At 60.9% G+C, this 112,628-nt stretch carries 113 protein-coding genes and 1 tRNA gene (2 of these 114 running past the window's edge); 59 read left to right on the top strand and 55 right to left on the bottom strand.

Annotated features, from left to right (window positions below):
• Both mfd and ACS3QZ_RS03855 read right to left on the bottom strand, forming a co-directional pair.
• Nucleotides 1–2,413, bottom strand: partial view of a transcription-repair coupling factor gene (gene mfd, locus ACS3QZ_RS03860; RefSeq protein WP_456036651.1) — the 5' portion only. Its footprint begins 1,067 nt before the window's first position; only the first 2,413 of its 3,480 coding nucleotides appear in the window; the start codon lies at nt 2,411–2,413; its stop codon lies beyond the left edge, outside the window.
• A gap of 16 nt (nt 2,414–2,429) precedes the next feature.
• Nucleotides 2,430–2,954, bottom strand: a complete 525-nt coding sequence (locus ACS3QZ_RS03855; protein WP_093094101.1) for a component of SufBCD complex — start codon at nt 2,952–2,954, stop codon at nt 2,430–2,432.
• A 114-nt stretch (nt 2,955–3,068) separates the two neighbouring features.
• Between ACS3QZ_RS03855 and hemB the strand changes: the two genes are divergently transcribed.
• From hemB to ACS3QZ_RS03840, 3 genes are all read left to right on the top strand, one after another.
• On the top strand, nt 3,069–4,070 hold the full coding sequence (hemB, locus tag ACS3QZ_RS03850) for a porphobilinogen synthase (RefSeq protein ID WP_456036650.1): 1,002 nt from the start codon (nt 3,069–3,071) through the stop codon (nt 4,068–4,070).
• 120 nt (nt 4,071–4,190) lie between these two features.
• Nucleotides 4,191–4,751 (top strand): lipid-binding SYLF domain-containing protein, encoded by a 561-nt coding sequence (locus tag ACS3QZ_RS03845; protein ID WP_456036649.1) that lies wholly within the window; start codon nt 4,191–4,193, stop codon nt 4,749–4,751.
• Nucleotides 4,752–4,759: 8 nt separating this feature from the next.
• On the top strand, nt 4,760–5,563 hold the full coding sequence (locus ACS3QZ_RS03840; protein WP_456036648.1) for an alpha/beta hydrolase: 804 nt from the start codon (nt 4,760–4,762) through the stop codon (nt 5,561–5,563).
• Here the strand turns inward: ACS3QZ_RS03840 and ACS3QZ_RS03835 are convergent.
• Complete coding sequence (locus ACS3QZ_RS03835; RefSeq protein ID WP_456036647.1) at nt 5,538–6,431, bottom strand: NAD(P)-dependent oxidoreductase; 894 nt, start codon at nt 6,429–6,431, stop codon at nt 5,538–5,540. The two genes, ACS3QZ_RS03840 and ACS3QZ_RS03835, sit on opposite strands and share 26 nt — an antisense overlap.
• 61 nt (nt 6,432–6,492) lie before the next feature.
• Here ACS3QZ_RS03835 and ACS3QZ_RS03830 point away from each other — a divergent pair, with 61 nt between their 5' ends.
• Nucleotides 6,493–8,967: a penicillin acylase family protein gene (locus tag ACS3QZ_RS03830; protein ID WP_456036646.1), complete on the top strand. Its 2,475-nt coding sequence runs from the start codon at nt 6,493–6,495 to the stop codon at nt 8,965–8,967.
• Here ACS3QZ_RS03830 and hflX read toward each other — a convergent pair.
• The 4 genes from hflX to trkA form a co-directional block, all read right to left on the bottom strand.
• Nucleotides 8,964–10,235, bottom strand: a complete 1,272-nt coding sequence (gene hflX / locus ACS3QZ_RS03825; protein WP_456036645.1) for a GTPase HflX — start codon at nt 10,233–10,235, stop codon at nt 8,964–8,966. The two genes, ACS3QZ_RS03830 and hflX, sit on opposite strands and share 4 nt — an antisense overlap.
• Nucleotides 10,235–10,474: an RNA chaperone Hfq gene (hfq, locus tag ACS3QZ_RS03820; RefSeq protein ID WP_008204623.1), complete on the bottom strand. Its 240-nt coding sequence runs from the start codon at nt 10,472–10,474 to the stop codon at nt 10,235–10,237. The genes hflX and hfq overlap by 1 nt, the downstream gene beginning before the upstream one ends.
• Before the next feature lie 130 nt (nt 10,475–10,604).
• The gene (locus tag ACS3QZ_RS03815) at nt 10,605–12,122 is read right to left on the bottom strand and encodes a potassium transporter TrkG (protein ID WP_456039301.1); all 1,518 of its coding nucleotides are present in this window, start codon (nt 12,120–12,122) and stop codon (nt 10,605–10,607) included.
• Between the two features lie 4 nt (nt 12,123–12,126).
• A complete protein-coding gene (gene trkA / locus ACS3QZ_RS03810; RefSeq protein WP_093094094.1) occupies nt 12,127–13,503 on the bottom strand; it encodes a Trk system potassium transporter TrkA in 1,377 nt (458 codons plus the stop codon).
• Between the two features lie 128 nt (nt 13,504–13,631).
• Here trkA and ACS3QZ_RS03805 point away from each other — a divergent pair, with 128 nt between their 5' ends.
• A complete protein-coding gene (locus ACS3QZ_RS03805; protein ID WP_456036644.1) occupies nt 13,632–14,099 on the top strand; it encodes a hypothetical protein in 468 nt (155 codons plus the stop codon).
• Between the two features lie 42 nt (nt 14,100–14,141).
• Nucleotides 14,142–14,579 (top strand): hypothetical protein, encoded by a 438-nt coding sequence (locus tag ACS3QZ_RS03800; protein ID WP_456036643.1) that lies wholly within the window; start codon nt 14,142–14,144, stop codon nt 14,577–14,579.
• Here ACS3QZ_RS03800 and ntrX read toward each other — a convergent pair.
• The 5 genes from ntrX to dusB all read right to left on the bottom strand — a co-directional run bounded on the left by ntrX (nt 14,576) and on the right by dusB (nt 21,805).
• On the bottom strand, nt 14,576–15,994 hold the full coding sequence (gene ntrX, locus ACS3QZ_RS03795) for a nitrogen assimilation response regulator NtrX (RefSeq protein WP_456036642.1): 1,419 nt from the start codon (nt 15,992–15,994) through the stop codon (nt 14,576–14,578). The two genes, ACS3QZ_RS03800 and ntrX, sit on opposite strands and share 4 nt — an antisense overlap.
• A gap of 6 nt (nt 15,995–16,000) precedes the next feature.
• Nucleotides 16,001–18,256: a sensor histidine kinase NtrY-like gene (locus ACS3QZ_RS03790; protein WP_456036641.1), complete on the bottom strand. Its 2,256-nt coding sequence runs from the start codon at nt 18,254–18,256 to the stop codon at nt 16,001–16,003.
• Nucleotides 18,257–18,357: 101 nt separating this feature from the next.
• On the bottom strand, nt 18,358–19,722 hold the full coding sequence (locus ACS3QZ_RS03785) for a response regulator (protein WP_456036640.1): 1,365 nt from the start codon (nt 19,720–19,722) through the stop codon (nt 18,358–18,360).
• Nucleotides 19,722–20,807 (bottom strand): two-component system sensor histidine kinase NtrB, encoded by a 1,086-nt coding sequence (locus ACS3QZ_RS03780; protein ID WP_456036639.1) that lies wholly within the window; start codon nt 20,805–20,807, stop codon nt 19,722–19,724. Before ACS3QZ_RS03780 ends, ACS3QZ_RS03785 begins: the two co-directional genes overlap by 1 nt.
• Entirely contained in the window at nt 20,804–21,805 is a 1,002-nt protein-coding gene (gene dusB, locus ACS3QZ_RS03775) for a tRNA dihydrouridine synthase DusB (protein WP_456036638.1), read from the bottom strand. Before dusB ends, ACS3QZ_RS03780 begins: the two co-directional genes overlap by 4 nt.
• Nucleotides 21,806–21,964: 159 nt before the next feature.
• Between dusB and ACS3QZ_RS03770 the strand changes: the two genes are divergently transcribed.
• The 4 genes from ACS3QZ_RS03770 to ACS3QZ_RS03755 all read left to right on the top strand — a co-directional run bounded on the left by ACS3QZ_RS03770 (nt 21,965) and on the right by ACS3QZ_RS03755 (nt 25,403).
• Nucleotides 21,965–23,110 (top strand): bifunctional 2-C-methyl-D-erythritol 4-phosphate cytidylyltransferase/2-C-methyl-D-erythritol 2,4-cyclodiphosphate synthase, encoded by a 1,146-nt coding sequence (locus tag ACS3QZ_RS03770; protein ID WP_456036637.1) that lies wholly within the window; start codon nt 21,965–21,967, stop codon nt 23,108–23,110.
• The gene (locus ACS3QZ_RS03765; protein WP_456036636.1) at nt 23,107–23,589 is read left to right on the top strand and encodes a phosphatidylglycerophosphatase A family protein; all 483 of its coding nucleotides are present in this window, start codon (nt 23,107–23,109) and stop codon (nt 23,587–23,589) included. The genes ACS3QZ_RS03770 and ACS3QZ_RS03765 overlap by 4 nt, the downstream gene beginning before the upstream one ends.
• On the top strand, nt 23,589–24,062 hold the full coding sequence (locus ACS3QZ_RS03760) for a CinA family protein (RefSeq protein ID WP_456036635.1): 474 nt from the start codon (nt 23,589–23,591) through the stop codon (nt 24,060–24,062). Before ACS3QZ_RS03765 ends, ACS3QZ_RS03760 begins: the two co-directional genes overlap by 1 nt.
• A gap of 159 nt (nt 24,063–24,221) precedes the next feature.
• Nucleotides 24,222–25,403 (top strand): ammonium transporter, encoded by a 1,182-nt coding sequence (locus tag ACS3QZ_RS03755; RefSeq protein WP_456036634.1) that lies wholly within the window; start codon nt 24,222–24,224, stop codon nt 25,401–25,403.
• A gap of 78 nt (nt 25,404–25,481) precedes the next feature.
• Here ACS3QZ_RS03755 and ACS3QZ_RS03750 read toward each other — a convergent pair whose 3' ends face one another.
• Both ACS3QZ_RS03750 and ACS3QZ_RS03745 read right to left on the bottom strand, forming a co-directional pair.
• Entirely contained in the window at nt 25,482–26,774 is a 1,293-nt protein-coding gene (locus ACS3QZ_RS03750; protein ID WP_456036633.1) for an MmgE/PrpD family protein, read from the bottom strand.
• Between the two features lie 19 nt (nt 26,775–26,793).
• Nucleotides 26,794–27,237, bottom strand: a complete 444-nt coding sequence (locus ACS3QZ_RS03745) for a type II toxin-antitoxin system RatA family toxin (RefSeq protein ID WP_456036632.1) — start codon at nt 27,235–27,237, stop codon at nt 26,794–26,796.
• Between the two features lie 80 nt (nt 27,238–27,317).
• On the opposite strand from ACS3QZ_RS03745, the gene hpt reads away from it, so the two are divergent.
• The 4 genes from hpt to ACS3QZ_RS03725 all read left to right on the top strand — a co-directional run bounded on the left by hpt (nt 27,318) and on the right by ACS3QZ_RS03725 (nt 29,835).
• Nucleotides 27,318–27,857 carry a hypoxanthine phosphoribosyltransferase gene (hpt, locus tag ACS3QZ_RS03740; RefSeq protein WP_093094080.1) on the top strand — a complete coding sequence of 180 codons (540 nt, stop codon included), beginning with the start codon at nt 27,318–27,320 and terminating at the stop codon, nt 27,855–27,857.
• The gene (locus tag ACS3QZ_RS03735; protein ID WP_456036631.1) at nt 27,854–28,036 is read left to right on the top strand and encodes a hypothetical protein; all 183 of its coding nucleotides are present in this window, start codon (nt 27,854–27,856) and stop codon (nt 28,034–28,036) included. Before hpt ends, ACS3QZ_RS03735 begins: the two co-directional genes overlap by 4 nt.
• 374 nt (nt 28,037–28,410) lie before the next feature.
• A complete protein-coding gene (locus ACS3QZ_RS03730) occupies nt 28,411–28,878 on the top strand; it encodes a c-type cytochrome (protein ID WP_456036630.1) in 468 nt (155 codons plus the stop codon).
• Between the two features lie 69 nt (nt 28,879–28,947).
• On the top strand, nt 28,948–29,835 hold the full coding sequence (locus ACS3QZ_RS03725; RefSeq protein WP_456036629.1) for a c-type cytochrome: 888 nt from the start codon (nt 28,948–28,950) through the stop codon (nt 29,833–29,835).
• A 16-nt stretch (nt 29,836–29,851) separates the two neighbouring features.
• Here the strand turns inward: ACS3QZ_RS03725 and lipA are convergent, their stop codons facing one another.
• Entirely contained in the window at nt 29,852–30,802 is a 951-nt protein-coding gene (lipA, locus tag ACS3QZ_RS03720) for a lipoyl synthase (protein ID WP_456036628.1), read from the bottom strand.
• Nucleotides 30,803–31,013: 211 nt separating this feature from the next.
• Here lipA and ACS3QZ_RS03715 point away from each other — a divergent pair, with 211 nt between their 5' ends.
• Nucleotides 31,014–31,562: a peroxiredoxin gene (locus ACS3QZ_RS03715; RefSeq protein WP_456036627.1), complete on the top strand. Its 549-nt coding sequence runs from the start codon at nt 31,014–31,016 to the stop codon at nt 31,560–31,562.
• Nucleotides 31,563–31,618: 56 nt separating this feature from the next.
• Here the strand turns inward: ACS3QZ_RS03715 and ACS3QZ_RS03710 are convergent, their stop codons facing one another.
• Complete coding sequence (locus ACS3QZ_RS03710; RefSeq protein WP_456036626.1) at nt 31,619–32,701, bottom strand: DUF6456 domain-containing protein; 1,083 nt, start codon at nt 32,699–32,701, stop codon at nt 31,619–31,621.
• A 244-nt stretch (nt 32,702–32,945) separates the two neighbouring features.
• Here ACS3QZ_RS03710 and ACS3QZ_RS03705 point away from each other — a divergent pair, with 244 nt between their 5' ends.
• Nucleotides 32,946–33,239, top strand: a complete 294-nt coding sequence (locus tag ACS3QZ_RS03705; RefSeq protein WP_456036625.1) for a DUF6477 family protein — start codon at nt 32,946–32,948, stop codon at nt 33,237–33,239.
• A 10-nt stretch (nt 33,240–33,249) separates the two neighbouring features.
• Here the strand turns inward: ACS3QZ_RS03705 and ACS3QZ_RS03700 are convergent, their stop codons facing one another.
• Entirely contained in the window at nt 33,250–34,794 is a 1,545-nt protein-coding gene (locus tag ACS3QZ_RS03700) for a trimethylamine methyltransferase family protein (protein WP_456036624.1), read from the bottom strand.
• 257 nt (nt 34,795–35,051) lie between these two features.
• On the opposite strand from ACS3QZ_RS03700, the gene guaA reads away from it, so the two are divergent.
• The 4 genes from guaA to ACS3QZ_RS03680 all read left to right on the top strand — a co-directional run bounded on the left by guaA (nt 35,052) and on the right by ACS3QZ_RS03680 (nt 38,960).
• Nucleotides 35,052–36,611: a glutamine-hydrolyzing GMP synthase gene (gene guaA, locus ACS3QZ_RS03695; RefSeq protein WP_456036623.1), complete on the top strand. Its 1,560-nt coding sequence runs from the start codon at nt 35,052–35,054 to the stop codon at nt 36,609–36,611.
• A gap of 153 nt (nt 36,612–36,764) precedes the next feature.
• The gene (locus ACS3QZ_RS03690) at nt 36,765–37,118 is read left to right on the top strand and encodes a hypothetical protein (protein ID WP_456036622.1); all 354 of its coding nucleotides are present in this window, start codon (nt 36,765–36,767) and stop codon (nt 37,116–37,118) included.
• Between the two features lie 9 nt (nt 37,119–37,127).
• The gene (locus ACS3QZ_RS03685) at nt 37,128–37,985 is read left to right on the top strand and encodes a DMT family transporter (protein ID WP_456036621.1); all 858 of its coding nucleotides are present in this window, start codon (nt 37,128–37,130) and stop codon (nt 37,983–37,985) included.
• A 54-nt stretch (nt 37,986–38,039) separates the two neighbouring features.
• On the top strand, nt 38,040–38,960 hold the full coding sequence (locus tag ACS3QZ_RS03680; RefSeq protein WP_456036620.1) for a DMT family transporter: 921 nt from the start codon (nt 38,040–38,042) through the stop codon (nt 38,958–38,960).
• On the opposite strand, the gene ACS3QZ_RS03675 is transcribed toward ACS3QZ_RS03680, so the two are convergent.
• The gene (locus ACS3QZ_RS03675; RefSeq protein WP_456036619.1) at nt 38,957–39,838 is read right to left on the bottom strand and encodes a sulfurtransferase; all 882 of its coding nucleotides are present in this window, start codon (nt 39,836–39,838) and stop codon (nt 38,957–38,959) included. The genes ACS3QZ_RS03680 and ACS3QZ_RS03675 overlap by 4 nt on opposite strands.
• Before the next feature lie 190 nt (nt 39,839–40,028).
• Between ACS3QZ_RS03675 and ACS3QZ_RS03670 the strand changes: the two genes are divergently transcribed.
• The 6 genes from ACS3QZ_RS03670 to ACS3QZ_RS03645 are packed head-to-tail and all read left to right on the top strand — an operon-like array spanning nt 40,029 to nt 45,581.
• On the top strand, nt 40,029–40,898 hold the full coding sequence (locus ACS3QZ_RS03670) for an ATPase (protein ID WP_456036618.1): 870 nt from the start codon (nt 40,029–40,031) through the stop codon (nt 40,896–40,898).
• A gap of 38 nt (nt 40,899–40,936) precedes the next feature.
• Nucleotides 40,937–41,860 carry a homoserine O-acetyltransferase MetA gene (metA, locus tag ACS3QZ_RS03665; RefSeq protein ID WP_456036617.1) on the top strand — a complete coding sequence of 308 codons (924 nt, stop codon included), beginning with the start codon at nt 40,937–40,939 and terminating at the stop codon, nt 41,858–41,860.
• Complete coding sequence (locus ACS3QZ_RS03660) at nt 41,844–42,803, top strand: alpha/beta fold hydrolase (RefSeq protein WP_456036616.1); 960 nt, start codon at nt 41,844–41,846, stop codon at nt 42,801–42,803. The genes metA and ACS3QZ_RS03660 overlap by 17 nt, the downstream gene beginning before the upstream one ends.
• 42 nt (nt 42,804–42,845) lie before the next feature.
• On the top strand, nt 42,846–43,715 hold the full coding sequence (ppk2, locus tag ACS3QZ_RS03655; RefSeq protein ID WP_456036615.1) for a polyphosphate kinase 2: 870 nt from the start codon (nt 42,846–42,848) through the stop codon (nt 43,713–43,715).
• On the top strand, nt 43,708–44,328 hold the full coding sequence (locus ACS3QZ_RS03650) for a TetR/AcrR family transcriptional regulator (RefSeq protein ID WP_456036614.1): 621 nt from the start codon (nt 43,708–43,710) through the stop codon (nt 44,326–44,328). The genes ppk2 and ACS3QZ_RS03650 overlap by 8 nt, the downstream gene beginning before the upstream one ends.
• 2 nt (nt 44,329–44,330) lie before the next feature.
• Nucleotides 44,331–45,581 (top strand): alpha/beta hydrolase, encoded by a 1,251-nt coding sequence (locus tag ACS3QZ_RS03645; protein ID WP_456036613.1) that lies wholly within the window; start codon nt 44,331–44,333, stop codon nt 45,579–45,581.
• 65 nt (nt 45,582–45,646) lie between these two features.
• On the opposite strand, the gene rpsI is transcribed toward ACS3QZ_RS03645, so the two are convergent.
• From rpsI to ACS3QZ_RS03625, 4 genes are all read right to left on the bottom strand, one after another.
• Complete coding sequence (gene rpsI, locus ACS3QZ_RS03640) at nt 45,647–46,132, bottom strand: 30S ribosomal protein S9 (RefSeq protein ID WP_093094061.1); 486 nt, start codon at nt 46,130–46,132, stop codon at nt 45,647–45,649.
• Between the two features lie 3 nt (nt 46,133–46,135).
• Nucleotides 46,136–46,594 carry a 50S ribosomal protein L13 gene (gene rplM / locus ACS3QZ_RS03635; RefSeq protein WP_456036612.1) on the bottom strand — a complete coding sequence of 153 codons (459 nt, stop codon included), beginning with the start codon at nt 46,592–46,594 and terminating at the stop codon, nt 46,136–46,138.
• Nucleotides 46,595–46,774: 180 nt separating this feature from the next.
• On the bottom strand, nt 46,775–47,755 hold the full coding sequence (locus ACS3QZ_RS03630) for an SLAC1 anion channel family protein (RefSeq protein ID WP_456036611.1): 981 nt from the start codon (nt 47,753–47,755) through the stop codon (nt 46,775–46,777).
• A 90-nt stretch (nt 47,756–47,845) separates the two neighbouring features.
• A complete protein-coding gene (locus ACS3QZ_RS03625) occupies nt 47,846–48,271 on the bottom strand; it encodes a PaaI family thioesterase (protein ID WP_456036610.1) in 426 nt (141 codons plus the stop codon).
• A 56-nt stretch (nt 48,272–48,327) separates the two neighbouring features.
• Between ACS3QZ_RS03625 and ACS3QZ_RS03620 the strand changes: the two genes are divergently transcribed.
• The 4 genes from ACS3QZ_RS03620 (at nt 48,328) to gluQRS (ending at nt 52,475) form a co-directional block, all read left to right on the top strand.
• Entirely contained in the window at nt 48,328–49,113 is a 786-nt protein-coding gene (locus ACS3QZ_RS03620) for an enoyl-CoA hydratase (protein WP_456036609.1), read from the top strand.
• Nucleotides 49,114–49,643: 530 nt separating this feature from the next.
• A complete protein-coding gene (trmFO, locus tag ACS3QZ_RS03615; RefSeq protein ID WP_456036608.1) occupies nt 49,644–50,987 on the top strand; it encodes a methylenetetrahydrofolate--tRNA-(uracil(54)-C(5))-methyltransferase (FADH(2)-oxidizing) TrmFO in 1,344 nt (447 codons plus the stop codon).
• Nucleotides 50,988–51,024: 37 nt separating this feature from the next.
• Nucleotides 51,025–51,636, top strand: a complete 612-nt coding sequence (locus tag ACS3QZ_RS03610) for a class I SAM-dependent DNA methyltransferase (RefSeq protein WP_456036607.1) — start codon at nt 51,025–51,027, stop codon at nt 51,634–51,636.
• Nucleotides 51,633–52,475, top strand: a complete 843-nt coding sequence (gene gluQRS, locus ACS3QZ_RS03605; RefSeq protein ID WP_456036606.1) for a tRNA glutamyl-Q(34) synthetase GluQRS — start codon at nt 51,633–51,635, stop codon at nt 52,473–52,475. Before ACS3QZ_RS03610 ends, gluQRS begins: the two co-directional genes overlap by 4 nt.
• Before the next feature lie 55 nt (nt 52,476–52,530).
• On the opposite strand, the gene hisI is transcribed toward gluQRS, so the two are convergent.
• The gene (gene hisI / locus ACS3QZ_RS03600; RefSeq protein WP_456036605.1) at nt 52,531–52,890 is read right to left on the bottom strand and encodes a phosphoribosyl-AMP cyclohydrolase; all 360 of its coding nucleotides are present in this window, start codon (nt 52,888–52,890) and stop codon (nt 52,531–52,533) included.
• Between the two features lie 68 nt (nt 52,891–52,958).
• Between hisI and ACS3QZ_RS03595 the strand changes: the two genes are divergently transcribed.
• A complete protein-coding gene (locus ACS3QZ_RS03595; RefSeq protein WP_456036604.1) occupies nt 52,959–53,411 on the top strand; it encodes an iron-sulfur cluster assembly scaffold protein in 453 nt (150 codons plus the stop codon).
• 218 nt (nt 53,412–53,629) lie between these two features.
• Here ACS3QZ_RS03595 and ACS3QZ_RS03590 read toward each other — a convergent pair whose 3' ends face one another.
• The 5 genes from ACS3QZ_RS03590 to sciP all read right to left on the bottom strand — a co-directional run bounded on the left by ACS3QZ_RS03590 (nt 53,630) and on the right by sciP (nt 59,410).
• On the bottom strand, nt 53,630–53,752 hold the full coding sequence (locus ACS3QZ_RS03590) for a hypothetical protein (protein WP_456036603.1): 123 nt from the start codon (nt 53,750–53,752) through the stop codon (nt 53,630–53,632).
• 105 nt (nt 53,753–53,857) lie between these two features.
• Nucleotides 53,858–55,948, bottom strand: a complete 2,091-nt coding sequence (gene recG / locus ACS3QZ_RS03585; RefSeq protein WP_456036602.1) for an ATP-dependent DNA helicase RecG — start codon at nt 55,946–55,948, stop codon at nt 53,858–53,860.
• A complete protein-coding gene (ligA, locus tag ACS3QZ_RS03580; RefSeq protein ID WP_456036601.1) occupies nt 55,945–58,224 on the bottom strand; it encodes an NAD-dependent DNA ligase LigA in 2,280 nt (759 codons plus the stop codon). Before ligA ends, recG begins: the two co-directional genes overlap by 4 nt.
• 92 nt (nt 58,225–58,316) lie before the next feature.
• Nucleotides 58,317–59,036 carry a response regulator transcription factor CtrA gene (ctrA, locus tag ACS3QZ_RS03575; protein ID WP_093094050.1) on the bottom strand — a complete coding sequence of 240 codons (720 nt, stop codon included), beginning with the start codon at nt 59,034–59,036 and terminating at the stop codon, nt 58,317–58,319.
• Between the two features lie 95 nt (nt 59,037–59,131).
• Entirely contained in the window at nt 59,132–59,410 is a 279-nt protein-coding gene (gene sciP / locus ACS3QZ_RS03570) for a CtrA inhibitor SciP (RefSeq protein WP_456036600.1), read from the bottom strand.
• 121 nt (nt 59,411–59,531) lie between these two features.
• Here sciP and mnmA point away from each other — a divergent pair, with 121 nt between their 5' ends.
• Nucleotides 59,532–60,677 (top strand): tRNA 2-thiouridine(34) synthase MnmA, encoded by a 1,146-nt coding sequence (mnmA, locus tag ACS3QZ_RS03565; protein ID WP_456036599.1) that lies wholly within the window; start codon nt 59,532–59,534, stop codon nt 60,675–60,677.
• 9 nt (nt 60,678–60,686) lie between these two features.
• Here mnmA and ACS3QZ_RS03560 read toward each other — a convergent pair whose 3' ends face one another.
• The 14 genes from ACS3QZ_RS03560 to pyrH all read right to left on the bottom strand — a co-directional run bounded on the left by ACS3QZ_RS03560 (nt 60,687) and on the right by pyrH (nt 73,279).
• Entirely contained in the window at nt 60,687–61,265 is a 579-nt protein-coding gene (locus ACS3QZ_RS03560; RefSeq protein ID WP_456036598.1) for a hypothetical protein, read from the bottom strand.
• A 3-nt stretch (nt 61,266–61,268) separates the two neighbouring features.
• Nucleotides 61,269–62,423, bottom strand: coding sequence for a lipid-A-disaccharide synthase (gene lpxB / locus ACS3QZ_RS03555; RefSeq protein WP_456036597.1), 1,155 nt, complete (start codon nt 62,421–62,423; stop codon nt 61,269–61,271).
• Nucleotides 62,423–63,223 carry an LpxI family protein gene (locus ACS3QZ_RS03550; protein ID WP_456036596.1) on the bottom strand — a complete coding sequence of 267 codons (801 nt, stop codon included), beginning with the start codon at nt 63,221–63,223 and terminating at the stop codon, nt 62,423–62,425. The genes lpxB and ACS3QZ_RS03550 overlap by 1 nt, the downstream gene beginning before the upstream one ends.
• 3 nt (nt 63,224–63,226) lie before the next feature.
• On the bottom strand, nt 63,227–64,024 hold the full coding sequence (lpxA, locus tag ACS3QZ_RS03545) for an acyl-ACP--UDP-N-acetylglucosamine O-acyltransferase (RefSeq protein WP_093094044.1): 798 nt from the start codon (nt 64,022–64,024) through the stop codon (nt 63,227–63,229).
• A 5-nt stretch (nt 64,025–64,029) separates the two neighbouring features.
• Nucleotides 64,030–64,494, bottom strand: coding sequence for a 3-hydroxyacyl-ACP dehydratase FabZ (gene fabZ / locus ACS3QZ_RS03540; RefSeq protein ID WP_456036595.1), 465 nt, complete (start codon nt 64,492–64,494; stop codon nt 64,030–64,032).
• A 92-nt stretch (nt 64,495–64,586) separates the two neighbouring features.
• Nucleotides 64,587–65,141 carry an OmpH/Skp family outer membrane protein gene (locus ACS3QZ_RS03535; protein WP_456036594.1) on the bottom strand — a complete coding sequence of 185 codons (555 nt, stop codon included), beginning with the start codon at nt 65,139–65,141 and terminating at the stop codon, nt 64,587–64,589.
• A 6-nt stretch (nt 65,142–65,147) separates the two neighbouring features.
• Nucleotides 65,148–67,499 (bottom strand): outer membrane protein assembly factor BamA, encoded by a 2,352-nt coding sequence (gene bamA / locus ACS3QZ_RS03530; RefSeq protein ID WP_456036593.1) that lies wholly within the window; start codon nt 67,497–67,499, stop codon nt 65,148–65,150.
• A gap of 177 nt (nt 67,500–67,676) precedes the next feature.
• A complete protein-coding gene (locus ACS3QZ_RS03525; RefSeq protein ID WP_165610067.1) occupies nt 67,677–67,814 on the bottom strand; it encodes a hypothetical protein in 138 nt (45 codons plus the stop codon).
• A 79-nt stretch (nt 67,815–67,893) separates the two neighbouring features.
• Nucleotides 67,894–69,240, bottom strand: coding sequence for an RIP metalloprotease RseP (gene rseP, locus ACS3QZ_RS03520; RefSeq protein ID WP_456036592.1), 1,347 nt, complete (start codon nt 69,238–69,240; stop codon nt 67,894–67,896).
• Between the two features lie 9 nt (nt 69,241–69,249).
• Nucleotides 69,250–70,422 carry a 1-deoxy-D-xylulose-5-phosphate reductoisomerase gene (gene dxr / locus ACS3QZ_RS03515; RefSeq protein WP_456036591.1) on the bottom strand — a complete coding sequence of 391 codons (1,173 nt, stop codon included), beginning with the start codon at nt 70,420–70,422 and terminating at the stop codon, nt 69,250–69,252.
• Entirely contained in the window at nt 70,419–71,192 is a 774-nt protein-coding gene (locus ACS3QZ_RS03510) for a phosphatidate cytidylyltransferase (protein ID WP_093094039.1), read from the bottom strand. The genes dxr and ACS3QZ_RS03510 overlap by 4 nt, the downstream gene beginning before the upstream one ends.
• The gene (uppS, locus tag ACS3QZ_RS03505; protein WP_093094038.1) at nt 71,189–71,911 is read right to left on the bottom strand and encodes a polyprenyl diphosphate synthase; all 723 of its coding nucleotides are present in this window, start codon (nt 71,909–71,911) and stop codon (nt 71,189–71,191) included. The genes ACS3QZ_RS03510 and uppS overlap by 4 nt, the downstream gene beginning before the upstream one ends.
• 5 nt (nt 71,912–71,916) lie before the next feature.
• Nucleotides 71,917–72,483: a ribosome recycling factor gene (frr, locus tag ACS3QZ_RS03500; protein ID WP_456036590.1), complete on the bottom strand. Its 567-nt coding sequence runs from the start codon at nt 72,481–72,483 to the stop codon at nt 71,917–71,919.
• A 61-nt stretch (nt 72,484–72,544) separates the two neighbouring features.
• A complete protein-coding gene (gene pyrH / locus ACS3QZ_RS03495) occupies nt 72,545–73,279 on the bottom strand; it encodes a UMP kinase (protein ID WP_093094036.1) in 735 nt (244 codons plus the stop codon).
• Nucleotides 73,280–73,398: 119 nt separating this feature from the next.
• On the opposite strand from pyrH, the gene miaA reads away from it, so the two are divergent.
• From miaA to ACS3QZ_RS03470, 5 genes are all read left to right on the top strand, one after another.
• A complete protein-coding gene (gene miaA, locus ACS3QZ_RS03490; RefSeq protein ID WP_456036589.1) occupies nt 73,399–74,280 on the top strand; it encodes a tRNA (adenosine(37)-N6)-dimethylallyltransferase MiaA in 882 nt (293 codons plus the stop codon).
• A 55-nt stretch (nt 74,281–74,335) separates the two neighbouring features.
• Nucleotides 74,336–75,244 (top strand): helix-turn-helix domain-containing protein, encoded by a 909-nt coding sequence (locus ACS3QZ_RS03485; protein ID WP_456036588.1) that lies wholly within the window; start codon nt 74,336–74,338, stop codon nt 75,242–75,244.
• 411 nt (nt 75,245–75,655) lie between these two features.
• Nucleotides 75,656–76,741, top strand: coding sequence for an ABC transporter permease (locus ACS3QZ_RS03480; RefSeq protein ID WP_093094033.1), 1,086 nt, complete (start codon nt 75,656–75,658; stop codon nt 76,739–76,741).
• Between the two features lie 15 nt (nt 76,742–76,756).
• Entirely contained in the window at nt 76,757–78,208 is a 1,452-nt protein-coding gene (locus ACS3QZ_RS03475) for an ABC transporter permease (RefSeq protein ID WP_456036587.1), read from the top strand.
• 106 nt (nt 78,209–78,314) lie between these two features.
• Nucleotides 78,315–80,402, top strand: coding sequence for a dipeptide ABC transporter ATP-binding protein (locus tag ACS3QZ_RS03470; RefSeq protein ID WP_456036586.1), 2,088 nt, complete (start codon nt 78,315–78,317; stop codon nt 80,400–80,402).
• A 15-nt stretch (nt 80,403–80,417) separates the two neighbouring features.
• Here the strand turns inward: ACS3QZ_RS03470 and ACS3QZ_RS03465 are convergent, their stop codons facing one another.
• Nucleotides 80,418–81,350, bottom strand: a complete 933-nt coding sequence (locus tag ACS3QZ_RS03465) for a LysR family transcriptional regulator (RefSeq protein ID WP_456036585.1) — start codon at nt 81,348–81,350, stop codon at nt 80,418–80,420.
• Nucleotides 81,351–81,501: 151 nt separating this feature from the next.
• Between ACS3QZ_RS03465 and ACS3QZ_RS03460 the strand changes: the two genes are divergently transcribed.
• Together ACS3QZ_RS03460 and ACS3QZ_RS03455 are read left to right on the top strand one after the other, a co-directional pair.
• Entirely contained in the window at nt 81,502–83,082 is a 1,581-nt protein-coding gene (locus tag ACS3QZ_RS03460; protein WP_456036584.1) for an arylsulfatase, read from the top strand.
• An 89-nt stretch (nt 83,083–83,171) separates the two neighbouring features.
• Nucleotides 83,172–83,507 carry an antibiotic biosynthesis monooxygenase family protein gene (locus ACS3QZ_RS03455; RefSeq protein ID WP_456036583.1) on the top strand — a complete coding sequence of 112 codons (336 nt, stop codon included), beginning with the start codon at nt 83,172–83,174 and terminating at the stop codon, nt 83,505–83,507.
• 12 nt (nt 83,508–83,519) lie between these two features.
• Here the strand turns inward: ACS3QZ_RS03455 and ACS3QZ_RS03450 are convergent, their stop codons facing one another.
• Both ACS3QZ_RS03450 and ACS3QZ_RS03445 read right to left on the bottom strand, forming a co-directional pair.
• Complete coding sequence (locus ACS3QZ_RS03450; RefSeq protein ID WP_456036582.1) at nt 83,520–84,656, bottom strand: cytochrome-c peroxidase; 1,137 nt, start codon at nt 84,654–84,656, stop codon at nt 83,520–83,522.
• A gap of 74 nt (nt 84,657–84,730) precedes the next feature.
• Nucleotides 84,731–85,318, bottom strand: a complete 588-nt coding sequence (locus ACS3QZ_RS03445) for a lytic transglycosylase domain-containing protein (protein WP_456036581.1) — start codon at nt 85,316–85,318, stop codon at nt 84,731–84,733.
• 217 nt (nt 85,319–85,535) lie between these two features.
• On the opposite strand from ACS3QZ_RS03445, the gene ssb reads away from it, so the two are divergent.
• Nucleotides 85,536–86,051 (top strand): single-stranded DNA-binding protein, encoded by a 516-nt coding sequence (ssb, locus tag ACS3QZ_RS03440; protein ID WP_456036580.1) that lies wholly within the window; start codon nt 85,536–85,538, stop codon nt 86,049–86,051.
• A 13-nt stretch (nt 86,052–86,064) separates the two neighbouring features.
• Complete coding sequence (gene pepT, locus ACS3QZ_RS03435) at nt 86,065–87,315, top strand: peptidase T (protein ID WP_456036579.1); 1,251 nt, start codon at nt 86,065–86,067, stop codon at nt 87,313–87,315.
• Nucleotides 87,316–87,438: 123 nt separating this feature from the next.
• Here the strand turns inward: pepT and trpB are convergent, their stop codons facing one another.
• The 3 genes from trpB to ACS3QZ_RS03420 form a co-directional block, all read right to left on the bottom strand.
• A complete protein-coding gene (gene trpB, locus ACS3QZ_RS03430; protein WP_456036578.1) occupies nt 87,439–88,647 on the bottom strand; it encodes a tryptophan synthase subunit beta in 1,209 nt (402 codons plus the stop codon).
• Nucleotides 88,648–88,737: 90 nt separating this feature from the next.
• On the bottom strand, nt 88,738–89,850 hold the full coding sequence (gene aroB, locus ACS3QZ_RS03425; protein WP_456036577.1) for a 3-dehydroquinate synthase: 1,113 nt from the start codon (nt 89,848–89,850) through the stop codon (nt 88,738–88,740).
• Nucleotides 89,847–90,398: a shikimate kinase gene (locus tag ACS3QZ_RS03420; RefSeq protein ID WP_456036576.1), complete on the bottom strand. Its 552-nt coding sequence runs from the start codon at nt 90,396–90,398 to the stop codon at nt 89,847–89,849. The genes aroB and ACS3QZ_RS03420 overlap by 4 nt, the downstream gene beginning before the upstream one ends.
• A gap of 132 nt (nt 90,399–90,530) precedes the next feature.
• On the opposite strand from ACS3QZ_RS03420, the gene ACS3QZ_RS03415 reads away from it, so the two are divergent.
• The 5 genes from ACS3QZ_RS03415 (at nt 90,531) to ACS3QZ_RS03395 (ending at nt 95,677) form a co-directional block, all read left to right on the top strand.
• Nucleotides 90,531–90,680, top strand: a complete 150-nt coding sequence (locus ACS3QZ_RS03415) for a hypothetical protein (protein ID WP_456036575.1) — start codon at nt 90,531–90,533, stop codon at nt 90,678–90,680.
• The gene (locus tag ACS3QZ_RS03410; protein ID WP_456036574.1) at nt 90,670–92,190 is read left to right on the top strand and encodes a hypothetical protein; all 1,521 of its coding nucleotides are present in this window, start codon (nt 90,670–90,672) and stop codon (nt 92,188–92,190) included. Before ACS3QZ_RS03415 ends, ACS3QZ_RS03410 begins: the two co-directional genes overlap by 11 nt.
• Before the next feature lie 3 nt (nt 92,191–92,193).
• Entirely contained in the window at nt 92,194–93,132 is a 939-nt protein-coding gene (locus tag ACS3QZ_RS03405; RefSeq protein WP_456036573.1) for a site-specific tyrosine recombinase XerD, read from the top strand.
• A 67-nt stretch (nt 93,133–93,199) separates the two neighbouring features.
• A complete protein-coding gene (locus ACS3QZ_RS03400; protein ID WP_456036572.1) occupies nt 93,200–94,507 on the top strand; it encodes an HlyC/CorC family transporter in 1,308 nt (435 codons plus the stop codon).
• 225 nt (nt 94,508–94,732) lie between these two features.
• Nucleotides 94,733–95,677 carry a DMT family transporter gene (locus tag ACS3QZ_RS03395; RefSeq protein ID WP_456036571.1) on the top strand — a complete coding sequence of 315 codons (945 nt, stop codon included), beginning with the start codon at nt 94,733–94,735 and terminating at the stop codon, nt 95,675–95,677.
• On the opposite strand, the gene ACS3QZ_RS03390 is transcribed toward ACS3QZ_RS03395, so the two are convergent.
• Entirely contained in the window at nt 95,614–97,158 is a 1,545-nt protein-coding gene (locus tag ACS3QZ_RS03390; RefSeq protein ID WP_456036570.1) for a PAS domain-containing sensor histidine kinase, read from the bottom strand. The genes ACS3QZ_RS03395 and ACS3QZ_RS03390 overlap by 64 nt on opposite strands.
• A gap of 305 nt (nt 97,159–97,463) precedes the next feature.
• Between ACS3QZ_RS03390 and eno the strand changes: the two genes are divergently transcribed.
• Nucleotides 97,464–98,738, top strand: a complete 1,275-nt coding sequence (gene eno / locus ACS3QZ_RS03385; RefSeq protein ID WP_456036569.1) for a phosphopyruvate hydratase — start codon at nt 97,464–97,466, stop codon at nt 98,736–98,738.
• A gap of 107 nt (nt 98,739–98,845) precedes the next feature.
• On the opposite strand, the gene ACS3QZ_RS03380 is transcribed toward eno, so the two are convergent.
• Nucleotides 98,846–99,094 (bottom strand): DUF1330 domain-containing protein, encoded by a 249-nt coding sequence (locus tag ACS3QZ_RS03380; RefSeq protein WP_456036568.1) that lies wholly within the window; start codon nt 99,092–99,094, stop codon nt 98,846–98,848.
• 121 nt (nt 99,095–99,215) lie between these two features.
• Here ACS3QZ_RS03380 and ACS3QZ_RS03375 point away from each other — a divergent pair, with 121 nt between their 5' ends.
• Nucleotides 99,216–99,659 (top strand): cupin domain-containing protein, encoded by a 444-nt coding sequence (locus ACS3QZ_RS03375; protein ID WP_456036567.1) that lies wholly within the window; start codon nt 99,216–99,218, stop codon nt 99,657–99,659.
• Here ACS3QZ_RS03375 and ACS3QZ_RS03370 read toward each other — a convergent pair.
• A complete protein-coding gene (locus ACS3QZ_RS03370) occupies nt 99,656–100,768 on the bottom strand; it encodes an anhydro-N-acetylmuramic acid kinase (protein ID WP_456036566.1) in 1,113 nt (370 codons plus the stop codon). The two genes, ACS3QZ_RS03375 and ACS3QZ_RS03370, sit on opposite strands and share 4 nt — an antisense overlap.
• 63 nt (nt 100,769–100,831) lie before the next feature.
• Here ACS3QZ_RS03370 and tyrS point away from each other — a divergent pair, with 63 nt between their 5' ends.
• Together tyrS and ACS3QZ_RS03360 are read left to right on the top strand one after the other, a co-directional pair.
• The gene (tyrS, locus tag ACS3QZ_RS03365) at nt 100,832–102,076 is read left to right on the top strand and encodes a tyrosine--tRNA ligase (RefSeq protein WP_456036565.1); all 1,245 of its coding nucleotides are present in this window, start codon (nt 100,832–100,834) and stop codon (nt 102,074–102,076) included.
• A 205-nt stretch (nt 102,077–102,281) separates the two neighbouring features.
• Nucleotides 102,282–103,037 carry an SDR family NAD(P)-dependent oxidoreductase gene (locus tag ACS3QZ_RS03360; RefSeq protein WP_456036564.1) on the top strand — a complete coding sequence of 252 codons (756 nt, stop codon included), beginning with the start codon at nt 102,282–102,284 and terminating at the stop codon, nt 103,035–103,037.
• 70 nt (nt 103,038–103,107) lie between these two features.
• On the opposite strand, the gene ACS3QZ_RS03355 is transcribed toward ACS3QZ_RS03360, so the two are convergent.
• Nucleotides 103,108–103,578, bottom strand: coding sequence for a hypothetical protein (locus tag ACS3QZ_RS03355; RefSeq protein WP_456036563.1), 471 nt, complete (start codon nt 103,576–103,578; stop codon nt 103,108–103,110).
• 213 nt (nt 103,579–103,791) lie between these two features.
• Between ACS3QZ_RS03355 and ACS3QZ_RS03350 the strand changes: the two genes are divergently transcribed.
• Nucleotides 103,792–104,385: a hypothetical protein gene (locus ACS3QZ_RS03350; protein ID WP_456036562.1), complete on the top strand. Its 594-nt coding sequence runs from the start codon at nt 103,792–103,794 to the stop codon at nt 104,383–104,385.
• A 161-nt stretch (nt 104,386–104,546) separates the two neighbouring features.
• On the opposite strand, the gene ACS3QZ_RS03345 is transcribed toward ACS3QZ_RS03350, so the two are convergent.
• The 3 genes from ACS3QZ_RS03345 to ACS3QZ_RS03335 all read right to left on the bottom strand — a co-directional run bounded on the left by ACS3QZ_RS03345 (nt 104,547) and on the right by ACS3QZ_RS03335 (nt 107,677).
• Nucleotides 104,547–106,355, bottom strand: a complete 1,809-nt coding sequence (locus ACS3QZ_RS03345; protein WP_456036561.1) for an ABC-F family ATP-binding cassette domain-containing protein — start codon at nt 106,353–106,355, stop codon at nt 104,547–104,549.
• Between the two features lie 59 nt (nt 106,356–106,414).
• Entirely contained in the window at nt 106,415–107,152 is a 738-nt protein-coding gene (locus ACS3QZ_RS03340; RefSeq protein WP_456036560.1) for a GNAT family N-acetyltransferase, read from the bottom strand.
• A gap of 69 nt (nt 107,153–107,221) precedes the next feature.
• Complete coding sequence (locus tag ACS3QZ_RS03335) at nt 107,222–107,677, bottom strand: outer membrane protein assembly factor BamE (protein ID WP_456036559.1); 456 nt, start codon at nt 107,675–107,677, stop codon at nt 107,222–107,224.
• Nucleotides 107,678–107,762: 85 nt separating this feature from the next.
• On the opposite strand from ACS3QZ_RS03335, the gene ACS3QZ_RS03330 reads away from it, so the two are divergent.
• The 8 genes from ACS3QZ_RS03330 to ACS3QZ_RS03295 form a co-directional block, all read left to right on the top strand.
• Entirely contained in the window at nt 107,763–108,320 is a 558-nt protein-coding gene (locus ACS3QZ_RS03330; RefSeq protein ID WP_456036558.1) for a YceD family protein, read from the top strand.
• Between the two features lie 152 nt (nt 108,321–108,472).
• Nucleotides 108,473–108,679 carry a 50S ribosomal protein L32 gene (gene rpmF / locus ACS3QZ_RS03325; protein WP_093094006.1) on the top strand — a complete coding sequence of 69 codons (207 nt, stop codon included), beginning with the start codon at nt 108,473–108,475 and terminating at the stop codon, nt 108,677–108,679.
• Between the two features lie 21 nt (nt 108,680–108,700).
• Nucleotides 108,701–109,798, top strand: coding sequence for a phosphate acyltransferase PlsX (gene plsX / locus ACS3QZ_RS03320; protein WP_456036557.1), 1,098 nt, complete (start codon nt 108,701–108,703; stop codon nt 109,796–109,798).
• 12 nt (nt 109,799–109,810) lie between these two features.
• Nucleotides 109,811–110,785 carry a beta-ketoacyl-ACP synthase III gene (locus ACS3QZ_RS03315; RefSeq protein WP_456036556.1) on the top strand — a complete coding sequence of 325 codons (975 nt, stop codon included), beginning with the start codon at nt 109,811–109,813 and terminating at the stop codon, nt 110,783–110,785.
• A gap of 126 nt (nt 110,786–110,911) precedes the next feature.
• On the top strand, nt 110,912–111,214 hold the full coding sequence (gene ihfA / locus ACS3QZ_RS03310; protein ID WP_093094003.1) for an integration host factor subunit alpha: 303 nt from the start codon (nt 110,912–110,914) through the stop codon (nt 111,212–111,214).
• A gap of 15 nt (nt 111,215–111,229) precedes the next feature.
• A complete protein-coding gene (locus ACS3QZ_RS03305) occupies nt 111,230–112,243 on the top strand; it encodes a MerR family transcriptional regulator (protein ID WP_456036555.1) in 1,014 nt (337 codons plus the stop codon).
• Nucleotides 112,244–112,301: 58 nt separating this feature from the next.
• Nucleotides 112,302–112,378: transfer RNA gene (locus tag ACS3QZ_RS03300), tRNA-Pro, on the top strand.
• Between the two features lie 58 nt (nt 112,379–112,436).
• Nucleotides 112,437–112,628, top strand: partial view of a 2'-deoxycytidine 5'-triphosphate deaminase gene (locus ACS3QZ_RS03295; RefSeq protein ID WP_456036554.1) — the 5' end (the start) only. The gene runs 894 nt beyond the window's last position; only the first 192 of its 1,086 coding nucleotides appear in the window; its start codon is at nt 112,437–112,439; the stop codon falls past the right edge of the window.

Here is a 112,628-nt window from a genome sequence, read left to right as displayed (position 1 = left end):
CCCGGTAATGCTCCCTTAACAACGCCTCGCGTATGGTGACGCCGTCAAATTCGCTGACATAGGTGCGGATCGCCAAACGGTCCACGGGCGGCGTGCCAATGATCGAAAGGTCGCGCACCCCCGACAGGCTAAGTTGCAGGGTGCGCGGGATGGGTGTCGCGGTCAGGGTCAGCACATGCACGTCCGAGCGCATCTGTTTGAGACGTTCTTTGTGGGACACGCCGAAATGCTGTTCCTCGTCAATGATCAACAGGCCGAGGTTCTTGAACCGCACTGATTTGGCCAGCAACGCGTGGGTGCCAATGACAATATCCACCGTACCCCGCGCAAGCCCGTCCCGCGTCTTGTCCGCTTCGCCAGCAGAAACAAAGCGCGACAAGCCTCTGACTTCCAAAGGAAACCCCCGGAACCGTTCGGCAAAACTCTTGTAGTGCTGGCGCGCCAAGAGCGTGGTTGGCGCGATCACCGCCACCTGCATGCCCGACATCGCCGCCACAAATGCCGCGCGCATCGCCACCTCGGTTTTGCCGAAACCCACATCGCCACAAACCAGACGGTCCATCGGTTGCCCCGACCCCAGATCGCCCATTACGTCTTCGATGGCGCGCAACTGGTCATCGGTCTCCTCATAGGGGAACCGCGCGCTGAATTCCTCCCACGCGTGATGCTGTGCTTCCATTACGGGTGCCGTGCGCAAGGCCCGCTCGGCCGCCACCCGGATCAGGCGGTCCGCCATCTCGCGAATGCGTTCCTTGAGCTTGGCTTTCTTGGCCTGCCATGCACCACCACCTAGGCGGTCGAGCAACCCTTCGTCATGGCCAAATTTCGACAGCAGCTCGATATTTTCGACCGGCAAGTAAAGCTTTGCATTTTCAGCATATTCAAGGCTGATACACTCATGCGCCGCGCCCGCCGCGGTGATCACCTCAAGCCCGTGATAGCGCCCGATCCCGTGATCCACATGCACCACCAGATCCCCGGGGCTGAGCGACTGCGCCTCGGTCAGAAAATTCTCTGCCCGCCGCTTCTTGCGCGGCGCTCGGATCAAACGGTCCCCCAGAACATCCTGCTCCGAAATCACCGTCATGTCCGGCGTTTCAAACCCATGCTCAAGCGCCCAAACTGCGAGATACAGGCCGGTTTTCCCGATCCGAGCCGCGTCCGTGACATGCACGGTTTCGGCCAGACCTTCATCTTCGATCAACCCGCTCAGACGTTCCCGCGCCCCTTCGGAATAGCTGGCCACAACCACCGGCCCTTCGGGCAGTTTCTTGCGAATGTGATCCGCCAAGGCCCCGAAAAGGCTCAGGTTTTCCTGCTGGCGTTCGGGCGCGAAATTCCGGCCAATTCGCCCGCCGGCATCGATCGCGCCGGGTCCGCTGGCCTGGGGCAACGGCTTAAATTGCAACACGCGTCGGCTGGCAATCGCCTCAACCCAATCCGGATCGTTCAGATACAGCAATCCCGGCGGCACAGGTTTGTAAACCGTGTCGATCCGAGCCTTCTGCTGCATGGCAAGCTTGCGGGTCTGGTACTGATCCTCGACCATATCCCAACGTGATTGACGGGCGGCATCTACCTGATCATCAAGCGAAACCACCGCGTCCGGCAGATAATCGAACAGGGTCTCTAGGCGATCATGAAAAAACGGCAACCAGTGCTCGACGCCCTGATGCTTGCGCCCCGCGCTGATCGCTTCATAGAGCGGATCATCCGTTCCGGCAGCACCAAATTCGATCCGGTAATTCTGTCGGAACCGCGTGATTGCGGCTTCGTCCAGAATGACCTCGCTCACAGGCGCCAGCTCGATCCGGTCGAGTTTCTCTGTGGTCCGCTGTGTCGCCGGATCAAACCGGCGCGCCCCGTCCAACACATCCCCAAAGAGATCAAGCCGCACCGGACCACTGTCGCCCGGTGGATAAATGTCGATGATCCCGCCCCGAATGGCGTAATCCCCCGGTTCCATCACCGTGGGTGCCTGAGTGAACCCCATCCGCACCAGAAACGCGCGCAGCGACCCTTCATCGACGCGATAACCCACTTCGGCCTTGAACGCCGCTTCCCGCAGCACTTCGCGCGCCGGAACCCGTTGTGTCGCCGCGTTGAGCGTCGTCAGCAGCACGTATTGTTCCGGCATCCCATGCACGAGACCCGCCAGTGTCGCCATGCGCGTGGCCGAGATATCCGCATTCGGTGACACCCGGTCATAGGGAAGGCAATCCCAACCCGGAAAGGTGATGACCGGCATATCGGGTTGGAAAAACGCCAATGCTGCCCGCATGGCGGCCAGCCGCTTGTCATCGCGGGCAACATGCAGAACCGGGCCATCGCTGCGGGCCACTTCACGCAGGATCAACCGTGCGTCATAGCCCTCGGGCGCCCCGCCCACCAAAATGTGTTGCGCATCCTGCATGACTTATTCGTCCCGATCAGCCCAAGGGCGAAATTTGAAAATTCTGGTACATACCCCAAAGCGAGGTGACAAAAATGGAAATCATGCCAACGAATTGTACCCAGAAACGATGTCGTCCCAACCGCTTGCGCAATAACTCTCCTGTGGCCTCTTCGACCTGGATACGATTGGCTGTTGAAATGCTCATCGCACCCACGAAGGACATCGGGAACATGAGCAGGAACACCGCCTGGGCAAATTCAACCGCATAGAACCAGCCCAGGACCGCGAGGCCAGTCAGCACGAAACAGGCCAGTGCCAAAAGCCAAAGTCCTGACACTCGCGCGATGTAAAGAATACGGTTCGTGTTGATCCGCACCATATCCTGCAGGTCGATTTCTGCCTGCGCGCCGACACGTTTCGCCCGAAGCACCATATCCCAAGGCACGCCAAGCACCCAATGGCTTGCCGAGGACCAGAAAACAGCCAGCGCAATCCAGAACCAGAGGTTCGAGAAGCTGCGCATATCGATGAGTTCGAATACGGTCTGGTGCCAGTTCAAAATCTGCTGCCCTTTTGGATTTCTCCTTCACATAACGCGGCTCTGCGGCAATTCCTAGCCTTGAGATAGGGGAAAATCCGTGGCACCAGTCAGTGAGCAATTCCCGAGGATGCCATGACCGTCACACCCCCCGCCTTTCCCACCGCGCGCCCGCGCCGCACTCGCCAATCCTCTGCCATCCGCGGCCTCGTGCGTGAAAACACGCTGAGCACGGATGATCTGATCTGGCCGGTTTTCGTGCGAGACGGCGAGGGTGTGGAGGAGCCTGTTCCTTCGATGCCCGGCGTCGTGCGCCGTTCGGTCGACAAAATTGTCGAAGCCGCGCGTGAAGCGGCGGATTTGGGCATTCCGGCGATCTGCCTCTTCCCCTATACGGACCCGGCACTGAAGACCGAGGATTGCGCCGAGGCTTGGAACCCGGACAACCTCTCGAACCGTGCCACCCGCGCTATCAAGGCCGCCGTGCCCGAAATTGCGATAATGACGGACGTTGCGCTTGATCCGTACAACATCAATGGACATGACGGCTTTGTCGTGGACGGTCAGATCGTGAATGACGAAACTGTCGAGGCCCTTGTGAAACAGGCACTCAGCCAAGCCGAGGCCGGGGCAGACATTATCGGTCCATCCGACATGATGGACGGGCGTATCGGCGCCATTCGCGACGCGCTCGAAACCAATGGGCACAGCAACGTAATGTTGCTCAGCTACGCTGCTAAATATGCCAGCGCCTTTTATGGCCCCTTCCGTGATGCGGTGGGCGCGTCCGGCGCGCTCAAGGGCGATAAGACAACTTACCAGATGGACCCGGCAAACAGCGACGAGGCCCTGCGTCTTGTCGCGCGGGACATTGCCGAAGGGGCCGACATGGTCATGGTCAAACCGGGCATGCCCTATCTCGACATTTGCCGCCGGGTCAAAGACAGGTTCGAGGTGCCAACCTACGCCTATCAAGTGTCCGGTGAATACGCGATGATCATGGGGGCCGCGCAAAATGGCTGGATCGACGGCGACAAGGCCATGGTAGAAAGCCTGATGGCCTTCAAACGCGCAGGCTGCGATGGCATCCTGACCTATTTCGCGCCCGCTGTGGCACGCAAGCTCAACACGCGCTAACCTGCTCAGAGCCTGACTGCGCTAGTGACAGCAGGCCCTGCGCCCCATATACTGCGTCGCAGAACCCGGATCAAAACCGGCGGTATAAGCAGACAACAATCAAAATACGGGCAAACCACTATGGACAGGATGACAAGACGCGGCTTTGCGCTGACCGGCCTCGCGGCGGCAGGCATGACAGCCGCCTGTGGCAACGGTGTCGGCAGCAATGGCGCCAACGAGATCGACGCACGGGTCGATGCCACGTTGAACTATCTTTACAGCAACTATCCCAATACTACCGACCTGCGTGACAAGGCGTCGGGCATGCTGGTCATGCCGGTCGTGACCGAGGCCGGGTTTGGTGTCGGCGGCGGCTATGGCCGCGGCGCCTTGCGGGTGAATGACGTCACGGTCGACTACTACTCGGCAACCAAGGGCAGTGTCGGATTCCAGATCGGAGCCAACCAGTATGCGCATGTGCTGTTCTTCATGACAGAAGGCGCTCTGACCGAGTTTCGTCACTCCAGCGGCTGGGCCGCCGGTGCAGGTGTGGAATACGTGGTGGCCAACGAAGGCGGTGATCTGAGTGCGGAAACCACCAACCTCCTTGCCCCGGTGATCGCGGTGATCTTCGGACAGGCGGGCCTCAAGCTGGGCGCGACACTCGAAGGCATCAAATACACCCGTATCATCCCCTGATCGCGCGGGTGCGCCAGACACGGAATATCATCTATGCCGAGCGCCCGGGCCAGCCCCTGGCGCTCGATTTGTATCAGCCGGACGGTCCGGCATCAGGCCTGGTGATACAGGCCCATGGCGGCGGTTTCTTCAAAGGCGACCGGCACGGGCCACGGGTCAAAACCCTTGCCGAGCGCCTTTGCGATATGGGGGTGGCGCTCGCGTCTATCGACTATCGACTCGGGACAAGTCTCGACGCTTTTTCCGCGCCGGATCGGCGCGCCATTCAACACAACCGCAGGCGCGCGCTAAAAGGCGGTGTCAAGATCGCCAAACGCATGCTCGGCCCCGCACTCGAAGCCGCAAGACAGGATCTCGGCGCGGCCATCGACTTTCTGCGCGCCAATCGCAACCCGTTCGACATCGACAGTGACAAGATCGCCGTTCTCGGTGTTTCCGCTGGCGGGATCGCCGGGCTGGCTCTGGCTTATCCGCCCGACAACCTGCCCGCAGCGGCCAAACCGGATGCCGTCATTGCTTTGGGGGCCGCGCTGGCCCATCCTTGGGCACTTTCTCCAACTGGACCGCCCGTATTGATGCTCCATAGCCAGCAGGACCGCATCATCGCGCCTGAAAACGCGGAACTGGCCCGCGCCGCCGCCGAGAACCATGGCACGTCCTTCACCCTGCTCACCTGTACCCGACGCGGCCACAACGCGCCTATGCAGGCGCTGCTGCAGGACGGTGCCCCGGACGGGACGCCGTACTGGGATCACATGATGTCGCTGTTTTCCAAGGCCGGGCTGATCAGCCCATCGCCCTCAGGCGCTTGATAAGACTCGATGTGTCCCACCGCCCACCACCCAGCTTCTGCACATCTTTGTAGAACTGATCCACCAGCGCTGTCACCGGCAGGCTCGCGCCATTCTCATTGGCCGTGGCAAGGCAAATCCCAAGATCCTTGCGCATCCAGTCCACCGCGAACCCGTGGTCGAACTCATCGTCAATCATGGTTTCATAGCGGTTCGCCATCTGCCAGCTGCCCGCAGCGCCGCCCGATATCACTTCAACCACCGCGCGCCCGTCAAGCCCGGCTTTCTCTGCAAAATGCAGCCCCTCGCTCAAACCCTGCACCAGCCCGGCAATGCAGATCTGGTTCACCATCTTGGTAAGCTGCCCGGCCCCGCTTTCGCCCAGCCGTTTGATCGTGCGCCCATAGGCATCCATGATCGGTTCGGCCGCCTCATAGGCCGCGGCATCGCCGCCACACATGATCGACAATACCCCGTTCTCGGCCCCCGCCTGACCGCCCGAAATCGGCGCGTCGACAAAGCTGATGCCCTTGTCCCTGCCCGCGGCATACATCTCGCGCGTGACCTTGGCCGACACGGTAGTGTGGTCGACAAAAGTTGTACCTTCGCTCATGCCGGCAAAGGCCCCGCCTTCCCCTACACAAACCGAGCGCAGGTCATCGTCATTGCCAACACAGGCCATCACGAACGCGGCACCTTGCACGGCCTCCTCGGGCGTGGCCCCAAAATTACCGCCATGCGCCTTGGCCCAGGCCTCGGCCTTGGCCGTCGTGCGGTTGTATACAGTGACTTCATGACCGGCCTTCACCAGATGCCCCGCCATCGGATAGCCCATCACTCCCAAGCCCAGAAATGCCACTTTTGCCATTTGCTTTTCCCTCGCAATCATTCGTCGTAATACTTGTCCCGCCTGTACGGGCAGAACGCAAGACACAATGCGGAGCGGCACTTTGGCCTCAATAATTCAATGGCTTCTGCGGATTGCCAGCGGTTTGGTGATTCTGGCCGTCGTTACGGTCTTGTTTGTTTACTATCTCGCCTCGCGCTCTCTGCCCAATTATGACAAGGCTCTGATCACGCCGGCCGTGACCGCCCAAGTCAATATCGTTCGCGACAATGCAAACGTCCCGCATATCTTCGGCGAAAGCGATCAGGACGTGTTCTTTGCCCTTGGCTACGCCCACGCACAGGACAGGCTTTGGCAGATGATCACCCTGCGCCGCACGGTTCAGGGGCGCCTGTCCGAAGTCTTTGGCCGCAGCACGCTCGAAGTCGACAAACTCCTGCGCCGCCTTGATCTATACACGCTGGCCCAGCAATCGGTCAGCGCTCAGGATGCCGACACCACCCGCGCCCTGCGGGCCTATGCCAACGGCGTGAACACCCGCATTGACGAGATCAACGTCAGCTCACTCGGGCGCGGCGCCCCCGAATTGTTCCTCTTCTCGCAAGCCATCGCCCCCTGGCAGCCCGCCGACTCTCTCGCCGTGCAAAAGCTCATGGCGCTCCAGCTCTCCGGTCATCTGGAAGAAGAGGTGCTGCGCGCACGCACTTCGCTCGCGCTCAAGGATCAGACACGCCTGTCCGACATCCTGCCCGACGCCCCCGGCGCCGGTGTGGCCGCGCTGCCGGAATATGCCGCCCTTGTTCACGACGCCCCGCGTTACGCGGCCTCGATCCCGATGCCCGACACCCCGCTCTCGCCCTTTCCCCAACGCGGCCTTGCCGGCGCTTCGAATGCCTGGGCCGCCGCCGCCACCCGCAGCGCTTCAGGGGGCACGTTGCTCGCCAATGATCCCCATCTTGGCCTGTCTGCCCCGGCCATCTGGTACCTGGCACGCATGGAGCTTTCCTCGGGCGGGGTGATCGGCGGCACAATACCCGGCATTCCGGCCATCTTGACCGGGCGCTCCAACGCATTGGGCTGGGGGCTGACTTCGTCCTATCTCGACGATCAGGACGTGTTCATCGAAAAGCTGAACCCCAACAACCCCGAGGAGTACCAAACTCCTAGCGGCTACAAGCGTTTCGAGACACGCAAATCCATTATCCATATCAAGGATGAAAGCCCGATCACCATCACCCTTCGCTGGACAGACAATGGCCCGGTCCTGCCCGGCACCCATTACAATCTGGCCAGCATAACGCCCAAGGGACATGTCGCCTCGCTGAGCTGGACCGCCCTCAGCGGACAGGATACCTCGACGAGCGCCGCTGTCGCCTTGATGCGGGCGCAGAACGTGCAACAGGCCCTTGCCGCTGCCGAAGCCTATGTTTCACCCTCCCAGAACCTGACGCTGGCCGATCAGGAAACGATTGCTCTCAAACTGGTCGGTGCCATGCCCCGTCGCGACGCGCGACACCAGAGCCAGGGTCGCCTGCCCGCGCCCGGCTGGCGGACTGAAAATCGCTGGCAGGGCACCTTTCCCTATGTGTCCAACCCCGGTTTCGTGTCCCCCGTTGGCGGCATCGTCGGGAACACCAACAACAAGGTGGTCGAACGCCCCTTCCCGCTGCATGTCTCCTTTGAATGGGGTGACAGCCAGCGGATCCAGCGCTGGCAACGGCTCATGCAGGAGCGCCAGGTTCACACCCGCGACAGCTTTGTCGAAACCCAGCTTGATACAGTGAGCTTCTCGGCCCGCGCGCTGCTGCCCCTGATCGGCGCCGATCTCTGGTTCACTGGCGAGGCTGCCCCAGACGGCACTCGCGAACGCCAGCGCCAGCGTGCATTGACTCTGCTGGCAGAATGGAATGGTGAGATGAACGAGCACATGCCGGAACCGCTGATCTATGCGGCTTGGGTGCGCGCCTTGCAGGATCGCCTGATCCGCGACGATCTCGGTCCGCTTGCCGATGAGTTTACCCGCGTGGAGCCGCTCTTCATAGAACGTGTATTCCGCAACCTGGACGGCGCAAGCCACTGGTGCGACGTGGCCCAGAGTGCGCCCAAGGAAAGCTGCACAGACATGGCCCGGCTCGCACTGGATGATGCGCTGATCTGGATCGAAGAGCGCTATGGCACCCAGCTTGAGTCCCTGCGTTGGGGCGATGCCCACCAAGCCACCCATGACCATCAGGTCCTTGGAGAGGTGCCGCTCCTCAAGTATTTCGTGAACATTCGCCAGTCCACTTCCGGCGGCGACAACACGCTTCAGCGCGGCCGCACGAGCGGGTCCGCACCCGACCCATTTCACAACGTCCACGCCGCCGGATACCGCGGGGTCTATGACTTTGCCGATCCGGACAGCTCGGTTTTTGTGATTTCAACCGGACAATCGGGCCACTTCCTGTCACGCTACTATGACGACATGGCCCAGCTATGGCGGCGCGGCGAGTACATCCCGATGTCGCTGGACACGGAACTGGCCCGTGCCGCAGCGGTCGGTGTCACCCGGATCAAGCCACCCCAAGCGCGCGATTAAAGGCTTTCGAACTTGCGGGCTTGACGCGCGGTCCAGACCACTTCGATCTCGAAGCCGTCCTCGCCCTGTGTCTCAGACTCCACCACGCCCTCCTTAAAGAGCCACGCTCGTTCCTTGCCTTTGGCAAATGCCAGATGCAGCGTTTCACGCGTCTTTTCCGAAGCGAGAACCTTGGCAATCGCGTCAAACAGATCGCCCAACCCTTCGCCCGTCACAGCAGACACCGCGAAAATGTCGTCCTCACGCCCGGCTTTGGCCTGCATCGCAGCGCGCTGTTCCGGGTCAAGCAGGTCGATCTTGTTCCAGACCTCGATCTGGCGCGTCTCGTCGCCAATCCCAAGCGATTCCAGAATGCTGCGCACATCCTCGGCCTGATGTTCGCTTTCCGGATGGGCCACGTCGCGCACATGCAACACCAGATCAGCCGCCAACACCTCTTCCAGCGTGGCGCGGAACGCCGCGACAAGTTCAGTCGGAAGGTCACTGATAAAGCCCACCGTGTCCGACAGGATCACTTCCGGGCCGTCGGGCAATTGCACCGCGCGCATTGTCGGGTCCAGCGTGGCAAAGAGCATGTCCTTGGCCATCACGTCCGCCCCGGTTACGTGGTTGAACAGCGTCGACTTCCCGGCGTTGGTATAGCCGACCAGCGCCACGATCGGGAAAGGCACCTTGGCGCGCGCCTTGCGATGCAGTTCGCGGGTTTTTACAACCTTGGCCAATTGCCGACGCAACCGCACCAGTTGTTCGTCAATCGCCCGGCGGTCGGCCTCGATCTGGGTTTCCCCCGGTCCGCCCACGAACCCCAGCCCGCCCCGCTGACGTTCCAGGTGGGTCCAGGCCCGCACCAGCCGCGTGCGCTGATAGCTCAGCGCCGCCATCTCGACCTGTAACACGCCTTCGCGCGTACGCGCCCGATCGCTGAAAATCTCGAGGATCAGCCCGGTCCGATCAAGAAGTTTGACCTTCCACGCTTTTTCAAGGTTGCGTTGCTGCACCGGTGTGACCGGCCCGTCGATCAAAACCAACTCAATCTCGTTGGCCTTGAACATCGCGCCAAGCTCTTCGATTTTTCCCGATCCGAACAACATGCCCGGATGCGCGCGGGGCAGTTTCACGTTGGTCGCACCGACCACTTCAAGCTCTGGCAAAGCAGCCGCAAGAGAAACGGCCTCTTCCAAAGCGAAAGAGGCCTCGCGCCGCTTGTCGGCGCCGTAAATGTCGGGATGCAGGACCCAGGCACGGGTAACCTGCGTATCATGCTCCATCAAGAGGCGTCTTCACCTTCATAAAGGCTGATGGGCTGGGCCGGCATGATGGTCGAGATTGCGTGCTTGTAAACAAGCTGGCTCTGACCGTCGCGGCGCAGCAGCACACAAAAATTGTCGAACCATGTGATCACGCCCTGAAGCTTCACACCATTGATCAGAAAAATTGTGACCGGAACCTTGGTTTTCCGGACGTGGTTTAAAAATGCGTCTTGGAGATTCTGTCTGTCCGAAGCCATCGCGCGCTTGCCTTTGTTCTTGTTGGGTGCATCGGGTGCGTTCATTCTTATCGGGGCGAGTATGGAGTGCGGTTTCCAGAGTTTCCACCCCAAAATTCGAATGCAACGACGCGTGCCAGCGGCAAACGCATCATTTGTGCCACAACTCGGGCGATATCAACGCGATGATCGCCAGCGTTTCCATCCGCCCAAGCACCATAGCGCCACACAGAACCGCCTTCTCCCACGATCCCAGCACAAGGAGGTCAATCGGCGCCTCGGCGGCGATCTGGGTAAGCGGACCGGTTGTGGTCAAAGCCGAAATGGCCAATACCAGCGCCTGTTCAAAGTCGCTTCCCAGAGCCGCAAGAATGATGGTGATCCCCGCCAGCGAGATCGCAAAAAGCATGAAGAACACCCAGGCAATCACCGCGCCACGGCGCCGGATACGGCGCGCACCACCGCCTCGGCTGCCAACCACCACCGACGGGTGCACCAGCTTTTCCATTTCGCCCAGTCCCTGAAGATAAAGCGCATAGACCCGCAAAAGCTTGACCCCGCCCGCCGTTGTCGCCACCCCACCGCCGACAAGCGCCAGCCCCAGAAGAATGAGCCCCGGAGAACTCAACCCCGACCAATCCCGCGCCACATGCCACTCCGCACTCTCAAAGCCCGTCGTCGTCAGAAAGCTCAAAACCGTGAATACCCCGCCCCACGCGGCCTTGAGCGCCGCAAGCGTATCCGGCGTTTCACTGACCTCGATCGCACCAAACCAATGGCGCAGGAACAGGATCAGCGGCACCAGTACCACCAGAAGAAGACCAAGCCGGAACTCCGGGTCCTCGACGAGGCTTTCTCGGCGCACTGCCCCGGTATCTGCCGAAAACGTCATTCGGGACAGGGCGAACAGCATGAACAGAAAGATCACCGCTTCCCCGGCGATCCCCGCACCGGCGTTCTGCACCCCCCCAACCGATGAAATCCCGCTGGTTGCCATGGTCGACATGGCATGCATCAGCCCGGTCAGCGGCTTGTCCCCGAGAACCATGAGCATCACCCAGATCGCCAGTGTCAGCCCGGCATAGACCGGCACCAGGGCCTGCGTCGCGCGTTTCCAGCGTTTCATGGGCGCGGCCTGCCGCATCTGGCCGCCCAGCTCCGCCTGCCCCGGTTCGCCCCGCGCGGTCACTTCGAACCCCCCCAGCGACAGCGGCGCAAACACCGCCGACGCTGCGATCCACATCATCAAACCGCCCATCCAGCCGACCAGCCCCCGCCACAGATGCAGAGAAGGAGCCAATCGGTCGGCATCGGCAAATACCGTGGCCCCCGTGGTTGTCATACAGGACACCATCTCGAAATAGGCGTTGATGAAACTCGTCGTATCAAGCGCTTCATAGAATGGAAGGGCCAGCACGGCGGGCAACACCGTAAAGGCAAGCAGCAGAGCCAGCAAAAGATCCACCGTGCGCGCCGCCGCCCGCGTTCCCGAAATGGCCATCGCGATCAACGTGCTGACAAACAGAACCAGTGTCCCGCTGTAAAAGAACATGCGCGCGATGAAGTCATCGTTCTGCGCCGAAGCCATCGCCGCCGGAACGAACATCAACAGCCCCGAAAGCGCCACCAAGTGCAGGAAGAGGGGCAGTTTTGAAAGATGGGACAGCATCGGATCAGAAGAAGTCAATCGACACTTGCAACAGGCGCTCGACCTCGGGCACATCCGCCGCCATGCTGAAAAGCGCGATCACGTCCCCCTCTTCAACCCGCGTTCCACCCTTGGGTTTGATCACGTCCTTTCCCTTCATGATGGCTCCGATCAGAACCCCTTCTGGGAAATCAATGTCGCGTACCTGCTGTCCGGCGATTGGCGAGGTCGACAGCACCTCGGCCTCGATGATCTCGGCCTCTGCGTCCCCCACGGAATAGACCCCGCGCACACGGCCATGGCGAATGTGGCGCAGGATCGAGCTTACCGTCGTGGCGCGTGGATTGATAAAGGCGTCAATCCCCAGGGGCGCCATCAGCGGCGCCAGCGTCGGATCATTGATCAGGGCAATCGCAAGGGGGCACCCGTTCGCCTTGGCCCGAACGGACGCCAGCATGTTGGTCTTGTCATCGTCCGTTACCGCAAGAATGGCGTCTGCGCGCGCGACCCCGGCCTCTGCCAAAAGGGCGGAATCCAACCCGTCTCCGTGCAGGACAATGGTGCGTTCGAGCGACTCGGCGGCCTTTTCCGCGGTCGCCCTGCTGCGTTCGATCACCTTTGTCCGCACCCGCTCCGCGCCGCTTTCGAGGCGTTGCGCAACCATCAGACCGACATTGCCGCCGCCCACGATAATGGCGCGTTCCTGTTTCTTCTGCGTCTTGCCGAAAACCTCCATGGTCCGACCTACATCCTCCGAGAATGTGAAGACGTAGATCTCATCTCCGGTAAAAAGCTGGTCTCCGGGTTCGGGCGCAAACAACGATCCGCGCCGCCTGACCCCGACCACCACGGCACGCAGGGTTGAGAACAGATCGGTCAGCTGGCGCAAGGGCGTGTTCAACACCGGGCAATCCTCGTCCAGCGACAGGCCCAACATCTGAACCTTTCCATCAAGGAACAACTCGGTGTCAAAGGCCGCAGGCGCCGTCAGTCGCTTGAGCGCGGCTTCGGCCACCTCGAGCTCGGGCGAAATCACCACGTCAATCGGCATGTGATCGCGTCTGTACAAGTCCGAATAGACCACGTCGAGATAGGCCTGGCTGCGCAGACGCGCGATTTTGCGCGGCACCGCGAACACGGAATGCGCCACCTGGCACGTGACCATGTTCACCTCGTCCGAATAGGTCGCGGCAATTATCATGTCCGCGTCCCGCGCCCCCGCACGGTCCAGCACATCGGGATAGCTCGCAAACCCGGCGATGCCCTGCACATCCAGCGAGTCAGTGGCACGGCGCACCAGCTCGGGATTGTTATCCACCACGGTGACGTCGTTTTTTTCGCCGGAAAGATGTCGCGCGATCTGCCACCCGACCTGACCGGCCCCACAGATAATGACCTTCATGACTTGCTTCTCGGCCTCCCCGGGATTTGCTCCAAGCCATGACAGAATGCCTCGCAGAGGTCAAATGCAACCATTGACCTTGCCCCATGACATGCGCTTTCATCGGCCTGAGAGCCGGGGATTTGATCATGTACAAAAACACAAAGCTTTTCAGTGCCCTTGCCCTGGTCGCTATGGTGTTGGCCGGGTGCTCGTCCAACAGTTACTCGGCCTATATCAAACCCGGAACCGGCGTCGACCGCGTTAACCGCGACCGAGCCGAATGCGACATCGAAGCCAACCGCCTGTTCCCCGCGGCCAATTTCCCGCAGACCATTCCCTATGGCGGTGTGGGGTATTATGGCGGCGGCTGGGGCTGGGGCGGCGGCATTGTCACCTCGACCGACGTGAACGCCAATATGCGCAATCAGCACCAAACCCAATGCATGCGACTCAAGGGATATGAACCCTATACCTTCCCGGTCTGCACAAGCGATCAGCTTGCCGGGCGGTCCTATGCGCCCCTGACCCGCTCACCAACCCCGTCTGCAAATATCTGCGCCGTAACCACCGAAGGCGGTGGGCGCGCGCTGATCGACCTGTCGCGCCCACTGTGAACCGGTCGCCGCGATCCGGTCCATGACCCAAAGGAGGGCAAAATGAAACGCCTGCATCTTTCCCTCGTCGCCCTTGCGAGCCTGTCCGCCTGTCTGGATTATACCCCCATGTACAAGGTCGGCGCGACCACGCAGGAGGCCAACGTTACGCGGGCCCAGTGCAACACCTATGCCGCCAACACCGTGCCGCCGATGATCATCAACGACCTGATCCCGGTCTTTGGTGCGGATGGTCGGATCATCGGTTATCGCAACGAAATCTATGACGCCAACGAAGGGCGCCGGAACTCGACGGTGCAACGCTGCATGGAACAACAAGGCTACTCGCGGGTCAGCATTCCCTACTGCCCGAAAGAAGCGCTCGAGGGGCGCAACTACCGCCCGCTCACAACCTCGCCGCCCATTGGCCCCTCGATCTGTGCCGTGCGGCAACCGGGCGGGGGCCGGGTTCTGGTCGACCTGAGCAAGCCGGTGAATTAACCGGCTTCGCGCGCTTCCTCATCATCCGAGATATGCGCCACCCGTGCGCCCGCCTTGTTCGATGTCACCACGCCCAGCGACTTCAGCTTGCGGTGCAGCGCGCTGCGCTCCATGCCCACGAAATTCGCAGTCCGGCTGATGTTGCCGCCAAACCGGTTGATCTGGGTCAGCAGGTATTCCCGCTCAAAGGCTTCGCGCGCTTCACGCAACGGCAATGTTGCCAGCGCCCCGGAAAGAACCACACGGTCCTCTTCCTGCGACCCACCGGAATCGCTGGGCAACTCGCGGGCTTCGATCTCTCCCGTGCCATCCCCAAGGATCAGAACCCGTTCGATCAGGTTCTTAAGTTGCCGCACATTGCCCGGCCAGACCATCGTCTGCATCAGCGCAACCGCCTCTTCGCTCAATTCACGCATCGGCAACCCTTGCGTTTCATTGAAGCTCTCGATGAAGTGCCGCGCCAGCATCGGGATATCTTCCCGCCGCTCCTCCAGGGACGGCACCGGGATCGGCACCACGTTCAGACGGTGATACAGTTCTTCGCGCAGGCGCCCGGCTTCGATTTCCGCCTTCAGGTCGCGGTTGGTCGACGAGATCACCCGCAGGTCCACCCGCACCTTGTCCGACCCGCCCACACGCTGGAACTGCTGGTCCACCAGCACCCGCAAAATCTTGGACTGCGTGGCAAGCGGCATGTCCGCCACCTCGTCGAAATAGACCACCCCGCCGTGCGCTTGTTCCAAAAGGCCCTGTTCGACGCCGCGTTCGGCCCCTTCCCGGCCGAACAGCAATTCCTCAACCCGGTCGGGCTCCATCCCCGCACAGTTGACCGTGACGAAGGGCCCCGAAGCCCGGTTCGAATTGGCATGCACATAGCGCGCCGCCACATCCTTTCCCACGCCCGCAGGCCCAGTCAGCATCACCCGTCCGTTGGATTTCGTGACCTTGTCGAGCTGCCCCAAAAGCGTGCGGAAAGCAGCGCTTTCCCCGACCATGTCCGCGGGTTTGACGTCCTGCCGCTTCAACTCGGTGTTCTCGCGCCGCAGGCGCGAAGTTTCCATGGCCCGGCGGATCACGACGAGCAACTGGTCAATATTGAAGGGCTTTTCGATGAAATCATATGCGCCCTGCTTGATCGCCGCGACGGCGATTTCAATATTGCCATGGCCCGAAATGATCACCACCGGCACTTCGGGGTAATCCCGCTTGGCCGCCTTGAGGATGTCGATCCCGTCCATGTTGCTGTCCTTGAGCCAGATATCAAGGATCAGCAAGGCGGGCTGCTCGGCAGCGATCTCGGCCATTGCGTCGTCCGAGTTCCCGGCAAGCCGCGTGGTATACCCTTCATCCTGCAGAATATCCGAGATCAACTCGCGGATATCGCGTTCATCATCAACGATCAGAATGTCACTCATGAGACCTCACTTGTCATTTTTCTGCCCGCCGGCCTGCCCGCTCCCACCTGCCAGTGGCAGCTGAATTTCGGCCATCGCGCCAGCGTGGTCGTTGTTCTCAAATATCGGGGCGTCCAACAGATCGAGCGTCCCCCCGTGCTCTTCGATAATCTTTTTCACGATCGGCAGACCCAGTCCGGTCCCCTTGTCGCGGGTCGTCACATAAGGCTCAAACAGCCGCGCCCGGTCTTCGGGAAGGCCGATCCCATTGTCGGCAATCCGGATTACAGCCTTGCTGCCTTCCACTTCACAGTGAATGTGGATTTCGGGTACAAACCCGTCGGGTGCCCCCTTTTCCACAAGCGTTTCAATCGCTTCGCCCGCATTCTTGATAAGGTTCGTCAATGCCTGTGAAATCATCGTGCTATCGAGGTCCGCGCTAAGGGGACCATTGCAAATATCCGTTTCGAACCGTACGCCCGGCTGTCCGGTTTCCTGCAACAACACGGCGCGGTTCAGCAACTCGACAAGGTCGATGGTCTTGCGTTCCGGTTCTGGCATCCGCGCGAATTTCGAAAACTCGTCCACGATCCGGCGCAGATCATTGGTCTGGCGCACGATCACGTCTGTCATCTGTTCAAGCGTTTCACTGTCCTCGCCCACCTTGCTGGCGAATTTGCGCCGGATACGCTCCGCCGAAAGCTGGATCGGTGTTAGCGGGTTCTTGATCTCATGCGCGATCCGCCGCGCCACATCACCCCACGCCGCCATGCGCTGCGCGGTGACGAGGTTGGTCACATCGTCGAATGCCACCACATATCCCTCGAGCGATCCGTCCTCACGCCGCCGCGTCGACATGCGCACCAACAGGTTTTCCAGCCGTCCCGACCGTGTGACCTTGATTTCTTCCTGCGCGATCTCGTTGTTCGAGTTCTTCAAAGCATCGAACATCGCTCCGAATTCCGGCACCGCAACCGAAAGCGCCATGGTCTGATGGTCATCCGACCAATCCAGCAGCCGCTCTGCAGAGCGGTTCACGAAAGACACGCGCCCCGAGTCGTCCAGCCCCACGACCCCCGAGGTGACCGAACTGAGAACGGAATCGAACATCCGTCGCCGCCGCTCAATCTGGCGGTTGTTGTCCAGAAGCGTGTCGCGCTGTGCCTTCAATTGCCGGGTCATCTGGTTGAAGTACCGCCCCAGCATGGCAATCTCGTCATCGCCCTCTTCCTCAAGGACCTGAACGTCCAGGTCCCCTGCGCCCACGCGCTGCGCCGCCCCGGTCAGGCGCCCGACCGGTCGCGACAATCGTTCGGCAAACCACATCCCCATCCAGATCGCAGCCAGAATCAGGATCACCGCAAACCCGATATAGATCAGGCCGAATTCAAAAAGCACCCGCCCCCGTTCGCTTTCCAACTGCTGATACAACTGCGCCGTTTCGCGGGTTTCATCCAACAGCGTGAAAATCTCGGCATCTACGTCCCGGCTGACATAGAGATAGCGGTCAACAAATGCTTCAAGTGGGACCAATGCCCGGATTTCACTGTTTTCCAGATCGCGGATGATGGCAATGCCCTCATCGGTCGCCGTGTCGAAATCCGCTTGCGTGGGCGCAACGAAATAGAACAGGTAGGACCGCTCCCCGCGAGCGCGGATTTTGGCAGTACCATCAATGACATAGGCTTGCTTCAACCCGCGCTGGATCTGGTTCTGACCGCTGGCCAGCACCACCCGGATATCGCCTTCATCCATGAAAAACGTTGCTCGGCGGCTGGCATTGAGAAACTCCGCCAACGCCTTGGCATCAAGTTCAAGCCCCTCGACATGCTCCGCCTCATAGGCTTGTGCCGCCGCCAGAGAATTTCCCACCACCTGGCGCACCCGATCGCTGAACCAGCCCTCCAGACCGATATTCACCGTCAGCCCGGCGAAAACAGCAACGGTCACTGTCGGCACCAGCGCCAGCGCCGCAAACGCCCCGGTCAGGCGCAAATGCAAACGCGACCCCGCTGACTGGGCCCGGCGCGACGCGATCATTCGCGCGACGCGCTGCAGCACAAGCGCCGCGACCGCCAGCACATAGACGAGGTCTGTCAGAAGGATCGTGCGCAGCGCGCCCGAGCTGGCGCCCTGCCCAAGTGGACCGAGAATCAGATAGGTGCAGACCGCCAGAACAGGCCCCAGAACCACCAATCCCCAAGTTGCGACATTCTGGACACGTCTCTGACGACGCAAACGCCTGAATTTCGCCCAATGGCTCGTATCTGTCCGGCTTGCCACCCGACGCCCTCAATTGATTTTGCACCGCTTGCGCGGTCAACCGCCATATCTTGTGGTCTGCCCAAGGCCTGCGACCTTTGCGCCACGCTTATGTGGCAGTTTTACATCAACTTGCGGCGTCGTGTCACGTGAATATCCAGATCAGTGATTTTTTTACGCAGCGTATTCCGGTTAATGCCCAGAAGATCTGCGCATTTCGCCTGATTGCCGCCCGTCGCATCCAGGGCAATCTCGATCAGCGGCAATTCGATCTCACGCAGGATTCGCGCATAAAGCCCCGCCGGCGGCAGCATGTTGCCATGCAGATCAAAATACCGCCGCAAATGCCGCGCCACCGCCGCCGAAAGCTTTTCCGTGTCCTCGCCACCCAAGAGCGGCCCGACCTGCGGCTGGGTGCCCATAACGGCCTCGGCTTCGGTCTGCGTGATCTCTTCTGCCCGCGCGGTCAGCACAAGCCGACGCACAGCGTTTTCCAACTGGCGCACATTGCCCGGCCAGCTATAGGCGCGAAACATCTCCATCGCTTCCTTGGAAAAGCTACGCATCGGCGCGCCATCGCGTTCGGCACGCGCCAGGAAATGCTCAACCAGTAACGGGATGTCATCGACTCTCTCGCGCAGACTGGGCACATGGATCGTCGCTCCGTTCAGTCGGTAGTATAGATCCTGGCGCACAGTGCCCTTTTCCATCGCCTCGCCAAGGTTGCTCTGGCTTGTCGCCATGAAACGCGGGTTTTGTTCGCCCGGATTGTCGATCATGCGCACGATCCGCGCCTGAATCTCGTCGTCAATATCGCCGATCTCGTCAAACAGGATGGTGCCGCCCTTGGCCTTGGCCAACACCCGCACCGGCCCTTCAAGATCGGTCAGATCTGCCGCATTCACCACCACAAATGGCAATGTGCGACGATCCGAAAAGTCGTGAATTTCGCGTGCAATCAACGATTTACCTGTACCACTTTCCCCGGAGATCAGCACCGGAAGATCGGTGTTCATCACCCGCGCGACCAGCCGGTAGAGCGCCTGCATCGCCGCAGTCCGCCCTACCAGTGGCAGCTCGTCCGGGCGCTCGGTGTCGGTGCTCTGGGGGCTTGGTACCCGCCGCTTCTGCTCAAGCGCCTTGCCGGTGCGCTTCATAAGGTCCGGCAGGTCAAACGGCTTGGGCAGGTAATCATAGGCCTCGGCCTCGGCGGCCTGAATGGCCGTCATGATCGTGTTCTGCGCCGAAATCACGATCACCGGAAGACCCGGGCGGTCCTCGGCAATCTTGGGCAGCATCTCGAGCCCATTGCCGTCCGGCATCATCACGTCCGTGATCACCACGTCGCCCTTGCCCTCGCCCACCCAGCGCATCAGCGTCGTCAGCGAAGAGGTGGCATGCACCTTGCACCCGGCTCGGGTCAGCGCCTGGGTCAGCACGGTCCGGATTGTGCGGTCATCATCGGCGACAAGAACGGTACCATCCATCAGAGGCTCTCCTCGTATTTCTTCAGTGTTTCATTTCCCGCTCGTGGCAGAGACAGGCGGAACACGGTCCGCCCAGGCACACTGTCCACGGCAATCATCCCGCCATGGTCCGAGATGATCTTGCTGACCAGCGCGAGCCCCAGCCCGGTGCCGTTTTCCCGGCCAGAGACAAACGGATCGAACACGTCGCCCTGTATGTCGGCAGGAAGCCCCGGTCCGTCATCAATCACCTCGACCTGCAGGGGCAAGGGCTGGCCTGTGCCATCGGCCCGACGTAGCCGGAACGAGTGTTCGTAATAGGTATGAAGCCGAATTGTGCCATTTCCTTCAGAGGCTTCCGAGGCATTCTTCAGCAGGTTCAGAAGCACCTGCAAAAGCTGATCTGCATCCCCTTCGGCATATGGCAACGACGGGTCGTAATCCTCGATGATCTTCATATGCGCCCCAAATCCCAGCTGCGCCGACCGGCGCGCACGATCAAGGACATCGTGAAGGTTCACGGGTTTTCTCTGTGGCAGTGACAGATTACCGAACTGCTCGACCTGTTCCAACAGCTTCACGATCCGCCGGCTCTCCTCGACTATCAGGTCAGTGAGCTCAAGGTCTTCCGGAGACAGGTTCATCGACAAGAGCTGTGCCGCCCCGGTGATCCCGGCAAGCGGGTTCTTGATCTCATGCGCCAGCATTTCCGCCATCCCGATCGCCGATTGCGCCGAGGATTTGACGCCGTGACTGCGCGTCATGCGCCCGGCAAGTTCGCGTGAGGAAATCAGGAACAGCATATGCCCCGGAACATCCGCCAGCGGGGCGATCTGCAGATTGCACTGCACCGGGGGACCGTCCCCGGTGCCGACATCGGCATCGTTCACGAAAAGCGGGGTGCCATGCTCTCGCGCGCGGCGGAATGCTTCTTCGAGCGGCGCGTCGATCATCACCTTGTCCCAGATCGGCTGCCCCCGCATCGCCTTGGCCGATGCATTGAGAAATGTCTCGGCAGCCGGGTTGATCTCGGTGATGGTGTCGTAGGCATCCACCATCAGCGCCGGAACCGGCAAAGAGTTCCAGATCGGGTTTTCAGCGCTCATGCCGCCTCTTCTTCTTGTTGTTCGGGATCAAAGGCGCGTGGCAACAGCCGCAACACCTCGGCCGGGGCCCGTTCGGTCAGGATTTTCCGGCGCAATCTGGCATTGGTGCACGCATCATCCATGTACCAACCCAGATGCTTGCGCGCGACGCGCCCACCAAGCTCATCTCCATAAAACGCAAGCATCTCGCAATAGTGATCGCTCACCATCTCCACCAGCGCGTCCCCCTGCGGTATCTCGGGCGTCTGAGCGCCGAATAGGTCAGCCGCGATCCGGGCCAGCAGCCATGGCCGCCCCTGCGCGCCCCGCCCCACCATGACCCCGTCGGCCCCTGATTGAGTCATCGCCTGACGCGCGGCGGAGGTCGACACGATGTCGCCATTGGCAATGACCGGCACCGACACGACATCCTTGACCGCCGCAATCGCTTCCCAATCCGCCTGCCCCTTATAGAACTGACACCGTGTGCGCCCGTGGATCGTGATCATCTGCACACCCGCGTTTTCCGCCCGCCGCGCCAGCTCCGGCGCGTTCAACATCGCATCATCCCATCCCAGCCGCGTCTTTAGCGTCACCGGTATGTCGACCGCGTCCACCACGGCCTCGATCAGGGTCAGCGCGTGATCCAGATCCTTCATCAGGGCCGATCCGCTTGCCCCGGCCCCGCTGGCGCTGGTCACTTTCTTGGCCGGGCAGCCCATGTTGATGTCAATGAGCGCGGCCCCGTTGGCTTCGACCTGTCGTGCAGCCTCGGCCATCCAATGCGCCTCGCGCCCCGCCAGTTGCACCGCGGTATTGGCCCGGCCATAACCCAGCTCCGCCCGCTCGCGCACACCGGGCTTGGCCTGCACCATCTCCTGGCTGGCCACCATCTCACTGACCACCAGCCCGGCACCAAACCGGGACACCAGATCCCTGAACGGCCGATCCGTGATCCCGGCGAGGGGCGCCAGGAAAACCGGGGGCGAAAATGACAGATGTGCGACTTGAACGGTCAAATGCCTAATCCTTGTGCATTGATTTCGTGCTACCCGACTCACTTAACAAGAACAATGTTTCCGCTGAGTGATTTGTAGGGGATTTACGCATTTGCCTATTTTTTGGGCAAGCGCAAGGGGTCGATTGCCACTCTGACTTGCAGGTTCTAGACATGGCCCATGACAAACAGTGATTTCAAAACCGCCGCCGTGATCGTCGCCGCGGGGCGCGGCACCCGCGCCGGGGGCGGCTTGCCAAAGCAATGGCGCCCATTGGCCGGACGCCGCGTGGCGGACTGGACCCTGACGCGCTTTAAGGCCCATCCCGGCATCGACCATATCGTGCTGGTCATTCATCCTGACGACCACGCTTTTGCCGACGGACTGGAGATCGAGGTTGTGCATGGCGGCGCCACGCGCGACGCTTCGGTTCAGGCTGGGCTCGAAGCCCTCCAGGGGCATGGCTTCAACCATGTGCTGATCCACGATGTCGCCCGCGCGGGGATCTCCGATCAAACCATCACCGCCGTACTGGACGCGCTCCGGAAAGGCGCGGTCGGCGCCGCTCCGGCCCTGCCGGTCACCGACGCGCTCTGGCGTGGTTCCGATGGCAAAGTGTCCGGCACCCAAAGCCGCGAAAACCTGTACCGCGCCCAAACCCCTCAGGGGTTTGCCTATGATGCAATTCTTGCTGCGCACCGGGCTCATCCGGGCGGCGCGGCAGATGATGTCGAGGTCGCACGCGCCGCTGGTCTTGACGTTGCCATCGTGGCGGGCGACGAGGGCAATCTGAAAATCACCACGCCGGAGGATTTCGCCCGGCTTGACGCGCATCTGAGAGGCAGAATGGATATTCGATTGGGCAACGGCTTTGACGTGCACGCCTTTGAAGACGGAGATCACGTCACGCTTTGCGGCGTGGACATCCCGCATGACAAGGCGCTCAAGGGGCACAGCGACGCGGATGTCGGCATGCATGCGGTGACCGACGCCATCTACGGCGCGCTGGCGCAGGGTGATATCGGTCGCCACTTCCCCCCCTCCGAAGCCGAATGGAAGGGCGCAGACAGCGCCATTTTCCTGCGCCACGCGGTCAATCTGGCCAAAGAGATGGGCTTTGCCATCTCCAATATCGACTGCACCCTGATCTGCGAACGCCCCAAGGTCGGCCCTCACGCCGCTGCCATGACCGCCCGCATGTCCGAGATCATGGGCCTTGATGCTGACCGCATTTCCATCAAGGCGACCACATCTGAAAAATTGGGCTTCACGGGCCGCGAAGAAGGGATTGCGGCGCTGGCCACCGCAACATTGGTGAAATCATGAGCAGACAGGTTGCAACCTTTTTCGGCGTCGGCCTTCTCCCCTGGGCACCGGGCACTTGGGGCTCGCTGGCGGCCCTGATCCTTGGCTGGGGCATCGAGCGCTACCTCGGCTTCTGGCCATTGGTCGTGGCCACGATCATGTCGCTTGTCGCAGGGTTCTGGGCCTGTCGCACCGAGCTGCGGGACAAACCGGGGGATGATCCCTCGGAAATCGTGATCGACGAAGTCGCAGGCATGTGGATCGCCATGCTGTTCCCCGCCGCAGGTTTTTACATGCGCGACATGTCCATGGTCTGGCCCGGTCCGATCGCAGCCTTCCTGCTTTTCCGCCTGTTCGACATAAAGAAACCCTGGCTTGTGGGCCGCGCGGATCAGCGCCACGACGCTGACGGCGTCATGCTGGACGATATCTGGGCCGGGGTATTTGCGGGCGTTGCGACCTTGGTCGCGGCGGCGCTCTACCATATCTTCCTGATCTGATGACACAAGCCGACAACATCCTCGATGCGGCCCGCAAAAAGGGTCTGCGCATCGCCACCGCAGAAAGCTGCACCGGGGGCATGGTCGCGGTTGCCCTGACCGATGTGCCCGGCTCTTCGGACGTGTTCGAACGCGGGTTCGTGACCTACACCAACACCGCCAAGACAGAGATGCTGGGCGTGCGCGAGTCCACCCTTGCCGCTGTCGGCGCGGTCTCCGAAGACGTGGCACGTGAAATGGCGCTTGGCGCGCTGGTCAACAGCAACGCGGATGTCGCCGTATCCATCACGGGTATCGCCGGACCCGGAGGTTCCGAATTCAAACCCGAGGGCCGCGTCTGCTTTGGGCTGGCGACGCGCGAGGGTTGCACGACCGAAACCATCGAATTCGGCGCACCGGGGCGCAACAAGGTGCGAGAAGCGGCACGGAATCACGCTCTCTCTCTTCTTCTCGATGCAATTTGCGCAAAGTGATGCCATTTCGGGCGCGCCCCCGCATATAGCGCCCAATTTTTAGACAGCTTACAAAATGCCCATGATTAAGGCGCCCTCCCGGCGCCTTGCCTCTTTGTTTTGCGCTGCTGATCCGCTTTTTGGCCCCAAAACTCCCGATACTCACGGAAAGGAAGGGAAATGAACGGAGCGGATACCGCATGGATCATCGTGGCGACAGCCCTGGTCCTGTTCATGACATTGCCGGGCCTGGCGCTGTTTTACGGCGGGCTTGTGCGGGCACGCAACGTGCTCAGCGTTTTCATGCAAACTTATGCCATCGCCTGCCTGATGAGCGTGCTCTGGCTCGCCTTTGGCTACACGATCGCTTTTGGTGACGGCGGCTCGGGTCTCTGGGGCGGCCTTGGCAAGATGTTCCTCGGCGGCGTCACTGCCGACAGCCTCTCGGGCACCCTGCCCGAAGTCCTGTTCTTTGCCTTCCAGATGACCTTTGCCATCATCACCCCGGCGCTAATCGTTGGTGCCTATGTCGAACGCATCGGCTTTGGCTTCGTGCTGCTGTTCTCCGGCCTCTGGATGCTGCTCTGCTATGCCCCCGTGGTCCACTGGATCTGGGGCGGTGGCATGCTGGCCGATGGCGGCATCTTTGGCGAAACCGGCGTGCGTGATTTTGCCGGCGGTATCGTCGTGCATGAGACCGCAGGTCTCGCAGCCCTGATCATCGCCGTCTTCCTTGGCCCACGCAAGAACCGCACAACCCCGCCGCATGCGCCTTGGATGGTCATGATCGGCGCGGCGATGCTCTGGGTTGGCTGGTTCGGCTTCAACGGCGGCTCGCAGCTTGCCGCCGACGGTGGCGCCGCCATGGCCCTGACCGTGACCCATATCTCGGCGGCAACCGCCTCGCTGACATGGGCGCTCTGGGAACGCATCAAGTATGGTAAAGCCTCGATGGTGGGCCTTGTGACCGGCACCATTGCGGGTCTGGCCTCAATCACCCCTGCCTCGGGCTTTGTCGGCCCGGTCGAAGCACTGATCATCGGTGCCGTCGCAGGCATCCTCTGTCAGGAGGCCGTGAACTTCGTGCGCAACAAGCTCAAGATCGACGACACGCTGGACGTTTTCGCCGTGCACGGTGTCGGTGGTATCTTCGGCACGATCATGATCGCGGTTTTCGGTCAGGGCACGTGGTTGGCCCAGCTTGGCGGCCTTGCTGTGGTGGGTGTGTTCACCGCTGTTGTGACCGTTGTCCTGATTAAAGTCTGCTCTGCTATCACTCCGCTGCGCGTCGATGCCGAAACCGAAGTCAACGGGCTCGACCTCTCGGCCCACGGCGAACGCGCTTACGACATCGTGTCGTAAGCGCCTCTAGACCTTCAACCAAAAAGCGGCCCCTATGGGGCCGCTTTTTTTCATTTCCAGATCAATATCTTGCGCCGATCACTTCAGCGCTGCGCCGATCGCTCCCGGAGCCGCCGCCTCTTCGATCAATGCCAACAGATTTCCGGCCCTCTCGGCGCCAATCAACGCCGCTGCCTTGGCCTGTAACCGCTCTGCACGCGCAGCCAGCGCCACAGGCGCATCCAGATCATGAAACCCGTCATGGGTGGTGCCATCCTTCTGCGTGATCCGGACCCGCGCCTGCATCTCGCTCAGGGTCTCATCCGCCGTGACCGACACTTTCTCACGCAGCGCCACAACCTCCCGCTCTGCACAAAGCGCATCCGAATAGCTGTCCAATGCGGCCGTATCATGCCCAAGCAAGGCCATGGCCGTCACCATGCGATAGGAAAACTTGGCGCCCAGCCCGGTTTCGGGATCTGGCTGGTTGCACACCGTCATCCAACGCGGATGCGTCGTTATCTCTACCGCCGCCACATCCGAAGCCGCCGGGCGGTTCATCGCCGCCAGCGCCTCAAGCGTGGCGTGCAGACCGTGACAGCAGGCATGGAACTTGTGACTGATCCGATCAAACACCCAGTCCTGCCCCAGCCCATCAAGCGCCCGCGCATTGGCCTCGCCAGCATGGGTCGCCCCAAAGCCCTGCGCCACCTCAAGTCCGCCGGAATTGGGCACAAAGCCCCGCGCCACCAACTGCGCCGCTTCAACGCCATTCGCCGCCGCGATCCCGGCATTGTACGGCTTACCCATGGTCCCGAACTGAAATTTCAGCCCTGACGCGCGTGTTGCAACCAGTCCCAAGGCCGCTGCAATCCCGTCCTCACCCAGCCCCAAAAGCCGCGCACTCGCCGCCGCCGCGCCAAAGGCGCCCGCCGTGCCCGTCTGGTGAAACCCGCTCTGGTAATGATCCCGCCCCAGCCAGACTCCCACGCGAATGCTCACCTCAATACCGATCAGCGCGGCCAACTGCACGTCGTCTCCTGACGCCCCAACGGCCTCTCCCACGGCCAAAGCTGCCGGAATCACCGCAACGCTGGGATGGCCGATATGCGCAAAATGCGTATCGTCGTAGTCCAATGCATGGCTGGTGGCCCCATTGACCAGGGCCGCCGCCCGCGCTGGCACCCGGCCCCCGCCAAAAAGATGCGCCTGAGCCGCACCGGCTTCGTCCATCGCCATGGCCCGCGTTATCCGCGAGACCGGCTCTGACACCCCGGAAATCCCCACCGCCGCCCAGTCGAGCATCGACAGCCGCAGCATCTGCAACGTATCACCCGGCACGGCATCCGCGCTCGTTCCCGCCACGAACGCGGCCAGTTTCTCGGTAATCATGTCGTCCTCCCGGACAGTTTCAGCCGTGCAGCGCCTTCGCGCGTGCCTCGAACGCCGCCACGATGCGATGCATCGCTTCATTGAACACCAACCCGATTGCCTTTTGCAAAATCAGGTTACGGAACTCGAAATCCACAAAGAACGCCACCTCGCAGCCGCCATCCACATCTTTGAAATCCCATGTGGATTTCATGTATTTGAACGGCCCGTCGAGGTATTCCGTGTCGATATGCTTGATCTCGGGATACAGCACCACGCGGCTCCCGAACCGTTCGCGGAACACCTTGAACGAGATCACGAGGTCCGCCAGCATCACTTCGCTGGCCCCTTCCGGCGTGCGCGAGCGGATGCGCGCCGCCGCACACCATGGCAGGAATTTCGGATAAGACGCCACATCCGCGACGAGATCATACATCTGCTGCGCCGTGTAGGGCAGCGTGCGGGTTTCTGAGTGGGTCGGCATGTCGCCCCCTGACGTTCGGGTTTTCGCGTGACACTGGGCGCCCATTTCGTATTCTGCGGCGGGAAAATCAAGGGGGTCTCATGCCAGAGCGTCCATATGTCATCGATCAAATGATCTCGGCCAAGTCCATCGCCGCCCGGATCGAAGAGCTTTGCGACGAGATTTCGCGCGAATACGAAGGCACCGACAAGCTTGTCGTGGTCGGGCTTTTGCGCGGGTCCTTCGTGTTCATCGCCGACCTCGTGCGCGAACTGGACCTGCCGGTCGAGGTCGATTTCCTTGAAGCGTCCTCGTATGGAAACTCCATGGAGAGTTCGAGAGAAGTCCGTATTCTCAAGGATTTGCGCGGCGAAATTGAAGGCCGTGACGTGCTGGTTGTCGAAGACATCGTGGACACGGGCCACACGCTGACCCATGTCATGCACCTCTTGGAATCGCGCAATCCGCGAAAACTCAAGACCATTGCGTTGCTCGACAAACCCTCGCGTCGCGAGGCCGATATCGCCGCCGATTGGATCGGGTTCTCGATCCCGGACGAATTTGTCGTCGGCTACGGTATCGACTTTGCCCAACGCAACCGCAACCTGCCCTTTATCGGCAAGGTGCGGTTCACCGAGTGAACATCCGCCATTTCTTGCGCATGGCCCGCTGGGCCCGCAACCCGCCCTCCGAGCGGCGGGTCAAACTGGTGTTCGCGATCATTGCCATCTGCCTTGTGGTTTTTGCTTTCGAAAGGGTCTTTGGCTGGCCCGACTGGATGACTCTCGGCAACACGCCAAAGGGGCGCATGACCCGATGAAGCCCCTTCTCACGCGATTGTGAAAGCGCGCAGAATCCCGGCGCACGGCATGGGCTTCCTGCGTCATCCCCGTCAATTCGCAATGCGCCCGGCATCGCTGGAGAACAGCAAGGATCACATCAGCGCCACCATTTAAGCACTTATTTTTAAACAATTAATACAACAAGCAACATTGCGGGGAACTCGCACCTACCGGCCACCAACGCGTGCCGCACACCCGAACCTCCCTTGCATGCATCCATCCCCCCAAAGTGGCAATATATGACCTTTTACCTCTGTGCGTTTTTTGAGGCTCAATCTACAAAAGTGATAGATAGGTTTTTGCATCAACCCGGATAGACTTTTTTTCAATCAATTTGCCACAGGAGGTTCCCATGAAACGCAGACTGAAAACTCTTGCCACCGCGACCACTCTAGCCCTGCTCGCAGGCGCCGCTTTTGCAGACGGCCATGTCAACGCCGCGATCAAGGCCCGCCAGTCCCAGATGCAGCTCTATGCCTTCAATATCGGCCAGCTTGGCGCCATGGCCAAAGGCGAAATGGACTATGACGCTGCCGTTGCATCGGCTGCGGCCAACAATCTCGTCACGCTGACCAAGATGGATCAGTCCGCCATGTGGCCCGGGGGGTCCGACAGCATGTCCGTCGACGGCACCCGTGCCAAACCCGACATGTGGGACAACTTCCCGGACGTGATGGCCAAGGGCAAGGCCATGGGCGACGCCGCCATGGCCATGCAAGCGGCCGCTGGTGGTGGGCTCGATAGCCTGCGCGGCGCCATGGGCGCGCTTGGCGGGTCCTGCAGCGGGTGCCACAAACCCTATCGTGAACCGGAAAGCTGATCCGCACACACATGAATGACCGCACCGATGGCCTCGGCCATCGGTGCTTTTTGCCTTTAGGAGCCCCCCATGCGCCGCCTTATCGTTCGCCTGTTTCTGCTTGGCCTTCTCGGTTTCGCGGCATTCTGGTTCCTGACCCGCCCTGAAACCCTTCCCTCTGGCGCGCTTGACGGACTGACCGCAAATGCAACGCGCGGTGAAACCGTGTTCCACGCCGCAGGCTGCGCGTCCTGTCACACGGCCCCCAATGCCGAAACCGAAGGAGCGCCAGTGCTCTCTGGTGGTCAGAGCTTCCCTTCGCCCTTTGGCACATTCATCGCGCCCAATATTTCGCCCGACGCAACCCACGGCATCGGCAACTGGAGCGCGCTGGACCTCGCCAACGCGATGAAACACGGCACCTCCCCCAAAGGCGCGCATTATTACCCGGCCTTCCCCTACAGCTCTTACAGCCGCGCGACTTTGCAGGACATCACCGATCTGCACGCCTTCATAATGACCCTGCCCGCCGATGCGACGCCAAGCCAACCGCATGACATCGGCTTTCCGTTCAACATCCGCCTCTCACTTGGGGGCTGGAAGTTCCTGTTCCTGAACGATGACTGGATCGCGCAAGCCGCCACGCCAGAACTCGAACGCGGGCGCTACCTTGTCGAAGCGCTCGGTCATTGCGGTGAATGCCACACGCCCCGCGGCCCGTTGGGCAATGTCGATCTCGACCAATGGCTGGCAGGCGCACCCGACCCTTCGGGCAAGGGCAAGATCCCAGGAATCACCCCGGCACAGCTCGACTGGCCCGCACAGGATCTGGTCTACTACTTTGAAACAGGCTTTACCCCCGACTACGACAGTGCGGGGGGACATATGGCCCATGTCATTGAAAACCTGTCGAAACTCGACGCCAGCGACCGCGAAGCGATTGCCGCCTATCTCAAAGCGCTGCCCGCGGGCCAATAGACCTCGGCAGAAGTTCTCAGCCCTTGGCCAACTGCGCCTCACGCGCGGCGCGCAAACGCGCGAAATCATCCCCCGCGTGATAGGATGACCGGGTAAGCGGCGTTGCCGACACCATCAGGAATCCCTTGCCATAGGCGGCCTTTTCATAGCCTTCGAACTCTTCCGGGGTCACAAACCGATCCACCCCGTGGTGTTTCGGAGTCGGCTGCAGATACTGCCCAATGGTTAGGAAGTCGATATCGGCGGCGCGCATGTCATCCATGACCTGATGCACGGCCTGCTTGTCTTCGCCCAGTCCCACCATGATACCAGACTTGGTAAAGATCGACGGGTCCATCTCCTTGACCCGCTGCAACAGGCGCAGCGAATGGAAATAGCGGGCACCGGGGCGAACCTGTGGGTACAGCCCCGGCACGGTTTCAAGGTTGTGGTTGAACACATCCGGCTTGGCCGCAACAACAACCTCAAGAACCTCGGGCGCACATTTCAGGAAATCCGGCGTCAGGATCTCGATCGTGGTCGTGGGCGCACGATGCCGCACTGCGCGAATGGTCTGGGCAAAATGCTCTGCCCCGCCATCTTCAAGGTCATCCCGGTCGACCGAGGTGATCACCACATGGTTCAGCCCCAGCTTGGCCACCGCATCCGCCACGCGACCCGGCTCGAAAGCGTCCAGAGCGTTGGGCTTGCCCGTGGCGATGTTGCAGAAGGTACAACCGCGCGTACAAATCTCGCCCATGATCATCATGGTCGCGTGCCCCGCGCTCCAGCATTCGCCCGCATTCGGACATCCCGCCTCCTCACAAACCGTGACCAGCTTGTTGTCACGCATGATTTTCTTGGTGGCGTTATAACCTTCCCCAGTGGGCGCCTTGACGCGAATCCACTTGGGTTTGCGCGGCTGGGCATTGTCCGGACGATGGGCTTTTTCCGGGTGGCGCTGTTCGGGCAGTTTCAAGTCACGCAATGGTCTTTACCTCGGGGCAACATGGATTCCTGAGTGCATACCATAGCGCACGGTTCCCGCTAGTACCAGAATCGCAACCCAGCCATGTGTCTCGCACAATTCCCGGTCGCTTCGCAGCTGCAAAAAGATACTTAGCAAATGCAGCATTGCGCCCTAGTTTAGAATTGTTATAAGTCGCGCCGGACCAATCAAATCAAAGAGGAATCACCCGATGCAAGTTGGCGTAAAAGTCCCCAATGTCGTTTTCAAAACCCGCGTGCGTGACGAAGCCGTTGGCGGCCCGAACCCGTTCCGGTGGCATGATGTGACCAGCGATGATTACTTCAAGGGCAAGCGCGTGATCCTGTTCTCTCTGCCGGGTGCCTTCACCCCGACCTGCTCAACCTACCAGCTTCCGGGCTTTGAGGACAATTTTGCCAAGTTCCAGGAACTGGGCATCGAGGACATCTACTGCATGTCCGTCAACGACAGCTTCGTGATGAACAAATGGGCCGAAGCGCAGGGCGTCAAGAACGTCAAAGTGATCCCCGATGGCTCCGGCGAATTCACCCGCAAAGTCGGCATGCTGGTGCGCAAAGACAACCTCGGCTTTGGCCTGCGCTCGTGGCGTTATGCCGCCATTATCAACGATGGCAAGGTCGAAGCATGGTTCGAAGAGCCCGGCCTCGAAGACAACCACGGCGCTGACCCCTACGGCGAAAGCTCGCCCGAGAACCTGCTCAAGTATCTCGAAGCAGCCAACGTGGAAACCGCCGCGTAAACCGCTTCGGCTTCAAAAAGAAACGGCCCGCATGTCCTGCGGGCCGTTTCTTTGTTTCAACCGATGTAATCCCCGGCGCCCCCAGCCTGCCCGCGATAATGTTCGCGCAGCCGCATCAGCGCAATCCGCAGCACGATCTTGCCCGAACGCGCCGACCAACCCAGCCGCTTTTCCGCGGTTTCCAACCCTTCCAGGAAACAGCAACAGCGCAGCGCCACATCCGACAGCCCCTCGCCAAGGTCTTCCAGAGCCTTCGCCACGCGCTCGCGCGCGCCATCGGGGCCGGATCCGACGCCGCTGTCGGGCCGATACCCGCCGCGCTCGCCCCCGGTCAGGAACCGCTCCCAGTTCTGCCCGACACGTGGCCCCATCTGCGCCAGCTCGAAATCCTCGCGCAGCCGTTCGCCCGCCGCCACGAGATCGGTGCTCAGGAACGGTTTGCCATCCTTGTCCTTGCGCCGCGCCAGCGATGTGAGCGGGCTCTCGGCCATGTTGAACCGCATCTGCCGCGTGCGTCCCTTCTCGCGCACGGTCTTCTCGCCCCACGCGCGATGCTGCTCGGCAAACGGGCTTTGTGCCTCGGCAAAGCCCTGCGCGGCATTTTCCGCCTCGGCCAGCATGCGCTGCAGCGCCGCCTTCCCTGCTGCCGTGATCGTGTATTGCGCGATGCGCCCCTGCGCCGAACAGCTGATCCAGTCCTTCAGGACCATGGCCTGTGCCACGTCCCTGTCCACCACGGCCGTCCGCGCCGAGCCTCCGTCGCCCCGGTCGCGCACAACCACCGCCTTGTCCATGTCTCGCGCCACGGCCAGCACCGCACCCGTTTCGCAAAGGCGGCTCAGGACACGCCGCCCTTCCTGCATCACCGTGTCTTCGCTTGGGACCGCCTGCTGTGCCTTCGGTTTTGCCGGACTGTCCCGTTCCGACGCGCGACGGAACCGGTCCAGGGCCGCATCGATCAGCGGATCATCCCGCTTGGATTCCAGCTTGCGGATCTGGCGCAGGATGGTGGATGCATGGCATCCGTCACGCCGCGCCAGTTCCCGGATCGACAGCCCGTCCTCGGTATGCGCCACGTACCGCGCAACACTCTCAGGTACCCAGGCAGGCAAATCTTCATTGCGGCTTTCCATACGCATCCCACCGTTCTCCTTCTGCTCCGTACGGGTCAGGACAAGTGCCCTAGTTACCCACAAGGTTTTCCCTCGAATTTTCCACAACTTAGAATTGAATTCTTACCTAGCTGTTAACATTCGAGCCGTGAGATCAGTATTGTTTCCAAAACGTGAACGCTCCCGAAAGACCGCGTACGCTGTTCTGCACTACAGGCAACACCCGCTATGGTTGTGCATCCTAGGGTCAATCCAAGACAGGAGTGATTCCATGAAAGACATCCTCGCCATGCTCAACAGTCTGAACCGCCCCCGCCTGCTGATCCGCGCGGCCCGCGCGGGCGCAAACGAATACCGGCGCGAACAGCACCTCAAGCGGCATCTGGGCTATGGTCCTCTACCGCGCAGCGGCGCGGCCCTGATGCGTCTGATGGAACTGGAAGACGACCTGAACCGGCAGCGCCGAGCAAGCGACGCCGCCTATTCATTGGTCAAACATGTCGACATTCTCATCGCCATGATGGGCGAAGCCCGCGTCTTGCGGGCCTCGCAGGGCACCTGCTAGGCCGGTTGGATCAGATGAAGCTGTCCGGCATCGAGGCCTTCTTCTCGGCGACATAGGCGTTGAGCGCCTCTTCCACGCCTAGGTCCATGGCGGGTTTCTGATAGCCCGCCAACAGTTTCTCGACCCGCAGCGACGCCAGCGCCTGCGTATCGCGCGCGCCCTCGTCTTCCCAGGTCTCGAACGGTTTATAGTCAAGCAGTTCAGAGCGCCAGAACGCCTCTTTGAAGTTCGCCTGCGTGTGCGCACAGCCAAGGTAATGCCCCCCCGGCCCCACTTCGCGGATCGCGTCCAGCGCCTGCGCGTTCACGTCATGGCTCACGCCGCGCGCCATCTGGTGCAATACGCCAAGCTGATCCGCGTCCATCACGAATTTCTCAAAACTCGACACCAGCCCGCCTTCCAGCCAGCCACAGGAATGCAGCATGAAGTTCACGCCGCCCAGCAGCGCCGCGTTGTGCGTGTGTGCGGTTTCATAGGCTGCCTGCGCATCCGGCAGCTTGGAGCCGCACAAGCCCCCGCCCGAACGGAACGGCAAACCAAGACGACGCGCCAGCTGCCCTGCCCCATAAAGGATCTGGCTCGCTTCCGGCGTGCCAAAGGTCGGCGCCCCCGAGTTCATGTCGATCGAGGTCACAAAGGCCCCAAAGATCACCGGCGCACCGGGGCGGATCAACTGCGAATAGGCGATCCCCGCCAGCACCTCAGCCAAGACCTGCGTCAGCGTACCTGCCACCGACACCGGCGCCATGGCACCACCCACGATAAAGGGCGACACGATACAGGCCTGGTTGTTGGCCGCGTAAACCTCAAGCGCCCCCATCATGACGTCATCAAAGGTCATGGGCGAGTTGATGTTGATAAGCGAGGTCATCACCGTGTTTTCCTGCACGAACTCCTTGCCGAACAGGATTTCACACATCTCGACGCTGTCCTGCGCGCGGCTGGGTTCAGTGACCGAGCCCATGAACGGCTTGTCCGACAGGGTCATGTGCGCCAGCAACATGTCCAGGTGACGCTTGTTCACCGCCACGTCGGTCGGCTCACAAACCGTACCACCCGAATGGTGCAACCACTTGGACATGTAGCCCAGCTTCACGAATTTCTGGAAATCATCCATCGTCGCATAGCGCCGACCACCATCCACATCCCGGACGAAGGGCGGGCCATAAACCGGGGCGCAAACTAGCGTGTTGCCACCGATCTCGACGGTCCGCTCGGGGTTGCGCGCGTGCTGCGTGATCCGCGACGGCGCCGTCTTGCAAAGCTCCCGCGCAAGGCCGCGCGGAATGCGCACACGTTCGCCCTCGACATCGGCACCCGCATTGCGCCAGCGCTCCAGCGCCCCGGGATTGTTGACGAAATTCACGCCAACCTCTTCAAGAATCAATTCCGCATTGGCCTCGATGATCTCGAGCGCTTCCTCGTTGAGGATCTCGAACAGCGGAATGTTGCGTTCGATGTATTTTGCGGTCTCGATCTTGAGCGTGGTGCGTTCGGCCCGACGTGCGGCCCCTCCACCCGAGCGGCTCCGCCGACGTGTCGTTGCTTCTGCCATGTCAATTCCTCGCGCCTGAAGCGTTATCCTGCTCCTGATCTAGCCTGCAATTCACCCGCGTCACGGCAAATTAGCGGCCATTGGAACAAGAATGCGACATCGCCCCGCAAATTTCCGCCCATTCCCCTTCCTTTTGCCGGAAATATCCTCGGGGGGAGCGCCTGCATTGCAGGCCGGGGGGCAGACAGCCCCCCTTCCCCTTGTCACAGCGCGCAAACACGCTTGCGCAAACCCTGCGCAGGCGCTAATCCGCGCTCATGTCTGACACATCTCACGCCCGCCTCCTGATCATCGACTTCGGCAGCCAGGTTACGCAGCTCATTGCGCGCCGCCTGCGTGAACTGAACGTCTATTGCGAAATTCACCCCTACCAGAGCGTCACCATGGACATGGTCCGCGAAATGGCGCCAAAGGCGATCATTTTCTCGGGCGGTCCCGACAGCGTCACCCGCGAGGGCAGCCCGCGCGCCCCGCAGGAAATCTTCGACTATGGCGTGCCGATCCTCGGCATCTGCTATGGTCAGCAGGTCATGATGACCCAACTGGGCGGCAAGGTCGAAAGCGGCCACGGCACCGCCGAGTTCGGCCGCGCCTATGTCGAACCCAGGGGCAAGCTCGACCTGCTGGATGGCTGGTTCGAAGGGGGCCGTGAACAGGTCTGGATGAGCCATGGCGACCACGTCAGCGCCATCGCGCCCGGTTTCGAGGTCTTCGGCACCTCTCCCGGCGCACCCTTCGCCATCACCGCCGACACCGCGCGCCACTTCTACGCCGTCCAATTCCACCCCGAGGTGCACCACACCCCGAACGGTGCCAAGCTTTACGAGAACTTCGTGAAACTCGCCGGGTTCACCGGTGATTGGACCATGGGTGCCTACCGCGACGAGATGATCGCCAAGATCCGCGAACAGGTTGGCGACAAGAAGGTGATCTGTGGCCTCTCGGGCGGCGTCGACTCTTCTGTCGCCGCGATCCTGATCCACGAAGCCATCGGCGATCAGCTCACCTGCGTCTTTGTCGATCACGGCCTGTTGCGCAAGAATGAAGCCGAAGAAGTCGTCGGCATGTTCCGCGACAACTACAACATTCAGCTGATCCACGCCGACGAGAGCGACCTTTTCCTTGGCGAACTGGAAGGTCAGTCCGACCCCGAAACCAAGCGCAAGATCATCGGCAAGCTGTTCATCGACGTGTTCCAGAAACACGCCGACACGATCGAAGGTGCAGAATTCCTCGCACAAGGCACGCTCTACCCGGACGTGATTGAATCGGTTTCCTTCTCCGGCGGCCCGTCGGTGACGATCAAATCGCACCACAATGTCGGCGGCCTGCCCGAAAAGATGGGCCTCAAACTGGTCGAACCCCTGCGCGAACTCTTCAAAGATGAAGTCCGTGCGCTGGGTCGTGAACTCGGCCTGCCGCAAAGCTTCATCGGTCGTCACCCCTTCCCGGGACCGGGCCTTGCCATTCGCTGCCCCGGTGAAATCACCACCGAAAAACTCGACATCCTGCGCGAGGCTGACGCGGTCTATATCGACCAGATCCGCAAGCACGGACTTTATGACGAGATCTGGCAGGCCTTCGTCGCCATCCTGCCGGTGCGCACCGTGGGCGTGATGGGTGACGGGCGCACCTATGACTATGCCTGCGCCCTGCGCGCCGTGACGTCCGTGGACGGCATGACCGCAGACTACTACCCCTTCACCCACGAGTTCCTTGGCGAAACCGCCACGCGGATCATCAACGAGGTCAAGGGCATCAACCGCGTGACCTATGACGTGACCTCGAAGCCTCCGGGCACGATCGAGTGGGAGTGATCCCCGATCACGGCAACACGTCGGAAAACGCCGCTCCCATCGGGGCGGCGTTTGTCTTTTGCGCCCTCCCCGCGGCGGTTGCACATGTGCAGAAAGCACTGGCATTCCGGCATCCGCTCGGCCAAACAGGGGCCTGCACACAAGAGGTCCATCATGCGTACCGCCCCGTTGACAGTCATTGCAATGATCTGCGCCACGACAGGCCACGCCCTGCCACCGCTGGCCTGCGAAGACGCCGCAGGGCTTTCGTTCATGACCGTTTCCGGCCATCGCCTGCATATCCGAAACATCTCCGGCGAAACTGTCTCCGTCCCGCTCACACCAGGGCAACCCCATGACCGGTTTCCCATGGTCTGGACAACGCACCTGAACGGGTCCCCGGCGCACCTGATCTTTGACGAAACACATTGCGACATTCCCTCGGGCCGATTTCCGCTCCGCTACTACCTGTTGACCGATCATCCAAACGAACCGTTACGCTTCGGCTGCTGCGGCGTTGCGGAATAGGACAGGGCAATGAGCGACACTTTCAAGGCCGCACTCTGGATGAGCGGCGCGATCCTTTCCTTTACCTCGATGGCCATTGCCGGTCGCGCCGTCAGCTTCGAACTCGATACGTTCGAAATCATGATGTACCGAAGCTTTGTCGGCGTCGCCATCGTGCTCTGCGTCGCGATACTCACGGGCACCCTGTCCGAGGTCAACCGTCGCGATCTCGGCCTGCATTTCATTCGCAATATCAGCCACTTCACCGGGCAGAACCTTTGGTTCTACTCGATTACGGTGATCCCCCTGGCACAGGTCTTCGCGCTCGAATTCACCTCGCCGCTCTGGGCCATCATGCTCGCGCCACTAATCCTTGGCGAACGCATCACGCCTGTCGGGGCGCTCTCTGCCGTGGTCGGGTTCATCGGTATTCTCGTCGTGGCACGACCGACACCCGAAACCTTCGAAATCGGTCAGCTCACCGCCGCGGTTGCAGCCATCGGCTTTGCGCTGTCGGCGCTTTTCACCCGCAAGCTGACACGCACGCAGACCATTACCTGCATCCTTTTTTACCTCACCGTCATGCAGGCCGTCTTTGGTCTGATCTGTGCCGGGTATGACGGGGACATCACCCTGCCCTCGCTCGCCTCTATGCCGTGGCTGGTGCTGATTGGCTGCGCCGGGTTGCTGGCGCATTTCTGCCTCACCACCGCGCTCAGGCTCGCTCCGGCCACCGTGGTCATGCCCATCGACTTCATCCGCCTGCCTCTGATCGCGATTGTCGGCATGCTGCTTTACCAGGAACCGGTCGACCTTTTCGTGGTCATCGGCGCGCTTCTGATCTTTGGCGGCAACTACCTCAACATCTGGTCACAAACCCGGCGCTGACAAAACCGCATGATCCGGGTCGCGACAGCCTTTTGGCACGCATAGTGTCGCGCCATGACCACGATTACGCAAAAATCCCTCTCCGCATCAGCCTGGGCCGAACTCTTGCTGCTCGGCCTGATCTGGGGCGGCGTGTTCCTCGCCAACCGCCTTGCCCTGAATGAGATTGGCGTTCTCACCCTTGTGGCCCATCGCGTGGTCTGGGCGGCCTTGGTGCTTTGGGCTGTGGTGTTGATACGCCGCCTGCCCGTGCCACGTGATCCACGCATCTGGGGCGCGTTTCTGGTCATGGGTCTACTCAACAACATCCTGCCCTTTGCGCTGCTGAACTGGGCGCAGCTTTCCATCGAAAGCGGTCTGGCGTCTATCTTCAACGCGACGACCGCCATCTTTGGAGTCGTGGTCGCCGCGGTCTTCTTTGCTGATGAGCGCCTCAGCGCCCGCAAGGCGCTTGGCGTGGGGCTTGGCTTTCTCGGCGTCGCCACAGCCATCGGCCTCTCCAACCTGACCCGTCTTGATCCGCGCAACCTTGCCCAACTGGCCGCCGTCGCCGCCACGCTGTCGTATGCCTTTGCCGGCGCATGGGCGCGCGCCACGCTTAAGGGGCTGTCTCCGCAGGTCGCTGCCGCCGGGATGCTCACCGCCTCAAGTGTGATGATCCTGCCCATGGCATGGAGCGTCGAAGGCCCGTTTGACCTGAGCCTGATGCCCGTCACATGGGGCGCCATTGGCTTTGCTTCGCTGATCGCCACTGCAGGCGCCTACCTGCTCTACTACCGCCTGCTTGCCGTCGCAGGGTCGGGTAATCTTTTGCTCGTCACCTTGCTGATCCCACCCTTTGCCATCTGCCTTGGCTGGCTGGTTCTGGGGGAAACCCTCGCGCCCCGCGCCCTGATTGGCTTTGCGCTCCTCGCCCTCGGGCTCGCCGTGATCGACGGGCGGGTTCTTCGCATCTTCTCTGCCAAACCGGCCTAGTCGGATTCCATCGGCAGCGACCGGTCATTGGCCCATTCGCTCATCGAATTGTCATAAACGGCCACATCCTCGCACCCCAACTGGTGCAACAGGAACGCATCCAGCGTCGCAAAAATCCCGCCGCCGCAATAGGTGATCTGACGCGCTGCGCCACTTGCCCCGGACGCCTCGAACGCCGCCGCGATCTCGCTATATGGTTTCAGGATTTGGCTCTCCGCTTCCACCACGGACGCCGCTGGTACGTTCACGCTCCCCGGAATGCGCCCCGCCCGCCCATAGCGGTCATTCTCACCGGAATGCAGGTCCGGGCTGAGCGCGTTGACCACACAGGTCTGCGCCGCATCTGTCCCTGCCAGCACCTCTTCCTTCCCGACAAAAATTTCGGGCCGTGGCCTGGGCGTGATCATTCCAGCAGCATAGCGATTTTCGCCCTTTTCCACCGGGCGCCCCTCGGCCTGCCATTTGGCGAACCCACCGTTCAGGATCGCCGCGTTGTCAAAACCGATCCACCGCAACATCCACCAGAACCGTGTCGCCCAAGGCAATGTCGTTCGGCTGAAAAGCACGACCCGCGTGCCATCTGAAACCCCATGCATCTCAAAGGCACGCACGGCCTCCTCGATGCTCGGCAAGCTCATGGCAAACGGTGCGTCCGGATTCGAAAACGCTCCCTGCAGATCAAGATATCCTGCTCCGGGAATATGGCCATCCACATAGGTCGGATGCCCGCTCACCACGTCATAAGGCCGCCCTTCCTCGGGGGTGAATTCAAGATAGGTGGTACAGTCAAACACCCTCAACCCGGGGTCCGAGAGATGCGCGGCGAGCCAGTCGGTTTCGACAACCGCCTCGGGGAACCGGAAACAGTGATGGGTCATGGGCGTCCCTCCTCTTACCAACACCTTACCGTTTTGCACCCGTTTTCACCAAACAGAGGTCAATACCGACGCAATACCGACGTTATACCGACGTAAAACCGAAGCCCGGATTCGCAGGTTCAGGGATTGCCGTTGACCCCTTGGGCGCGGGCGGCTACCACCTGCGGAGAGATCGTAAAGGAACGGGTTGATGATCTATCCAACCGCACAAACCTGGCAAGACGCCGCGCGCCGAAAAGTTGTGCTTTTCGGCATGTCCGGCCTTGGAAAAACACATGTTTCCAATATCTTGCGAGACAGCGGTGAATGGTTCCACTACTCGATCGACTACCGGATCGGCACCCGCTACATGGGAGAACACATCGCCGACAACGCCAAGCGCGAAGCGATGAAAGTCCCGTTTCTGCGGGAACTCCTGATGTCGGACTCGATCTATATCGGTTCCAACATTACTTTCAATAACTTAGCCCCCCTTTCCACCTATCTCGGCAAACCTGGGAACCCCGATCTGGGCGGTGTTCCCTTTGACGAATACATGCGCCGTCAGGATCAGCACCGCGTCGCCGAAACCGCCGCCCTGCTCGACACCGCCCACTTCATCGACCGCGCTCAATCGCTTTATGGATATGACCATTTTGTCTGTGATACGGGCGGATCCATCTGCGAAGTTGTCGACCCGAGTGATCCACAAGACCCTGTTCTCAAAGCACTTTCCGAGAATGCATTGATGGTCTGGATCAAGGGGTCCGAGGCCCACACAGAAGAGCTGATCCGCCGCTTCGACCGCGCGCCCAAGCCGATGTATTACCAGCCCGACTTTCTTCTCGCGCGCTGGAAGGAATACCTTTCGGAGACCGGAAAATCCGAAGCGCAGGTCGACCCGAACGCCTTTGTCCGCTGGACCTATGCCAAGGCGCTGGCTCATCGTCAGCCCCGCTATGCCGCCATGGCGCGCTGGGGCGTGACCGTCACCGCAGAAGAGGTGGCACAAGTCGCAAGCGCGGCCGATTTCAACGCACTGATCGCCCAGACCCTTGAGAAACAAGGCAAAACTTCCTAACTACTTGTGTCACAACGCTTATCAAGAAAGACCCTGACATGCCTATCAAGCTTCCTTCGGACCTCCCTGCCTTTGACGTGCTTTCGCGCGAAGGCGTGATGGTCATGTCCGAGGACCAGGCCGCCCGTCAGGACATTCGCCCCTTGCGCATCGGCCTTTTGAATCTGATGCCCAAGAAGATTCAGACCGAGAACCAGTTCGCACGCCTGATCGGCGCAACCGCGCTGCAGATTGAGTTTTCCTTAATCCGTATGAGCGAACATCAGACCAAGAACACCGCGGCTGAACATATGGCCGAGTTTTACCGCCCCTTCTCCGAGGTGAAGGAAACGGGTGAGAAATTCGACGGCCTGATCATCACCGGTGCGCCCATCGAACATCTCCCGTTCGAAGACGTCACCTATTGGGACGAGCTGGTCGAGGTCTTTGAGTGGACCCAGACCCATGTGCATTCCACCTTTGGCGTCTGCTGGGGTGGCATGGCGATGATCAACCATTTCCATGGTGTGAAGAAACACATTCTGGACGCCAAGGCATTTGGCTGTTTCCGGCACCGCAACATGGACCCGGCGAGCCATTATTTGCGTGGGTTTTCAGATGATTGCGTCATTCCGGTAAGCCGATGGACCGAGATGAAACAGGCCGAGATCGACGCCGTTCCCGCCCTCAAGACCCTGCTCAGCAGCGATGAGGTCGGCCCCTGTCTGGTCGAGGACCCGGAGCATCGCGCGCTCTATATCTTCAATCATTTCGAGTATGACAGCGATACGCTCAAACAGGAGTATGACCGCGACATCGCCAATGGCACTCCGATCAACGTGCCCTGTAACTACTATCCCGAAGACGATCCGTCCCGCCCGCCACAGAACCGCTGGCGCAGCCACGCGCACCTTCTTTATGGCAACTGGATCACCGAGGTCTACGAAACCACGCATTACGACATGAATGACATTGGTCGTTAAGGCGCTCATATTATTTTCTTTTCTGCTGGTGGCCGCGACAGCCTGGACCCTGCACCGCGCCCGCCAGCACGAGGCCCGCTCCGAAGCCGCATTCCCACCCGAAGGCCAGATCATCGAGGTCGACGGGCACAGCGTGCATGCGGTTGTCATGGGGGACGGGCCCGACCTCGTTCTGATCCACGGAGCCTCGGGCAATGCCCGCGACTTCACACATACCGTCGCTCCTGCGCTCGCGCACCATTATCGGGTGATAGCATTTGATCGCCCGGGGCTTGGCTATTCCACACGCATCAACACGAGCGGCGCGACGATCCGTCAACAGGCCGATCTGTTGGCAAGGGCCGCCGCACAGCTTGGCGCCGACGCCCCGATCGTGGTCGGCCATTCTTACGGTGGCGCCGTCGCCCTTGCCTGGGCGACCTACCACCCCGAGCGCCTTTCCGCCCTTGTAACATTGGCTGGACCGGCTCTGCCATGGACCACGCCGCTGAGTCCCTACTATCGCGTTCTGTCGCACCCAATCCTTGGCCCGTTGGCGTCTCCTCTGCTGACCGCCTATGTCCATGACGAGCGCGTTGTGCGCGAAGTATCCGAGATATTCGCCCCCCAGACCGCGCCCGATGGCTATATTGATCACATTGGGGCTGGTCTCACTCTCAGGCGTGTCTCCCTACGGGCGAATGCGTTGCAGCGAGCCAATCTTCTTGACGAGATCACCGAGATGGCCCCGCACTACCCGGACATTCGGGTGCCAACCGAAATCGTGCATGGCGACATCGACACGATTGTGGGGCTCGATATCCACGCCCGTCCCCTCGCCGCCATCATTTCGGGTGCAAAGCTGACTGTTCTGCCCGGCATTGGCCACATGCCGCAACATACCGCCCAGACCGAAGTGATCCAAGCCATCCACCGCGCCGCCGCCCGTGCTGGATTGCGCTAACGGCGCGCTGCCGTCATAGTGTGAAAAAAAGGGAGAGGTTTCATGGAGTTGCCATTTGATGGAGCAATCAGCACGTTCTACAAGGACGACGCTCCCAAAGCGATCCACAACGCGATCAAGCGCGCCGACAAGAATGAAATCCTTGACCCGTCCTACCCACATGGCGAACGGCTCAATCGCAAGGCCTACGACGCCGAACTCAAGGCGCTGCAAATCGAACTGGTCAAGATGCAGCACTGGGCCAAGGAGACAGGCGCACGAATCGCGATCATCTTCGAAGGTCGGGATGCGGCGGGAAAAGGCGGCACAATCAAGCGCTTCCGGGAAAATCTTAATCCACGTGGCGCCCGGGTTGTGGCGCTGTCCAAGCCCACGGAAGCAGAACAGACACAATGGTATTTCCAGCGCTACATTGATCACCTGCCAGCGGGTGGTGAGATCGTGTTCTATGACCGCTCATGGTACAATCGCGGTGTCGTGGAAAAGGTCTTCGGTTTCTGCGACGATGACCAGCGTGAGCGCTTTTTTCGTCAAGTGACCCCGTTCGAAGAAACTCTGGTAAATGACGGGATTCATGTCTTCAAGATCTGGATGAATGTCGGGCGCGCCGAACAGCTGCGCCGTTTCCTCGCCCGCGAAGGTGACCCGCTCAAGCAATGGAAACTCAGCTGGATCGACGTCGAAGGTCTGAAACGCTGGGATGATTATACCAAGGCGATTTCCGAAACCCTCGCGCGCAGTCATAGTGACCTCGCCCCTTGGACAATCGTGCGTTCGGATGACAAGCGGCGCGCACGGCTGAACGCAATCCGCGCGGTTCTCTCCGGCCTTGACTATGATCGCAAGGATGCCAAGGCCATCGGGGCTGTCGACCCGGCCATATGCGGAGGCCCGGACATCTGGAATGCCTAAGAAACGCGGCTATCATCACGGCAATCTCCGACAGGCTTTGGTCGAAGCAGCGCTCAAGCTGATCGAAACCAAGGGCCCAACCGGGTTTACCCTCTCCGAGGCCGCGAAACAGGCTGGTGTGACACCGGCCGCCGTGTATCGGCATTTCGAAGGCCGTGAAGACCTGATCGCCGAAGCCGCGCGACAGGGGTACGAAATTTTCGCCGACCTGATGCAATACGCCTATGACAAGGGCCAACCCTCTGCGCTGGCGTCTTTTGAGGCCACGGGCCGCGCCTATCTGGCCTTTGCACGCCGTTATCCTGGACACTACATTGCGATGTTTGAAAGCGGGATTTCCGTCAATCGCACCCCAGAACTGGCCGAAGTCGCCGCCCGCGCACGTGGTGTGATGGAGCGCGCAGCCACAGACCTCAGCCAGCACATCCCACCGGAAAAACGCCCGCCCGCCAGCATGTTCTCGGCCCATATCTGGGCGATGAGCCACGGCGTCGTTGAACTTTATGCCCGCAACAGCCCCGGCACCCAATCCCCGTTTTCCCCCGAAGACCTGCTCGAAAGCGGCATCGGCGTGTACTTGCGGGGACTTGGCCTGATCAGGCCGGATTCGTAACGATGGCGCGCAAACTCCTTCTTCTCCTGGTCCTGTTCGTCACCGCTTGCGGAGAAAAACAGTACAATGAAATCGAGCTGATGCCGTCACCGGTCTCCGTCACCAGCGGCGCGATTGATCCTTTCAAGGGAGACACTTCGCGCGCGCTGAGCCACAACACCTTGTTCTACGCGACCGACCGCGCGCCAGCCACGCCCGAAGATGCCAGCGACTTCTATGCCAACCGGCGGGGCCAGATCCTCAGGGTAGGCACGGCCGAAGTCACAATGTCCCCGCCCATCACCACGCTGGGCGAGTTGCGCGAACTGACACTTTCCAGCGAGTCCAAGACAAAACGCACGCTTTCCGTTACCGGGGTCAATGAGATCGGCCCCCTGCCAATCGAGCCACTCAACCCGCTGATCAGGCACCCCGAAGCGGCGGCTCTCGCCAAGTCCAAGACCGACTTTCGCAACCAGATCAACCAACAGCTCGCGCGCTCCGGAGGGCGCGACGCCTATATCTATATCCATGGTTACAATGTCGATTTCGAGTACCCGACCCTCGCGGCCAAGGAGCTGCACCACTATCTCGGTTATCGCGGCGCGTTCATCAGCTACAACTGGCCTGCCACGCCCAAACGCCTCGCCTATCTCCGCGATCTGGAAACCGCTGATGCCACGCGGCGCAACCTGCGTTCGCTAATCGAATTTCTTTCCAGCGAGACCAACGTCCGGCGCGTCCACCTGATCGGATACAGCGCGGGATCGCGTCTGGCCTTCGAAACCGCTTACCAGATCGCGCTGCAACACAAAGCCGGACACAGCCCAGCACGTCTGGGGCAGGTCGTTCTGGTCGCCAGCGACCTGGACCGCGGCTATTTCGCCGAGGCTGTCGCCGACGGGCTTCTGGATGCAGTCGACCGGTTTTCTCTCTACCTCTCGGGCAGCGATTCCGCCCTGGCCTTGTCGCGAATATTGTTTGGTCAATACCGTCTGGGACAGGTCTGGGAGAGCACCCCCGAGACAGCCCATGTCGAAGAAGCACTGGCCGGGATGGAAAAACTGTCCCTGATCGACGTAACCGACGCGCCCGGCGCGGCAACAGGCAATGGGCATTGGTATTTCCGCTCGTCACCCTGGACCAGCAGCGATATCCTGTTGTCCCTGATGCACGGTCAGTCGCCGCAAAACCGTGGTCTGGAACGTACCGTAGGCCCAGTTTGGCGCTTCCCTGCAAACTATCCGGAACGGCTGCACCAACTCTACAACTGAGCCGCAAAAGAAAAGGGCCACCCAACCGGGCGGCCCTTTTGCAATACTGTCCCTCGTGCGTCGGATTAACGCTTCGAGAACTGGAACGAACGACGTGCTTTGCGCTTACCGTATTTCTTACGTTCCACAACGCGGCTGTCGCGGGTCAGGAAGCCAGCGGCCTTCAGCGGGGCGCGCAGGGAGGGTTCATAAAGCTGCAGAGCTTTCGAAATCCCGTGCTTCACCGCACCGGCCTGACCGGTCAGACCGCCACCTTTCACGGTGGCGTATACGTCGAATTCACCTTCAACGCCGGCAACTTGGAACGGCTGGCGCAGGATCAGCTGCAGAACAGGACGTGCAAAATACTTGTCCTGATCCTTGCCGTTCACGACGACCTTGCCCGAACCGGGCTTGATCCAGACGCGGGCAACAGCGTCTTTACGCTTGCCGGTGGCATAGGAACGGCCCAGCTCGTCACGGACGGGCTCACGCGGGGCTGCGACTTCGACTTGAGCTTCATCACCGGCCACGGCGTTCAGCTCTTCAAGCGAGTTGATTTGATCGGCCATTGATTAGCTCCGGGTGTTTTTCTTGTTCATGGATTTGACATCCAGCACTTCAGGCTGCTGTGCCTCGTGCGGATGTTCGGCACCGGCGTAAACGCGCAGGTTGGTCATCTGCTTGCGCGACAGGCGGTTGCCGGGCAGCATGCGCTGAACAGCTTTGATAACCACGCGCTCAGGATGCGCGCCTTCAAGGATCTGCTGCTTGGTGCGTTCCTTGATGCCACCGGGGTGACCGGTGTGCCAGTAGTAGTTTTCTTCGCGCTTCTTGCCGGTCAGCTGGATTTTGTCGGCGTTGATCACGATAACATTGTCACCCATGTCCATGTGCGGGGTGAAGGTGGCCTTGTGCTTGCCGCGCAGGCGCATGGCGACGATCGACGCAAGACGGCCCAGCACCACGCCTTCGGCGTCGATGATGATCCATTTCTTGTCGATGTCTGCCGGAGTAGCAGAAAAGGTTTTCATATTGGTCTACCTGAGATTTGGTTGACGGATACACCGATGACGGTGCACCGGAATTCGATGCGCGGGTTATAAAGCAGCGAGTGGTCACGTCAAGCGGAGTATTGCCGTTTTAATTATGCAAAAACAATATGTTACAAATTAGGTATTATATTACCCCACAAAAAGACGCTGCATTTGCCCCTATTCCGGAACGCAAATCTCTCCGCGCAGCACAGCAAGGCAGGTGCGATAGATCAGTCCGGCCATGATCAGAAACAGAACCGCCAGCAATCCCACCCCGATCACCGCATGCGCGCCCGATCCGGTCATCGCGGCAAAGCGGAAAGATGCAATGGTCAGCGCGGCAATCGGAAAGCTCAACGCCCACCACGGCAGGGCAAAGGGCAGCTTGGTAAACTTGGGCGCCTGCACCGCAACCAGTGCCGCAAAGACATAGCCCGCATTCAGCAACACCCGCGCAAAGCCGTCCACGCCGCCATTCAGCGACAGATATGCAAGGAAACCCACCGCAGGTGGCGCCACGAGGATCACCAGTGTCGGCAACAGCTTGCCAGGGATCGGATCATGGAAAATCAACCGGTTGAACACCAGCGTCAGAAGGACGATCCAGAAAATGATCCCGGTCGAGAAGAACAGCCAGGACAACTCAACATATCCCAGCTGCGCCCCTGCGATGGGCACCACGACATTCCCCACCGCCGGGATGAACCATGCCGGGGTCAACTGCCCAACCTGAAAGGACCGGTGGCTGATCCAGCCCGAGATCACCGCGAGCGTCAACACACCCTGAAAAGCAGCGCCCACGATCCACACCAACCGCGCCACATCCTTGGCCTGAGGCAAAAGCGCGGTCGCAATCAGCAGCATCGAAATCGAAATCGCCGGGAAAAAGGCAAGCCGAACCGGATGGTTCCATTCCCCCACGACGGCCTGCGGATGACGCACCAGCTTGGCAAGGTAGAAAAAGGCGATCACCCCAAACACGATGATCCCGGCCCAAGTCACCCAAATGGACAAAATCTCCGCAACCGGCAACGCAGCGTGTGCGCTGTGCAACGCCAGAGCCAAGCCCATCAGCCCCATCACGATGGCGAACATCGGCACCGGGAAATGCATCAGCCGCGCATGGGGCATTTCGGTTTCTGTCTGGACCTCTGCCATGGCTTGGCTCCCTGAAAAGTCACGAATTGAGCCCGCGAAATACCGGGTTCAAACCTCATATATCATTTGTCGAATGTATTTCCAGCCCCATCAACCGCGTTTGGGCGGAATCGCATAGGTCATATTGGCGCGCGCAACCGGCTCTTCCATGCCTTCCGAAAAAATCAGGATATCCGTCACCGACAGGCTCCGCCCCAGCTTGAGCAACCGCGCCTTGGCCAAAAGGTCCCTGCCCGAAGCAGGTTTGCGCATGAAATCGAGCGAACAGTTGGTCGTCACGGTCAGCGGCTCTTTCCCGATCCGCGCCATGGTTGCAACATAGGCGGTCACATCGGCCAGTCCAAACATTGAAGGTCCGGAAATCGTGCCTCCCGGGCGCAGGTGTTTCTCGCCCACGAGCAACCGCACCACCGTATTGACCCCGTCCATTTCCTCGACAAGGAACTCACCCCGCACCTGTGGAAACACGGTCTCAAGAAACGCCATCATTTCTTCCGGGCTCATGACTGCCTGCATGCTTTTCCTCCCTGCTCAGCACCGTTAAGCTTGCCGCAAAGAATTTGGAGAGCAAGATGGGAATTCTGGAACGTCGCGACACAAATGCCGTCGCCCACCTGACAATGAACAGCCCCGAGCGGCTGAACGCCTTGTCCGACGAGATGTTGGCAGAGCTGCAATCCACCTTCCATGCGTTGGCCGAAGACCGCTCGATCCGTGCCATCGTGCTCTCGGGCGCAGGCAAAGCCTTCTGTGCCGGGCACGACCTCAAGCAGATGACCGCAGGACGTCAGGCAGAGGATGGCGGCAAGGCCTATTTCAAGGATCTCTTCGACCGCTGCGCCACCATGATGCAGACAATCCAGAAACTGCCTCAGCCGGTGATTGCGCAAGTCCACGGCATCGCGACCGCCGCAGGGTGTCAGCTTGTGGCCACCTGCGACATGGCTGTTGCCGCCGAAGGCACCCGGTTCGGCGTGAACGGTGTCAATATCGGCCTGTTCTGTTCGACCCCGATGGTCGCCCTCACCCGCAATATCCCGCGCAAACAGGCGTTCGAGATGCTCACCACCGGGCAGTTCATCGACACGTCCCGCGCCGAAGCGCTTGGCCTGATCAACCGCGCCGTCCCCGCCGACTCGCTTGAAGCGGCCACCACAGAATTGGCCGAGACCGTGGCGGGTAAACTTGGCGCGGCGGTCAAGATTGGCAAGGAATCCTTCTACACCCAACTGCAGATGCCGCTTGATGCGGCTTATGACTATACCGGCGATGCGATGGTCCAGAACATGCTCTATCGCGACACCGAGGAAGGGATCAGCGCTTTTCTCGAAAAACGCGACCCAAACTGGCAGCAATAACGCGTTTCGACTGCGGCAACGGTGTTTTTCCGATGCCCCACTTTATTTCCCGCGCGTTTTCAACGCAATATTGCCATCGGAACGCCCAGCACCCCAGTTGCGGCGGTCAAGCCGGGCGGCCAGGGCTGTTCCGGCTCTCGTAACGGTTCCCCACAAGATACGACCGTTACTGTGTTCGCTCAGCGTGAGGATTGCCCTCATCGCGGGTTGCGCGGCCCTTCGGGGGTCAAACAAGCTTACCTCGATCCTTCGAAGGCCGCGCCACTTCTTCCTGATCTGAATAATATGAACGGTTTGAACCAATTGTTTCCGACTTGTGGCACCTGTTTTTCCGAATTGTGGCTTTGCGTTAAACGGATCGCGTGTCATAACCAGAACAGAGCGAACGCGAATTTTTCGCATACTTCGGGTCGCCGCCGGCAAAAGGTCCCTCCTGGGTCACCTCTCTCTGGCCAAGCCAAATGACCGCGGCGACCCGAAAGCCATCTCCCCCCTTTCCAAAACCGCGCCCCTACCCTATGTGCCCTTGCATGACACAGGAATTGCATATCGTCGGCGGTGGCATGGCCGGATCCGAGGCCGCATGGCAGGCCGCAAACATGGGCGTCAACGTGGTGATCCACGAAATGCGCCCAAAGGTGGAAACCTTTGCCCATCGCACCGGCAATCTCGCCGAGATGGTCTGTTCCAACTCCTTCCGCTCGGATGATGATGAACAGAACGCCGTGGGCCTCCTGCATTGGGAGATGCGCGCAGCCAACGGGCTGATCATGGCGATGGCAGACAAACACCGCCTACCTGCGGGCGGCGCGCTGGCCGTTGACCGCGATCCCTTTTCCGAAAGCGTGACCGACACCCTGCGCGCCCTGCCAAACGTGCGGGTGGAATACGGTGAAATCACCGAGTTGCCCAGAGATGGTCACTGGATCATCGCAACCGGCCCGCTGACCTCTTCCGCACTTGGCGCCGCGATCCAGGCCGAGACAGGGGCTGAAAGACTCGCCTTTTTCGACGCCATCGCCCCCATCGTCTATGCCGAGTCGATCAACATGGACGTCGCCTGGATGCAGTCGCGCTATGACAAGGGTGAGACCGAGGAAGAGCAGAAAGCATATCTCAACTGCCCGATGAACCGCGATCAGTACGAGGCCTTCATCGACGCCCTTCTGGCCGCCGACAAGACCGAGTTCCACGAGGGGGAAACCGCTGGCTACTTTGACGGCTGCCTGCCGATCGAGGTCATGGCCGAACGCGGCCGCGAGACCCTGCGCCACGGACCAATGAAGCCGGTCGGCCTGACCAACGCGCACAAACCGGACGAGAAAGCCTATGCCGTGGTGCAATTGCGCCGCGATAACGCACTGGGAACGCTCTATAATATCGTCGGCTTCCAGACCAAGATGAAATACGGCGCCCAGACCGAAGTGTTCAAGATGATCCCCGGGCTTGAGAACGCCTCGTTTGCGCGGTTGGGTGGCATTCACCGCAACACCTTCCTCAATTCACCCACGCTTCTTGACGACCAGATGCGCCTTAAATCGCGCCCCAACATCCGCTTTGCCGGTCAGGTTACGGGCGTTGAAGGCTATGTCGAAAGCGCCGCCATGGGCCTTCTTGCCGGGCGTCTTGCGGCGGCGGAAATTCTTGGCAAACCATTGCCCACCGCCCCGCTCAACTCGGCCATGGGCGCACTTGTGCACCACATCACCGGTGGTGCCGAGGCCAAGACCTTCCAACCGATGAACGTCAACTTCGGCCTGTTTCAGCCCGTGGACGGGCTGAAGGGCGGACGGCGTGGCCGTAAGGATCGCTACAAAGCCTATACCGACCGGGCCAAGGCCGACTGGCAAGGCTGGCTCGACGCGCAAAGCTGACTGGACGAAGGGCCGTGCCTGCGCCTATTCTTGGGACATGACACGCAAGTTCCTCGACAAGGTTTATGACTATATCGGCAAGGGCGTCGCCGAGCTTTATGACGATTGGGCGACCTCTTATGAAGAGGAAGTCACCGAGAACGGCTATGTCACGCCGGGCCGTTGCGCCTCGGCCCTCGCACGATTCCTCAAAGACAAAGACACCCCGATTCTGGATTTTGGATGTGGCACCGGTCTTTCGGGCCTCGCGCTTCACACCGAAGGGTTCACCAATCTGCACGGGCTCGATCTTTCGTCTGAAATGCTGGCGCAGGCGGAGGAAAAGAACCTTTATCGCACGTTGACCAAAGTGGAACTCGACGCACCGCTACCTGTTGCCAAAGGGGACTACACCGCCATCGCCGCCATCGGTGTGATCGGCCCCGGAGCCGCACCGCTTGATACGTTCGACACACTGGTTGGCCTTTTGAACCGGGGCGGCCTGATGACCTTTTCCTACAATGACCACGCGCTCAAAGACCGCGCATATGAAGCCCGGTTGAATGAATATGTCGACACCGCAACTGTGCGCCTGCTCTTTCGCGAACGCGGCCCCCACCTGCCTGCACGCAACATCCACTCCACCGTGTATGTGATTGAAAAACTGTGACATTCACCGCGCGCTTTGCACCATCTCCCACAGGTCCATTACATCTGGGGCATGCCTACTCCGCGCTTCTCGCGCACGACATGGCGCGCGCCGCCGATGGGCGCTTTCTGCTTCGGATAGATGATCTCGACCAATCCCGTGCCCGCCCCCGCTGGGAAGACCAGATCTATGAAGACCTCGCCTGGCTCGACATCTCATGGGACGGCCCCGTGCGCCGTCAATCCGACCATTTCAACGATTACGCAGATGCACTCACACAGCTGCGTGCGCGTGGATTGACCTTTGAATGCGGCTGCACCCGTCGCGACATCGACGCCGCTGCCAACGCCCCTCAGGAAGGTGTGCCGGAATTCGGCCCCGACGGGCGCATCTATCCCGGCACCTGCCGTGACCTGAACCTTTCTCCGAGCGCCGAGACCTGCACCCGTCTCAACATGGCAGCTGCCTGTGACTTCGGCCTCCCCGCCGCGTTCTCTGAAACTGGCCCCGCCCACGCAGGCCACCACGAACTCGACAAATCAGACCTGGTTACCACGATCGGCGATGTCGTGCTGTCCCGCCGACAAATGGCCGCGTCCTACCACCTCTCCGTGGTGCTGGATGACGTCGCGACGGGCGTCACCCATGTGATCCGCGGCGCCGATCTCTTTGAAGCGACCCGCATTCACGTATTGCTGCAACACCTGCTCGACCTGCCGACACCGATGTACCACCACCACGACTTGATCCGCGACGATCAGGGAAAGCGCCTCGCCAAGCGCGACGACGCCCGCGCCATCGCCAAATACAGGGCGGACGGGGCAACCCCGGACGACATTCGCGCGATGGTCGGCCTCTAAGCCGTTTTCATCTTGCCCAACAGACGCGCGCCGCAGGCACGGTCCAAAGGACCGTTCACGCCATCGGCGCCATCAGTTCGACCTCTTTCCCATCGCGCACCGCAGTGTAAAAGCAACTGCGTCGGTTGGTGTGACAGGCCGGTCCGGTCTGGCTCACCAGCACCAAAAGACAGTCCTTGTCGCAGTCGAACCGGAAATCCACCAGTTCCTGCACATGGCCCGAGCTTTCCCCCTTGATCCAAAAGCTCTGCCGTGACCGGCTCCAATAGGTCACACGCCCCGTGTCCAGTGTGCGTGCCACCGCCTCGGCATTCATCCATGCCATCATCAGCACTTCGCCGCTCTCGGCATCCTGCGCAATTGCCGGAATCAACCCCGCCTCGTTGTATGTCAGCGAATTCGGATCAAAGCCCATACCATCGTCCCTCTTTGCATCGGCCGTTTTGACCTCTATCTAGGAATCACAGAGCAAAGGAAACCGCGATGTCCGTCGATAATGACCTGATCAAGCTTTACTCGGGCCAGATTCTGCAACTGGCCGCGGCCATTCCGCATACCGACCGGCTCGCAGCCCCGGATGCCACAGTCAAAAAACGCTCGCCACTTTGCGGTTCGACTGTCACCGTGGATGTCGTGCTCAAGGATGGGCGCGTGGAGGATTTCGGACAGGACGTCAAAGCCTGCGCCCTGGGTCAGGCGGCCGCTTCGGTGGTTGGGGCCAATGTGATCGGCCAAAGCCGTGCCGAGATCGAAGCCGCCCGTGATGCGCTCAAAGAGATGCTGAAACAGGACGGCCCGACACCGCCGGCCCCGTTCGATGGCCTCGAAGTGCTGCGCCCGGCGCGCGATTACAAGAACCGCCACGCCTCGATCCTGCTCGCGCTCGAAGCGACTGCAGAAGCCATGGAACAGGCCGAGCAGGCCAACTGCGCCTGATCTCTTCCCGCGACGCCCCCCCCAAAAAAACCGCCGCGCTCTCACATGAGAGGCGGCGGCAGTTTAGTGCGTCTTTACGTGGGACCCGGGCCATCACGAAGGGGGATTGAGGCAGAATACCCTTCAGGACTTGGGACAGGCAGTGTCAGTCAGAGCCGCATCAAATTGGGGACAGGATGCGGGCGGATGGACCGGCGTAAAGGCCGCAGGCAGAAAACTCAGGCAAAGCCGGGCACGTGCAGCGCCACGACCATCATGACAACAAGAGCCAGCCCCCCCAACGCATCCTGAATCAGCGTCTGGCGGGAATTGCGCATCACGGATTTGATCTGCTGCATCATTGGCTTGCTCCTGCTCTCGCGTTTGTTGCTTATTTGTTCTCATATCCTTAACGCCCTGTAAAGAACTTTTTGAGAACATTTGAGAACATTTCAAGAATATGCAGGCTAACCCACTGTAATCAAACGGATCGCCTGATCCTGTTCCATCAGCCACAAGAGAACACGCGCCGCCTGTCCGCGCGGGCCGGTGAGATCGGGATCATCCACCAGCAGTTTTCGCGCATCACTTTGCGCTATGGCCATCAGGGCCGCCTGTCCTTCAAGATCGGCAATCCTGAACCGCGGCACCCCCGATTGTGCCGTTCCAATCAGATCCCCCGCCCCGCGCATCTCAAGATCCGTTTCGGCAATCCGGAAACCGTCCTCGCTCTCGCGCAGGACCTTGAGCCGCTTTTCCCCGCTCTCACTCAAGGGCGGCTGGTACATGAGAAGGCAGGTCGACGCCTGCGATCCGCGCCCAACACGCCCCCGCAACTGATGGAGCTGGGCCAACCCGAATGTTTCGGCCCGCTCGATTACCATGATCGTGGCATTTGGCACATCCACCCCCACCTCGATGACCGTCGTCGCCACAAGCACCTGCGTTTCACCTTTCTGAAACGCAGCCATCGCTGCGTCCTTCTCCGCAGGGGGCATCTGACCATGTACAAGCCCCACGACGCCCTCTCCAAGAACCGCGCGCAAATGCTTGAAGCGTTCCTCGGCCGCCGTCAGATCCACGCTTTCGCTTTCCTCGACCAACGGACAAACCCAGTAACACTGTTTTCCTTCGGCCACGGCGCGCCGAAGATGCTCAACCACTTCCTCCATGCGCCCCGTCGACACCAGCGCGGTCGTGATCGGCTGACGTCCCGGCGGCTTTTCATCCAGCACCGACACATCCATGTCGCCATATTGCGCCAAAGCAAGAGACCGTGGGATCGGAGTCGCCGTCATGACCAGAACATCCGCCCCGGCCCCTTTTTTGCCCAGCTCCAACCGCTGGCGCACGCCGAAGCGATGCTGTTCGTCCACGATCGCAAGACGCAAGTCCGCAAAATGCACATCGGCCTGGAATACCGCATGGGTCCCCACCAAAATGTGAATATCCCCCCGCGCCAATGCTTCAAGCTTGGCCCGACGTTCCGCCCCCTTGTCCCGTCCGGTCAGAATCTCCAGAACAACCCCGGCGCTTTCGGCCAACGGTTTCAGCCCGGCCAGATGCTGGCGCGCAAGAATCTCGGTCGGGGCCATCATCACCCCCTGCCCGCCGGCCTCGACCGCCACGAGCAGCGCCATGAACGCCACCAGCGTCTTGCCCGCGCCCACATCGCCCTGCAACAACCGGTTCATCCGCGCCGGACGCGCCATATCCATTGCAATCGCCTCAATCGCCCGTTTTTGCGCTCCGGTTGGCTTATAGGGCAATGCCCCTAGAACCCGGCCTTGCAACACACCCGTGCCCTCGGAAATCACGCCCTTTGCCCGTTGCAGGCGCGACCGAGCAAGCGCGAGCGTCAACTGGTGGGCAAAGAACTCGTCATAGGCCAACCGCTCGCGCGCGGGTTCTGACGGGGTCATTTCCCGCAGGTTCGTCGGCGCATGGGCTTTGCCCATTGCGACGTCCCAATCCGGCCAATGCGCCCGATCCTTCTGTGCCGGATCAATCCACTCCTTCAGCTTCGGCAAACGCTCAAGCGTCGATGCCGCCGCCTTGACCATCGTCTTTTGCGTTACCCCAGCGGTCAGCGGATAGACCGGTTCAAACTCCGGAATCTGCTCCGCTTCATCAGGGCGCAGGATGTATTCCGGGTGCACCATCTGCGCGATGCCATCGAACAGCTCGACCTTGCCCGACACCACACGGTGCTCTCCGACCGGCAGCACTTTCTGCAAATAGTCGCCGCGCGCATGGAAGAACACGATCTGGAAACTGGTCTGCGCGTCCTGCACGTTCACCCGATAGGCGCCGCCGCGCCCCCTGGGTGGCCGATGTGTACCAATCTCGACCTCAACCGTTACCGTATCGGGCAAATCCGCCCCCTGCACGCTCTCGCGCCGACGTCGATCAATCCCGGAGTATGGCAACAAAAACAATAGGTCACGCGGTTTTTCCACGTCAATATGCGCGAGGTTCTGCGCCGTCTTCGGGCCAACCCCGTCCAGCCCGGTCAATGCGCTGAACAGCGGAAACAGAATTTCGGGCCGCCCGCTCATAGTCCTTCGATCAGGCGCAGCCAGGCGTCTTCGTCAATGGTTTCGACACCAAGCTCGGCGGCCTTCCTGGCCTTTGATCCGGCCCCCGGACCAGCAACCAGCAAATCGGTCTTGCCCGAAACCGAACCGCTGACCTTCGCCCCCAGGGATTCCGCCCGCGCCTTGGCCTCATCGCGGGTCATTTTTTCGAGCTTGCCGGTGAACACTACGGTTTTTCCCGCCACCGGGCTTTCGCGCGATGGCGCTTCCGGGCTCTGGATATCCAGTGCGGCAACCAATGCATCAATGGCGGCCCGCTCCTCGGTATTGGCAAGCGCATCCGACAAGGAAAGTCCAACCGTCGCGCCAATGCCGTCAATTCCGGTCAGATCCTCCCAGGCCGCCTGCGCGTCTTGCGGCACATGGCACCCTGCGATCGCGCTATCCCGGGTGTCCTTGATGCGCGCCCGCCGGCCTTCGTGGGCTGCAGCGACCCGTTCGGCGTCTTCCGCCATGTCGGCCGCCCGATGCGCCAACGCCGCCGGGCGGGCGCGATCCACGGCCTCGGCAAGATCTTCCCACCGCGAATAGTGCAGCGCGAGATCCTTGGCGGCCACTTCCCCGACATGACGGATACCCAGCGCAAAAATCATGCGGGCAAGCGGAATGCGCCGCTTTTCCTCGATCGCGGCAAACAGGTTCTCCGCGCTCTGCTCTCCCCAGCCATGGCGGTTTTTCAACCGGGTCAGATTGACCGCGTCCCGCGCCTGCAAGGTGAATATTTCCGCAGGTTTGCGAATGGGCAGGTCGCCATCCTCGTAAAACATCTCCACCTGCTTCGCACCAAGCCCCTCGATGTCAAGCGCCTTGCGAGACACAAAATGCTTCAGCTTTTCAATAGCTTGAGCTGGGCAGATCATCCCCCCTGTGCAGCGACGCACGGAATCCCCTTCTTCGCGAACCGCCTCGGACCCGCACTCCGGGCACCTCGTCGGAAAGGAAAAACGCTCTGAGTCGTGCGGCCTCTTATCAAGATCGACATCGGCAACCTTGGGAATGACATCCCCCGCGCGATAGACCTGCACCCAGTCGCCCACGCGAACATCCTTGCCGTCGCGAATTTCGGCCCCGTTATTGTCACGCCCTTCGATATAGTCTTCGTTATGAAGGGTTGCGTTTGACACGACGACTCCGCCCACCGTCACCGGTGCCAGGCGCGCGACGGGGCTCAAAGCGCCCGTGCGCCCCACTTGGATGTCGATCGCTTCTAGCCGGGTCCAGGCCAGTTCCGCAGGAAATTTGTGAGCCACGGCCCAGCGGGGTGTCGTTGCGCGAAAACCAAGGCGGTCCTGCCAATCGAGCCGGTTGACCTTGTAGACCACGCCATCGATGTCATAGCCCAGCGTGGCCCGCTGCGCCTCGATCTCACGATATTGCGCGATCAACGCGTCCGGGCCAGCACATTCCTGTGTCAACGGATTGGTAACAAATCCAAGGGACGCGAGGCGTTCAATTGCCCCGATTTGTGTGTTGGAAAGCGGCTCGGAAACCTCGCCCCAGGCATATGCAAAGAATCTAAGAGGACGGCTGCGCGTGATCTCCGGGTTCAACTGCCTCAACGATCCGGCGGCCGCATTTCTCGGGTTGGCAAAACGGGGCAACAGGCGCTTGCCCTCTGCCGCGCGCATTTCATTTTCCTGGTCTATGCGTGCATTCAACGCCTCGAAATCGGTGTGGCTCATGTACACCTCACCACGTACTTCGAGCACATCCGGAGCCCCCACGATCTCGACCGGAATGTCGGAAATCGTGCGTGCATTTTCGGTAACGTTCTCTCCTGTGCTGCCGTCTCCCCGCGTTGCCGCATGGACCAGCCGGCCCTGTTCGTATCGCAGGGACAGGCTCAGTCCGTCGATCTTGGGTTCTGCCGTGAAGGCAACAGGCGTGTCGCCAAGAGAAAGGTATCGGCCAATGCGCTCGACAAATTCATGCACATCCGCATCGTCAAAAGCATTTCCAAGGCTCAGCATTGGCAGTGCATGGATGATCTTGCCAAAGCCGCTCGCCGGAGCCGACCCGACCAGATCGCTGGGGCTGTCGGGACGCTTCAATGCAGGAAACTTCGCCTCGATCGCTGCGTTGCGCCGCTTCAGGCGGTCATATTCGGCATCCGAAATTTCCGGCGCATCTTCCGTGTGATACGCCTTGTTTGCCTGCCCCAGCAGCGCCGCAAGCCGCGCCAGTTCCGCCTTGGCCTCATCCGCGCTCAGTTGGGAAACTTCGATGTCTTCGCTCACGCCGCGCGCTCCCTGATCACTTGTTCCAAGTGATAGGGCGGCACGCGCTCAAGGTCCAGAGGTCGCGTCGAGCGCGCAGTTTCAGGAAACAGTCAGGCGCGCAGCGCCATCTGTTCTTCATCACCGATGCTGCCCGGTTCAGGGTCGCGCAGAACATACCCTCGCCCCCAGACTGTTTCGATGTAATTTGCTCCATCCGAAGCCTCGCTCAGCTTCTTGCGAAGCTTGCAGATGAAAACGTCGATGATCTTGAGTTCTGGCTCATCCATGCCGCCGTAAAGATGGTTCAGAAACATCTCCTTGGTGAGGGTTGTTCCCTTGCGCAGGCTCAAAAGCTCGAGCATCTGGTATTCCTTACCGGTCAGGTGCACCGGTTTGCCATCCACCTCGACGGTCTTGGCATCCAGATTGACCGACACACGCCCGGTCTTGATGATCGACTGAGAATGCCCCTTGGACCGGCGGATGATAGCATGAATTCGTGCCACCAGTTCGTCTCGATGGAATGGTTTGGTCAGGTAATCGTCCGCCCCAAACCCAAATCCCTTGAGCTTGCTTTCCGTGTCATCCGCGCCTGACAGGATCAGGATCGGCGTATCCACCCGCGCAATGCGCAGCTGGCGCAAAACCTCGTGCCCATTCATGTCCGGCAGTCCAAGATCCAACAGGATCAGGTCATAGTCATACAGTTTTGCCAGATCGATGCCCTCTTCCCCAAGGTCCGTCGCATAGACATTGAGATTGGCATGGGTCAGCATCATCTCGATACTTTTGGACGTTGTCGGATCATCCTCAACCAACAGAACACGCATAGAAAACTCCTCGCATCAGGGGCGTCGTTGGACCTAACCGTGAACAAAAAAGGTTAATCCCGAGTTACCGACACCCAGAAACTAGGGCATTCTCCTTATGGTTGTCTATATTTTTGTAAACTTGTGGCTTTCAAGGCTTCAACGCCGTGCCGCGAGACCGCCGTAACCCATTCACCAAATTCTTCTTCACTCAACCCGTACATGCTCAGCGCCTCATCCTGACTTATCAACCCATAGGCGACCCCGCGCACCACCGCAGCCTTTCGCGACGCCACCCACCGTTTGGTATCACCGGGGGGCAAATCCGCGCGGGTCATCACCCGCCCGTCGGCCAGGGTAACACATCTCGGCCCTTCCACTTTCTTCAGAAACATCACTCTCATCCTCGTTCTGGCGCTCATGCTGCGCCAAACCGCTTAACGAGACCTGAAACCGGGGCTTGAGAGTAATTAAGATTTTCCTATATTCTCGACGACTTCAGTTTCGGAGATTCCCATGGCCCTTGACGGCGACACGACCCTCAACTCGCTTGGCTTTGCCAAGCCACCTTCTGAAACCCGCGTGGTGGTGGCCATGTCGGGCGGCGTAGACTCCTCTGTCGTCGCGGCCAAGCTTGCTGACGAAGGCTATGACGTGGTTGGGGTCACGCTCCAGCTTTATGACCACGGCGCGACGCTTGCCAAGAAAGGTGCATGCTGTGCCGGGATCGACATTCACGACGCGCGTCGCGTGGCCGAAGAAAAGGGCTTCCCTCATTACGTGCTCGATTACGAAAACATCTTTCAGGATGCGGTGATCGACGAATTTGCCGACAGCTATCTTGCCGGGGCCACGCCCGTTCCCTGCATCCGCTGCAACGAACGCGTCAAATTCAAGGACCTTCTAGAAACAGCCAAGGATCTGGATGCCGATTGCATGGCGACTGGTCACTATATCCAGCGCATGGTCGGGGAAAATGGCCCCGAGTTGCACAGCGCGGCGGATGCTTCGCGCGACCAGTCCTATTTCCTGTTCTCCACTACGCCGGAACAGCTTGACTACCTGCGCTTCCCGCTGGGTCACCTCCCTTCCAAGGACGCTACCCGCGCATTGGCGGCGGAGTACGGCCTCGCCGTGGCGGACAAACCCGACAGTCAGGACATCTGTTTCGTGCCCAATGGCGATTATGCCAGCGTGATCGAAAAACTGCGCCCCGGATCCGCCGAACCGGGCGAGATCGTGCATGTCGATGGCCGCATTCTGGGCAAACACAAGGGCGTGATTCACTACACGATCGGGCAGCGCCGTGGCCTTGGTATCGGCGGGCTAACCGAACCGCTTTACGTCGTGAAGCTGGATGTCGACGCCAAACAGGTGGTGGTCGGTCCAAAGGACATGCTCGCCACCCGCATCATCCCGGTGCGAGAAATCAACTGGCTTGGTGATGCCCCGTTTGACAGCCAGCCGGAATGGCACCTCGCGGTCAAGGTCCGCTCGACCCGCCCACCGCGTGAAGCGGTCATCCGACCGACCGGACCGGACACGGCCGAGATTGAACTCCTGACGCCCGAAGAAGGTGTATCGCCCGGCCAGGCCTGCGTATTCTACGATCCGGAAGGAAGTCGCATTTTTGGGGGCGGCTGGATCTGGCGCGGCGCCTGAGCCGCGCCGTCAAAGAGCGTCGGTGCCGGTGTTCAGCAGCACATAGAACCCGACCGCGATCATCACCAGCGGCGCGAGCCGCTCCAGACGAGAAATCCGATCCAACGAAGTGGGCGCCAATCGCGTGACGCTCATGCCGACCCCGGCCAAAAGCAGCGCGCCCAAACCACCGCCGGCCAATGCGGTCCATCGATAGGCTCCGACCGAGTCCGCCAGAAGCGGCACCATGACGGAAAAACTGTCTACCGAAATGCTGAGGTACAAGGCCACCGCCGCAACCAACCCGCCGCGTTCAATTGCCTTGACCGGCGCCTCGTCCTCTTGCCTGCGCCACTGCCGCCACAGACCGAGAACGCCCAACCCCAGGGGAATCAGCCCGAGATAGCCGACCCGATCGGGCAATCCGCTCTCAAGCCCCTCGGCAACAGCAAGCGCCAGAACCAGAATCACCGTCTGCGCCACCAAGTAACCACCGATCGCCCGCCGGGCGCCGACCGCCACCATCATCGCCATCATCAAGGCAAGATTGTCCAGATTGGTCAGCACTTGTGCGAGCGTGGCCGACAGGCCAAAAGTCAGGACGTCCATGCCTTAACCAAGCCCATCCAGCACAGCCCTTGCCGCCCGCAAACCCGGTGCTTCGCCGCCCCGGCCCAGCCGCTGCATGGTCAGGTCCATCGCCTCTGTCTGCGCACTCGGATCACCCAGAACATCCAGAACAACCGGAGCAATCCTCTCGGCCCGGCAATCCCCCCCGATCAGTTCAGGCACGATGCGCGTCTCGCTCACGAGGTTGACCAGCGTTACTGTATCCACCTTGAGCATCATGCCGATGATCTGGCGGCTCAGCCAGTTCATGTCATAGGCAATCACCATCGGTGTCCCCGCCGCGGCCAGTTCCAGAGACACCGTGCCAGAGGCCGCCAGGGCCACATCCGCTGCCCGAAACGCTGCCCGCTTCTCGGCCTGCGCTTCGTGCTCTGGCCGATCCCGCGGGTCCAGCACGATCACCTGCCCCGGCCAGTCGCGACACATCTCCTTGACCATTGCGGCCACGGGTGCCGCTGCGGGCAGGACCACCCGCAGGTCAGGACGCGCATTCAGCACATCCCGCAACACCTGCCCAAAGATCGGCCCGAGCCGCGATACCTCACCCCGGCGCGATCCCGGCAACACCAGCAAAACAGGCGCTTCCCCAATCCCATGCGCTTCACGGAACTGCAGCACGTCGGCATCGCTGGCAACTGGTTCTGCTGTGACCGGATGACCGACAAAATCACACCGCATCCCGGCCGCTTCCATATAGGGCGGCTCAAAGGGCAGCAGCGCCAGAACCTGATCAATCATCTTCGCCATCTTTCCGGCCCGCCCCGAACGCCAGGCCCAGACCGTCGGCGCCACGTAATGCACCGTGCGAATGTCGCTCTTGTCCTTGACGATCCGCGCCACGCGCAGCGAGAAATCCGGGCTGTCGATGGTGATCAATACATCCGGTCGCGCCTGTAGAACCGCCTCGGCGGTCTCGGCAATCCGCCGCTTGAGGTGACGGTACTTGGGCAACACCTCGGCAATGCCCATCACGCTCAACTCTTCCATCGGGAACTGGCTCGTCAGGCCTTCTGACTGCATGGCCGGTCCGCCGACCCCCAGGAAGGTCACCTCCGGCACAAGCGTCTTCAACCCCGCCATCAGCGCGCCGCCAAGCTTGTCGCCCGACATCTCGCCCGCGACCAGGAACACCTTCATCAGAGCACCCGTCCCAAAAGGAACAGCCCCGTCTCCTCAAGCGCTGCGCGTGTGGCTTCGGCTTCGAGCAACAAGACCTTTCCAGCTGACACCACAATCCCCTCAAGCCCCGCCTGCGCCGCAGTGCGCACCGTTTCGGGGCCGATCGCGGGCATGTCCACACGCAGATCCTGCCCCCGTTTCGGGGCCTTGACAAAAACGCCCCTGGCCCTGCGCAAATGCGAAGGCGTCGCACCAACAAAGCGCAGCATCGCGTCCGTGCCCTGCAGCGTTTCCACCCCCAGGCACAGCCCGGCCGCGACCACCGCGCCCTGCCCCACATCCAATGGCGACAGCGCCAAAAGAATGTCGGTCGCCTTCGCTGCATCCCTGAGCGCATCCGCACCGGGTTCCGGCCCGGCAAACAGCCCCTCGGGCACGGTCAGGCCGGGCAACACCTCATGTGCACCGACCACGCGAAACCCCTGTTCCTCGAACACGGCGATAATCAGGCGCAGGATCGCATCATCTCCGCCTTGCAAGGCGGGCAACAAGCGCGGTGCAACCGCCATCATCCCGGCGTCGAATTCGGCCGGGTTCAGAGCCGGACGCCCCATTGCCCCAGCCAAAACCAATTCGTCAACGCCAGCCGATCGCAGAGCGTCAAAAAGGCCACCCATCTTCTCAAAGGAATGCAATTCAACCGGGTCGGGCATGTCATGGGCCACACCCTTGAACACCACGCGCAGCGCTTCGGGGTGCGCCTCGGCCAGCAAACGCGGTAGTGCGCCATCCCCGGACAGGATTGCCAGACGTCCCATGGCTCAGCCCGGCGTCAGGAACGACCGGTCCGTGTCGCCCAAAATGAAATCCACGATTTCCTGAACATAGGCGCTCTCGGTTTCCTCCCCGAGACGCGTTGCGCGTTCCATGAACGCCCCTTCGCCCTGTGCCAGCATCTGGAAGGCGGCCCGCAGCGCGGTAATGTCCGCACGGGCCACGCCCCGGCGCTTCAAACCGACAAGGTTCAGCCCGTCCAACGCGCCGCGCGGCCCCTGAACAAGGCCATAAGGAATCACGTCATTCGTCACCATCGAGAGCGCGCCAATAATCGCGCCATGCCCGATCCGCACCCATTGGTGAATGCCGCACAACCCGCCAATGATCACGTCATCCTCGATTACGCAATGTCCGGCAACGGCAGCGGAATTGACCACGATCACCCGATTGCCGATCTGGGCGTCATGCGCGATGTGGCAGCCTGCCATGAACAGACCGTCATCACCAACGCACGTGATACCGCCACCACCCTCGGTGCCGGTGTTCATCGTCACGTGTTCCCGGATGCGGTTGCGTTCCCCGATAACAAGTCGTGACGCCTCGCCCTTGAACTTGAGATCCTGTGGAACCTCGCCGATCACGGCAAAGGAAAACACCACGGTGTCCGCCCCGATCTCGGTCTGCCCGGTCACGACCACATGTGATTTGAGCTCAACCCGCTCCTTGAGAACCACGTGCGCTCCCACCACGCAAAGTGGGCCGATCACGCAGCCTTCTCCGATGACGGCACCTTCTTCAACAACCGCCGAAGCGTGCACTGTTGCACTTTGCGCAATTGCCATCCGGGTTACTCCTTGGGCAGGTCCATCATGGCCGTGAACTCGACTTCACAGGCCATTTCTCCTTCGACAGTGGCCACACCTTCGAACTTCCACACCTTGCCGCCCGGCCGCCCGCGCACGGTTTTCACATTCATTTCCAAAACATCGCCCGGCACCACCATCCGGCGGAATTTGCATTTGTCGATGCCCATGAAATAGACCAGCAACTCCTTGTCGGCCATGTCCATCGCCACGCCCACCATCACGGCGCTGGTCTGTGCCATCGCCTCGACAATGGTCACACCCGGCATGATCGGCTTGCTCGGAAAGTGCCCCTGAAAATGCGGCTCGTTCATCGTGACGTTCTTGATGCCCCGTGCCGAGGCATAGCCGTCGATATCGACGACCTTGTCCACGAGAAGAAACGGATAGCGATGCGGAATAATCCGCTGGATCAGGCCGATATCTGCGCTTTTCAATTCTTCGGACATCCCGAGAAGCTCCCGTCATTTGTGTGCATGTGTTGGAACAAGTCCCTAGCAACCCTGCCCCGGTTGGGCAAGCGCGCGCATGGTCCCGCGGCCTATTCCCGCTGAAGACCCGACCCGTCGCCGATGGCCGCATCCAGCCGGCCAATCGCTTCCTGCGTGACGTCGATTGCGTTGTCCGAAAGCAGAATCGTGCGCTGTTCCAGAATAACCGAAGCCCGCGCTTCGCGCATCAACTCGGCCAGCACCGGGCGTGCCGCCTGAACGAACTGCGCTTCCTCTCGCTCCTGGCGCAAGGCAATCTCGCGCGCCTTGTTGTCCTGGAAATCGCGGATCTCCTCGACCCGGCGGTCAAACGCATCCGCCACGGCCCGAAAATCCGCCGCCGTCATTTCTTTGCGTTTCTCGGTAAGAACCTTTTCTTCCTCGGCCAGCTTGGCCTCCATCTGGCGGTTCTCGGCCCGTAGAACCGACTGCTCGGCGGCAATTTCGCGTGCCACGCGCTGGCCGAATTGCGAGTCCGTGAAAAGACGCTCACTGTCGATCGTCAGAATGGTCGAAATCGGCGCGCCCGTCTCTTGTGCCTGCCCTGGCCCTGCCAGCCCAAAAGCCAGCAAAACCGAGGCAATAAGCGCAAACAGCCGGTCCATCACGACTTAGAATTGGGCGCTGACGGTGAAGTCAAAGTTCTGCTCCTTGTCGAACTTCTCTTTCTGGATCGCCTTGGAGAAGTTGAAGCGCAGCGGCCCAATCGCCGTTTCCCAGAACAGAGAGAAGCCGACAACGTGGCGCAACGAAAAATCTTCATAGATCACGTTGGGCGACGAAACATCCAGCCCCCAGAGCGATCCGATATCATAGAACAGACCACCCCTGATCCCGAGTTCATCGGGCAAGCCCAGCGGGAACTCTGCCTCGAACCGGGCCACGGCATAGTAGTTACCGCCAAGCGCGTCATCCTGCACTCCTCCGCCCTGATATTCACGCGGGCCGATCCCGAAGGGCTCAAAGCCGCGAATATTGCGCGCCGTGGTGATGAAACGGTCATCCGCGCGGCTGTCTTTGTCGGGCGAATAGAGCGCCCCGCCCTCAAGCACCGCACGCAGGGTGATTTCCTCGTGGTAAACCCGGGTTTCCGCAATCGCACGCGCAGTGGTCTTGATAAAAGTGTAATCCCCACCAAGGCCACCGAAATCCTGACCAAACTCAAGCAAGACGCCCCGGTTCGGATCAAGCCCGCGGTTGCGCGTGTCAAAGCTGTAGGTATAGCCGACCGAGCTTTTCCAGATATCGCCGCGCGCCGCTTCAGTGTCGATGATCGACCCGGGAAGCGCTTCGCCATTGTTGATATCCATTTCCGAGTTCTGCAGCGTATACCGCAACGCCATCTCACCATATTCACTGACCGGGAACGCCAGTGTCGGCTGAAATTCACCAATCGTGTTGCTGAAGCGGGCCTCGTTGGGCTCATACTCCTGATAGCGCAGCGCAAAACCGGCCGCGAGATCACGACCCAGGAACGCCGGTTCAAGGAAGGTGAATCCATAATCGGTGATGGTCGACGCCGTCGAGAACGAGAACCCAACAGTTTGACCACGACCAAGGAAGTTGCGCTCGTTGAAGCGCACGACGAGGCCGAACCCGTCATTGGTTCCGTAGGTCGCACCAAATGAGAGCGAACCCGTGGGCTTTTCGACAACGTCAACGTCGATCACCACCTGATCGGGCGAGCTCCCCTCACGGGCATTCACCTCGGCGGTTTCAAAGAACTCCAGCGCGCGAATGCGCTCGGCGCTTTCGCGGATTTCGCGCGGGTTGAACGGATCGCCTTCGACGATTCGGAACTGGTGCCGGATCACCCGGTCGATCGTGGTCGTGTTGCCTTCGATGTCGATACGTTCAACAAAGATGCGCGGGCCTTTGACAATGGCGAACTCCACATCGAGCGCCAGATTGGCATCGTCGCGCGTAATGCGCGGGTCGACCCGGACGAAATCCAGACCCTGCTTGAGCGCCTTCGTTTCCATGCGCGCGATGGCGTTTTCCACCTGCAACGGCGAATACATGACGCCGGGCTTGAGCTTGATCGCGGCAAGATATTCGTCTGGATCCGCGCCTGCCACTTCGCTGGTCGCGGTGATCTTGCCGAATTCGAACTGCTGCCCTTCCTGAATGTTGAAGGTAATGAAATAGCTGTCCCGTTCCCGCGACAGTTCAGCATTCACGCTGGTTACGCGAAAATCGACAAAGCCGCGCGACAGATAGAAATCGCGCAGAACCTGTTTGTCGAACTCGATCCGGTCGTCGACATACGTGTCCTGTTTGAACAGGGCCCGCAGAAGACCCGCCTGCTTGGTGCCCAGCACGCGGCGCAGGCGACGGTCCGAGTATTCCTGGTTGCCGACAAATCCGATCCGCTCGATCTCAACAATGCCGCCCTCGAAGATCTCGAAGATCAGATCGGCGCGGTTGTCGCTGCGGCGGATGATGCGCGGCGTGACCCGCGCGGCAAGGCGCCCGGACTGCGCATAGGCCTCGGTGATCCGCGCCGCGTCACGCTCCGCAACTGTCGGGTTCAGCACCCGCCGCGATTGCGACTCGATCAGGCTGGCCAGCGCATCATCTTTGAGTCGGGCATTGCCTTCGAAGTTGATCAGGTTGATCGTCGGGTATTCCTGCACCTTGATGACCAGCCGGTTTCCGCTGGGAACAAGCTCCACGGTCTCGAACAACCCACTGGCCAAAACCCGCTGATAGGCCGCGTTCAATTGCCCGGCAGAGACGGTCTGACCCGTCTTGAGCCCGGAATAGCTGATCACCGCAGCGGATTCGATCCGCTGGTTGCCCTCCACGCTGATACTGCCGAACTGGTACTGCTGCGCCGAAGCCAAATTCGGAAGCGCAAGCAAAACCGCTGAAATCAAAAAGAAAAACGCAAATACGATCTGTCGAAGTCGTGTATTGCCGCCGTCTTTGGCCACCGCCAAAGCTCTTTCATGTTTGGCCATTCCCAAACTCCGCAAGACATCCCAGTTGGAACGTCACTACCGAGTCTGAGGCCTCTTGTCAAAAGACCAATACGCGCAGGTGTTTGTCGAGTTATCCACAGGGCTTGGTAGAATGACAATGACCCGCCACATCATCTGGTGGCGGGCCATTGCCGTCAAACCGGTTCCTAAGGGGGCTCAGAACTGGCTGAGGAACATGCCCAGATACGCACCAAGCATCAATCCGCCCAATATCGCCGCCGGAAACAACAGGCGATCCCAGTTGATATCAATCAGCAATCCGAGTGCGCGGTATCCGTCTTCAATCGTGTGCATGACATTGGCCTTGGTTCTGTGTTCGTCACCGCCAAAGCTAGGCAGGGAATCTGGCAGAAATGGGGCATGCCCGTGGCGCTTATGGGCAAAACAGGTCGTTGGTCAGGCCAAAGGCCATCAATCCAAGCACGATTGTCAGGCCAATCGTCATCAGGATACGCAATGCCCCGTCGCTTGGCGGTTTGCCGGTCACGGCCTCATATGCATAGAATACCAGGTGCCCTCCATCCAGGATCGGGATGGGGAACAGGTTGAGCATGCCGATCGCCGTCGACAACACCGCGATGAACCAAACAAAGCTCTGCAGGCCCTGACTCGCCATCGCGCCCGAGGTCTGGGCAATGCCCACCGGCCCCGAAAGGTTGCAGCTGCTGATCGCGCCCGTGACCATGTGATACAGCCCCGAGATCGACCCCTCGATGATGCGCCCGGTCTGCTTGACCCCGCTCCAGACCGCGGCCCCCGGACCCAGCGCTTCCGTGGCTGGTTCGAACGCCAGCCCACCGCCGATACCGATCCGCCAGTAAGTCTTGAACCCGCCATCTTCCTGCGGCTCGTCCACCCGGCGCGGTGTCAGGTCAAATACCTGCTCCGCCCCACCCCGGTTGACCGTGATCTGCAGCGTCTTTCCATTGCCGTTCTCCACCGCGTCCTTGAGCTGTGCAAACGCCACGATGGGGGTCCCGTCAATCGCCGTAAACACATCTCCCACCTGCAATCCGGCAGAATAGGCCGCCGATTTCGGCGCCAGATGAAGCACGATCGGCGGATAGAGGTAAGGCCCTGTCACCTCGATGGTTTCCCCGGCTCGCACCACCTCATAAGGCAGCGGATTGGCCTTGGTCATGTCTTCCCAGAAAGCATCATACGCGTCGCCATCTTCCATCGAAGGCAGCGCCCGACCGTCAATCGCCAGAACCTCGTCACCTTCTTTAAGCGTATAGTTCACCCCCGGAAGGTCACGCAGTTCGCCCACGATCAGCGCGTCGCCCACCTTGCCATTGGACATCAGCACGCCTGCAAAGATCAGGATCGACAGGATAAAGTTGAATACAGGTCCAGCAGCCACCGTTGCCGTGCGCGCCCAAAGCGGTGCGCCATGCATGGTGTGGCGCCGCTCTTCATCCGACAGCCCTTCCATGGCTTCGCCGTCCTTGCCGCTGGCCGCGTTCGCATCGCCCTTGAAGCGCACATAGCCCCCGAGCGGAAACGCCGCGAGCTGCCATTTCGTGCCCCGCTTGTCGTGGCGCGACCAGATCACCGGTCCAAACCCGAGCGAGAACACTTCCGCCTCGATCCCCGACCAGCGCCCGACAATGTAGTGCCCGTATTCATGGATCGCGACGATGACCGACAAGGCCACGATAAAAGCCAACACCACAAGAATCGAGTTCCCGAAACTCGGAAGAAGGGAAAAAATGTCCAAAACGCGTTCCTACCTGTCCTGCTCAGCCATGACCTCTTGGGCCGTCTTGCGAGCCAGATGGTCAGTTTCCTGCACGGTATCAAGGGTCATTTCGGCATTCTTAAGGCATTGTGATGCCACGAGGCGCTCAAGCACCTCCTCAACCACCTCGGCCATCTGAAGAAAACCGATCCGCCGGGCCAGGAACCCGTCCAACGCGGTTTCCTTGGCGGCGTTGAACACCGCCCCCGCCAGGCCGCCCGCCTCCAACACCTCATGCGCAAGCCGAAGTGCCGGGTAACGCACCGGATCGGGCTGGCGGAATGTGAATGTTCCGATCTTGGCGAGGTCAAGCCGCTCGACCGGCAGTTTGCGCCGGTCCGGCCAATGCAGCGCATACCCGATGGCATGACGCATATCGGGCGGACCGACATGCGCCATCAACGCCCCGTCCTTGAAACCGACCAGCGCATGCACCATCGATTCGGGGTGCACAAGCACCTCGATCATGTTGTGCGGACAACCAAAGAACTCCTTGGTTTCAATAACTTCCAACGCCTTGTTGAACATGCTGGCGCTGTCGATGGTGATCCGCAGTCCCATATCCCAGTTCGGATGTTTCGCGGCCTGTTCCGGGGTCGCCCGGGCCATCTCCTGCAGGCTCCAATCACGAAACGCACCACCACTGGCGGTGATGATGATCCGCTCCACCGCGCCCATGTCCTCGCCAACGAGGCCCTGGAATACGGCGGAATGTTCACTGTCCACCGGCAGGATACGCCCGCCATGCTGACGCGCCGTGCGCATGATCAGGTCGCCCGCCGTGACCAGCGATTCCTTGTTGGCAAGCGCCAGCGTCGCCCCTTGCTCAAGTGCCTTCATTCCCGGCGCCAGCCCCGCCGCGCCGACAATCGCGCTCATCACCCAATCCGCGGGACGCGTGGCCGCCTCGACGATGGCGCGTGTGCCTGCCGCCGCCTCCACACCAGACCCAGCCAGTGCCTCGCGCAACTCGCCAAGGCGTGACTCGTCTGCCGTTACCGCGATCTGTGCATCAAGCCGCCGCGCATCCGCCGCAAGGTGCGCGATATTTTGCCCCCCGGTCAGCGCCACCACATCATAGGCACCGGGTTCACGCGCGATCAGATCGATCGTGTTCTGTCCGATCGACCCCGTCGCCCCGAAAATACTGACTTTTCTCATAGTGCCGGCAGCCCCAGCGCCGCCCCCATCAACAAAACGAACAATGCCGCGCCCATCATAGCGTCAAACCGGTCAAGCAATCCGCCATGCCCCGGAATGAGGTTCGAGCTGTCCTTGATCCCTGCCCGCCGCTTGAGCGCGCTTTCAGCCGCATCACCCATCTGCGAGGCAAAGGAGGTCAATACGCTTAGCACGATCAATGCCGGCCCACCGAACACAACACCCACGGCCCCTGCCGCAATCCAGCCCGCAATCGTCCCGGACCAGGTTTTCTTGGGGCTGACCTTGGGCCAGAATTTCGGCCCGCCAAGCAGACGCCCGGCAAAATATCCAGCAACGTCTGTGGCCACCACCACCGACACCAGCCAGACAATCCAATAGGCGCCGCGCACATCGCGAACAACGATCAGCCCATAGCATGCAAGGATCAACGCCGACGCATAAGCGCCGTATATCAAACGATCTTTCTCAAGCTGCGTTGCCCCTGCGATGGCCACCGCCAAAAGCACAGGCAGGACCGCCTGCCCCGGCAGGAACATGGTCGCCGCCATGGCCGCCGCCGCCAAAACCCCCATCGGAATCGCGAAACGGCGCTTTTCCGGCCCCATCAGTCGCGAGAATTCCCAGATCATGCCGCCACAGATCAGCGCCACCAGTTCGTGAAACCACACGCCGCCGGCCCAGATCGCCGACGCCCCGATGATCAGCATGACCGCTGCCGAGCCCAACCGCGCCGGCAGATCGCCCCATGTGCCGCCCGCCCCGCTCACGCGCTTACTGCACCGAATCTGCGGTCACGCATGGAATAGGAAACAACCAGCCGCCGGAACTCGTCTTCCGAGAAATCTGGCCAAAGCGTGTCGATGAACTCGTACTCCGCATAGGCTGACTGCCATAGAAGAAAGTTGGAAATCCGTGCCTCTCCGCTTGTACGGATCACCAGGTCGGGATCGGGCAACACGCAGGTATCAAGGTATTTCGGAAGGGTTTCTTCGTTCACCTCTTCCGGTTTGAGCCGCCCGGCCTGAACATCTTCGGCAAGGCGCTGGGTCGCGCGGGCCACCTCGTCCCGCCCCCCGTAGTTGAGCGCGATGGTCAGGTTGACCTCGTCATTCTCCGCCGTCAGCTCTTCCAGCTCATCCATGAGCGCGCGCAGCTTGGCATCCAATCCCGGACGGTCGCCAATAAATCGCACCCGCACACCTTCGGCCTTCAACGCCCGCGCTTCCTTGCGGATATAGGCGCGGAACAGGCTCATCAGCCCGGCCACCTCGGATTGCGTCCGCTTCCAGTTTTCCGTCGAAAAACCAAATATCGTCAGGTACTTGACGCCCAGCGGTTTGCAGGCGCGCACGATTTCCTTGACCCGTTTGGCCCCTGCATGGTGGCCGAACAACCGAGGACGCCCCCGGGCCTGGGCCCAGCGGCCGTTGCCATCCATGATGATGGCCACATGGCGCGGACCTTGCGCAGTGATGTCCTCGGGCATTTGCGTTACACCTGCATGATTTCGGCTTGCTTGTGCTCAAGCGCCGCGTCGACCTGTTTGATGAAACGGTCGGTCAGGTCCTGTACTTCGCCTTCCCAGATCTTCTGGTCATCTTCCGACATGCCAGCGGCCTTGGCCTTCTTGATCTGGTCCATGCCGTCACGACGCACGTTTCGGATCGCGACACGGGCATGTTCGGCATATTGTGCGGCCACCCGTGCCAGCTCTGCGCGGCGTTCCTCGTTCAACTCGGGAATCGGCAGCATCACGATCGTGCCGTTTGTCTGCGGGTTGATGCCGAGGCCGGAATTCATGATCGCCTTTTCCACGGCGCTGACCAGCGACTTGTCCCAGACATTGATCGTCACCATGCGCGGCTCGGGCACGTTGACCGTTCCCACCTGGTTGATCGGGGTCTTCTGACCATAGGCATCCACCATAACCGGTTCCAGCATCGTCGCCGAAGCCCGCCCGGTGCGCAGCGATGCAAATTCGGTCTTCAACGCCCCCATGGCGCCATCCATGCGGCGGGTCAGGTCGTCGGTATCAATCTCAAAGTCTTCTTCGGACATTGGCTTGCTCTTTTTTTTGCCGGGGCCATGCACCCCTGTTTCATTTTTTACTTTAAAGGCTTCACTGGACCTTTGTATAGGTGCCCCGGCCCGCGAGAATGCCCTTGAACCCGCCCGGCTCGTCCAGACCGAAGACGATGATCGGCAGGTTGTTTTCCCGCGCCAGCGCAATTGCGCTGGCATCCATCACCTTCAGACGCTTGGTCAGCACGTCATCATAGCTCACCTGATCATAGCGGGTGGCGTCGTCATGTTCCTTGGGGTCCTTGTCATAAACCCCGTCCACCCCGTTCTTGCCCATGAAGATCGCTTCACAGGCCATCTCGTTGGCACGCAGCGTCGCCGCTGTATCGGTGGTGAAATAAGGGTTCCCGGTCCCGGCCGCAAAGATGCAGACCCGTTTTTTCTCCAGGTGGCGCACCGCGCGGCGGCGGATATAGGGCTCGCACACCTCATCCATGCGGATGGCCGAGATCACTCGGGTAAAGACACCTTCGGCCTCAAGAGCCGACTGCATCCCAAGCGCGTTCATCACCGTCGCCAGCATGCCCATGTAGTCGGCCGTGGTGCGCTCCATCCCCTGCGCCGAGCCCTGCAGCCCCCGGAAAATGTTGCCGCCGCCGATCACCATGCAGATTTCGACGCCCATATCATGAACCGATTTCACCTCGCGGGCGATCCGCTGCACGGTAGGGGGATGCAGGCCAAAGCCCTGGTCTCCCATGAGCGCCTCCCCCGAAATCTTGAGCATCACACGGTTGTAGGTGGTCTCGTTCGGGGCGGTGTCGTCGCTCATGTTGCACTTCCTCTGCGCGTCGATTTAGGATCGCGCGCAAAATGTCGGAAAACGCGGTCAGGTTCAATGCGAGAGTTCCCTCAATTCCATGATTTCGCGTTTTCGGGCGCCCCACTGCCATGACAGTCCTGCCAGACATTCCAAAAGATCAGCCCGTCCTGATCGCTGGACCGACCGCCAGCGGCAAAAGCGCGCTTGCGCTCGAGATTGCCGAACGGGACGGCGGTGTGATCGTCAATGCCGACGCCATCCAGGTGTTTGCCAACTGGCGCGTGCTGACCGCGCGGCCCTCGCAAGAGGATGAGCGGCGCGCGCCACACCTGCTTTACGGGCATGTCCCCTTTGACGCCGAATACTCGGTGGGCCACTGGCTGCGCGAGGTTGCCCCCCTTCTGAAGGGCACCGAACGCCCCATCATCGTCGGCGGCACCGGCCTCTATTTCACCGCGCTCACACAGGGTTTAGCCGATATTCCGGCCACCCCCCCAGATATTCGCGAAACGGCCAATGCCCGCGTCGCTCGAGAAGGATTCGAAACGCTTCTGGCCGAACTCGATGCCGAAACCGCCGCCCGAATCGACCGTCTCAACCCGATGCGCGTGCAACGGGCATGGGAGGTCCTGCAAGCCACGGGGCGTCCATTGGCCGACTGGCAGGACAACACCCCGCCGCCCCTGCTGCCCTTGCCAGAAACGACCGCCATTCTGTTCGACGTGGACAAGGATTGGCTCAACACCCGCATTGCCCGCCGCTTTGACCTGATGCTGGAACACGGCGCGCTCGACGAGGCTCGCGCCAACCTTGCCACGTGGAATCCGGCCCACCTCTCGGCAAAAGCCATCGGCGCGCCTGAACTCGTCGCGCATCTACAAGGCGCCCTCACGCTCGACGACGCCCGCATGCAGGCCACGGTTGCAACGCGCCAGTTCGCCAAACGGCAACGCACGTGGTTCCGATCCAAAATGCGAAACTGGATCAGGTACAGGCCGGAATCCGCCTGACCATCAATCGACGCACTTGCCAAAAAAGGACATCCGGGGCATCAATAATGCCCAGATGACCACACGGAATTTACATATCCCGTCATTCATGACACGTCCGGGCCAGCAACCCCTGCAGTCGGCCAAGTCCGCAAGCGTGCCCCTGCATCCCTCTCCGGATCGACCGCTCTCCCAGATCAAGGTGCTGACCATCGCGCAGCTTGTCAAAGGCGAACCCTGGCTTCTTGAACAGCTGCATGTGCGTCACCACCATATTCTGCTCTGGACCACCCGAGGACAGGGGCGTGTCCTCCTGCACGGACTGCGCCGCGGTTTCGGCCCCCACAATGCGCTCTTCATTCCGGCGGGCAAGCTTCTGGCCTTCGAACTTGGATTGCAGGTTCAGGGTCAGGCGATCCTGATCCCCGATGACGGTCGCGTCACCCTGCCCGACCGCACTCAGCATCTGCGCCTGACTGATGGACTTGCCCAGGCCGAGATGACCGGCATCCTCGATGACATGCGCCGCGAACTGCACGAAGATCGCCCCTTTGTTGCCGAGGCACTCAACGCACAGGCGCATCTCATGTCGATCGCGCTGCGCCGCCAGATCCAGAGCATTGGCCCCCTGCCCCCGGCCAAGGCCGGCGAACGACTGGTGCGCCGCTTCTGCGATCTTCTGGCGCTCGAATTCCGCTCCGGGCAATCCATGGCCGCCTATGCCGAACAACTCGACATCACGCCAACCCACCTGACCCGGGTCTGCCGCCAATGCGCCGGACTGACCGCTGCCGATATGCTGTCCCAAATGGTCCAGCACGAGGCCCGTGCCCTTCTGATCCACACCGAAAAGCCGATAAACGAGATAGCCGCATCGCTCGGGTTCGGCAGCGCGGCCTATTTCACGCGGTTTTCGCAACAGCACTTTGGCCACGCGCCCAGCCAGATTCGCAAACAGGCCCAGGGCGACCGCCCCCGTATCTGATCGGGCCTGCAAGCCCCTCATTTGCCAAATTCGACACCGGCGATGTCGTTTTTTGCCCCTCAAATGACGATAGCAACCGTTGACGTAACGCCAATTCTGTTGCCGAATGAAGCTCATAACCAAAACAGATGCCGCATCTGACGGCATCTCATAACAAAACCGCTTGTTCAGCACGCGACATGGCACGCCGGGGGGGAAATCGTTGCCAACACGCCAGCCAGACCACTGTTACCGCATCTGCGGCGTCTTTCTTTTCGATCTCAAACGCCCCCTTGCGCGGGCATTCTGCCCCGCTTGCTGCTGAACAAAAACTGACACAGGGGGCGCCTTTGCGGGCGATCCCGTCCTTGCCACCAGCGCTTTGACCCCGATTCTCAGGGCACGGGCGCGGTCAAAAGAACAGGGAACCACATGGGACTATTCATACTAAGGCGGTTCGGAATGATGTTGCTCACGGCAATCTGCCTGACATACATCGTTTTCTTCCTGACCAACCTGTACCCCAATCTTGAAAAACTGGCCAAGACCCAGGGCAACTTCCGCATGTCGGAAGAAGCTGTCGCCAGCTATCTCGGGGATCGCGGCTACCTGCAGCCCACCCCGATCAAATACCTGCAATGGCTCGGAGTTCTGCCGGGACACGCGATGACCAAGGAAGACGGATCCGTCGTCGGCAAATGTGTTCGTCCGGGCGTGGCGCCCGAGGATACCCCTCGTTACTGCGGCATCCTGCAGGGCGACTGGGGCTTTTCGACCGTGGCCAAGGAACCTGTTGCCAATGTTCTGGGCTCTCGTCTGGCCAATACAGGCAAGCTGATGTTCTGGGTCATGGTGGTCATGGTCCCCTCGGCCCTGATCATCGGCGTGTTGGCGGGCATGAACGAAGGCTCGCGCACCGACCGCACCCTGTCGACCGCCTCGATCCTTTCAACGGCAACACCCGAATACGTCTCCGGCGTGATCTTCATCGCGCTCCTGGCCTCAACCCGGAACGGGATTGGGCCGTGGCTGCACGAGATGGGGCTGATCGAGGGCAAGGCGCTTTTCAAGGGCACCGCAAAAACGGCGATGGACAAGGTGACCTTTGAAAACTTCACCCTGCCCGTGCTGACCGTGGCGCTTTATGGCATGGGCTATATCGCCCGCATGACACGCGCCTCCATGGCCGAGGTGATGACCGCGCAGTATATCCGCACCGCGCGGCTCAAGGGCGTCAGCTTCCGCAATATCGTGATGAAACACGCGCTTCGCAACGCGCTGATCGCGCCCTTCACCGTCATCATGCTGCAGTTCCCATGGCTGCTCAACGGCGTGGTGATCGTGGAAACGCTGTTCTCCTATACCGGCTTCGGCTGGCAGCTGGTGAACGCGGCGGGCAACAACGATATCGAGATGCTTCTCGCGGTCTCGGTGGTCTCGGTCTTCGTGGTTCTGGTCACGCAGCTGATCTCGGATATCGGCTACGTCTACCTCAACCCACGTATCCGGATTTCATAAGGGAGGGTCTGAGACATGGAACCACTTACCTGGACAGGCTCTTTCGGCGCAATCGTCGATCCGGTCTTCACCCTCGTCGCCTATATCTTCATCGCCGCCGTGGTGTTGCAGATCATCGGCTCATACCTCCTTCCGCCCGTCAGCGAAGTGATCAATGCCGATGGCACGATTGGTCGCGGCTCCGGCCCCAACGCGATGATTGGCATGGGCGTGAAATACAGCCTCCTGGCGCTGGTTGCGCTGGTGCTGCTTTACATCCTGGCTGGCATGTTCACGCCGCTTGGAACGGTTGGCATTGTCGGCGCGCTCGCCGCCCAGTTTGCCCCGGTCTGGATTGCCCTCGTGGTGACGTTCCTGCTGTCGATCACCTACAAGCGCAGGCTTGGGCTTTATGGCAAGCTGTTTGACAGCATGATTGGCATGATCGGTTTCGGCCTTCTGATGTTCTGGTTTTACACGGCGCTGTTTGTCGGGCTTTTCGACATGATCGCGGTGCATGACCCCCTGACCCAGCTCTCGGGCATGAAGAACAAGGTGCCGGGCACGCCATTGCGCAATCTCGAAGAAGGGGTCTATCCCTATTACCTTCTGGGTGGCGACAACCTTGCCCGCGACGTGTTCAGCCGCATGGTGCACGGGTCGGTCATCGTGATCGTGATCGCGCCCTTTGCGACACTGTTCGCCTTCATGGTCGGGATCACGCTGGGCCTTCCGGCGGGGTATTTCGGCGGCAAGCTCGACGCCTTCCTGTCGTTTCTTGCCAATCTCGTGCTGGCCTTCCCGGTGATCCTGCTGTTCTACCTTCTGGTGACACCCGAAATCGTGGCAACCGGCATCCCGAACTTCATGGCCATGGTGCTTTTTGCCTTCCCGATCATCTTTGTCGGCGTGTTGCTGAACTCGCGGTTCTACACTCGTCCCAAGCTGCGCACGCCGCTTTTGTCAGCGATCCTGCTGGTGATGATCTGGCTCTATCTTTCGGCGATTTCCGCACCGGGTACGGTGATCAACGTGCTGCCAGGCTTCATGGATCTCTTCAACATCAACTCAGGGATATTGGTGGTGTTCGTGTCGGTGGTCTTCGTGAACTCACCCACGGTGTTCCGCATCGTGCGCGGGCTGGTGATGGACATACAGACCCGCGACTACGTCGCCGCCGCCCAGACACGGGGCGAAGGTCCGTGGTACATCATGCTGTGGGAGATCCTGCCCAATGCGCGCGGCCCTCTGATCGTCGATTTCTGCCTGCGTATCGGCTACACCACGATCCTTCTCGGGACACTGGGCTTCTTTGGCCTTGGCCTGCCGCCCGAAAGCCCGGACTGGGGGACCACGATCAACGATGGACGCAAGCTGTTGTCGATCTATCCGCACCCCGCGATCGTGCCGGCACTGTCCTTGCTGAGCCTTGTGCTGGGCCTGAACCTGCTGGCCGACGGCTTGCGCGAAGAAAGCCTGAGAGACTGATACCTTCGGTGGCCGGGGGGCTGGCCCCCCGGTCCCCCCGGAGTATTTCAGGCAAAATGAAGACATATAGGGCGCATGCCCACCGCTCCAACAGGGAGAACGGAACATGAGCAAGTTGGCAGATTATGATGGCCCGATCCTTGAGATCGACAAGCTGTCCATCTCCTTTTTTACCCGCCTGCGCGAGATCCCCGCAGTGATGGATTTCTCGGTCCGGGTGCAACCGGGCGAGGCCGTGGGCCTTGTCGGGGAATCCGGTTGCGGCAAATCCACCGTGGCGCTGGGCGTCATGCAGGACCTTGGCAAGAACGGCAAGATCGTCGGCGGCACCATCAAGTTCAAGGGCCGCGATCTTTCGGAAATGAGCGCTGACGAGCTGCGCGATATTCGCGGCAACGAGATCGCCATGATCTATCAGGAGCCCATGGCCTCGCTGAACCCTGCGATGAAGATCGGCAAGCAGCTCATGGAAGTGCCGATGATCCACGAGGGGATCGGCGAAAAAGAGGCGTGGGACCGTGCACTCGAGGTGGTCACGGATGTGCGCCTGCCCGATCCGGAGCGGATGCTCAATTCCTTCCCGCACCAGCTTTCGGGCGGCCAGCAACAGCGGATCGTGATCGCGATGGCGCTGATGTCCAAACCGGCGCTCCTGATCCTTGATGAACCCACCACCGCGCTTGATGTCACCGTCGAGGCGGCGGTCGTGGAACTGGTCAAGGATCTGGGCAAGAAATACGGCACGTCGATGCTCTTCATCTCGCACAATCTCGGCCTTGTGCTTGAAACCTGTGATCGCCTCTGTGTGATGTATTCCGGCGAAGCGGTTGAGCGCGGCTCGATTGAAGATGTGTTCGACAACATGCAGCACCCCTATACGCAGGCGCTGTTCCGATCTATCCCACTTCCCGGAGCGGACAAGAATGCGCGCCCGCTGGTGGCGATTCCGGGCAACTTCCCCCTGCCCCATGAACGCCCGCCGGGCTGTAATTTCGGCCCACGCTGCGACTATTTCGAAGAAGGACGCTGTGATGCACAGGACATTCCGATGGTGAATGTCAAAGGGTTTGAGCGCCATTCAACCCGTTGTCTGAAATCCGAGGAGATCGACTGGAACGCCCCGATCACCGTAGGAGAGCAAAAGGAAAAGGCCGAGGTCGGCAAGGTTGTTCTCAAGATGGACAATCTCAAGAAATACTACGAAGTGGCGGCCAATGCCCTCTTTGGCGGCGGCGACAAGAAGGTGGTGAAAGCCAACGAAACCCTATCCTTTGAGGCGCGTGAATCCGAAACACTGGCGATCGTGGGCGAGTCGGGGTGCGGCAAGTCCACCTTTGCCAAGGTATTGATGGGGCTGGAAACCGCCACGGACGGCCAGATCCTTCTCGATGGCAACAACATCGAACAGACCCCGATCCAGAAACGTGACACCAAGACGGTGGCTGATGTGCAGATGGTGTTCCAGAACCCGTTTGATACGCTGAACCCGTCGATGACCGTGGGCCGCCAGATCATGCGCGCCCTGGAAATCTTCGGCGTTGGAGAGTCCGAAGCCGACCGGCGTAAGCGCATGCTGGAACTGCTCGACCTCGTCAAACTGCCGCGCGCCTTTGCCGATCGCATGCCGCGCCAGCTTTCGGGCGGACAGAAACAGCGTGTCGGCATCGCCCGCGCCTTTGCGGGCGGGGCCCGCATCGTGGTGGCAGACGAGCCTGTCTCGGCGCTGGACGTGTCGGTGCAGGCCGCCGTGACCGACCTCTTGATGGAAATCCAGCGCGAGGAAAAAACCACGCTGCTCTTCATTTCCCATGACCTTTCCATCGTGCGTTATCTCAGCGATCGGGTCATGGTCATGTATCTTGGCCACGTGGTCGAGATGGGATCCACCGACCAGGTCTTTGCGCCGCCTTATCACCCTTATACCGAGGCGCTGCTCTCGGCGGTGCCGATTGCCGATACGTCCGTGGAGAAGGAGCACATCGTTCTTGAGGGCGACATTCCTTCGGCCATGAATCCGCCGCCGGGCTGCCCCTTCCAGACGCGCTGCCGCTGGAAATCCGAGGTGCCCGGTGGCCTGTGTGAGCAAGAGGTACCGCCCGTCCGCCAGCTCGCCGAAGGCCATCAGGTCAAATGCCACCTCGCGGATGATATTCTTGCGCGCATGACCCCGGTGATCAAGATCGCGGCCGAGTAACGCACGACCAATCGCTCAAAGCGCGAATGCCGTGCCATGCGTGCGGCAGTCGCGCGCTATGACCGCGTCCCAAAACCGATCCTCAGCAAGAGAGCGCGCACCGAGGCGCCGGGCGATGCAGATGTTCCACGTCATCGTTCGGTCCAACCGGATTGGGCGCAGATCACCCTGGGCGACATGCTCGGCAAAGGTTTCAGCCATGCCGCCAACAACCATGGTGCTGGTCTGGCAAAGCGCGGCAAGAAACGCATAATCGTCACATTGCACCTGTGGCAGACGTCGCGTCTTTCCCCCTTCCGCCGCGTCGTCGTCCAGCATCGAGCTCAGCGCGGCCTGCCAGTGCTTGTGGAGAAATGGCGAGCCCAGAGGATATTCGCGCAACACGTCAGCCAGATGATGCGGACCATCCCGATGTAGGGGATGATTACGACCGGCGACAAAAACAACCGGTCGCTTGTCCAGCACCTGTATCTCGATCTGGTCGGTCCATGGCGTATGCGTCAGATCGCCGACAAAGATGTCCAGTTCTCCGCGTTCCAGCTGGGCAATCGGTTCCTCTGCCGCACCAACCGTGATCTGGCTTTGAAGGTCGGGCATGTCCGACATCATCTCGCTCAGGATCGGGGCGACAATGGTGCGGGTGGTCAACGGCCCGCAGCCGATGACAAGCCGTGCCCCGCCACCATCAACCAACGCATCCGCCTTGTTGTGAAACCGTCCCAGATCATCCAACAGCCGCTCGGCCAGCGGCAGGAAGGCGCGCCCGTTCCCCGTCAGGGTAAAGCCCAACCGGCCTCTTGTGAACAGGACCATGCCAAGCTCTTCCTCGGCGCGTTGAATGATGCGCGACAGGGTGGCGTTTGACACCCCCAAGGCGCGCGCGCTGTCCTGAAGGCGCCCGGTCCTCGCCAGGCTGAGAATTGCCTTCAAGGGAGTTTCGTCAATCATGGTCTGCCTTATCATTTCAGAATTTTTCGCTTTCCTTTCATAATGCGAAACAATTGCATCGGCAAATTGAGAGGCGGCAACCCGGAAGCTAGGCTTTTTTCAAGCCGCCAGATGGGCGGCCGTCCATCAATTCATTTAACAGGATTCCGACATGCGACACTTCTCATTGTCCAGTCTGATGCGCCCCTTTGCCACCGGCCTTGGTCTGATGGTAGCACTCACCGCCACAGCGCACGCACAGGACAAACCCAACATCCTCGTCATCATGGCGGACGATGTCGGCTGGGCCAGCCTTGGCAGCTACCATCAAGGTGTCAAAAGCATCGAAACACCCAATCTCGACACTTTGGCATCTCAGGGTATGCGCCTGACAGACTATTACGCTCAGCCCTCCTGCACCGCTGGCCGTTCCGCCTTCATCACGGGACAGTTTCCCGTTCGGACCGGCATGCACACCGTTGGATTGCCCGGCGATCCCATCGGCCTTACTCCAGAAGATCCGACCATTGCCAACTTGCTGAAATCAATGGGCTATACCACGGGCCAGTTCGGCAAGAACCACTTGGGCGATCAGAACCGCTTCCTGCCAACCAACAAGGGTTTTGACGAATATTGGGGCTGGCTCTATCACCTCAACGCGATGGAATACACGTCCGACCCTGATTGGCCGGATGACCCGGAATTCGCGGCCCAGTTTGGTCCGCGCAACATCATCCACGCATGGGCCACCGAGGAAGAGGACGAAACCGTTGATCCCCGCTGGGGCAAAGTCGGCAAGCAACGTATCGTGGATGACGGCCCCGCCCCGCCCGAACGTCAGAAAACGCTCGAAGACGAAGTGACGGCCAAGACGCTCGATTTCATCAACCGCGCCGTGGACAGCGAGACGCCGTTCTTTGTCTGGATGGCCCCGGCCCGCGCGCATGTCTGGACCCATCTCAGCCCGAAATACGAAGCGATGCTGGGGAACGGTCGCGGGCTTCAGGACGTCGTGATGAGGGAACTCGACGACAATGTTGGCAAGGTACTGGGACATCTGGACGAACTGGGCATCTCCGACAACACCCTTGTCGTTTTCACCTCGGACAACGGTCCCGAAACAATGACCTGGCCCGATGGCGGCACCACGCCCTTCCACGGCGAAAAAGGCACCACTTGGGAAGGTGGCTTCCGTGTTCCCGCCATCATCCGTTGGCCCGGCAAAGTGCCCGCGGGTGTCGTCGCCAATGGTATCTTTGACGGTCTGGACTGGATGCCCACCCTTGTCGCCGCCGCTGGTGGCCCCGAGGACCTGCCCGCGCGTCTGAAAGAGGGCTACGAAGGCTACAAGGTGCATCTCGACGGCTACAACCAGATGTCCTTCCTGACGGGTGAAACCGGCTCCAACCGGAACGAGATCATCTATTACGAAGGCACAAACCTGCAGGCGGTGCGCTATCGCGACTGGAAGGCGCATTTTGTGATCCAGGAAAAAGGCTGGGCCGGGCCCAAGGAAGAGCTGAACGCGCCGCTGTTGTTCAATCTCCGGCGCGACCCCTATGAAAAAGCGGCCGAGGAATCGGGCATGTATACCCGCTGGATGGGGAACAAGATGTGGGCCTTTGGCCCCGCGGCCCGGCTTGTGCAGGCGCATCTGGGCACCTTCGCGGATTTCCCCCCGCGCGGTGCCGCCGTCAAGAACGAAGCGCATGTGCAGGAGCAAACCGCATCCGAAGGCGGCTTCTCGCAATAGAGCGCCCACCACTGCAAAAAAACGCGCCGCCCCTGCAAGGGGCGGCGCTTTTCCTTGCCAGAGTCCGCACGCGGGCCTAGCCTGCGCCCATGACCCGTTTTGCCCCCTTGCCCGAACCGCCCTATTACGCCGTCATCTTCACCGCGCAACGTCGCGAAGGGGATCAGGGATATGGTGCCATGGCCGACAGGATGGTGGAGCTTGCCGCCGCCCAGCCGGGCTATATCGGCATCGAAACCACACGTGATGCGGAGGGCCTCGGCATCACCGTCAGCTATTGGCAAGACGAGGCCGCGCTCATGGCCTGGAAACAGGTCTCGGAACATCTTCTGGCGCAAAAACTGGGCAAAACCCGCTGGTACGAGCATTACACCCTGCGCGTCGCCAAGGTCGAACGCGCCTATGACGGCCCCGAGGGGCGCTAGGATCAGCAGCTCCTAGTCCTCAAGCAAGTGCTCATACCGCGCATCTGTCAAGGTTTTCAGAAACGCCACGATCGCGTCGATATCGCGCTCGGAAAGGGCTTCCCCTTCGGTCAGCTCTCCCACCGCCAGCGTCATGAACACCTCCGGCAAGGCCCACGGCTCACCGGTTTCCGGGTTGACCTGCCACTTGCGTCGCTTGGACTGGTACTTGTTGTAAAAGCGTACCGCCGTGCGCAGGTCGGTGAACACGCCGTTATGCATGTACGGCCCCGTTACCGCGACATTGCGCAGGGTCGGCACCCGGAACCGACCGGCCTCCGCCGGATGATCAACACCCGGATTGTCCAGCAATCCCGCGTCCCGTCCGGCACGCCCATGCGCGGCGCGCACGGCTTTGTTCACCGGGACTCCGATATTGTGATACTCGAAACTCGTGAAGATCTCGCCCGGATCATCGGCACGCGGAGATGACTGGTGGCAAAGGCTGCAATTCGTGGCCTCCGGGTCAAAAAACAAGTCCCGTCCCCGTTCTTCCTGACGACTGAGCGTGGCCTCTCCCCTCAAATAGCGGTCAAACCGGCTGTCAAACGGCGAAAACGGGTCTGTGCGCTCGAACGCGGCAATGGCTTCGGTCATCGCGGCAAAACCAGCCTCGTCCTCGTGCAGCACCCCCGCCCCAAAGGCCTCTTCAAAGGCCAGCATGTACTCCCGATCCTCCGCCAGCCGCGCCACGAGTGCCGCCCTGTCCGGCATGGCCATTTCGAGCGGATTGAGCGGCGGTCCCCCGGCCTGATCTTCCAGCGTCTCCGCCCGACCGTCATGAAACAGCCCGCCAACATAGCGCCCCGCCCCGTTGCGATGAAACGCGGGAACATGGGCGGCATAGCCAAGCGTCGGCGCATTGCGATCCCCAAGCGAAACCCCGTCATCCCCCAACGACACCGCCCGCCCCACGATGGTCACGCGCGGATCGGTGAAGGCGTGCGCCGGGTCGTGGCAGGTGGCACAGGATTGCGTTTCATTCAGCGACAGGCGCGTTTCAAAGAACAGCCGTTCCCCCAACGCCTCAAGACGGGCTTCGCGCGGCTCGGCCAGACCGGTTCCCACCAGCCCCAGCGCAAAAGCACTCAACAAGACAAACCCGCGCATCACTGCTCCTCTTCTTTTCGGAGCCGTTCTATCAGGTCATGCAAAGGGGGAATTGATATCCGTCAAACGGCACGTCAGAGCCCAAGGATCACACGCACGTAATTCTGGGTTTCCTTGTAGGGCGGCACGCCGCCATATTTCGTCACCGCTTCCGGCCCCGCGTTATACGCCGCCAACGCAAGACGCCACGAACCGAACTTGCGGTATTGCTGGCTGAGATAGCGTGCGCCACCCTCAAGGTTCTGCTGCGGGTCCAGAGGGTCCACCTTAAGAACCCTTGCCGTCTCGGGCATCAGCTGCGCCAGCCCAAGTGCCCCCTTGTGCGATTTTGCCGAAGCGTTCCAGCCGGATTCCTGCTGAACCAGTTTCAGGAACATGTCCACCGGCACCCCATGCAGCAACGCTGCCTGCCGCGCCATTGCCAGATAGGGGCCGTTGTACTTTCCCTTGTAACGCCCATCACCCCATTTCGAAGGCGTATAAACCGGCTTGGGTTTGAGACGTACCGAGTTTTTGTATTGCTCTGACGCACGCCCATCCAGAAGCTTGGTCTGGTTCTTGAACAGCCGCGCCTGCGACTTGGTCGAAAACGCGCTCTGCGCCAGCGCCGGAGACGCTGCCAGCAAGGCTGCAACCACAATACCACTCACTTTCCACGACATGACTTTGTCTGTCCCACCCGTGTTTTGCGCAGTTTTATAACATTTTACCGGGAAATTTCCAGATCAACCGCACAGGCCCCGCGCCCGATGGCCGAAATTCGCCACGGCATTTGCGCGGTCAAAGGGGTTTTCCACAAGAATCGACTTCCCATTTGGCAGGGGCAATGGTGTATGGTGCCCTGAACAAAGCAATACAGATTCCGAGGGAGACAGGCGCATGGCCGGATCGGTGAACAAGGTAATTCTCGTGGGCAACCTGGGGCGCGACCCAGAGGTCCGCAGCTTCCAGAATGGCGGCAAGGTCTGCAACCTGCGCATTGCCACCTCTGAAACATGGAAAGACCGCAACACCGGCGAACGCCGCGAACGGACCGAATGGCATTCCGTGGCGATCTTCTCCGAGGGCCTCGTCCGCGTCTGTGAACAGTATCTTCGCAAGGGCTCCAAGGTCTATATCGAGGGCCAGCTGCAGACCCGCAAATGGCAGGACCAGTCCGGCCAGGACCGCTACTCGACCGAAGTTGTCCTTCAGGGCTTTAACGGCACGCTGATCATGCTCGACGGTCGCAGCGGCGGCGGCGACAGCGGCGGCTTTGGCGGCGGCTCGCAGGGTGGTTATGATCAGGGCGGCAGCTATAGCGGCGGCTACGATCAGGGCGGCGGCAATTTCGGCGGCGGCAACCAGGGTGGCTCCGCCCCCTCGCGCGACCTTGATGACGAAATCCCGTTCTGAGCGGATCTGACACATGACCGGTTTCCCCGATTTCGCGGCAGCATTGCAGGCGCGTCTTGTCACCTATTGCGCGATTGACAGCCAAAGTGACGAAAACACGACGTCGCAACCCAGCACCGCGATTCAGCTCGACATGGCGCGTCATCTCGTGGCCGAGCTGGAGACCATCGGGGCATCGGACATCACCCTGACCGCCTATGGCGCGGTCCTCGCCACGGTGCCCGCCACCGTGGCCGACGCGCCTTCCATCGGCTTTTGCGCCCATGTCGATACCGCGCCCCAGTTCAACGCGACCGGCGTGAAACCGCGCGTGCATGCGAATTGGGACGGGTCCGACATCACCTACCCGGACGCGCCCGATCTGGTGCTCAGCCCATCGACATCGGATTACCTTGCCTCCAAGGTCGGGGATGACATCATCACGGCTTCCGGCCTGACGCTGCTTGGCGCGGATGACAAAGCCGGCGTGGCCATCATCGTGACCATGGCCGAGTACTTGCTCACCACACCGGGCCTCGAACATGGCAAGGTGCGTCTGGCTTTCACCCCGGACGAAGAGATTGGCCGCGGTGTCGATCCGCGACTGCCCGCCGATTTCGATGTCGATTTCGCCTATACGCTCGACGGCGCCCGCGTGGGCGAGATCGAGTTTGAAAGCTTTTCCGCCGACGGTGGCCTGGTCCGGATCACGGGGGTTTCCGCCCATCCCGGCTATGCCAAGGACAAACTGGTCAATGCCCTGCATGTCGCCGCGCATATCGTGGCCGATCTCGACAAGCCCGGCGAAACCCCCGAAACCACGTCCGATCGCGAAGGCTTCATCCATGTCTACGGGCTCGAGGGCGGCTCGGCCGAGGCCGAGATTCGCTTCATCCTGCGTGATTTCGAACGCGACGGCCTCGACGCACGACGCTCCCGCCTTAAGAATGCCTGCAACGCTGCCGAGGCTGCATTCCCCGGCGCAATCGTGACCTGCGAGATCACCAAGCAATACCGCAACATGCGCTACTGGCTCGAAGAGGACATGACCCCGGTCGACATTGCGCAAGACGCCTATCGCGCCGAAGGCATCACGCCCAAGCCGGGGATCATCCGGGGCGGCACCGATGGCTCGCGCCTGACCGAACTGGGCGTGCCCTGCCCCAACCTCTTCACCGGCATGCAGGACATTCACGGCCCGCTTGAATGGATCAGCGTTCAGGACATGGTGCTCTCGACCCGCATCTGTGCCCAGCTCGTTCAGATCGCCGCCAAACGCGCCTGATACAGTCTTCCATGACCAAAAAACGCCGGAGGTTATCCCCTCCGGCGTCTTTCTATTGCTACCGCCCGCTTCAGCGGGCCCGCGTGCCTGTTCCCTTGATGGGGACAGGCACGCGCCCTTGGCTCAGCTCTCGTCCCCAAACCCGTAGGTTTCGGTGACGTAATCAATATCCTTGTCACCCCGCCCCGACAGGTTGATCAGGATAGACTTGCCCGGATGGTTCTTGGCTTCACGCATGGCAAAGGCCACCGCATGCGCGCTTTCCAGCGCCGGGATGATGCCTTCACGCCGCGACAACGCATAAAACGCGTTCAGCGCCTCCTTGTCGTCCGCGGCCACGTAATTGGCCTTGCCGGTGCGATAAAGATGCGCGTGTTCCGGTCCGACGCCGGGGTAATCCAGACCCGAAGCCACCGTATGTACCGGCGCAGGTTCGCCGTTTTCATCCTTGAGCAGCATGGTGCGGAACCCGTGAATGTCACCGTCTTCGCCATAGGTGATCGTCGCCGCGTGATCGCCAAGCTTGGACGACGTGCCAAGCGGTTCAACTCCATAAAGCGCCACGTCCTCGTCCTCGATGAACCCGGCAAAGATGCCCATCGCGTTCGATCCGCCCCCGACACAGGCCGCCACGATATCGGGCAGGTTCCCTGTCATCTCAAGGAACTGCTCGCGCGCCTCGATGCCCACGATATGCTGGAAATCCCGCACCATCATCGGGAAGGGATGCGGCCCCACCACCGAACCGATCGCAAACAGCGCCGTGTCGGCCTGAGGCACATAGGACTGGAACGCCGAATCCACCGCTTCCTTGAGCGACCGCCCGCCAAAGCCTACCGGTACCACTTCCGCGCCCAACAGCTTCATCCGCGTCACGTTCGGCGCTTCCTTGGCGATGTCGATTTCGCCCATGTGGATTTCACATTCCATGCCGAAATAGGCCGCCGCCGTGGCCAGCGCCACGCCATGTTGCCCGGCGCCGGTTTCCGCCATGAGCTTGGTCTTGCCCATATGCTTGGCCAAAAGTGCTTCTGCCATGCAATGGTTGAGCTTGTGCGCCCCGGTATGGTTCAGGTCTTCGCGCTTGGCATAGATCTGCGCGCCCCCGGACATGTCACTCAGGTTCCGCAGATACGAAACCGGCGTCGGCCGCCCCTGGAAATGCTTGCGCACGTAACGCAGGTCCCGAATGTACTCCGCCGAGTTCGAAATCTTGGCATAGGCCTCGGCGATCTCCTTGAAATGCGGCTCCAGAACCGGCGGCAGCATCGCGCCACCATACTCCCCGAAATAGCCTTCCGCGTTCGGTGTCGATTTCAAATAAGATGACATTCAGCTTCTCCCAAAAATTCAGTCCACGGCACTTTGACTGTTTTTTGGGCAACCGTGATAAGACGTTTTGACGCGGCGCACCGGATCACGTCAGCGGCGCGCCAGCTCTTCCCGCAGCAAGGTCAGGACCGTTTCGCGCGGCACATCCGCCGTCACAAAAGCCTCGCCAATCCCGCGAGCGAGGATGAAACGCAACTGCCCGTCGACCACCTTCTTGTCCTGCCCCATCAGGTCAAGAAGCACTTCCGCCTCCGGCAAGTCGCCCGGAATATCCTTGAGATCGACCTTCATTCCCATCTCCGCCAGATGCTGACGCACCCGGCTCGGATCTTCCTGCGAACACAGGCCCAGCCGATACGAAAGCTCGAACGCCAGCGCACAGCCAATCGCCACGCCCTCGCCATGCAGCAACCGGTCGCCATAGCCCGTCGCCGCTTCGAGCGCATGACAGAAGGTGTGGCCAAGGTTCAACAGCGCCCGATCCCCCTGCTCGGTCTCGTCGCGCATGACGATCTCGGCCTTCATCTCGCAGGAGCGTTTCACCGCCGCGATCCGCGCGCCCATGTCCCCCGCAGCCAGTGCAGGCCCCTGCCCTTCCAGCCACTCGAAGAAATCGCTGTCCCCCAGCAGCCCGTATTTCACCACTTCTCCGTAGCCGGCAAGGAAATCGCGCGGTGTCAGCGTGCCCAACACCTCGGTATCCGCCAGCACCAGCGTGGGCTGATGAAACGCCCCGATCAGGTTCTTGCCCTGCGGCGCATTGATCCCGGTCTTGCCGCCAACCGAACTGTCGACCTGTGCCAGAAGGCTCGTCGGGATCTGCACAAAGCCCACGCCCCGGCGCAAAACAGCCGCCGCAAACCCGGTCAGGTCGCCGATCACACCGCCCCCAAGCGCGACCACCAGATCGCGCCGCTCGACCTTCTGCTCCAGCAGCCATTCCACCGTGCGCTCAAAATGCGGCCAGCTCTTGGTGCTTTCACCGGCGGGCAGCACGATCGCCTCGCAGGCAATCCCTTCTGCAGCCAGTCCCGCGCGCAAGCCCTCAAGATGCAGTGCGGCGACGTTTTCATCCGTGACGACACAGACCTGCTTGCGCTTGAGAAACGGCGCGATCAGCGCGCCGGACCGCGCCAGAAGCCCCGGCCCGATGTGAATGTCATAGGCACGCCCCTCAAGGCCGACATGCAACGTTTCCATCATGCGTCATTCTCCACCAAAACATCCGGGCGCGTCTTCAGCGCCTCAATCACCCGCTCTGCGGTCTGTTCAATTGAAAACCCGGCCTGTGTGGCGACCGGCAACTCTGCCAGCTGGTAAAACGGCACCCGCGCGGCAAAAATCTCTTCCAACGTCTTGCGCGGGTTCGACGTGCGCAACAGCGGGCGGGTGTCCTTGTGCCTGACCCGGGTCCACAACAGGTCCACATCCGCATTCAGCCAGACCGCCACGCCCTTCTCGGCGATCATCGCCCGGTTGCCCTCGGCAAGGTAGGCCCCGCCTCCGGTCGACAGGATGCAACGTTCACTTTCCAGCAGACGTTCGATCACCTGGCTTTCCTTGGTGCGAAAAAACGGCTCGCCGTCGCGGGCAAAAATCTCGGCGATAGTCATGTTGGCGGCTTTCTCGATCTCGGCATCCGAGTCCAGAAACGCCACGCCGAGCTTGGCGGCCAGGGCGCGCCCAACGGCGGTTTTCCCAGCTCCCATCATGCCCACAAGCACAACCGTTTTTTTTAATTCATAGCCCATGAACCGCCCATCACTGACCCCTGATCGGCCAAGCCTCGCTCATATTTCACGATTTCGCACTGAATGACGTGATCTTGGCCAAAAGGCCAGTTATATGTTGGAAAAAAATGGGCAGGAAAATTGAGGGCAATCATGGGCAAACTGATCCGTGCAATTCTGGGGCTGGTGCTGTTGGCGGTGATCGCCCTTGTGGCCTATGCCTATATCGGTCCGATCTTCGGGGCCGATTTCTCGGCACCCCAAAGCGAAACGCGCATTCCCGTGGAACTGCATGGTAACTAAACCTATCCTGCTGGCGGCGCTGGCCGCGCTCGTCCCCACCACACCGCTTCTGGCCGAGGACGCCCCGCTCTCGGCCATCGAATGGCTGAACCCGACGCCCACGGTGACGCTCGACATGGGCCTGCCCATTGCCGAGCCCCCGGTGAGCGAAGGCGTCGCCACGCCTGCTATCGACGTCACGACGCTTGATCAGGAAGGGCGCGATTCGGTCGGCCTCCTGCCGTCTTCGGTGACCGGCCTGCCCAGCACGCTCTGGTCCAACTCCAACGCATCGCGTCTGGCCGACATGGTCCATGGCCAGCGCGCCGAGGTCGTTCCTGCGATGCAGGCGCTGCTCTATACCCTGCTTTTGGCCGAGGCCAACGCACCATTGGATGCAGGAACGGCCAATGAATTGCTTCTGGCCCGCGTAGACAAGTTGGTCGAAATGGGTGCCCTGGAACAGGCCGCCGCCCTGCTTGAACGCGCCGGCCCCGACACGCCCGCGCTGTTTGCCCGCTGGTTCGACGTGACGCTTCTCATGGGACAGGAAGACGCCGCCTGCAAGGAGTTGACCGCAGCCCCGCACCTTGCCCCGGGGTACGGCGCACGTATCTTCTGTACCGCCCGCGCGGGCGACTGGCGCGCCGCCGCCCTGACGCTCGACACCGCCAAGGCGCTGGGCCTTATTTCCGAGGAAATGGACGCCCTCCTGTTGCGCTTCCTCGACCCCGACCTTTTCGAGGGCGAACCTCTGCTGGTCGCGGCCACCACCCCGAGCCCTCTCAAGTTCCGCCTCTACGAAGCCATCGGCGAAGGCCAGACCACCGCCACCCTGCCGCGCCCCTACGCCCATGCCGACCTGCGCGATACCGCTGGCTGGAAGGCCCAGCTTGAGGCCGCCGAACGGCTGGCCCGTACATCCGCCCTGCATGAAAACCGCCTTCTCGGCATCTACACCGAACGCAAACCGGCCGCATCCGGCATGATCTGGGACCGGGTCTCGGCGCTTCAGGCCTTTGACCGTGCCATGAGCGATCGTGATCCCGGACGCGTTGCGGAAACCCTGCCCGGCGCATGGGCGGCAATGCAGCAGGTGCATCTGGAAACCCCCTTTGCCCGGCTATACGGCGGCGCCCTGCTCACGCTCCCCTTGCAGGGCGTGACCGCCCGACAGGCCCGCGACATCGCGCTGTTGTCCGCCGAATACGAACGTGCCGCCCATGCCGGACCGCGCGATTTCCTCGCCGGCCTCGCGCTGGGCATGCCGCCCCGCCTGCCGCAGGACCGCACGCACCGTGCCATCGCCGATGCATGGCACGGCGCAGGTGTGCCACAGAAAATCTCGGCCATGCTCGCGCGGGGGCAACTGGGCGAAGCCATTCTGCACGCCATGGCGCTCATGGATGACGGGGCCGCGGGCGATCTTGGCGCCCTGACCGAGGCGCTGGCCACCCTGCGCGCCGTCGGTCTCGAAGACACGGCCCGGCGCGCCGCCCTGCAGGTGGCGCTGCTCGATACACGGGGGTGATGCATGGACAACCTACACTGGATATCCACCTTTCTCGATGCACAAGCCGCCGAGCTTGGCGCGGCCCGGAACACCCAGCTGGCCTATGCCCGCGACCTGCGCGCCTTTTCGGACTGGGCCAAGGGCAACGGTTCGGATTTCGCCGCAATCCAGCGCAGCGACATCGAAGCTTATCTCGTCGCCTGTGATGCCGAGGGTCTGGCCCAGTCCACCCGCGCCCGCCGCCTCTCCGCGATCAAGCAACTCTACCGATTTGCTTTCGAAGAAGGCTGGCGCAAAGACAACCCCGCGATCCAGATCAAGGGCCCGGGCCGGTCCAAGCGTTTGCCAAAGACGCTTGATGTGCTTGAGGTCGATCGCCTGATCGACGCGGCCCGCACCACGGGCCGCTCCGAAACCGACCGCCTGCGTAACACCTGCCTGATGCAACTCCTCTATGCCACGGGCATGCGCGTCACCGAGCTCGTAAGCCTACCGGTCTCCGCCGCGCGCGGCGATCCACGCATGCTTCTGGTCATGGGCAAGGGTTCAAAAGAGCGCATGGTGCCGCTCTCGCCCCCCGCGCGGACGGCGCTCGCGGCATGGCTCAAAACCCGCGATGCCGCCGAAGACGCGCGCCGGGCCGATGGGTATGCGCCATCGCGCTTCCTATTTCCCTCGCGCGGCAAATCCGGCCACCTGACCCGGCATCGTTTCTATATGCTGATCAAGGAACTGGCGGTGTCCGGGGGTGTTTCACCGGACAAGGTCACGCCCCACACCCTGCGCCACGCCTTTGCGACACACCTTCTGGCCAACGGCGCCGATCTGCGCGCCATCCAGACGCTTCTGGGCCATGCCGACGTGGCCACAACCGAGATCTATACCCACGTCCTTGATGAACGCTTGCGCGATCTGGTGCTGGAAAATCACCCGTTGGCACGTGACAGTGACGACAACTGACCCCCCAGCCCCTTGATTGCGCCCCCGCCTGCCCCCATAACCCAACAGGAACCAACGGGTTAGGATCATGGACGCAACCACCGCCACACTCGACAGCTCTTTCTGGATCAGCGCCGGCGCCATCGCCGGACTTCTGATCCTCTCGGCCTTCTTTTCAGGCAGCGAAACCGCGCTGACCGCCGCTTCGCGCGGCAAGCTGCGCACCCAGGCCGACAAGGGAAACCGCGGCGCTCAGAAGGCCCTTGATATCACCGAGGACAATGAACGCCTGATCGGCTCCGTTCTTCTGGGCAACAACCTCGTCAACATCCTTGCCGCCTCGCTTGCCACCGCGCTCTTTACCCGCGCCTTCGGCGAAAGCGGCGTGGCGCTGGCCACGCTGGTGATGACCTTTCTGGTGCTGATTTTTGCCGAGGTGCTGCCCAAGACCTATGCCATCACCGCCCCCGAAACCGCCGCCTCGCGCGTCGCCGGAACGATCGGCATCGTGGTGCGCGTCTTCGCCCCCGTGGTCTCGGCCGTGCGCCTCTTGGTGCGCGGCGTGCTGCGCGTGTTCGGCGTGCAGACTGATCCCGACAGCCATATCCTTGCCGTGCGCGAGGAGATCGCTGGCGCGATCCAGCTTGGCCATTCCGAAGGCATCGTCGAAAAGGAAGACCGAGACCGTATCCTTGGCGCACTGGACCTCTCCGAACGCGCCGTCGAAGAGATCATGTTGCACCGCTCCGGCATCGAGATGATCGACGCCGACAGCGACCCCGCCGACGTGCTCGCACAGTGTCTCGAAAGCAACTACACCCGCTTGCCGGTCTTCAAGGACGAGCCCGAAAACATCATTGGCGTGGTCCACGCCAAGGATCTCCTGCGCGGCATGCACCGCCAGATCGCCGATGCCGAAGGCAGCCTTGCCGACCTGACCAATTTCGACATCACCAAGGTCGCCAAGAAACCCTATTTCGTGCCCGAAACCACCTCGCTCGACGACCAGATGCGCCAGTTCCTGCGCCGCCGCTCGCATTTTGCGCTCGTGGTGGATGAATACGGTTCACTGCAGGGGCTGATCACGCTGGAAGACATTCTCGAAGAGATCGTGGGCGAGATCACCGACGAATTCGACCCCGACGCAGAACACCCGATCGGCAAATCCGAGGACGGCCAGTTCCTGATCGAGGGCGCCATGACCATCCGCGATCTCAACCGCGCCACCGACTGGAACCTGCCTGATGACGAGGCCAACACCATTGCCGGTCTGGTCATCCACGAAGCCCAGATGATCCCCACCGTGGGGCAGGTCTTCTCCTTCCACGGCTTCCGCTTCGAAGTCACCGGGCGCGAGGACAACCGGATCACCCATCTCAAGATCCGACCCCTCTGAGCGATACCGCAAGCGCGGGATTTGGGTATTTATGACCATTGAGAAACAGCACGTCTGCCCTTCTCAATGGTCCTCAAATACCTTGGGGGAGTCACAGCCTGCTGTGACGGGGGCAACGCCCCCTGATGGGCGGCCCCACAAAATTTGATAACATGTGCAATATTTCACCTTGCTCCAGCAGGCATTCGGTTCCACACACGAAACCGTACCCATCGGAGCGGGACCATGCACAATCTCCAAGGCATCTTTCTCGTGATCGGCGCGATGCTCGGCTTCACGCTGGGGGATGTTTTTGTGAAACAGCTTTCGTCCACCCATGCCACGGGCCAGATCCTGTTTGCCATGGGCGGAATTTCCGCCCTGATCTTTGCCGCCATTGCCCGCGTCCGGGGCGCGCGCCTCCTGCAACGCGCGGCGTGGCAGCCGCTCCTGGTGCTGCGTGCCGTTGCCGACGGCGGCGCGGCGATGTTTTTTACCTCCGCCCTGGCACGGGTCGACCTCTCCACCGTCGCCGCCGTGTTTCAGACCCTGCCACTGGTCATCACACTCGGTGCCGCCCTGTTCTTGAAGGAAACCGTCGGCTGGCGCCGCTGGAGCGCCGTGATCGTCGGCTTCTGCGGTGTCCTTCTGATCATCCGCCCCGGTTTCGAAGGGTTCGATCCTGACACACTCCTGGTTCTTGGCGCCGTCGCCCTGATCGCCACCCGTGACCTGATCACCCGCCGCGCGGATGTCGCGGTGTCGTCCTACGTCCTCGCTGTTCAGGGCATGGGCGCGCTCAGCATTGCCGGGGTGATCCTTCTGGTCCTGTCGCCGCGCAACCTCGCGCCGATGGACATCCCCGAACTTGGTTTTCTTGCCGGAGCCGTCATCTTCAATACCTTGGGCTACTGGGGCATCGTGATCGCGATGCGCATCGGCGAAGCCTCGGTCGTGGCCCCATTCCGCTACACCCGCCTCGTCTTCTCGGTCATGGGCGGCATCCTGGTGTTTGGCGAACGCCCCGACCCGCTGACCATGACCGGGGCCGCGCTGATCATCGGGTCCGGCCTCTATACCTTCCTGCGTGAACGACACCACAAACAGTCCCGCACCCCTGCCAGGACTCAGTCCAGCTCGGCTGGAAAGGCCACCCAGAACGTCGCGCCGCCGTCATCGTTGTTGAAATAGCCGATCTGGCCCTTCATATCCTGCGTCATGCGCCTCGAAATCGCCAACCCAAGCCCGGTCCCCTGCACCGATCGCTTGTCCGACGAATTCGCCTGGGCAAACCTTTGGAAAATCCTGCCTTCCAATTCCTTGGGCACGCCGGGCCCCCGGTCCTGCACCGACACGCGCACCCATCCGGGCGCCAATGAGACCCGTATCGTGATACAGGCTTCGGGTGGTGAGATTTTCGACGCGTTCGACTGCAGGTTCGTCAGGATCTGCAGAAACCGTCCCCTGTCCGCGACAATCTCGACACCCTCCGCACGAGGACTCACGTCGGTCTCCACCCTCTGTCCGGGCTTCAGGTAACCGGCCATGTTCCCGATCGCCTCCCTTACCGCCTCGGCGACCCTGAACTGCTCATTGTAATAGCTCAGCTCTCCTGCCTCCAACGACTTGAAGTCCAGCAGCTCGTTCACAAGGCGCAGCAGCGTTTCACACCCCCGCTCGGCGACCGCCATCAGCTCTTTCATTTTCGGGCTCATCTCGCCAATCGCCCCCGAATTGGCAAGCCGGATCACCCCGGCGATCGAGGTCAGCGGCGTGCGCAACTCGTGGCTCACCGTGGCAAGGAACTCGTCCTTCTGCAGTTCCGCCTGAACGCGCTCGGTAATGTCCGAGCACTGGAACAGGAACCGCACTTCGTCCTCCTTGTTCACGAACCTGACACCGCGGACCATGGCATGTTTGCGATCGCCATTCTTGCACAGCAGCTCTGTTTCAAAGGTGATTTCCTTGGACTTGCCGTTGTAGAAATCCTGTTTCCTACGCACCTCGTCCGGGTCCATGTCGAACCACACAAGCTTCATCAGGCTCATCCCCAGAACTTCGTTCGGCGCATAACCCAGCATCTCGGCAAAAAGCGCGTTGCAGTCCTGCAATCGCGCCTTGGGACAGAACACCGCGATCCCGACCGGCGAATGGTTCAGCATCAGGCGGTTGCGTTGATCGGTTTCCTTCGCAATCCGCCGGATCGTTTGTTCCGTAGTCACATCGGTATGTGTCCCGGCAAGCACGAGCGGATGACCATAGTCGTCGCGCTTGATGATATGGGCGTTCGACTCGATCCAGACCCAATGCCCGTCCGCATGGCGGATGCGATAGGTGTTCCGGTTTTCCGAAGCCTGCCCGCCAAGGAACGCGGCATCCCGTTCAAACAAACGTTCAAGGTCGTCCGGATGCATGCGCGCATGCCATTCTCGCTGCGGTTCGATGTCCGCATCCGGTTCAATTCCGAGCATGGTTTTCCAGGTTGGCGACACCTGCGATTTCCCGGTTTCCAGGTCGACACTGAACAGCCCGACGCCGGACGAGGCCAGAATCTTGCAGATTGTCGACCGTTCCATGAAGTCGCCAAATCCGTCGTCGCCACTTATGCGTGGGTTTACCGACGCACAGGTGGTGGAGGCGGGGTTCCGGTCATCGTTCCTGCCGTCAGCCATCCCATTTCCTTTCCCGAGTGATCGGTTCTGATCACCCACCGCACAGTTGCAACCCCCGGCCTGTCCCTCAATGCTAACAAAATCTTAAGTTGCATCAACAGGCAATCACTCAACACAGGGAATATTCACGCAGCTGTTCCCCAACCGCCTCAAACGGGCACGCAGGATTGCAGCGGTGCCATCATGTCACTGTCAGCGCTAACGACCAAGAAAACAGGCCGTTAGCGCTATCGGCCCCGGTTTACATTCTCTCCGCCCCTGCTATAGCTGCGCGCAACACACTGGCCATTTCAGGGACCTCAAAGATGAGCACCATTATCGACATCCACGCCCGCGAAATTCTCGACAGCCGGGGCAACCCCACCGTCGAAGTCGACGTGATCCTCGAAGACGGCACCATGGGCCGCGCTGCCGTGCCTTCGGGCGCCTCGACCGGCGCGCATGAGGCGGTGGAAAAGCGGGACGCCGACAAGAGCCGTTACATGGGCAAAGGCGTTCTGGAAGCGGTCGCCGCGGTCAACGGCGAGATTGCCGAAGAACTGGTGGGCATGGACGTGACCGAACAGGTCGCCATCGACATGGCCATGATCGAACTTGACGGCACCCCCAACAAGGGCCGTCTTGGTGCCAACGCCATTCTCGGCGTCTCGATGGCCTGCGCCAAGGCCGCGGCCGATTTCACCGCGCAGCCGCTCTTCCGCTATATCGGCGGCACCTCGGCCCGTGTCCTGCCGGTCCCGATGATGAACATCATCAACGGCGGCGAACATGCCGACAACCCGATCGACATTCAGGAATTCATGATCATGCCGGTCAGCGCGGCCAACATCAAAGAAGCCGTGCGCATGGGGGCTGAGGTCTTCCACACCCTGAAAAAGGAACTCTCCGCAGCGGGCCTGTCGACCGGGATTGGCGACGAAGGCGGTTTTGCCCCCAATATCGCCTCGACCCGCGCCGCGCTCGACTTCATCAAAACCTCGGTGGAAAAAGCCGGCTACAAGCTTGGCGAAGACATCTACCTTGCCCTCGATTGCGCCTCGACCGAGTATTACAAGAACGGCAAATACGAGATGGCCGGCGAAGGCAAATCGCTGACCTCGGAAGAAAACGCCGAATACCTCGCCCAGCTCTGCGCCGATTATCCGATCATCTCGATCGAAGACGGCATGAGCGAAGATGATTGGGAAGGCTGGAAAATCCTGACCGACAAGATCGGCGACAAGGTCCAGCTGGTGGGTGACGACCTCTTCGTGACCAACCCCGTGCGCCTTGCCGACGGCATCGCCCAGGGCGTGGCCAACTCGATGCTGGTCAAGGTGAACCAGATCGGCTCGCTGACCGAAACGCTGAAAGCCGTCGATATGGCCCACCGCGCGCGCTACACCAACGTGATGTCGCACCGCTCTGGCGAAACCGAAGACGCCACGATTGCCGACCTTGCCGTCGCCACCAACTGCGGCCAGATCAAGACCGGCTCGCTCGCGCGTTCGGACCGGCTCGCCAAATACAACCAGTTGATCCGCATCGAGGAACTGCTCGGCGAGACCGCAGAATATGCAGGCCGCTCGATCCTGAAGTGATTTCGGCGCCAGCGCGACACATTCAAACCCCGCGCCCTTCGCGCGGGTTTTTTTTCACCCCATACCACTGACGCATCCGCGTCACAGGGATCTGATCTGCCCCGGCCCTATTGTTCCGATGCCCCGTGCAGCCGGGCGTAGTCCTCGGACTCGTAAAACGCCCGCGCCCGGGACATCGACGTGAAACGAACGACCATGGCCCCTGATCCAGACGCCTGCCCCGTACTTTCCGTGCCGTCCGATTCCTGAAAATGCCCATCAAAGGCCGCAACAACCGGCCGGGATTTCTCAACAAACCTGTCAAATGCCGCATGCCCCTTTTGTCCGGGACGCGCCACCATAAACACATAGCTCATCGCAATGCCTTTCATCAAACACGGGCGCTATCCTACACGAACGCGCGGCATTTTTCACCTGATGGTTGCGCAACACCGTGCCTGGACATTAAAGTACTGATAAATCAAACGGATACGCACCATGCCCCCCGCCAACACCATGACCGCCCGCGAGGTGATCGACCACCTTGATCTTTCACCGCACCCCGAAGGCGGCCATTACCGCCAGACGTGGATCGCCGCCTCCCCCCGCGACGTGCGCCCATCGGGCACGGCGATCTACTTTCTTCTGGCCGAAGGCGAGGTTTCCCATTGGCACAGGGTCGATGCGACCGAGATCTGGCATTTCCATGCAGGGGCGCCCCTGGTGCTTTCCATGGCCGAGACCGAAACTGGTCCGGCGCTAGACCATCTCCTCGGGCCCGACCTCGCTGCGGGCCAGTCCCCGCAGTTGATCGTGCCCCCCCACCTCTGGCAAGCCGCACGCAGCACAGGCGCCTGGACACTTGTCGGATGCACCGTCTCCCCCGGTTTCCGCTTCGATGGATTCGAACTGGCCGCACCGGGGTTTGATATCCCGCGCTAGGCGGTCTCCGGCCGGCTCACTGTCCCGCCGCCAACCAGCGCCCGCACCCCCGTCGTGGAGGGACAAGAGGTCGCCAGCCCACGCGCCACGCGCACCGCTAAAAAGGCAAAGGCCTGCGCCTCGAGCATATCCCCGTCCAACCCGACCTCTTCGACCGGGGCCACCGGGCAATCCAACGACACCGCCAACATTTCCATAAGCACGGGGTTGTGCCGCCCGCCCCCCGTCACAAGGACCTGCTCAGGCGGCACCGGACAATGCTCCATCCCCTGCGCCACGGCGGCGGCACACATCGCCGTCATGGTCGCCGCCGCATCTTCGTCCGACAACTCGCTGACCAGTTCGATCATTTCCGAAAAATCGTTCCTGTCCAGAGACTTGGGCGGCATTCTTGCGAAATACCCCTCGGCCAGAAACAACTCCAGCGCCCCGGTCGCCACCTTTCCACGCGCGGCGATCTTTCCGCCCTCGTCAAAGGCAAGCCCCCGTCGCTGCCGCAACAGATCGTTGAGTGGCGCATTTGCCGGCCCGGTGTCAAAGGCCAGCAACGCGCCCTCGTCCTCCGGCCTGGCTTTGCCCGGATCTACCCAGGTGATATTCCCCACGCCCCCGAGGTTCAGAAACGCTACCGGCTTGACCGCGCCAATCCACTTGGCACAGGCAAAGTGAAAGAACGGCGCAAGCGGCGCACCCTCTCCGCCCATCTCAACATCCGCCGACCGGAAATCCCAGACCACCGGCACCCCCAGCGCCTCGGCCAGCGCCTGCCCGTCTCCCACCTGCAACGTGCCCCGTCCGCGTGGCTCATGCGCCAGCGTCTGTCCGTGAAACCCCACGATTGCGACGTCCTCGAACCCGGCCAGCGCCTCAACATGGGCCGTATCAACCACCGCCGTCGCCGCCTCCACCTCGGGGCCCGCCCATTTGCCAAGCGCGGCCATCAACACCGCCTGTTCTTCCCTTGAATAGGCCCTGTACCCATGCGCCCCGAACGCGTGGATCACCGCGCCGTCGGTCTCTACGACCGCCGCGTCCACCCCGTCCAACGATGTGCCCGACATGGCCCCCAAAGCACGCACAACCGCCTCTGTTCCCCTGGCCTTCAACATGGCCTTTTCCTTCTGCTCTTCCGCCCCTATACACAGGCCCGCAAATCATACGGGACCGACACCATGACCTACCAGCCCAAATCGGATTTCCTCACCGTGATGCTCGAGCGCGGCTTCGTCGCGGATTGCACGGATTACGAGGCATTTGACACCGCCCTGACCAAGGGCGTGGTGCCGGGCTACATCGGCTTTGACGCGACCGCCAAGTCGCTGCATGTCGGCTCGCTGATCCAGATCATGATGCTGCGCTGGCTGCAAAAAACCGGCCACAAACCGATCACCCTCATGGGCGGTGGCACCACCAAGGTGGGCGACCCGTCTTTCCGCGCCGACGAACGCCCGCTTCTGACCGACGAACAGATCGACGCGAACATCGCCGGCATCAAGCAGGTCTTCGCCAAATACCTCACCTATGGGGACGGCGACACCGACGCGCTGATGCTCAACAACGCGGAATGGCTCGACGATCTCAACTACCTCACCTTTCTGCGCGACATCGGCCGCCACTTCTCGGTCAACCGCATGCTCTCGTTCGAATCGGTGAAATCCCGCCTCGACCGCGAACAGTCGCTCTCGTTCCTCGAATTCAACTACATGATCCTGCAGGCCTATGACTTCCTCGAACTGAACCGCCGCTATGGCTGCATGGTGCAGTTCGGCGGCTCGGATCAATGGGGCAATATCGTCAACGGCATCGACCTCACCCGCCGCGTCGATGACAATCAGGTCTTTGGCCTGACATCGCCCCTGCTGACCACCTCGGACGGCAAGAAGATGGGCAAATCTGCGGACGGCGCCGTCTGGCTCAACGCCGACATGCGCGCGCCTTATGAATTCTGGCAGTTCTGGCGCAACACCACCGACGCCGATGTCGGTCGCTTCCTCAAGCTCTACACCGAGATGCCGCTCGACGAATGTGACCGCCTCGGCGCGCTTGCAGGCTCGGAAATCAACGCCGCCAAGATCATCCTCGCCAACGAGGTCACAACGCTCTGCCACGGGGCCGACGCCGCCACCGCCGCCGAAGCCACCGCGCGCGAGGTCTTCGAAAAAGGCGGCGTGGGTGATGATCTGCCCACCCTGACACTCTCCGCCGACGACCTGCCTGCCTCGATCGTGCAGATCATCGTAAAATCCGGCCTCGCCAAGTCCGGCAAGGAAGCCAAGCGCCTTATCGCCGAAAACGGCGCCAGGATCGACGACGCCCCGCTCACCGATGCCGGGCTGATGATCGACGCCGCCGCACTCAGCAGCCCGATCAAGCTCAGCGCAGGCAAGAAACGCCACGCGCTGGTGCAACTCGGTTGATCGGCGGGGCCGCCCCTCACCGGCAAGGCGGCCCACCCCTCCTTCATTTTGCAGGAAATACTCCGGGGGAGTCGCGAGCTTGCTCGCGACGGGGGCAGCGCCCCCATGCCCGCCCCCTGACTGCGACGCCGCGAAACACTGGACAGAACACGCCTCCCCGGCTATTTGAACACATGTTCATTTCATGATGTCCGAGGAGAGCCCCATGAAACTTGCCACCACCTGCGCCGTGATCACCGGCGGCGCCTCAGGTCTGGGCGCGGCCACCGCCCGTCATTTTGCTGAAAACGGCGCCAAGGTTGCCCTGTTCGATCTCAACGAAGAGGCCGGCACCGCCTTGGCTGCCGAACTCGGCGGCACCTTCCACAAGGTCGACGTCACCAACGAAGACAGCGTCGCCAGCGCCATCGCCGCCGCCAAAGAGGCCATGGGCAGCATCACCGCGACCGTGAACTGTGCCGGCATCGCGCCCGCGGCCACCACTATCGGCAAGAACGGCCCTCACCCGCTTCACACCTTCCAGCAGACCATCGACATCAACCTCGTCGGCTCCTTCAACGTCGCCCGTCTTGCCGCCGAGGTCATGGCCCAGAACGACCCCGAGGCCGACGGCGCGCGCGGCGTGATCATCAACACCGCCTCGATTGCCGCCATGGACGGTCAGCGCGGTCAGGCCGCCTATGCGGCCTCCAAAGGAGGCATCGTCGGCCTGTCGCTGCCCATGGCGCGTGACCTTGCCCGTTCCGGTATCCGCGTCATGGCGATTGCGCCGGGCATCTTCCTCACCCCGATGCTGCAGGGCCTCCCGCAGGAGATTCAGGACCAGCTCGCTGCCGATGTCACCTGCCCGGCCCGCCTTGGCGATCCCAGCGAATACGCCCGCCTTGCCGGGTTCATCGTCGAAAACGGCTACCTCAACGGCGAGGTCATCCGCATCGACGGCGCTCTGCGCATGCAGTGATCAATAACAAGAATGAACCGGGATGCGCAGCACAACAGCCCGCGCATCCCGGTCCATCGGTAAAAATCCGTTACCGGAACATCTTCCAGCAGTGTTCGTAGCCCTGCTTGAAATACGGTTCGAACCGACGGTCATACATGCCGGCATGGCGCTCATAGGCCATGCTCATGCTCGCTTGGGCGTCGCCGGTCCCTTCATGACACCCATCGTCATAATAGGCCCGCTCGTTTGATCCGGGCGTTGGGGCATTGTCATGGCTCGGCCGCGCGGGCCTTTTCTTGGCGTCCGCTGCGGCATTCTGGTACCCGATATCGTACCCCTCGCGATAACAATCCCCGCGGTGGTTCCATTTCAAACTCACCTTGCGGCCGTGGCTCAACGGGTTGTATTCACGCAGATGCGCCCCATCAGCCCGACCATCCCGCACACCCTTTTCATAGGCATGCTGAAAATCGGCCCCGCAGTTTAGAGCATACGATGCTGATGTTGAGAGCAGAACAACGGCCAACGCCGCGAGCGGGGTAAATAGCCAGTGCTTCATTGATATTCCTCCTATATCGCACGATCGAATAACCGTACCACAGTGAGGCTCTCATCCAAACCCGGCCTGTCACAGAGATCTTGCTGGCCCCGAGCCTGAGCAGGCATGTGGCATTCGACTCGCAACTGCTTGCCCAATCGCGCTGCATGAACCTAACGCTTTTGACTATCCGTTTCCCTTGCCTGCCAGCCTAACTTCCCGCACGCTCCTCCCATGACCTTGCAAAACCGCGTCCAACCCACCGGAGATATCCTCGCGCATCCCGCGCGCGGCGCGTTCATGGGCAATCGCGGCATCCTGCATGACACAAAGGAACTCACCCATCGCCGCTGGCGTCACAAGGCGTGGGTCTGTTGTGTTCTCAACTTCAAGGGCCGCAGGCGCACGCTCATGTCCCCCGGTCGCTACACCGAACTCTTCTTCCATGACGAAGCCGTTGCGCTCTCTGCGGGCCACCGTCCCTGCGGCGAATGTCGCCGCAATGATTACACCTCTTTCCTTGCCGCGGCCGGGCATACTGGCCCCATTGCGGCTTTTGACGCCAAACTGCACGCGGCGCGCGCCATCCCGCGCCGCTACACCCAACGCCGCCACATGGCAGAGGCCGCGGCCCTGCCCGACGGTGCCTTCATCTTACGCAACACTGGCCCGGCACTTATCTGGCAGGACGCGCTTTTGCCTTTCCGCCCAAATGGCTACGGCGCACCGCAACGCCGCCCCAACGGACAGGTCACGGTTCTCACACCCGAACCGACGCTAGACGCCTTGCGCGCCGGGTACACACCGGATGTCATAGCCTCACCCTAGCGATCATGGGTTATCAAATGGTTACGTACGATGGGGTAACACTTGCCCGAAACTGCCCCAAAAGGGCCGCGTACCGATGCAATACCGACGTGATACCGACGTAGTACCGACGCGCAAATCCAGCAAAACAAGGGCGTTAACCTTTGAGTCGCCTATCCGGCCTACCCTTCGGCCTTTTCTTCGAGCATGAGCCATTCTTCCTCGGCGGCCGCCAGGGCCTTCTGGCGCTCGACCAGCGCCTCGGTCGCCTTCTGAAACTTGACCGGCTCCTTGGTGAACAATTCCGGGTCGGCCATGAACTCTTCCAGCTTGGCGATTTCCGCCCCCAGCCGGTCAATCAGCCCGGGCAGCTCTTCCAGGCGGTGTTTCTCGGTAAAGCTCAGCCCTTCTTTCGGCGCCTTCTCCTGCTTGACCTTTTCCGCCTTGGGCTTTGTTTTCGCAACGGTTTTCACCGGTGCGTCATCTGTGCGCTGGCGGCGGTAATCCGTCCAGCCCCCGGCATAGACCACGGCCCGTCCGTCGCCTTCCATCGCAACCGTGGTCGTTGCAACCCGGTCAAGAAAGTCCCGGTCGTGGCTCACCAGCAGAACCGTGCCGTCATAGTCGTCCAGCAACTCCTGCAACAGGTCGAGCGTCTCCACATCAAGGTCGTTGGTCGGTTCATCCATCACCAACAGATTGCTTTCCCGCGCCATCAGCTTGGCCAACAGCAATCGCGCCTTTTCACCGCCAGACAGCGAGCGGACCGGCGCCCTTGCCTGACGTTCGTCGAACAAAAATTCTTTAAGATAACCAACAACATGCTTGGGATTCCCGCGCACCATCACCTGGTCCGCCTTGCCCGAAACCCGCATCTCAGGATCGCCCGTCAGACTATCCCAAAGGCTCATCTCCGGGTCGAGCTTGCTGCGCGCCTGATCGAACACCGCGGGCAACAGGTTGGTGCCCAAGGTCACGGTCCCCGCATCCGGTTCCACTTCTCCCATCAGCATCTTGATCAGGGTCGTTTTGCCCACCCCATTGGGCCCGACAAAGGCCACCCGATCGCCGCGCTGCACCGTGATCGAGAAATTGCGCACGATGTCCTTGCCATCATAAGCCTTTGACAAGCTCTTGGCATCAATCACTTTTTTCCCGGATTTCGGCCCCGCGCTCAACTCCAGCGCCGCAGCACCCTGCCGCTTGATCTGCGCCGCGCGTTCTGCCCGCAGATCCTGCAGCGCCCGCACCCGACCCATGTTGCGCTTGCGCCGCGCACTGATGCCTTCCACGGCCCACCGCGCCTCGGCCTTGATCTTTCGATTAAGCTTGTGGCGGGCCACGTCCTCGTCTTCCCAGATCTTGTCCCTCCAGGCTTCGAACCCCGCGAACCCCTTTTCCTGACGGCGCACCATTCCCCTGTCAATCCAGAGGGTTGCGCGTGTAAGTTCACGCAGGAATGCCCGGTCGTGGCTGATCAAGACAAAGGCCGCCCGTGTCGCCTTCAGCTCTTCTTCCAGCCAGCCGATTGCCTCAATATCCAGATGGTTGGTCGGTTCGTCCAAGAGCATCAGGTCCGGTGCCTCGGCCATCAACCGCGCCAGCGCCGCGCGGCGGCGTTCCCCCCCCGACGCCGTCGACACCGCGCGATCAGGATCGAATTTCAGCCCTTCGCCCGCGCGTTCCACCTTGTACATCTCGCCCGGATCAAGCCCAGCTGACGCGAACTCGCCCAATGTGGAAAACCCTGCCATGTCAGGGTCTTGCTCCATGTATCCGACGCTGATGCCCGGCGGCACCACGATGTCGCCCCGGTCCGGCTCCACCAGTCCGGCCATGACTTTCATCAGGGTCGACTTGCCGGACCCGTTCCGTCCTACAAGCGCCACCCGGTCACCGGGTTGCACCACAAGGTTCAGGTCATCAAACACCGGATCCCCGCCAAAGGTCAGGGATATGTCGCTCATCTGCAAAAGGGGTATACGTGCCATGGCCCCCGGCTAAACCGCCGCGTCGGTCCGGTCAACTGCCTTTCATCGGCCCGGATTGCTCAACCGGCAATCGCCCGTAGCAACCGCTTGCGCTCCGGGGGAATCGCCCGGATTTCCAGCCCGGTAAACACATGCAGCGTGTTCATTTGCGGATCGACCACCGCATGGTCGCTGACCCAGCCCCCCATCATCAGATAGGTCCTCAGCAAGGGCGGCATCCTCATATGCGCGCGCTTGGGGTCAGGTTTGCGCCGGAGCCGCGCCGCGAAACGGAACACGTTGGGCGCCTTCACCTTGGGCAGCCAGCGGCGCGGCGCGATATGGCGATCGCGCAGCATGGCAAACGCATCTAGGTACTCGCCAGTATCCGTGCCCGCAAATGACGAGCACCCGAACAACATTTCCACATTGTTTTCATCAACATAGGCCGTCATCGCGCCCCAGGCCACACGCAGGATGTCCGCATCCTTGAACGCCGGGTGAATACAGAACCGTCCCATTTCGACCATGGGGCCGTCAAAGGCCCTGAGCGCGCTCAGCTCATAGAACTGCGCCGAATAACTGCGTTCGATTTCGTCCCCCCCATTCAAGGTAAGGAAACGGAAACAACAGACCAACTGCCCCGAGGCACCATCTTCGACAAGGATATGTGTGCAGATGTCGTCAAACGGGTCCACGTCCAATCCATCCACGCCCCCCCCAAAAAAAGCGAGGTGCCGCAGTTGCTGCGCCGCTTCGATATCAGATGTATCGCTTGCCACTCTGGCGCGATACCGCCCCCTGCTCAATGCAACCATACCCGGCCTCGCATCTGTCTCTGACCTCAATATAGTGCCAGACGCGTGACAGAGGAATGACACCGGCGATCAGCCGCCGAAGGTGGTCGGGCTGAAGTTGCCGATATTGCCGAGCAACGCCTTGATAACACTGGTTTCGGTCAACCCGTTATCCGTGATCCGCCGCACCAGTGGAACAACTTTTCCATCCTGCAACGAATAATGCTGCACGTTGCGGGCAATTCCCCGACTGTCAAAGTTGATGGCAACAACCTGGCGTTCGATGACCTCGGGTTTCATGGCACCAAAATGCCTTACCTTCGAGCGGACATAGTAATAGCCACTATCGTCCAGCACACCTCCGGCCGACGGGGTGCCAAGGGACTCGGCAACCGTGTCGCGCGTATCCACGCCCAGCGTGACCGCAGCGAGGTCTTCCGAAGACGGGATATAGCCATGGTTCCGGTACTGCGTAGTACAGGACACCGCCACCAACAGGGCCGCCCCGAAGACGATTGATTTCAGCGCTTTGCCGCGACGTGCCATGCCTGCCCTCTTGCGTTGGCCTTTTCTGCCTTCTATCCCGCTTACAGAAGGAATGCCCTCGGTTCAAGAATGGAAGCTGCCTCACATGCCCGGGAAATCAGACATCTCAGCCGTTTTTCGCGTTGCCGATCTGCCTCAGAACCGTGCCACCGCGTTTGAATTGCGCCCCGCCGCCGCGGCGCTAGAGAAGATTGCCGTGGATCTCGGGCTGCTTGGCCTGCGCAAGCTGCTGTTCAAGGGCACCTTGTCCGCCATCGGTTCCGCCGACTGGGTCCTGCAGGCACATCTTGGGGCGACGGTGATCCAACCCTGCGTGCTGACCCTTGATCCGGTCACGACCCGACTCGAAGTCGATGTTGAACGGCACTTTCTCGCCGACATGCCCGACCTTGGTGACGAGGAAGAGGTGGAAATGCTCGAGGACGAGAATGCCGAGCCGCTTGGCACAACGATCGACGTTTCGTCGATCATGGCCGAGTCGCTTGCTCTCAACCTGCCGCTTTATCCGCGCAGCGAAGGGGCCGCGCTTGACGAAACGGTCTTTACAGAACCCGGCAAACAGGCCATGACCGACGAAGATGCACGCCCATTTGCCGGGCTTGCCGCGCTACGGGACAAACTGTCCGACGAGGGTGGCAAATAGGGGCTTGCGTTGCGCGAATTTCACAGTATTTTCGCGCGCTCATTGGAATTTAGAGTTGGACTCGGGCGCGCAGGTCGCGTAGAGGCTCGGGACGCTCAGGAAATCGGGTGCAATGCGCTGTCATTCACCCCAGTAAATCGAAGGTTGCGACAATGGCTGTCCAGCAGAACAAAGTATCGAAATCGCGCCGCAACAACCGCCGTGCACACGACGCCCTGGTTGCAGCGAACCCCAACGAATGCCCCAACTGCGGCGAACTCAAGCGTCCGCACCACGTGTGCGCGTCCTGCGGCCACTATGACGACCGTGAAGTCGTTGCAATGGTCGATGACGTCGATCTGGACGAAGACGCGGCATAACCTTTCGGGATCTGCGCCCTCATGGCCGGTTTGACTCAGACAGCAAACGCGGAAGACGGGCGCACCATCGTCTCAGTTGACGCCATGGGTGGCGATCGCGGGCCGGCAGCAGTTGTTGCCGGCATTTCGCTGTCTGCCAAGAAGAACCCCGATATCGGGTTTATTCTGCATGGTGATAAACCCCAGCTGGAAAAACTGGTCGCCCGCAAGAAGCCTCTTGCTGGCCGTGTCGAGATTCGCCACGCCGAAGATGTCGTGTCGATGGAAGACAAACCCAGCCAGGTGATGCGCCACGGCAAGAACACCTCGATGTGGTCGGCAGTGGATTCGGTGCGCAATGGCGAAGCGGATGTCTGCGTCTCCTGCGGCAATACCGGTGCCCTGATGATGCTCTCCGTGGTCCGCCTGCGCAAACTGCCCGGCGTGAACCGCCCAGCAATCGCCGTGCTCTGGCCGTCCGCGAATCCTCAGGGGTTCAACATCATGCTTGATGCCGGTGCCGATATCCGCGCTGACGAACATGACCTGCTGCAATACGCGCTCATGGGTGCGTCCTATGCCCGCAACGGTATGGAGCTTCAACGCCCCCGCGTGGGTCTGCTGAACGTGGGCACCGAAGAGCACAAGGGCCGCCCTGAACTCAGGGAAGCTCACGAGTTGATTGCCCAAAACGCGGAGAGCGCGAATTTCGAGTTCGTGGGATTCGTCGAAGGCCGTGACCTGCCCGGCGATGTGGCCGACGTGATTGTCACCGACGGGTTCACCGGCAACGTGGCGCTCAAGACCGGTGAGGGCACCGCCAGCTTGATCGGGCGCCTCCTGCGCGAGGCGTTCAAGTATTCGCCCTTGTCGCGTCTCGCTGCCCTGCTCGCCTATACCTCGCTCAATCGCCTGAACAAGCGTATCGACCCGCGCCGGGTCAATGGCGGCGTGTTTCTTGGCCTGAACGGTACCGTGGTCAAATCACACGGCAGCTCTGACGCCACTGGCGTTTCCGCAGCCGTCAAGCTCGCTTTCAAACTTGGTCAGTCAGGCTTTTCGCAAAAGCTTGCAGCGCGGGTTGCATCCGCTGTCTCACTGCCCCAAGATACGCTGCAAAGCAGCGAAACAAATAACTAGCAAGGCATTGATATGACGACACGCGCCGTGGTGATTGGCGTAGGCCACTACTTGCCGGAACGGGTCGTTCCTAACTCCGAGTTCGAAAAATCGCTGGATACGTCGGATGAATGGATTCGCACGCGCTCGGGAATCGAGCGCCGGCATTTCGCCGCCGAAGACGAAACCACCTCGGATCTGGCCACCTTTGCCGCACGTGCCGCATTGGAAAACGCCGGGCTGACGCCGGATGACATCGACGCGATCGTCGTCGCCACCTCGACACCTGACCTGACCTTTCCCTCGGTCGCCACCATGCTTCAGAGCAAGCTCGGCATGACCCGTGGCTTCGGTTTCGACGTTCAGGCCGTCTGTGCCGGGTTCATCTTTGCCCTGACCAATGCCAATGCCTTGATCGTTTCGGGACAGGCCAAACGCGTGCTTGTCGTCGGCGCCGAAACATTTTCACGTATCATGGACTGGACCGACCGGGCCACCTGTGTGTTGTTTGGCGACGGTGCGGGCGCGCTGGTTCTCGAAGCGCAGGACGGCAGCGGAGAGGTTTCGGACCGAGGCGTGCTGTCCTCCGATCTCAATTCGGACGGGCGCTACCGCGATATGCTCTATGTCGATGGCGGTGTGTCCACCACAGGCGATTCCGGAAAATTGCGTATGCAGGGCAATGCCTTGTTCCGTCAGGCCGTCGAAAAACTGACCTCCACCGCCCACGCGGCCCTGACCAAGATCGGGCTCGATGACGACGCCGTGGACTGGATCGTTCCGCATCAGGCCAACATCCGCATCATCCAGGGGACCGCTCGCAAGATGGGCGTCCCGATGGACCGCGTCATCGTCACGGTTCAGGACCACGGAAACACCTCCGCGGCTTCCATCCCGCTGGCCATGTCGGTCGGTGTGAGCAGTGGGAAAATCAAGAAGGGCGATCTTCTTGTGGCCGAGGCAATCGGTGGCGGTTTGGCCTGGGGCGCGGTCGTTCTGCGCTGGTAGGCTCAAAAATCGCCTCTAACCCATTGGTCTGCATCAAAGATAATCGGCTGATCACAAGCCGTTGTTATTGACTCGGAAATTCCATTCCCCCTATGTTTCTAAAAACGAGGAACAGGGGGGACCGGAATGACCGGCAAGACATTGACACGCATGGATCTCAGCGAAGCGGTTTTTCGTGAGGTTGGACTTTCCCGGAACGACTCTGCACAGCTTGTCGAAAGCGTTCTGGCCCATATGTCCGATGCGCTGGTTGACGGCGAACAGGTAAAAATTTCCTCCTTCGGCACGTTCAGCGTGCGTGACAAGGCCGCCCGTGTTGGCCGCAATCCCAAGACCGGCGAAGAGGTTCCGATCAACCCACGCCGCGTACTGACTTTCCGCCCCTCGCATCTGATGAAGGACCGCGTCGCGGCTGGAAACAAGAAGTAAGACAGGACGGCCGCTATGGGCAAATCCCGCGACGCGTTTCGAACCATCAGCGAAGTCGCTGAATGGCTGGATACCCAAGCTCATGTCCTCAGGTTCTGGGAAAGCAAGTTTCCCCAGGTGAAGCCCGTCAAACGCGCCGGGGGCCGCCGCTATTACCGCCCACAGGACATGTTGTTGCTCGGCGGGATCAAGAAACTGCTGCATGATGACGGCCTGACCATCAAGGGTGCCCAGAAGCTGCTCCGGGAAAAGGGCGTCAAATACGTCTCTGGCCTCTCCCAACCTCTTGAGAGCGAAGAAGAAGTTTCAGAAACGGTCGAGGCCGCTGTCCAGCCCGCGCAACCTGTCCCCGCGCCGGTGAATGTGACGTCAGAAGCCGAGGACTACCTGCCGGAAGATGACGAACCGCCCGAAGAGGAAGAGTATTTGCCTGAGGCCGAAAGCGCCTCCAGCGAAGAGGACGACCTGCCAGAATTGGCGCAAGCCGACGCGACGGCCCTCGCCGATACCGGGGACGACGCCGACGAAGACCCTCAGGAAGAAGACGGTGTGACCGCGCCATTTGCCACCCGCGACACCCCGCCAGCCGGGGGGATCAGCGATCTTTTCACCCACGCGCAGGACACGCTTGAAAGCGGCGCAGCGGATGGCTCGGATGACGATGACATGGCCCCGGCGGAGGATACGATCCCTGCCTTCATCAATCGTGTGACCGATCAGACCGTCGCTGACGACGGACCCGAGGACCCGGCAGATGACAGCCCCTCCGAGACGCTTTCCGCACTCGTGAACGCGGCCGACGACACACCGCCCTCCACTTCAGATCACGCGGAAGATGAGGAACTGGACGAGGCCGACGACGACGCGAAACGCCCGGCCTCGGCGCAGAACGAGTTTTCCCGCGATGCCTTCCTGATCGAACTCTCCAAGGCCGACAGAATCGCCGCCAAGGACCGCCCCCGCGCTGCGGAACTCGTGGCACAGCTCGAAGCCCTTCGCACCCGCGCCGGTGAATCCGAAACCGCGTGAGAAAAGTTGCGTTTTTGACTTGCCCCTGCCCTCAAATTCGCTATGAACAGCCCATCGTCGGGCTATGGCGCAGCCTGGTAGCGCGTCCGTCTGGGGGACGGAAGGTCGCAGGTTCGAGTCCTGCTAGCCCGACCAATCAAAACCGCCCGCTTGCCGCAAGGCACGGGCGTTTTTTGTATCCGGGGGGAAGACGATGACAGGCGTATTGCCCAGCCAAACCATTGAAAACATGCTGGTCTCTGGCGAGATCACCACAACCCACCCGGTTGTCGAGGGACAGGTGCAACCCGCCTCTCTTGATCTGCGCCTTGGGCAGGTCGCCTATCGCGTGCGCGCCTCTTTCCTTGCCGGGAACGATCGCACGGTGGCCGACCGGCTTACAGAA

The organism is Shimia sp. W99 (assembly GCF_053851455.3).
Note: the sequence above shows the minus strand (reverse complement) of the source record. Positions and strands in the feature narration are given on the sequence as shown.

Bases quoted from the DNA above. Each gene is read 5' to 3' on its own strand.
- ntrX (WP_456036642.1), bottom strand. From the start codon at position 15,994: ATGAGTGACATTCTGATCGTTGATGATGAACGCGATATCCGCGAGTTG.
- ACS3QZ_RS03355 (WP_456036563.1), bottom strand. From the start codon at position 103,578: ATGAAGCACTGGCTATTTACCCCGCTCGCGGCGTTGGCCGTTGTTCTG.
- recG (WP_456036602.1), bottom strand. From the start codon at position 55,948: ATGAGCGGGCGGCCCGAAATTCTGTTTCCGCTGTTCAGCGCATTGACC.
- ACS3QZ_RS03675 (WP_456036619.1), bottom strand. From the start codon at position 39,838: ATGACCCATCACTGTTTCCGGTTCCCCGAGGCGGTTGTCGAAACCGAC.
- ACS3QZ_RS03350 (WP_456036562.1), top strand. From the start codon at position 103,792: ATGACCTTGCAAAACCGCGTCCAACCCACCGGAGATATCCTCGCGCAT.
- trpB (WP_456036578.1), bottom strand. From the start codon at position 88,647: ATGTCATCTTATTTGAAATCGACACCGAACGCGGAAGGCTATTTCGGG.
- ppk2 (WP_456036615.1), top strand. From the start codon at position 42,846: ATGGAGTTGCCATTTGATGGAGCAATCAGCACGTTCTACAAGGACGAC.
- ACS3QZ_RS03400 (WP_456036572.1), top strand. From the start codon at position 93,200: ATGGACGCAACCACCGCCACACTCGACAGCTCTTTCTGGATCAGCGCC.
- hpt (WP_093094080.1), top strand. From the start codon at position 27,318: ATGCCAGAGCGTCCATATGTCATCGATCAAATGATCTCGGCCAAGTCC.
- ACS3QZ_RS03595 (WP_456036604.1), top strand. From the start codon at position 52,959: ATGTCCGTCGATAATGACCTGATCAAGCTTTACTCGGGCCAGATTCTG.
- ACS3QZ_RS03415 (WP_456036575.1), top strand. From the start codon at position 90,531: ATGGGCAAACTGATCCGTGCAATTCTGGGGCTGGTGCTGTTGGCGGTG.
- ACS3QZ_RS03835 (WP_456036647.1), bottom strand. From the start codon at position 6,431: ATGATTGCGAGGGAAAAGCAAATGGCAAAAGTGGCATTTCTGGGCTTG.
- hfq (WP_008204623.1), bottom strand. From the start codon at position 10,474: ATGGCTTCGGACAGACAGAATCTCCAAGACGCATTTTTAAACCACGTC.
- ACS3QZ_RS03815 (WP_456039301.1), bottom strand. From the start codon at position 12,122: ATGCTGTCCCATCTTTCAAAACTGCCCCTCTTCCTGCACTTGGTGGCG.
- ACS3QZ_RS03770 (WP_456036637.1), top strand. From the start codon at position 21,965: ATGACAAACAGTGATTTCAAAACCGCCGCCGTGATCGTCGCCGCGGGG.
- aroB (WP_456036577.1), bottom strand. From the start codon at position 89,850: ATGATGGAAACGTTGCATGTCGGCCTTGAGGGGCGTGCCTATGACATT.
- ACS3QZ_RS03390 (WP_456036570.1), bottom strand. From the start codon at position 97,158: ATGGCTGACGGCAGGAACGATGACCGGAACCCCGCCTCCACCACCTGT.
- guaA (WP_456036623.1), top strand. From the start codon at position 35,052: ATGTCTGACACATCTCACGCCCGCCTCCTGATCATCGACTTCGGCAGC.
- ACS3QZ_RS03700 (WP_456036624.1), bottom strand. From the start codon at position 34,794: ATGGCAGAAGCAACGACACGTCGGCGGAGCCGCTCGGGTGGAGGGGCC.
- metA (WP_456036617.1), top strand. From the start codon at position 40,937: ATGCCTATCAAGCTTCCTTCGGACCTCCCTGCCTTTGACGTGCTTTCG.
- dxr (WP_456036591.1), bottom strand. From the start codon at position 70,422: ATGAGAAAAGTCAGTATTTTCGGGGCGACGGGGTCGATCGGACAGAAC.
- miaA (WP_456036589.1), top strand. From the start codon at position 73,399: ATGACAGTCCTGCCAGACATTCCAAAAGATCAGCCCGTCCTGATCGCT.
- ACS3QZ_RS03785 (WP_456036640.1), bottom strand. From the start codon at position 19,722: ATGGATGGTACCGTTCTTGTCGCCGATGATGACCGCACAATCCGGACC.
- ACS3QZ_RS03340 (WP_456036560.1), bottom strand. From the start codon at position 107,152: ATGGTTGCATTGAGCAGGGGGCGGTATCGCGCCAGAGTGGCAAGCGAT.
- ACS3QZ_RS03305 (WP_456036555.1), top strand. From the start codon at position 111,230: ATGGGCAAATCCCGCGACGCGTTTCGAACCATCAGCGAAGTCGCTGAA.
- ACS3QZ_RS03525 (WP_165610067.1), bottom strand. From the start codon at position 67,814: ATGCACACGATTGAAGACGGATACCGCGCACTCGGATTGCTGATTGAT.
- ACS3QZ_RS03610 (WP_456036607.1), top strand. From the start codon at position 51,025: ATGACACGCAAGTTCCTCGACAAGGTTTATGACTATATCGGCAAGGGC.
- ACS3QZ_RS03480 (WP_093094033.1), top strand. From the start codon at position 75,656: ATGGGACTATTCATACTAAGGCGGTTCGGAATGATGTTGCTCACGGCA.
- ACS3QZ_RS03470 (WP_456036586.1), top strand. From the start codon at position 78,315: ATGAGCAAGTTGGCAGATTATGATGGCCCGATCCTTGAGATCGACAAG.
- ACS3QZ_RS03360 (WP_456036564.1), top strand. From the start codon at position 102,282: ATGAAACTTGCCACCACCTGCGCCGTGATCACCGGCGGCGCCTCAGGT.
- ACS3QZ_RS03590 (WP_456036603.1), bottom strand. From the start codon at position 53,752: ATGATGCAGCAGATCAAATCCGTGATGCGCAATTCCCGCCAGACGCTG.
- trmFO (WP_456036608.1), top strand. From the start codon at position 49,644: ATGACACAGGAATTGCATATCGTCGGCGGTGGCATGGCCGGATCCGAG.
- ACS3QZ_RS03780 (WP_456036639.1), bottom strand. From the start codon at position 20,807: ATGAGCGCTGAAAACCCGATCTGGAACTCTTTGCCGGTTCCGGCGCTG.
- ACS3QZ_RS03715 (WP_456036627.1), top strand. From the start codon at position 31,014: ATGCAAGTTGGCGTAAAAGTCCCCAATGTCGTTTTCAAAACCCGCGTG.
- ACS3QZ_RS03410 (WP_456036574.1), top strand. From the start codon at position 90,670: ATGGTAACTAAACCTATCCTGCTGGCGGCGCTGGCCGCGCTCGTCCCC.
- ACS3QZ_RS03630 (WP_456036611.1), bottom strand. From the start codon at position 47,755: ATGGCAGAGGTCCAGACAGAAACCGAAATGCCCCATGCGCGGCTGATG.
- ACS3QZ_RS03395 (WP_456036571.1), top strand. From the start codon at position 94,733: ATGCACAATCTCCAAGGCATCTTTCTCGTGATCGGCGCGATGCTCGGC.
- ACS3QZ_RS03405 (WP_456036573.1), top strand. From the start codon at position 92,194: ATGGACAACCTACACTGGATATCCACCTTTCTCGATGCACAAGCCGCC.
- rplM (WP_456036612.1), bottom strand. From the start codon at position 46,594: ATGAAAACCTTTTCTGCTACTCCGGCAGACATCGACAAGAAATGGATC.
- ACS3QZ_RS03420 (WP_456036576.1), bottom strand. From the start codon at position 90,398: ATGGGCTATGAATTAAAAAAAACGGTTGTGCTTGTGGGCATGATGGGA.
- pyrH (WP_093094036.1), bottom strand. From the start codon at position 73,279: ATGAGCGACGACACCGCCCCGAACGAGACCACCTACAACCGTGTGATG.
- ACS3QZ_RS03800 (WP_456036643.1), top strand. From the start codon at position 14,142: ATGAAACGCCTGCATCTTTCCCTCGTCGCCCTTGCGAGCCTGTCCGCC.
- ACS3QZ_RS03660 (WP_456036616.1), top strand. From the start codon at position 41,844: ATGACATTGGTCGTTAAGGCGCTCATATTATTTTCTTTTCTGCTGGTG.
- ACS3QZ_RS03725 (WP_456036629.1), top strand. From the start codon at position 28,948: ATGCGCCGCCTTATCGTTCGCCTGTTTCTGCTTGGCCTTCTCGGTTTC.
- ACS3QZ_RS03625 (WP_456036610.1), bottom strand. From the start codon at position 48,271: ATGCAGGCAGTCATGAGCCCGGAAGAAATGATGGCGTTTCTTGAGACC.
- rpmF (WP_093094006.1), top strand. From the start codon at position 108,473: ATGGCTGTCCAGCAGAACAAAGTATCGAAATCGCGCCGCAACAACCGC.
- ACS3QZ_RS03485 (WP_456036588.1), top strand. From the start codon at position 74,336: ATGACCACACGGAATTTACATATCCCGTCATTCATGACACGTCCGGGC.
- ACS3QZ_RS03445 (WP_456036581.1), bottom strand. From the start codon at position 85,318: ATGTCGTGGAAAGTGAGTGGTATTGTGGTTGCAGCCTTGCTGGCAGCG.
- ACS3QZ_RS03550 (WP_456036596.1), bottom strand. From the start codon at position 63,223: ATGGGACGTCTGGCAATCCTGTCCGGGGATGGCGCACTACCGCGTTTG.
- ACS3QZ_RS03845 (WP_456036649.1), top strand. From the start codon at position 4,191: ATGGACAGGATGACAAGACGCGGCTTTGCGCTGACCGGCCTCGCGGCG.
- sciP (WP_456036600.1), bottom strand. From the start codon at position 59,410: ATGTTTCTGAAGAAAGTGGAAGGGCCGAGATGTGTTACCCTGGCCGAC.
- ACS3QZ_RS03380 (WP_456036568.1), bottom strand. From the start codon at position 99,094: ATGAGCTATGTGTTTATGGTGGCGCGTCCCGGACAAAAGGGGCATGCG.
- ACS3QZ_RS03375 (WP_456036567.1), top strand. From the start codon at position 99,216: ATGCCCCCCGCCAACACCATGACCGCCCGCGAGGTGATCGACCACCTT.
- plsX (WP_456036557.1), top strand. From the start codon at position 108,701: ATGGCCGGTTTGACTCAGACAGCAAACGCGGAAGACGGGCGCACCATC.
- ACS3QZ_RS03650 (WP_456036614.1), top strand. From the start codon at position 43,708: ATGCCTAAGAAACGCGGCTATCATCACGGCAATCTCCGACAGGCTTTG.
- ACS3QZ_RS03710 (WP_456036626.1), bottom strand. From the start codon at position 32,701: ATGCGTATGGAAAGCCGCAATGAAGATTTGCCTGCCTGGGTACCTGAG.
- ACS3QZ_RS03330 (WP_456036558.1), top strand. From the start codon at position 107,763: ATGCCCGGGAAATCAGACATCTCAGCCGTTTTTCGCGTTGCCGATCTG.
- frr (WP_456036590.1), bottom strand. From the start codon at position 72,483: ATGTCCGAAGAAGACTTTGAGATTGATACCGACGACCTGACCCGCCGC.
- bamA (WP_456036593.1), bottom strand. From the start codon at position 67,499: ATGGCCAAACATGAAAGAGCTTTGGCGGTGGCCAAAGACGGCGGCAAT.
- ACS3QZ_RS03690 (WP_456036622.1), top strand. From the start codon at position 36,765: ATGCGTACCGCCCCGTTGACAGTCATTGCAATGATCTGCGCCACGACA.
- ACS3QZ_RS03645 (WP_456036613.1), top strand. From the start codon at position 44,331: ATGGCGCGCAAACTCCTTCTTCTCCTGGTCCTGTTCGTCACCGCTTGC.
- hflX (WP_456036645.1), bottom strand. From the start codon at position 10,235: ATGGAGCATGATACGCAGGTTACCCGTGCCTGGGTCCTGCATCCCGAC.
- ctrA (WP_093094050.1), bottom strand. From the start codon at position 59,036: ATGCGTGTTCTGTTGGTTGAGGATGATCCGACAACGTCCAAAAGTATC.
- hemB (WP_456036650.1), top strand. From the start codon at position 3,069: ATGACCGTCACACCCCCCGCCTTTCCCACCGCGCGCCCGCGCCGCACT.
- ACS3QZ_RS03750 (WP_456036633.1), bottom strand. From the start codon at position 26,774: ATGATTACCGAGAAACTGGCCGCGTTCGTGGCGGGAACGAGCGCGGAT.
- ACS3QZ_RS03315 (WP_456036556.1), top strand. From the start codon at position 109,811: ATGACGACACGCGCCGTGGTGATTGGCGTAGGCCACTACTTGCCGGAA.
- ACS3QZ_RS03730 (WP_456036630.1), top strand. From the start codon at position 28,411: ATGAAACGCAGACTGAAAACTCTTGCCACCGCGACCACTCTAGCCCTG.
- hisI (WP_456036605.1), bottom strand. From the start codon at position 52,890: ATGGGCTTTGATCCGAATTCGCTGACATACAACGAGGCGGGGTTGATT.
- trkA (WP_093094094.1), bottom strand. From the start codon at position 13,503: ATGAAGGTCATTATCTGTGGGGCCGGTCAGGTCGGGTGGCAGATCGCG.
- ACS3QZ_RS03560 (WP_456036598.1), bottom strand. From the start codon at position 61,265: ATGGACGTCCTGACTTTTGGCCTGTCGGCCACGCTCGCACAAGTGCTG.
- ACS3QZ_RS03370 (WP_456036566.1), bottom strand. From the start codon at position 100,768: ATGTTGAAGGCCAGGGGAACAGAGGCGGTTGTGCGTGCTTTGGGGGCC.
- ACS3QZ_RS03465 (WP_456036585.1), bottom strand. From the start codon at position 81,350: ATGATTGACGAAACTCCCTTGAAGGCAATTCTCAGCCTGGCGAGGACC.
- ACS3QZ_RS03705 (WP_456036625.1), top strand. From the start codon at position 32,946: ATGAAAGACATCCTCGCCATGCTCAACAGTCTGAACCGCCCCCGCCTG.
- ACS3QZ_RS03460 (WP_456036584.1), top strand. From the start codon at position 81,502: ATGCGACACTTCTCATTGTCCAGTCTGATGCGCCCCTTTGCCACCGGC.
- ACS3QZ_RS03475 (WP_456036587.1), top strand. From the start codon at position 76,757: ATGGAACCACTTACCTGGACAGGCTCTTTCGGCGCAATCGTCGATCCG.
- ssb (WP_456036580.1), top strand. From the start codon at position 85,536: ATGGCCGGATCGGTGAACAAGGTAATTCTCGTGGGCAACCTGGGGCGC.
- ACS3QZ_RS03335 (WP_456036559.1), bottom strand. From the start codon at position 107,677: ATGGCACGTCGCGGCAAAGCGCTGAAATCAATCGTCTTCGGGGCGGCC.
- ACS3QZ_RS03680 (WP_456036620.1), top strand. From the start codon at position 38,040: ATGACCACGATTACGCAAAAATCCCTCTCCGCATCAGCCTGGGCCGAA.
- uppS (WP_093094038.1), bottom strand. From the start codon at position 71,911: ATGCCCGAGGACATCACTGCGCAAGGTCCGCGCCATGTGGCCATCATC.
- ACS3QZ_RS03450 (WP_456036582.1), bottom strand. From the start codon at position 84,656: ATGCGCGGGTTTGTCTTGTTGAGTGCTTTTGCGCTGGGGCTGGTGGGA.
- ACS3QZ_RS03805 (WP_456036644.1), top strand. From the start codon at position 13,632: ATGTACAAAAACACAAAGCTTTTCAGTGCCCTTGCCCTGGTCGCTATG.
- ACS3QZ_RS03620 (WP_456036609.1), top strand. From the start codon at position 48,328: ATGGGAATTCTGGAACGTCGCGACACAAATGCCGTCGCCCACCTGACA.
- ACS3QZ_RS03685 (WP_456036621.1), top strand. From the start codon at position 37,128: ATGAGCGACACTTTCAAGGCCGCACTCTGGATGAGCGGCGCGATCCTT.
- ACS3QZ_RS03455 (WP_456036583.1), top strand. From the start codon at position 83,172: ATGACCCGTTTTGCCCCCTTGCCCGAACCGCCCTATTACGCCGTCATC.
- ACS3QZ_RS03765 (WP_456036636.1), top strand. From the start codon at position 23,107: ATGAGCAGACAGGTTGCAACCTTTTTCGGCGTCGGCCTTCTCCCCTGG.
- lpxB (WP_456036597.1), bottom strand. From the start codon at position 62,423: ATGAAGGTGTTCCTGGTCGCGGGCGAGATGTCGGGCGACAAGCTTGGC.
- lpxA (WP_093094044.1), bottom strand. From the start codon at position 64,024: ATGGCAATTGCGCAAAGTGCAACAGTGCACGCTTCGGCGGTTGTTGAA.
- fabZ (WP_456036595.1), bottom strand. From the start codon at position 64,494: ATGTCCGAAGAATTGAAAAGCGCAGATATCGGCCTGATCCAGCGGATT.
- eno (WP_456036569.1), top strand. From the start codon at position 97,464: ATGAGCACCATTATCGACATCCACGCCCGCGAAATTCTCGACAGCCGG.
- rpsI (WP_093094061.1), bottom strand. From the start codon at position 46,132: ATGGCCGATCAAATCAACTCGCTTGAAGAGCTGAACGCCGTGGCCGGT.
- ACS3QZ_RS03745 (WP_456036632.1), bottom strand. From the start codon at position 27,237: ATGCCGACCCACTCAGAAACCCGCACGCTGCCCTACACGGCGCAGCAG.
- ACS3QZ_RS03535 (WP_456036594.1), bottom strand. From the start codon at position 65,141: ATGGACCGGCTGTTTGCGCTTATTGCCTCGGTTTTGCTGGCTTTTGGG.
- ACS3QZ_RS03755 (WP_456036634.1), top strand. From the start codon at position 24,222: ATGAACGGAGCGGATACCGCATGGATCATCGTGGCGACAGCCCTGGTC.
- ACS3QZ_RS03670 (WP_456036618.1), top strand. From the start codon at position 40,029: ATGATCTATCCAACCGCACAAACCTGGCAAGACGCCGCGCGCCGAAAA.
- ACS3QZ_RS03345 (WP_456036561.1), bottom strand. From the start codon at position 106,355: ATGGCACGTATACCCCTTTTGCAGATGAGCGACATATCCCTGACCTTT.
- pepT (WP_456036579.1), top strand. From the start codon at position 86,065: ATGACCGGTTTCCCCGATTTCGCGGCAGCATTGCAGGCGCGTCTTGTC.
- tyrS (WP_456036565.1), top strand. From the start codon at position 100,832: ATGACCTACCAGCCCAAATCGGATTTCCTCACCGTGATGCTCGAGCGC.
- ACS3QZ_RS03760 (WP_456036635.1), top strand. From the start codon at position 23,589: ATGACACAAGCCGACAACATCCTCGATGCGGCCCGCAAAAAGGGTCTG.
- ihfA (WP_093094003.1), top strand. From the start codon at position 110,912: ATGACCGGCAAGACATTGACACGCATGGATCTCAGCGAAGCGGTTTTT.
- mnmA (WP_456036599.1), top strand. From the start codon at position 59,532: ATGGCCCTTGACGGCGACACGACCCTCAACTCGCTTGGCTTTGCCAAG.